The sequence below is a fragment of the Bradyrhizobium sp. MI1.4 genome (assembly GCF_055811315.1).
This window is the reverse complement of record NZ_JBVVPP010000008.1, coordinates 1-115343: the sequence shown is the minus strand read 5'-3', so window position 1 is coordinate 115343 and position 115343 is coordinate 1. Positions and strand designations below refer to the sequence as shown.

Below are 115343 nucleotides of genomic sequence, written 5' to 3'. Positions count from 1 at the left end.
GTCTGCACCGGACAGTTCAACGAGCCGCGGGAGCTGCACTGCCCCGGCGAAGACGGCTTTCTAGCACAGGGCGGGCAGATCCTGCATTCATCGAAATACAACGATCCTCAAGTGGTGAAAGGACGGCGCGTCGTCGTGCTCGGCGGATCGAAATCGGCAACCGACATCGCGGTGAACGCCGTGAAAGCGGGCGCGCGTGAGGTGACGATCGTGATGCGCGAGCCGGTCTGGCGCATTCCTTATTTCATCGGCGGTCTCGTGAACTTCAAGCGCATCCTCTACATCCGTGCGCAGGAGGAGATGTTTCCGGGCTGGGGCATCGGCGCGATGTCGCGCCTTGCGCATCGCATCGCAGCACCGTTCGTCTGGGCAAACTGGCGCGGGCTGGAAAGCCTGTTGAAGGCGCAGCTCAAGCTGAAGCAATGCAACATGGTGCCGAAGGAGCGGATCGAGGACGGAGTCAACTGCTCGGTGCCGATCGCAACACCCGGCTTCCATCCGATGGTAGCCGACGGCCGCATCAAGGCCGTGTTCGGCAGCTTCGATCATTACGACGGTGACACCATCGTGATGAGCGGCGGCGAGCGCGTGGCGGCCGATGTCGCGGTGCTCGCGATCGGCTACAAGCTCGGCGTGCCATTCCTGCCCGCCGCGTACCAGGCAAAACTGGTCGATGCGGATGGGCAGTACCGGCTCTATCGCCTGATCGCCAATCCCGACCTGCCGGAGCTCGGTTTCGTCGGTTTCAACTCCTCGTTCTGCACCGTGCTCTGCGCCGACCTCGCCGCCAACTGGCTGGTCCGTTACGCCGACGGACAGCTCGCACGCCAGCCGACCGCGCAACAGATGCGCGACAACATCGAGATGATGCTGCACTTCAAGCGGGTCGAACGGCCGGCTGCGGGCGTCTATGGCGGCCTCTGCGTCGCGCCCTATCACTACCGTCACTTCGACGAGCTGATGGCCGACATCGGCGCCAAGGAGCAGAAGCGCGGCGGGCTCGCGGGCCACTTCCGGCCGCCGGACGCGGACGCCTATGCGCGATTTCTCGCCTCCGCGCCGGATTACCAAGCGGCGTGAGGCCGCGAATTCGGGCCGAGTGGAATTTGCCGCTCGCCAGCCCTCGCCTCCGATGCTTACGATCCCCTTGGCCATCGAATCGACAGGCCCAGGGAACCGGCCATGAGAGCACGACATCGCGCCGCCGCAGTCATAACGGCGCTTGGGCTGATCCTTGCGACCTTCGTCCCGAGCCTGGCGCAAACGCTCACGGCCAGGCAATCGGAGGCGGTTGCGACCTACGAGCGTGCGCTCGGCGATTTCAAAGCGATTCTCTCCGAGCGGCGCCGCCAGATCGACGCCAAACAGCCGCTGCCGAACCTGCCGGGCCAGGCGCTCTATCTGGCACGCGTCGCCGTGATCAGTGCTTACAAGGATCTCACCGACGTCATGCCGTCGCGGACCGGCAGGCCCAACAAGTTCGAGATCCCGCCGGCCTATTTCGATGCCGACATCGAACCGCTGGTGGACGAATACTCAAAGCTGTTCGAGATCATGGAAGCGCCGCCGGCCGGCGCGCAGAACTCGGCGACACCGTTCAAGGACGTGGTGGATCTCGCGGTCGCGATCGCACGCGCCAAGGGGTTGGCGCCTGACCACGCCGAAGCCGCGGGCCGGATCAGTCTGGGGCTGTTCTTCGCCGAGACCAACGGCAAGCAGAACGTCCGCAACGGGCGCTCGAACACCTATATGGGCAGCTTCCAGACCGGCCCGTCCGAGGACCGCAACGGCCATAGGAAATGGGACGCCATCAAGGGCGAGATCGCGGCCGCCGATCCCGGGTTGAGCGCGCGCGACGACAAGGAGGAGGCGCGGGCCCGCGGCACCGATCATCGCTTCAATCACTGGACCAACGTGCGCGACGGCCTGATGAACGCGCATGCGGATATTTTCCGGGAGATCCCAGGAATCGTGAAGACGCTGCCCGACCCGATCGACCAAATGAAGCTGTTCGAGCTGATCCAGATCGTTCCCACGCCGACGCGGGCGGCGCTCAAGTCCGGCGATCTCCTGAACTACAGGGTGTCCAGTCCGACGATCATGAAGCACCTGCGCAACAACAGCATCTTCGCATTCGGACAGGCCGACCGGGCGCGCACCTCGGCAAGCTTCCGGGAAATCCTTGGCGCGATGTGGCTGTTCAAGCGGAAGTTCGAGAAGGCGATGGCGAAATACGCGGAGATCAAGCCACGCTGAGGGGCCTCGCCGCGTGGCACGCGACTGAGAGGCTAGCTCCCGCCTTGTAGCCGTCCGTCGGCGTCTTCAAAGGCAAACGCTCGCCACCTGGTCATTGCGTCCTGCGCCCGGTGCATTTAGCTTCTCCGGACAAGAACAAATCTCGGGGGGACATATGACAGCCGCTCTTCGCAAGCGCACGCGCCGTGCCGCATGTGCTTTGATCTCAACATCCCTGGCGGGCCTCGCCAATTTCGCCGCGCACGCCGAGATCGTCGTCACGGCCAATGACGGCAAGATGGTGCTCGAGAACGGCAGCGCCCTGGTGCGCAAGCAACCACTGCCGGACACGGTGAGCGTCATCGACCTCACCGACGGTGCCTTGAAACTTCTAGGCGAGGTGCCCGCCCCGGCCAGCGTCGTCGGACCGCCGCCGAGCGTGGCAATTGCGCCGGATGGCGCGTTCGCCCTCGTCACCGGCGCGATGAAGCTCGATCCCGCGGATCCGACCAAGACGGTGCCCGACGACAAGCTTTCGGTCATCGACCTGAAATCCACGCCGCCCAAAGTACTGGCGACCTTGCAAGCCGGCGCGGGCGCTGCCGGCGTTTCGATCAACCGTTCGGGCACGCTGGCCCTGGTTGCGAACCGCAGCGAAGGAACGGTCTCGGTCTTCACCATCAGCGGGCGCACGCTTGCGCCCGTCGGCAAGATCCAGCTCGGCGACGCCAAATCAGGCCCCAGCCACGCGGTCTTTTCCCGTGACGGCGCGACCGCGCTGGTCACGCGCGACGGAGACAGTAAGATCTCGCTTCTGACTGTGGACGGGAGCAAGGTCGAGTACGCCAAGCGCGATCTCTCCGCGGGCATCCGCCCCTACGGCATCGATCTCACCGGCAGCGCCGCCGCCATCGTCGGCAATGTCGGCGCCAGCAGCGGCGACAACGACTCGATCAGCCTGATCGACATGACGGCGAAACCGATCCGCGTCGTCACGACAGTCACCGTCGGGCAGACGCCGGAAGCCGTGAAGATGTCCCCGGACGGCAACTACGTGGCCGTGACCGTCATGAACGGTTCGAACAAGCCGTCGGCGTCGCCGTTCTTCAACGATTTCGGCCTGCTCAAGGTCTACAAGATTTCGGGCACTGACCTTACGCCGGTGACGGAAGCGAAGATCGGCCATTGGTGCCAGGGCATGGTGTGGTCCAAGGAGTCCAAATATGTCGTGGCCCAGTGCATGGTCGAAAACGAGCTGATCGCCTTCTCGTTCGATGGCAAGGCGCTGAACAAGACATCCACGCTCAAGATGCAAGTGAGCCCCGCGGGCATCCGCACCGCGGAGCCGTAGGGCCGGAGCGCGGCGCAGTCATCCTGCGCCGCCATCCTATTCGGTGCGGATCGGCGCGTCCTTCAGGCCATTGCTGTCATAGGCCTTGCGCAAGGTGCCATTCGTCACCGCCTCGTTCATGAATTTGGTGACGAAGGTCAGCGCTTGGGGGTGGCCGAGCGGCACAGCGACCGCCGTGACGGTCTTCTTGAATGTCTCGTCGAGCACGCGCGTGCCCGGGATCTTCTGCGCCATCTTGTTGAGCTGGTCGCGCGACAGCGCAAACGCATCGATCTGGCCGCTGCTGAGGAGGCCGAAGATCTCGTCATAGGTCTGATAGCCCGTGACCTTCGCATTCTTCAGATGCGCGGCCGCGCCGCGCATCGTGGTCGTGGCGTTCACGGCCGCGACCTTGATGCCCACCTGATCGAGCGTGGCGAAATTGGTGACGTTCGAGCCTGATTTGACGATGTAGGTGGCGTCCGCGACCTCGTAGATCGGGCCGAACATCATCCTGCTCTCGCGCTCAGGATCTTTGGGCAGCCAGGTGACGTCCCAGTTGCCGTTCGATGCCGCGTCAGTGATCTGCCCTGAATTCTGGTACACGACATATTCGACGGGCACGCCGAGTTTCCCGGCCATCTCCCTGCCGAGATCGACCGGCACGCCGGCATAGCCGTCTCCGGTCTTGGTGGACCAGAACGCGCCGCCAGCCAGGCTGATCGCAATCGCGACCCGCAGCTTGCCGGTCGGTGCGATCTCGTCCTTAAGTCCATCGCCTAGCGCGGGCATGACGACCGCCGCTGCGAGAATGAGGCCGGCAAGGACCGACTTAAGGACCGACGTGGGCATGTCATGATCTCCCGACCTTTTCTTCTTGTATTCTTCTCTTGTTCGTCCCGACCGCTTCGCGCGCCGTCGCTCGGCCTGTGACATAATTCTGGTCGATCGGGTGCGCGATGAAAAGCGGTTTGTGATGGCAAAACTGCCAAAGGCCACAGCGCGGTCCGCAGCGCAAGGCCGACGACTGCCATGGCTATGGTGTTCCACGTCCGGGCATTTGTTGGTAGCCTCCCGCCTCGACAGACAGCAACCGGGGGCCACCGAATGACCTGCGCGAATCCCGCATCTCCCGCACGGCGCAACGAAGCGTGGAGACATGTCGGGCAGGCACTGGCCGCCGCGATGGCCGTGGCCGCGCTCGCCGGCTGCGAGGACAAGAACAGTTTCGTCGCTCCGCCGCCGCCCAAGGTGGACGTCGCCGCGCCGGTGCAGCGCCCGGTGACCCGTTATGTCGAGGCCACCGGCAACACCGCGCCGATCAAGAATGTCGATCTCGTCGCGCGCGTGCAGGGATTCCTGCAATCGATCGACTACCAGGACGGCGCCTTCGTCAAGCAGGGCACCCAGCTGTTCACGATCGAGCCCGAGACCTACAAGCTCAAGCTCGACCAGGCGCGGGCGGCCGAGGCCGGCGCGCAGGCCTCAGTCCGGCAGGCGGAAGCCGACTACAAACGGCAGGCTGAGCTGGTGCAGCGCCAGGCCGTCTCGCAGGCCACGCTCGACACCTCGACATCGACGCGCGATAACGCGCAGGCCAATCTCCAGCAGGCCGAGGCCAACACCAAGCTCGCCCAGGTCAACTACGGCTACACCAACGTGACCGCGCCTTTCGACGGCATCGTCAGCGCTCACATGGTCTCGGTCGGCGAACTCGTCGGCGTCTCCTCTCCAACTCAACTCGCGTCCATCGTCGCGATGGACCCGATCTATGTGAATTTCACCGTCAACGAGCAGGACGTGCTGCGCATCCGTGCCGAGGCCGCCCGCCGCGGGCTCACCGCCGCAGACATGAAGCAATTTCCGATTCAAGTCGGTTTGCAGACCGAGGCCGGTTATCCGCATGAGGGCAAGCTTGACTATGTCGCCCCGACCCTCACCCAGTCGACGGGCACGCTCGCAGTGCGGGGCCTTGTCCCCAACGACAAGCGGGTGCTGCTGCCCGGCTATTTCGTCCGCGTTCGCGTGCCCTTCACTCAGGAGAAGGACGCCCTGCTCGTGCCCGACACCGCGCTCGGCAGCGATCAGGGCGGCCGCTATCTCCTCGTCGTCAATGGCGACAACGTTGTCGAGCAGCGCAAGGTGCAGATCGGTCCCGTGGACAACGGCTTGCGCGTGATCGAAAGCGGCTTGAAGCCGGAGGACCGCGTGGTGACCGCGGGACTGCTGCGGGTGATTCCGGGCCAGAAGATCGACCCGCAGGTGACGAAGATCGAGCAGCCGCAGGCGTCTGCCAAGTAAGATCTGCAAGTAGGAGCGCCGGCCATGATCTCAAAATTCTTCATCGAGCGGCCGGTCCTCTCGAACGTCATCGCGCTGCTGATGATCCTGATCGGCGGCGTCGCGCTGTTCAACCTCGCGATCGCGCAATATCCCGACGTGGTGCCGCCGACGGTGCAGGTCACCACACGCTATCCCGGCGCCAGCGCCAAGACCGTGATCGACACAGTTGCCTTGCCGATCGAACAACAGGTCAACGGCGTCGAGGACATGCTCTACATGCAGTCCTACAGCGGCTCCGACGGCACCTATACGCTGACCGTGACCTTCAAGATCGGCACCGACCTGAACTTCGCGCAAGTGCTGGTGCAGAACCGCGTCTCCAGCGCGCTGTCGCAATTGCCCCAGTCGGTGCAGAACCAGGGCGTCACCGTACAGAAGCGGTCGACGTCGATCCTGCTGTTCGTGACGCTGACCTCGCCCGACAAGACGTTCGACAGCCTTTATTTGAGCAACTACGCCACCATCAACCTCCGCGACGAACTCTCGCGCCTGCCCGGCGTCGGCAACGTCACCGTGTTCGGCGCCGGCCAGTATTCGATGCGGGTGTGGCTCGATCCGAACAAGCTGCAGGTCCGGGGCCTGGTGCCGCAGGACGTGATCCAGGCGATCCAGCAGCAGAGCCAGCAGGTCTCCGCCGGCCAGGTCGGCGCACCGCCGACGCCGCCGGGTCAGGCGTTCCAGTACACCCTCAACGTCAACGGCAGGCTCGACGATACCACCGAGTTCGAGAACATCATTGTCAAATCAGGCACCAGCGGCGACGTCACGCGGGTGCGCGACGTCGGCTGGGTCGAATTGGGCGCGCAGACCTACAGCCAGATCTTCTCGCTTAACAAGCAGCCGGCCACCGGCATCGGCGTGTTCCAGTCGCCCGGCGCCAATGCACTCCAGGTCGAGCAGGCCGTTGAGAAGAAGATGGCGGAGCTTGCCAAGGCCTTCCCGCAGGGCATGAAGTACGACACGCCGTTCGACACCACCAAATTCGTGCAGGCCTCGGTGCACGAGGTCTACATGACGCTGATCGAGGCCGGCCTGCTGGTGCTGGTCGTGATCCTGGTGTTCCTGCAGGACTGGCGCGCGATGCTGGTGCCGGCGACCACTGTGCCGGTGACCATCATCGGCGCCTTCGCCGCCATGGCCGCGCTCGGCTTCACCATCAACATGTCGACGCTGTTCGCGATCGTGCTAGCGATCGGCATCGTCGTCGACGATGCCATCGTCGTGGTGGAAGGCGCGGCCCACAACATCGAGCAGGGCATGAACGGCCATGACGCCGCGATCAAGGCGATGGACCAGCTGTTCGCGCCGATCGTCGGCATCACGCTGGTGTTGATCTCGGTGTTTTTGCCAGCGTCGTTCCTCGCCGGGCTCACCGGCCGCATCTATTCGCAATTTGCGCTGGTGATCGCGGCGACCGCGCTTCTGTCCGCCATCAACGCGGCGACGCTGAAGCCGACGCAATGCGCTCTCTGGCTGCGGCCGACGGTGCCGCCGGAGCAGCGCAACTTCTTCTATCGCGGCTTCAACGCGGTCTACAACCGCGTCGAGCGCGGCTACATCCGACTGATCGGCGTGCTGTGCAGGAACAGCACGATCTCGGTCGCGCTCGCGCTGGTGCTGATCGGGATCGGCGGCTACGGGCTGTCCCGGGTACCGACCGGCTTCCTGCCGATCGAGGACCAGGGCTACCTGATCGCCGCCGTGCAACTGCCTGACGGTGCCGCGCTGGAACGGACCCAGAAGGTGCTCGACAGAGCGAGCGAGCTGATCAAGGACACGCCCGGAGTCCAGCAAGTCATCACCATCGCCGGCATCTCCGCGCTGGACAACAGCGCCAGCCTTGCCAATGCCGGCGTCGCCTACATTATCCTGAAAGATTGGGACGCGCGCAAAGGACCGGGCGAGGATCTGCGCTCACTGGTCTACGGGCTGAACGACAAGCTCGCGGCCATCATGGAAGCGCGCACGCTGGTGCTGCCGCCGCCGCCGATCCAGGGCATCGGCAACGCCGCCGGCTTCTCGATGCAGGTCGAGCTGCGCGACGGCAACAGCGATTTCGCCAAGCTCCAGGCCATCACGGGCGCGATGGTCAGCAATGGCCAGAGCCAGAGCGCGCTGCAGCGCGTCCAATCCTCGTTCCGCTCCTCGGTGCCGCAATTCAACGTCGAGATCGACCGCATCAAGACCCAGACGCTGCACGTGACGACGGACCAGGTGTTCGCGGCGCTCTCGACCTATCTCGGCTCGTCCTATGTCAACCAGTTCAACAAGTTCGGCCGCGTGTTCCAGGTCTACACCCAGGCCGATCCCGCCTTCCGCGTCACCGAGCGCGACATCGCCAACATGATGGTGCGCAACTCGAACGGCGACATGATCCCGATCGGCACGGTTGCCACGATCACGCCCGCCACCGGCCCGTCGCTGATCAGCCTCTACAATCTCTATCCATCGTCGACCGTGATCGGCCTGCCGGCGCAGGGCTACTCCTCTGGCCAGTCGCTGAAGCTGATGGAGGAGATCGCGGGCAAGACGCTGCCGCCGGGCACCGGCTTCGAATGGACCGCGATGTCCTATCAGGAGAAGGCCGTCTCCAACCAGATCTACTGGGTGTTCGGGCTCGCCATGCTGCTGGTCTATCTCGTGCTCGCCGGCCAATACGAGAGCTGGTATGCGCCGATCTCGGTAATCCTGGCGGTGCCGCTGTCGTTGCTCGGCCCGATGCTGATCCTCAACGCATTGAAGATCGACAACAACCTCTATTGCCAGATCGGCCTGATCCTGCTGATCGCGCTGTCGGCCAAGAACGCCATCCTGATCGTCGAGGTCGGGCTCGAGCTGCACGGCCGCGATGGCAAGCCGGTGCTGGAATCCGCGGTCGAAGCTGCGCGCGCCCGCTTCCGCCCGATCCTGATGACGTCGTTCGCCTTCATCCTCGGCGTGGTGCCGCTGGTGATCGCGACCGGCGCCGGTGCCAGCGCGCGCAAGTCGATCGGCATCACGGTGTTCTCGGGCATGCTGGCCTCGACCTGCCTCGCGGTGCTGTTCGTGCCGGCGTTCTTCGTGGTGGTGCAGCGCTTCGAGAACTGGCGTGCGTCGAAGAAAACGCCGAAGGCGGTGGCAGTGGCCGAAGTGAAATCCTAGGCTTTCTCCGTGGACGTCGGCCGCGCCTCCCCGCTCGAGACCAGGAGCACCGAGACCTTAGCTTGCCTGAGCACGGCGTCGGCGACGCCGCCGAAGGAGAGATGATCGGCCTGGATGCGATCGACCCCCATCACCACGAGATCGACGGCGGTGGTCTCGATCTCGCGCAGGATCGCCGCTTCAGGCGCCCGGTTCGCGCGCAAGGTCGTGGTGATGTCGACCTCGTAACGGGCGGCGAGATCGCTGGCGTCCTTCAGGATGCCGGCCTCCTGGTTCAGACCACGCGAGGCGCCGCGCTGCGCGCCCTTGTCGCGCGTCGTCGCGACATAGATCACCCGGAGCGAGCCTGATCCCGCCTGCGCCAGCGCGACCGCGACCTCGGCGCCGCGCTTGGAGACGCCGCTGCCGGAGACCGGAACGAGGATGTTGAGCGCCTCGGGCGTCGGCTGCTTCAGGTGCTTGCCCTTGGCCGCCACGACCGCGAGCGGTCCCTCGAACTTCGCTGCGATGTCCTCGATCCTCCGATCGAAGCGATCCTTGGCGGCAGCAACCTTGTCGACGCCGATGACCAGAAGATCGAAGCCCTTGCGCGCTTCGTCGGCAATGGACTCGCCGAGCTCCGCACGCCTTGCCCGGGTGACGACGTCGACGCTGCCGACATCGCCATCGCCATGGGCCGATACGATCTCGGCGGCCTTCTTCACCACGGTTTCCGCGCTTTCCTCTTCATCGCGGCCCTTCTCCTGATCCTTGGCGCGCTTGCCGATGTGCAGCACGGTGATTGGCAAGCCGCGCATGCCCGCGATCAGGCCGGCGATGTGGGCAGCGAAGGTGGCGTTCACGCTCTCGTCCACGGCGAGCAAGGGGCGTTCGAGATTGGCGACGAAGCCGCGCTTCTCGAATTCTTCCCGCTCCAGGCGCTCTTGCTCATCCTTGTTCATCGGCAGCTTTGCCAGCGCGGCGCGCAGCATCGGCGGCATCGCCATCGTGGTCACGATCGCCATGGTCACAATCATCGTGAACAGGTTCTGGCTGAGCACGCCGATCGAAAGACCGATGGTGGCGATGATCACCTCGGTCGAGCCGCGCGCGTTCATCCCGCTTGCGAGGGCCAGCGACTCCCTTGTGTTCAGCCCGCCCACGGTTCCGCCGACGAAGGCGCCGCCGAACTTGCCGACGCTGGCGATCACGACCAGCAGGCCGGTGAGCATCAGCAGATGGGGATCGCGCAGCACCGTGAGGTCGGCGCTCAGGCCGGCCAAACCGAAGAACACCGGCATGAAGAAGCTCGAGATCAGCCCGCGCAGCCGCTCGTCGATCTGCCGCGTTAGGATCGGGGACTCCCCGACCAGAATGCCGGCGACGAAGGCACCGAGCACGGTGTGGACGCCGATCAGATGCGTGACCAGCGCCATCGCGCACATCAGCAGCAGGATCACCGTGATGACCGGGGCGGTGCTGACGAGATTGTCGTTGGCCCATCGAATGAGCTGGAACACGATGCGGCGGCCGATGGTGAAGCTAATCGCGAGGAAGGCCAGCGTGCCCAGCACAGCTTTCGCCACCGAGGCGATATCCAGCGCGCCGTGCGAGGCGAGGCTGAAGATGACGGCGATGATGATCCAGCCGATGGTGTCGTCGATGACGGCGGTGGCGACGATGATCTGGCCGACATTGCGGCGCATGAAGTTCATCTCGCGCACAACCACCGCGACGATCTTCACCGAGGAGATTGACAGCGCCGTGCCCATGAACAGCGACGCAACCAGGCGGGCTTGCGGATTCGGCAACAGCGCATCTGGCAGGAATTCGCCGAGCGCAAAACCGCAGGCAAAGGGCACGAGGATGCCGGCAATCGAGATCGCGATCGCGGCCTTGCCGACCTTCCTGACCAGCTTGAGGTCGGTCTCCATGCCGGTCAGCAGCAACAGCAGCAGGATGCCGAACTGCGCGATGCCGTCGATCATCGCTTTCTGCTCGGGCGTTTTGGGGAAGATTGCCTGCTGTGCGTCAGGCCAGACCCAACCGAACAGCGAGGGACCGAGCAGGATGCCGGCGAGCAATTCGCCGATCACCGAGGGCTGGCCGAGGCGCTGCATGATCTCGCCGAGACCGCGGCCGACCGCGATCAACAGCACGATCTGGGCCACCAGCAGGAATTCCGAGGGACCGGCCGATTTGCCGCCCTCGGCGCTGGCCGCAACGGTGGTGAGGACAAGCGCCGCGGGGACAAGGCCGACCGGTCGGAGCAGGCTCCACTGCATGCAGGAATTTTACCCCTTCATCTGCCCCGGCGAGGTGCCGGGATGACGGGGATAGAACCCGCGGCAGGCAACGGGAGTTCCTTGACTTCGCGGCGGGTAAGGGGCCTCAACAAAAAAAACGCGAAAACAACCCCATGCACAGTAGAGATGAGGTTGAAAAGACTGGAGAAAATTTCGTCTTTGCCGAAATCTAATTTCGCTTTGCCGAAAATGCTTGCCCCGTCGGGCAAAACACTGGCATGATGGCATCATCGGCAGACTACGCGAGCCGCCGCCACTCCCACGTCATTGCGGGCGCGGCGACTTGACAGCCGAACCTTTAGCGAAGGCGGAAGCAATCCAGAATCCTCCGCGGAAAGATTCTGGATTGCTTCGTCGCTACGCTCCTCGCAATGACGGGATTGAAACGGGCGCGCGCCTCACGCCGATCCCTCACGCCGCCTGCGGTGTCCTGATCTCGCGCGGCAGAATGATCGCGGCTGCGATCGCGAGCAGGCAGAGCGCGGCGAAAGCATGCAGCATGGTGACGAAGCCGCCCTGCTCGTAGAGCCAGGCGACCAGGCCGACCGAGGCGCCGGCGGCGGTGAAGCCGATGAAATAGCGCACGGCATAGGCGCGCGAGCGCCATTCCTCGCTGGTGTATTTGCCGACCATGGCGTCGTTGACCGTGACCTGCCCGAACGCGCCCATGACGATGCCGATCGAGACCAGGATCAGCGGCAGATTGGACAGGCTCGCGGCCAGATACAGGAACGGCGCCAGCATGAAGGACAGCGGCAGCGCCACCGTCTTCAGCGAATAGCGGTCGAGCAGCCGGCCGATCGTGTACTGCGTCATCGCGCCGAACACGTAGACGCAGGCTGCGATGACGCCGAGCAGCGCCGGGCTTTTGGTGAGATCGGCAAGCCGCTCCGCGAACAGCTTTGGCAGCGCCACGGTGACGGCATTGAACGTCGTGGAGATCGCGATCACCACGATCAACAGCGACAGGATCACGCGCCACATGTCCTGCTTGGCGACCCGCGCCTGAGCTGCCGCCTGCTTCGAGCCCTTGCGGTCCTCGTGCACGACCATCATCGCAAACGCGATGCCGATCAGGATGGTGACGATGCCGGGGACGATGAAGGCGAAGCGCCAGCCGAGATACTGGCCGATCACGCCGGTGACCAGCGCCGACGATGCGACGCCGAGATTGCCCCAGACGCCGTTGATGCCCATCTCGCGGCCGAGCCTGTCAGCGTAGGAGACGATCATGGCGGTGCCGACCGGGTGATAGATCGAGGCAAAAATGCCGATCGCGAACAGCGCCGCGCCGAGTTGCGCCGGGGTCTGCACGCAGCCGACCGAGATCATGGAAGCGCCGATGCCGACGAAGAAGATCAGCATCATGTGGCGGCGGCTCCAGCGGTCGCCGAGCCAGCCGGTAAGCAGCGAGCCCGCGCCGAAGGCGACGAAGCCCGGCGTCGCGTAAGGCAGGAGTTCCGAATAGGCCATGCCGAGCGCCGGTCCCATGATGATCACCGCGGCGGCGAAAATCAGCATCGCGTAATGGTCGATGAAATGGCCCGCGTTGACGAAACTGATCACCCGGCTGGGGCTGTTCATGGGAATCCTCTCCTGCTCCGAAATGAGTTATATGTCTTGGGCATGACGGGATGCTGCCAATGACTGTCGTCGAGACGCCAATCCTCCGGGCGGTCCGGAGCAATCATCGCTCGCCTGCGGGCGTGCATCTGGTCGCACGCGACTACCCCAAGGGCATGCGGATCGATCCGCATATGCACCGCGAGGCACAGCTGATCTATGCCGCCAGGGGCACCATGCAGGTGACGACGCCCGGAGGGCGCTGGCTGGTGCCGCCGGACCGCGCGGTCTGGGTCCCCGCCGGGCTCCAGCACGCCATCGATCTGCTCGCCGACATCGAGATGCGGACGCTCTATTTCGACTTGGCTTGGCTGAAGCGCGAGCAGCGCCATGAGGGACTGACCAAGGAATTCGTGGTGCGGGTGTCGCCGCTGCTGAACCAGGCGATCCTCGCGCTGTTCGACGCGCAAAATACCGAGGAGCGGACCGATCTGCTGGTTCGCCTGGTGATGCTGGAACTGGTCCGGGCCGAGGACTCCGCGACCTTCGTGCCGCTGCCGCACGAGCCGCGCTGCCGGCGCGCGGCCATGATCGTGCTCGACGATCCCACCGGCCTGTACGACATCGACGCGCTGGCGCGCGAGGTCGGAACCTCCGCGCGCACGCTGTCGCGGCTGTTTTCGACAGAGACGCAGCTGAGCTTCAAGAGCTGGTGCCAGCGTGCGAGGATTGCGGCGGCGATCCAGCGGCTGTCCACCGATGCCAATGTGTCCGTGAAGCAGCTCGCGACCCAGCTCGGCTATGCCAGCGTGCCGGCGTTTTCGGCGGCGTTCCGTCAGGTGACGGGACGGACGCCGACGGAGTTTGCGGGGAAGGGGTAAGCGCAGAGGCGGGCTGCCGATCGTCCTGCGGGGCCGGTTCGCCAGAATAACGCGATGGCCGGCGGCCCCTTTGGCCTCGACGAGCCGCGCAACATCTATTCTTCAGGAAGACCTGCCTTGCGTAACCCCACGGCGATACGAGCTCGCTGCGCAAGACAGGTTGGATGATCCGTTGGCGAACTGGCGTGGAATTGGGCGATGCTGAAGTCCGGAGCGAGCGTCAGCCCCGCCTGCATATGAGTCCGCGCTTCCTTGATCTCACCGAGATGCGCCTGCTCGGCGGCAAGATAAAAATGGACAAAGGGTGCAATATTACGGTTGGTCTCGATCGATCGCTTGAACCAGCGAACGGCAGCCTCATCGGCGCCGAGATATGATTGCGCGACTCCTGCCGTATTCATCCAGGAAGAGGCCTTGTTATCGCGGGGAGAGAGTCGGAAAGCCTCCATGACGTGCGCTTCGGTCTCCTCGGCTCGGCCCAGATTGCACTTGCCAAGTCCGATCCACGCATGGGCCGTGGCAAGATTCCGGTCCAGCACCAACGCCCGCTCACACTCGGCGATGCCTTGGGCGGCGCGGTTCGTGAAAATCTGGACGACGCCCATCAGGCAATGTGCCCTCGCGTGATTGGGCGTGTGGCCAAGTATCCTGGTCAAGGACGCTTCGACCACTTGCAGAGGCGCCGTGCGGTCGATCAGCATGGAGGTCGCCCGCATCGTATCGACGTCTGTGATTCCCACCATAGCTTCAACGTTTGAAGCGTCCAGCAGGAGCGCTTGTTCGAAGAACGGGCGAGCCTGCGACAGGCTCGTGGGATCCGTCCCGCGATTCAGATACGCCATGCCCTGGAAATAAAGGTCGGTCGAATCTGGATGTGGCGCACGCGCAGCGCGCCGTGCCTCTACCCTGACGAGCTCGGTTCCCAATTGATTGGCAAGACGCGCACCGATTTCGTCCTGCATGTCGAAAAGATCTGCTACCTGCTTGTCGAAACGGTCGCCCCACAAATGATTTCCGGTCTCGGCATCGATGAGCTGGACGATGATGCGCATCCGGCTGCCGGCCCGTTGCACGGAGCCCTCGAGCACGTAGCGAACGCCGAGTTCGCGGCCGAGCTGCTTCAGATCGACATGCACGCCCTTGTAGGTGAAGGCGGTGTTGCGGCCGATCACGAAGATACCGGCCATTCGCGACAGATCCGTGGTCAGGCTCTCGGTCACGCCGTCGACGAAATAGTCCTGGGCGGGATCGGGGCTCAGATTGGCAAAAGGCAGAACCACGAGCGACGGCTTGCCTGCGGCGGGCCTCGGCAAGCGCGCGACAGTCGCAGTTGTAGGCACTTCGCGCACCTCCGCGACGAAGCGGACGCCCTTGCGCGGAAATGTCTTGATCAAGCGCTGCGCGTCCCCGGAATCGCCGATCGCCTTGCGCGCCGCATTAAGCCGCGTGGTCAGGGCGACGTCGGAGACGACGCGACCATGCCAGATGGCGCGGATCAGGTCGTCCTTGCTGACCACGCGCTCGCGGTTGCCGATCAGATAACGAAGCAGGTCGAACACCTGCGGCGCGATGGCGACGACCTCCGGCCCGCGACAAAGCTCGCGCCGCTCAGTGTCGAGTGAAAAATCGTTGAAGAAATAGCGCAAGCGACTTCCCCGAGACCGCCGTCCGTCGTCAAAATCCGTGCGATGCGTAAGAGTAAGCTGCCGGTAAGGAAAATGTAAGCCGGCGACCAAGCCCGTTCGTCCCTCATGTGATACATCCGCCGGTAGAACCCGCTCTGAGCGCCAAATGGATCAGGGAGACAGGGAATGATCACGCGTCGTAGCGTATTGGCCGCATCTGCGGCCTGTGTGGCGAGCTCCGCCTCGCACCGCGTGTCGCGCGCGCTCGCACAGCCGCTCTCCAAAACCGCGCACATTTTGACGGGCTTCTCGCCCGGACTGCAGGACGCCATGGCGCGGCTCGTGGCCGGACAGATGAGCGGCTATGCGGAGACCATCGTGGTCGAGAATCGGCCAGGAGCAGGCGGCCGTATCGCGGTGGAGGCGGTGAAGAACGCCGATGCCGACGGATCGGCCATGCTGTTCTCGCCGCTCGGCTTCATGATGTTTTTTCCGCACGTCTACAAGACGCTGAGGTACCAGCCGCGCGATTTCACGCCGGTGTCGACCGTCGCCTCGACCCCGACATTGCTGACAGTCGGCCCGGCGGTTCCGGCCGACGTCAGGACACTGGCGGATTTCGTTGTTTGGTGCCGAGCCAATCCGAAGCTTGCCACCTTTGGCACGCCGGGCGCCGGAACCACGCTGCATTTTCTCGGTACGATGCTGGGCCGCAGCGCAGGCTTCGATTTTCTCCACGTGCCCTATCAGGGCGGTGGCGCGATTCAGGATCTGGTCAAGGGCGTGATTGCAGCGACCGTCATGCCGATCGGCAGCTCGCTCGGACTTGTCCAATCCGGAGATCTTCGTGCGCTGGCGACCACTGGACCGCGCCGCAGCCCGTTCGTTCCGGCGGTACCGACGGTGCGGGAGGCGGGATACCCCTCGCTCGAGGACCTCACATGGTTTGCGTTTTTCGTTCCAGCGAAGACGCCGGCGCCGATTGTCGATAAGCTCAGCGCCGCGATCCAGACGGCCGTTCGCACCGACGAGGTCAGGGCCGGTATGGCAAAGCTGGCCGTCGAGCCGGACGTGATCGCGATGGACGATTTCGCCCGGCTGATCGCATCCGAATCCGACCGGTGGAAGGCGATCGTGCATGAAACGGGGTTTGTCCCGACCGATTGATCGCAGCAACGGAGGCAACAGATGAGCCGGCCAGCGTCCGTCCTTGATCTCGTGCAGTCGCATCGCATCACCGCGGTGATCTATGCTGCGGCGAAGCTTAGTCTCGCGGAGGCCGTCGGAGACGAGGCGAAATCCGTGGCTGAGCTTGCCCGGCTGGTGTCCGCCGACGAAAGGGCTCTGCGCAGACTGCTCGTTGGTCTGACCACACTTGGTCTTTGTAGGCAGGCAGACCACGACCGGTTTGCTATGACCGATCTCGGCCTGCAGCTCGGCGAGACGGCCGACCCATCCTTCAAGGACTGGGTTCTCTTTGAGGGCGAGATGCTCACGCAATCCTGGAGCGGACTGGTCGATTCGGTTCGCACCGGAAAGACCGCGACCCAGCTGCGCGGAGAAGGCGACGACCGTTATGCGGCCACAGGCAATACGCCGGAATCAAACCGCCGGTTCAACGCTGCGATGGTCAGCCTCACGCGGTCCATCGTTCCGAAGATCGTTACGGCCCACGACTTCGCCGCAGCGCGCCTCGTCATGGATATCGGCGGCGGCACCGGCGAATTGATCGGCGCCATAGTTCAGCACAACCCTCACCTTGAGGGCATCGTCTTCGATCTCGCGCGTTGCGAGACAGATGCGCGCACACATTTCGATCGTCTCGGGATCGCCGGCCGCAGTCGCTTCGTCACCGGCAGCTTCTTTGAAGATATTCCGAGCGGCGCCGACACGATTGTGATGAAGAGCATTCTCCATAATTGGAACGACGACCGTTGCCGGATCATCTTGCGCAATTGCCGGAACGCGCTGCCGTCCGACGGGACGTTGATCGTGATCGAGCGGATCATGCCGGAGCGCGCAACGACGGCGCCCGAGGATCGTTCCTGCGTCATGAGCGACCTCAACATGCTGCGAGGACCGGGCGGTTGCGAGCGGACCGAAGCCGAGTATCGCAAGCTGGCGGACTCGGCCGGCTTCGCTTTCGTCCGGACGACCGGTATCGGCTCGTTCAGCCTGGTCCAATTCAGGAAATCCGGTCACTGAGCAGGCTGTCTCCTTGCGCTGGCAGGAGGGGCCCGGATCAGGGACGCCCTGGCTGCCACCCGCGGCACGCAGGCCGTGGCGTACTGGATGTCCCTCCTTCGCCGGGCATGACGGCATTCTGGAAATCCACACCCCCCGCTAAACTTGCCAAAATCCCCCGCTTGATTGTGATCGGATTCCGCCCAAATCCCGTGTAAGATTCCCGCACCGCACAAACCCGACACGAAAGCCCCGATGGCCAACGCCTTCTTCTCCGACTTACTTACTACCATCTCCGAGCGCGGCCGCACGCTGCTTCGCCGCGGGGATTCTGCCGACACCAAGCCGGACGCCGATGGGCTGATCGAGCTCTGTGGCGCGCTGCTGTCGGGCCGGGGTGAAGCTTCCGGCACCGCCATGGCGCGTGAGGTGCTCGACATCTACCAGGACCTGGATGCGGCGGGACGTCGCGCCTTTTTCGAAGCCCTGGTGCGCGATTTCGGCCCGGATCGGGAACGCCTGTCCAAGGCGATCGAGACATGGCGCGCCAAGCCGGCCGACGAGGATGCCAGCGCCCTGCACTTCGCCTCCGAGCCGCGCCGGCAGGAGTTGATCCGCCGCCTCAACCGCGCACCCGGCGGCACCGGCGATCTCGTCAAGATGCGCGCCGACCTGCTCGACATGATGAACAGGCACGCCGATCTCGCCGCACTCGATCGCGACGTTTCGCATCTTCTCTCGTCATGGTTCAACAGGGGGTTTCTCGTGCTGCGCAGGATCGACTGGTCGACCCCGGCCAACATCCTCGAAAAGATCATCCGTTATGAGGCCGTGCACGAGATCAGCGACTGGGACGATCTGCGCCGCCGCATCGATCCGGTCGACCGCCGCTGCTACGCCTTCTTCCATCCCGCGATGGTGGACGAGCCCCTGATCTTCGTCGAGGTCGCGTTGACCGAGACGATCCCCGGCGCGATCGCGCCGCTGCTCGCGGTCGATCGCCCATCCGTCCCGATCGAGCGCGCCCGTACCGCCGTGTTCTACTCGATCTCCAACACCCAGCGCGGTCTGGGCGGCATCTCCTTCGGCAGCTTCCTGATCAAGCAGGTGGTGGAGGAGCTGCGCCGCGAATTGCCCAAGCTCGACAATTTCGTGACGCTGTCGCCGGTGCCGGGCTTCATGCCATGGGTGAAGCAGGACAAGGATTTGCCGCTGTCGGACGAGGACCGCGAGATCCTGAAGCGCCTCGACGATCCCAAATGGTTCGAGAACCCCGAGACCACGACACTGCTACGTGGCGTGATCGAACCGCTCGCGGCGCACTATTTCCTGAAGGCGCGCACACCCAAAGGCAAGCTGATCGACTCCGTCGCGCGCTTCCATCTCGGCAACGGCGCCCGCCTCGAGCGCATCAATTGGTTAGGCGATCTCTCGCCGAAGGGCGTGCGCGAGTCCGCCGGCGTGATGGTCAACTACCTCTACCGCCTCGACGACATCGAGAAGAACCACGAAGCCTACGCCAATGACGGCGAAGTCGTGGCCTCGAGCGCGGTGAAGAAGCTCTTGAAGGGCGAAGGGCGGCGGCTGTTGGATATGCGACTGTCGTAAGGGACGACCTCGGCTGATTGCGTTGGTTCGTCCACAATCTCGGTGTCATCGCCCGGCTTGACCGGGCGATCCAGTATTCCAGAGGCCTCCGTTGAAGCGCTCGCTCTCGCCACATTCGCCACGGCGTACTGGATGCCCCGGTCAAGCCGGGGCATGACAGCGGAAAGCATGGCGTGGCCGTCGCGCCCCCTACTCCGCCAGCGCCTTCATCTCCTTGTAGAGATCCGACTTGCCTTCGAAGCCGATGCCTGACAGCTCCGGCATGGTGATGTGGCCGTTCTCGACGCGGACGCCGTCGGGGAAGCCACCATAGGGCTGGAACAGGTCGGGGTAGCTCTCGTTGCCGCCAAGGCCTAAGCCGGCTGCGATGTTGAGCGACATCTGGTGGCCGCCGTGGGGGATGCAGCGGCTCGGCGACCAGCCATGAGTTTTCAGCACCTCCAGCGTGCGCTGGTATTCGCACAGGCCGTAGGACAGCGCGCAATCGAATTGCAGCCAGTCGCGGTCGGGGCGCATGCCGCCGTAGCGAATCAAATTGCGGGCATCCTGGTGGCTGAACAGGTTTTCGCCTGTTGCCATCGGGCCCGGATAGAATTCGGCGAGGGCTGCCTGCAGCGCGTAATCCAGGGGATCGCCGACTTCTTCGTACCAGAACAAGGGATAATCCCGCAGCATCTTGGCATAGGCGATGCCGGTCTCGAGATCGAAGCGGCCGTTGGCGTCGACGGCGAGCTGCGCGTCCTTGCCGATTTCCTTCAGCACCGCTTCGATGCGGGTGCGGTCGTCCTCGATATCAGCACCGCCGATCTTCATCTTCACGACGTTGTAGCCGCGATCGAGATAGCCTCGCATCTCGCCGCGCAGCATCGAGAGGTCCTTGCCGGGATAGTAGTAGCCGCCGGCAGCGTAGACGAACACGCGCGGATTGGCTTTGACGCCGTGACGCTCAGCCAGCAGGCGAAACAGCGGCTGGCCCGCAATCTTCGCGACCGCATCCCACACCGCCATGTCGATGGTGCCGACCGCGACCGAGCGCTCGCCGTGACCGCCCGGCTTCTCGTTGGTCATCATCGCGGCCCAGACCTTGTCGGGGTCGAGATTGTCGCCGGCCGCGTTCAGCAGCGATTTCGGATCGGCCTCCAGGATGCGCGAGGCAAAACGCTCGCGGATCAGGCCGCCCTGCCCGTAGCGGCCGTTGGAGTTGAAGCCGTAGCCGACGACGCGCTTGCCGTCGCGAACGACGTCGGTGACGACGGCCACGAGGCTCGTCGTCATCTTGGTGAAATCGATATAGGCGTTGCGGATCGGCGAAGAGATCGGCTTCGTGATCTCGCGGACGTCGACGATGCGGACGGACATGGGGTTTGGCTTTCTGCGGGCTCCCTCCTCTCGTCATGGCCGGGCTTGTCCCGGCCATCCACGTCTTAGCCGCTCGAAGAACGTGGATGCCCGGGACAAGCCCGGGCATGACGGCGTGCCCCAAGCACGCTTCGCATTCCAAAACTACTTCTTATCCCTGAAATACGGCTCGACCGGGCCGTGCACCTTGATGGTCAGCGGGTTGCCGTGGCGGTCCTTGGCGTTGCCTGCGGTGACGCGGACCCAGCCTTCGCTGATGCAGTATTCCTCGACATTGGTCTTCTCGACACCCTTGAAGCGGATGCCGACGTCGCGCGCCAGGATGTCCGCATTGTAAAAGGGGCTGTTCGGATCGACCGAGAGGCGGTCCGGAAATTCGTCGCTCATGATTGTCTCGCTCATAACAGGGTCTCGATTTGCTGCCGCAATCCTTCGGGCCGCGCGGTCGGCGCATAGCGCGAAACCACCTTGCCGGCGCGGTCCACCAGGAATTTCGTGAAATTCCATTTGATGGAGGCGCCCAGCAGGCCGGATTGCTGGCGTTTCAGGTACTCATACAACGGATGGGCATTGCTGCCGTTGACGTCGATCTTCTCGAACAGGGGAAAGGTGACGTCGTAATTGGTCGAGCAGAACGCCTGGATCTCGCTCGCCTGCCCTGGCTCCTGCGCACCGAACTGGTTGCAGGGAAAGCCGAGCACCGAGAAGCCGCGCGGGGACAGGTCGCGATGCAGATCCTCCAGCCCGCGATATTGCGGCGTGAAGCCGCATTTGCTCGCGGTGTTGACGATCAGCAGCACCTGCCCCTCGAAGCTGCGCATCGGCACTTCTTCGCCGAGAAGCGAGTTGGCCTTGAAGTCGTAGATCGCGGACATCGCTAACCTACGGGATCGATCGGCGACGGCGGCACGCCGCCCGCCTCGATCGCCTCGCCTGCGAGCAGGCAGAGATCCTCGCGATAGCGGCCCGACACGATGTGCACGCCGACCGGCGCCTTGCCGACGAGGCCCGTGGAGACCACGAGGCCCGGCAGGCCCATGAAGGGAATGGCGATCTGCGGCAACTGCGCTTCCCAGACGCGTTTGAAGGAAGAGTCGTCCTTGCGGTCGAGATGATCGGGGAACGGCAGTTCGCCGGAGACCGGCGTCAGCAGCACGGCATAGGTCTCGAAGAACAGCATCCAGTCGCGGGTCAGCGTGGCGCGGCGGGTCAATGCCTTGGCGTAATTGGCCTGGTCCATCGGCGTGACCCTGGCACGGTTGCCACGCAGGCACGCCAGCGCGCCGGGATCGCCTTCACGCTCGGCCATCTCGAGCTGCGCCTCATAGCCGTCGCCGAGCCAGAGCTTGATCTGCCACTCGACCGCTTCGCGCATCGGCGGGGTGTTCTCGATTGTCTCGACGGTCCAGCCGGCCCGTTCGAGCCGCTTGCCGGCGTCGATGACGGCGGCCTTCACCTCGGGCGCGGTGGCCAGGCCGTCCGGGTCGAGACAGAGCGCGGCGCGCTTCGGCCGCGCGGGGCCTTCCAGCGGCACCGGCACAAACCAGGGATCGCGGATGTCGCGGGCCGACATGGCCGCGAGCGAAATCCTGATGTCGTTGACGGTGCGCGCCAGCGGCCCCGACACCGCCATGATCTGCGGCCCGATCGGGCGCTCCGGCAGGGCCGGATTGAAGGCCGGGATGCGGCCCAAGGTCGGGCGCAAGCCATGCACGCCGCAGGCATAGGCGGGATAGCGGATCGAGCCGGCAATGTCGGTGCCATGGGCGATATGGCCGATGCCGGCCGCGACCGCCGAGCCCGCGCCGCCGGACGAGCCGCCCGGCGTCAGCGAGGCGTCGCGGGGGTTCTTGGTGTCGCCGTGGACCAGGTTGGTGGTGAACCAGCGATAGGAGAAGGCCGGGCAATTGGTGCGCCCAAGCAGAACGGCGCCGGCTTTGCGGAAATTGGCGACCACCGGATTGTCCTCGCGCGCGATCAGGTCGCGCTGGAGCTTGAGGCCGTTGGTGGTGGCAAAGCCCTCCTGGTCGACATTGGCCTTGATGGTCACGGGCACTCCGGCCAGCATGCCGGGGTCCTCGCCCCTGGCGATGGCGGCATCGACGGCGTCGGCCTGCTTGAGCACGTCCTCGGGCCGGTGGTCGATCACGGCGTTGAGGCTCGGATTGACGGCGTCGAGCCGGGCGAGGCCGGCCTGCGCGGCCTCCCTGGCGGAGACCTTTTTGGTTTTGACGAGATTGGCGAGGTCGGCCGCCGACAGGCGCCAGAGATCTTGCATGACTTGCTCCGTGTAACCGGCGTCTTTTAGCCCCGGGAACGCGGCAAAGCCATGCGGATTTCGCAGGGATTCCTCCGCCATTGCGACGGTGGCGAGAGCAAGCCTTAATGCCGGGTGGCGGACTGGTCCGGAATGTCCAGGAGTGCCTCGGTGAAGGGGAATTCGAGCACGATCTCGCCTTCGCGGTCGGTGACCTCGATGACGGCCTCAAGCAGGGCCGGCTGGGTGCCTTCCGATCTCAGCACCTCCAGAATCATCTGGCGGGCAACCTCCCAGGCGCGATCGGGATTGCGCAAATCCTCTCCCTCAGGATCCACGATCAGTTCGTCGCCGATACGGGTGTTGAAGAAATATCTGGGCATCACGAAGTTCCAGTTGGGTCGCCTGTACCGGATTGAAAGCTGCACTGCACTCACAACCGCTTTATCAGGACAGGGTTCGCGACCGAATGCGCCGGGCGCAAGGCAGCATCACCAGCAAGTATCGTTCCGGCAGCATTTTTCGCGCCGCAACATGGCTTTCTCGGGAAAATTTCACTGGCGAACTTTTCCACCCGCACTAACTTAAGGGTTGGGCGGATACGTCCGAATTCTCGAAAATGGAGAGCCGAAAATGGCCTGGAAAGCCCCGAAGATCGTCGAAGTGCCCTGTGGCATGGAAATCAACATGTATGTGAGCGCCACCCGCAAGTAAGCGGTTGGTGAGTTCGCGTTCTGCGCAGGTGGATCTTTCGGTCACGATGCATGTCCGGAAGACAGGATTTGTGTTTGCGTGAGGTCCACCTCGCGACATTGCCTCCAGGAGACGGATCATGCTTCGCGTCGTCGTCCTGGGCGCCGCAGCCGGCGGCGGAGTGCCGCAATGGAATTGCGGCTGCGAGGGCTGCCGGACGGCCCGTGATAACGGCCAAGAGCTGCAACGGACCCAAGCCTCGGTCGCCTTCAGCGGCGACGGCGAGCACTGGTTCTTGATCAACGCCTCCCCCGACCTCCGCCAGCAATTGAATGCGACGCCACAGCTGCATCCGAAGGCAGGCGCGCTGCGCCATACGCCGATCGCAGGCGTGATCCTGACCAACAGCGAGGTGGACGCAGTGGCCGGCCTGCTGTCGATGCGCGAGGGTTCGCCCTTCACGGTCTATGCGCACGAGAAGGTGCTGGCGATCCTGAGGGCGAACAGCATCTTCAATGTGCTGAACGAGAAAAACGTGCAGCGCCAGCCGATCGGCATCAATGAGCCGTTCGAGCCGCGGCTGCCGGACGGGGCGCGCTCAGGACTTGAGGTGCTGCCCTTCGCGGTCTCGGGCAAGTCGGCCTGGTACCTGGAAGGCAAGACGCATCCGGGCGGCGACAGCGGCGATGGCGATACGCTGGGGCTGAAGATCACCGACAAAGCAACCGGCAAATGCTTCTACTTCATCGCCGCCTGCGCCGAGGTCACCGACGCGCTCAAGGCCGAGATCGACGGCGCTGCGCTGGTGTTCTTCGACGGCACGGTGTGGCAGGACGACGAGATGATCAAGGCCGGGCTTAGCCACAAGACCGGCAAAAGCATGGGCCACGTCGCGATGTCCGGCGACCACGGCGCCATCGCGCGGCTCGCCGACCTCACACTCGACAGGAAGATATTTCTGCATATCAATAATTCGAATCCGGCGCTGCTGCCCGCTTCCCCGGAGCGCAAGGCCGCTGAAGCGGCGGGCTGGCAGATACCCGCGGACGGAACGGAGATCGTGCTGTGAATGCCGCGTCACTGACTGGAATGACCGCGCTCTCGATCGGCAAGGACATCAGGCTCACTAGCGCCGAGGAGCTGGAGGCGACGCTGCGTCACATCGGTGCGACGCGCTATCACAGCCTGCATCCGTTCCATAGACTGCTGCATGGCGGCAAGCTCAACAAGGGCCAGGTGCAGGCCTGGGCGCTGAACCGCTACTATTACCAGAGCACCATCCCGATCAAGGACGCGGTGGTGATCTCGCGCTTCCGCGACCGCGCCACGCGGCTGGAATGGCGCCACCGCATCGAGGATCATGACGGCGACATCGGCTCCGAAGGCGGTATCGAGCGCTGGCTGAAGCTGACCGAAGGCCTCGGGCTGGACACGGCTTACGTGGAATCGACCGAAGGCATCCTGCCCGCGACGCGCTTTGCGGTGGAAGCCTATGTGCATTATTGCCGCGAGAAGTCGCCGCTGGAGGCGATCGCGTCCTCGCTCACCGAATTGTTCGCGCCGAACCTGCACGAAGAGCGCATCTCCGGGATGCTGGAGCACTACGACTTCGTCAATCCTGATATCATGAGCTACTTCAAGCGCCGGCTGGCGCAGGCGCCGCGCGACGCCGGCTTTGCGCTCGACTATGTCAAGGCACATGCCGTCACGCCCGAGCAACGCGCGTCCGTCTGCAATGCGCTGATCTTCAAGACCAACGTGCTATGGGTGCAGCTCGACGCGTTGCAACACGCCTATGTCGAGGGCCATATTCCGCCGGGCGCGTTCGTGCCCCAAGAACACCAAAAGGCGAGCTGAGGAACGAGCGATGGCCGGGCCGCGTCACATCAGCGTCAGCGAGACGAGCAGGCCGGTTCTGCCGCGGCACGCCAAGCTGAAATATGACGAGACGCGAAATGTCTGGGTGATCCTGGCGCCCGAACGCGTGCTGGCGCCGGACGAGATCGCGGTCGAGGTCTTGCAGCTCTGCGACGGCGAGCGCAATGTCGGCGAAATGTCCGACCAACTCGCGGCAAAATACGCCGCGCCGCGCGAGGCGATCCTGGCCGACGTCATCGTCATGCTGCAGGATCTCGCCGACAAGGGCTTTCTCACGGAGGCCCGGGAGAAGACGTCATGAGCGATGTGCTCGGCAATCCCACCATCCCGCCCGACGCCAGCGACAGCCTCGCGGTGCTGGAGAAGAGCCGCTCGACGGCAGAGACGTTCGGCATTCCGCTCGCCGTGCTGCTCGAGATCACCCATCGCTGCCCGCTGCAATGTCCCTATTGCTCCAACCCGGTCGAGCTCGACCGCTCGGGCAAGGAGCTGACGACCGAGGAATGGAAGAAGGTATTGAGCGAACTCGCCGAGATCGGCGTGCTGCAGGTGCATTTCTCCGGCGGCGAGCCGACGGCGCGCAAGGACCTCGTCGAGCTGGTCAAGCATGCGAGCGACGTCGGGCTCTACACCAACCTCATCACTTCGGCGGTGCTGCTGACGCGTGAGCGGTTGAGCGAACTTGCCGATGCCGGGCTCTGCCACGTCCAGATCAGTTTTCAGGGCGTTGAAGAAGCCCTCGCCGACCGCGTCGGCGGCTACAAAAACGGGCACCGCAAGAAGCTCGAAGTCGCAAAATGGACGCGCGAGCTCGATTTGCCGCTCACCGTGAATGCGGTGATGCATCGGCAAAACCTGCACCAGCTGTCTGATATCATCCAGATGTCGGTGGACCTCGACGCCGACCGGCTCGAGGTCGCCAATGTCCAATATTACGGCTGGGCGCTAAAGAACCGCGCCGCGCTGATGCCGACGGTGGCGCAGCTCGACGAGTGCACCCGCATCGTCGAGGAGGCGCGCGAGCGGCTGAAGGGCCGGCTCACGATCGACTATGTCGTGCCCGATTATTACGCGCTGCGGCCGAAGAAGTGCATGGGCGGCTGGGGTCGGCAGTTCTTCAACATTTCGCCGGCCGGCAAGGTGCTGCCCTGCCACGCCGCCGAGAGCATCACCGGGCTCGACTTCGAATCCGTGCGCTCCAACCATTCGATCGCCTGGATCTGGCAGAACTCGGACGCCTTCAACCGCTACCGCGGCACCGGCTGGATGAAGGAGCCGTGCAAGAGTTGCGAATTCCGGGAGATCGATTTCGGCGGCTGCCGCTGCCAGGCCTTTGCGCTGACCGGCGACGCCGCCAACACCGATCCCGCCTGCGCGCTGTCGCCGCTGCACGAGACCATCTTCAAGCAGGCCGAGCGCGAGGCTGAGGGCGAAACCAACCGCTTCCTCTATCGCAATTTCGCCGGCGGCACCCTGGAATCCGAGAATGGTGCCTGACGCCGACGCGGCCAGCTCAGTCAAGCGCGCCGATCCCTTTGCACCGCTGACCTCCGAAATGCTCGACGTCGGCGGCGGCCACGAGCTCTATGTCGAGAGCGTCGGCCGCACCGACGGAATCCCGGCGGTCTATCTGCATGGCGGCCCCGGCAGCGGCTGCCAGCCCGACCACCGCCGGCTGTTTGATCCCGACCGTTTTCATGCCGTGCTGTTCGACCAGCGCGGCTGCGGTCGCAGCCGGCCGAAGGGATCGCGCGCACACAACACCACGCAGCATCTGATCGCGGACATGGAAAAGATCCGCGAGAAATTCGGCGTCGCGCGCTGGATGGTGGTCGGCGGCTCCTGGGGCGCGACGCTGGCGCTGGCTTATGCGCAGGCGCATCCCGAGCGCGTCTCCGGAATTGCGCTGCGCGCGACCTTTCTCGGCACGCGTGCTGAAGTCGAGATCGCCTTCACCTCGCGCCTGTCGCAATTCTACCCCGCGCTCTACGACGATTTTCTGAGCGTGCTGCCGGTCGAGGAGCGCGCGCAACCGGTGGAAGCCTACTATCGCCGCATCCTCGATCCCGATCCGGCGGTGCATGGCCCGGCCTCGCGCGCCTGGCACGATACCGAACGCGCCTTGTCGGAGCACAAGGCGGCAAAGACACGGCTGGATCTGGCGTCGCTGAACGTGTGGCGCACATTGCCGGCGACGCCGTTCATGGAGGCGCATTATTTCGTCCAAGACAGCTTCATGACGGAGAACGAGTTGTTGCGGAACGCCGGCAAGCTCGACGGCATTCCCGGCATCATCGTCCAGGGCCGCTACGATCTGTTGTGCCCTCCCGAGACATCGCAGGCGCTCGCGAAAGTGTGGCCGGGTTCCGAGATTCGCATCGTGGAAGAAGCCGGCCATTCGCTCTATGATACCGGCGTGCGGGACGCGGTCATGAAGTCGATCGCAGATATCGCTTCGAAGATTTCGCGATAGCGGGACAAGAAAATGCCACTCGCCGGGAAGGGCATGTTGCTCACGTCGATGAATATCGACGTTCCAAATGAACCCGATTTCAACCGCTGGTACGATCGCGAGCATCTGGAAGAGCGCGTTGCGATCGAGGGCTTTCTCGAAGCGCGGCGCTATGTCGCGCACGCCGCCAATCCCAAATATCTCTCGCTGTATTCAACCGCGACGCTCGACGTGCTCGACAGTCCCGCCTACCGGGCGCGGCTCGCCAATCAGACCGAATGGTCGCGGCGGAGCATGGCGCATTTCAAGGACATGCTCCGCGTGGTCGCCCGCATCACGATCAGCAGGGGCACCGGCCGCGGCGCGGCGCTCGGCCTCGTGCGGCTGCGGCCGACGCCGGACAATGCAGTCGCGTGGCGTGACGCACTGCAAGAACGGCTGGCGCCGGAAAAACACGACGGCATCATCTCCATGCATCTGCTCGAAAGCGAGCCGGAACTATCAGGCGCGACCGCGGATATTCCGGCGGTGCGCAACGAAGGCGCGCGCGACTGGTTCGTGCTGATCGACGGCACGCATGTCGGCGCGGTCTCGTCCGTGATCGCCGAGCGCTTCACCGGCCCTGCCGCCTCGCCATTCCCGCTTCCCGTGTCGGTCGGCTCCTACTGCCTGATGTGGGACCTCGCGAAGAGCGACATCGCGCGCAACTAAGCCATCGGACGCATCGCAACATGCTGCACCGCCACATACTGCGCACGGCCGTTAATGCTGTGCGCGCGTAGCTCCCATGAAAGAGGGGAAGCGCGAAATTTGCCGTTGTACTTCGGAGCGGTTCTAATAAGCTAACCCAATGACGTCATTCAGAAACCAGATCGCCGCGCGTTAGCGTTCGCAAGCTCAAGAAAAGGCCGCGGGGTCTTTGAGCCTGCGCGGACAGGGTAGGAATGAAACCGACCGATATTGCGGCCCCCGACTACTTTCACAAAGTGGTCGATTGCCAATGGGCCTGTCCTGCGCACACTCCCGTTCCCGAATACATCCGACTGATCGCTCAAGGCCGCTACAGCGACGCCTATATGATCAATTGGAAATCGAACGTGTTTCCCGGAATTCTGGGACGGACCTGCGATCGTCCATGCGAGCCGGCGTGCCGCCGCGGACGCGTCGAGGAGACGCCGGTCGCGATCTGCCGCCTGAAGCGCGTCGCCGCCGACTTCAAGGACGACATCACGCAGCGCTTGCCGCGCCCCTCGGCCAAGAACGGCAAGCGCGTTGCCTTCGTGGGCGGTGGTCCCGCTTCGCTGACGGTCGCCCGCGATCTCGCGCCGCTCGGCTATCACTGCACCGTGTTCGACGCCGATGCCCAAGCCGGCGGCATGATGCGCTCGCAGATCCCGAAATTCCGCCTGCCGGATTCGGTCATCGACGAGGAGACCGGCTACATCCTGGGTCTCGGCGTCGACTTCAAGGGCGGCCATCGCATCGAGAGCATGAAGGCGCTGCTCGCGGAGAAGTACGACGCAATCTTCGTCGGCTCCGGCGCACCGCGCGGCCGCGAACTCGACATCCCCGGACGCAAGGAAGCAGCCGCCAACGTCCATATCGGCATCGACTGGCTGTCCTCGGTCTCGTTCGGTCATACCGACAAGATCGGCAAGCGCGTCATCGTGCTCGGCGGCGGCAACACCGCGATGGATTGCTGCCGCACTGCGCGTCGCCTCGGCGGCGAAGAGGTGAAGGTCGTCGTGCGCTCCGGCTTCGAGGAAATGAAGGCCTCGCCCTGGGAGAAGGAAGACGCGCTCCACGAAGACATTCCGATCCTCAATTTCCTCGTTCCCACAGCGTTCGTCCACGAAAACGGCAAGCTCACCGGCATCACCTTCCAGAAAGTGAAGGCCGAATACGACGCCAAGGGCCGCCGCAACCTCGTCCCCTCGGGCGAGCCGGACCAGACCATCGAATGCGACGACGTGCTGGTCGCGGTCGGCCAGGAGAACGCCTTCCCCTGGATCGAGCAGGACTGCGGCATCGAGTTCGATAAATGGCACATGCCCAAGGTCGATCCGCAAACCTTCGTCTCGACCAACCCGAAGGTGTTCTTCGGCGGCGACGCCGCGTTCGGGCCGAAAAACATCATCTGGGCGGTGGCGCAGGGCCATGACGCCGCGCTGTCGATCCACAAAATGCTCTCGGGCGAGGACATCACCGAGCGGCCATTGCCCGACGTGTACATCTCCTCGCAGAAGATGGGCATCCACGAATGGAGCTATGACAACGACATCTCCAACGACAAGCGCTACAAGGTGCCGCATCGCGACAAGGTGATCGCGCTGAAGGACATCCGCACCGAGGTCGAGCTCGGCTATGACGTCAAGCTGGCGCTGGGCGAAGCTCATCGCTGCCTGAACTGCGACGTCCAGACCGTGTTCTCGACCTCGCTCTGCATCGAGTGCGATGCCTGCGTCGACATCTGTCCGATGGATTGCATCACCTTCACGGACAACGGCGAGGAAGGCGATCTCCGTCAGCGCCTGAAAGCACCCTCGCTGCATCCGGACCAGGATCTCTATGTGTCCAGCGACCTCAAGACCGGGCGCGTGATGGTGAAGGACGAGGATGTCTGCCTGCATTGCGGGCTGTGCGCCGAGCGCTGCCCCACCGGCGCCTGGGACATGCAGAAATATTTGATCGAGATGACTCACGCAGGTTCAGCATGTCCGACAAAAAGCCGATCAGCAGCGTAAACGACTTCGTCGTCCGCTTCGCCAACGTCAACGGATCCGGCTCGGCCAGCGCCAACGAGATGTTTGCGCGCGCGATCCTGCGCCACGGCGTTCCGGTGAGCCCCCGTAACATCTTCCCCTCCAACATCCAGGGCCTGCCGACCTGGTACGAGGTGCGGGTGACCGAAGACGGCCATCTCGGCGCCCGCGGCGGCGTCGACATGATGGTCGCCATGAACCCGCAGACTTGGGACAAGGACCTCGCCGGCATCGAGCCCGGCGGCTACCTGTTCTATGATTCCACCAAGCCGATGCCGTCGACCAAATTCCGCGACGACATCACCGTGATCGGCGTCCCCCTGACCGCGATCACCAACTCGACCTATACCGATCCGCGCCAGCGCCAGCTGTTCAAGAACATCATCTATCTCGGGGCGCTCTCGGCGCTGCTCGACATGGATCCGAAGCTGATCGAGCAGCTGATCGGCGAGCAGTACAAGGGCAAGGAGAAGCTGCTCTCGTCCAACGTCCACGCGCTGCATCTCGGCCGCGACTGGGCGCTGCAAAACCTGAAATGCCCGACCGGGCTGCGGGTGAAGAAGTCCGACAAGGTCGGCGACCGCATCTTCATCGAAGGCAACAGCGCCGCCGCGCTCGGCGCCGTCTATGGCGGCGCCACGGTGTGCGCCTGGTATCCGATCACGCCGTCCTCGTCGGTGGCAGAAGCTTTCACCGCCCACTGCAAGAAGTACCGGCACGACCCGGAGACCGGAAAGGCGAAATACGCCATCGTGCAGGGCGAGGACGAGCTCGCCTCGATCGGCATCGTGATCGGCGCCTCCTGGAACGGCGCGCGCGCCTTCACCGCGACCTCCGGCCCCGGCATCTCGCTGATGACCGAGTTCATCGGGCTGTCGTATTTCGCCGAAATCCCGGCCGTGATCATGAACATCCAGCGCGCCGGTCCCTCGACCGGCATGCCGACCCGCACCCAGCAATGCGACATCATCGCCTGCGCCTATGCTTCGCATGGCGACACCAAGCATGTGCTGCTGTTCCCCGAAGATCCCGCCGAAGCGTTCGAGTTCGCGGCCGCGGCTTTCGATCTCGCCGAGCGGCTTCAGACCACCATCTTCCTGATGCTCGACCTCGACATCGGCATGAACCACCGGCTCTGCCGTCCGCTGAAATGGGACGACGCCAAGCAATATGACCGCGGCAAGGTGATGACCGCGGAGATGCTGGACGAAGGCCGCGATTTCGGCCGCTATCTCGACGTCGACGGCGACGGCATCCCCTACCGAACCTATCCCGGCACGCATCCGACCAAGGGCTCCTATTTTACCCGCGGCACGTCGCGCGACCGCTATGCGCGTTACTCCGAAGAGGGCTCGGTCTACGCCGACAACATGCAGCGCCTGATGCGCAAGTTCGAGACCGCGCAGGATCTGGTGCCGCGGCCGCTCCAGGCCAATGCGGAACGGCCAACCAAATACGGCGTGATCTATTTCGGCTCGACCACGCCGGCGATGGACGAGGCGATCGGATTGCTGGAAGCGCGCGGGCATCAGCTCGACCGCCTGCGCATCCGCGCCTTCCCGTTCCACTCCAGCGTGGCGAGCTTCCTCGCCGAGCACGATTTCGTCTATGTGGTCGAGCAGAATCGCGACAGCCAGCTGCGCCAGCTCATCGTCAACGAAAACGGCATCGACCCGGTGCGGCTGGTGCCGATCGTGCATTACGACGGCTCGCCGATCACCGCCCGCTTCATCGCAAAAGCCATTGGCGACCACCAGGATCACATCAAGGTGACCCCGCTCCGCAAGGCCGTGTCATGACCTACATTGCAAAGCCGAAATTCCACCATCCCGGGCTGAAGAAGAACGAGCTCGGCTACACCCATCGCGATTACGAGGGCAAGATCTCGACGCTGTGCGCCGGCTGTGGCCATGACTCTATCACGGCCTCCATCATCGAGGCCTGCTATGAGCTTTCGATCGAGCCGCACCGGGTCGCCAAGATTTCGGGTATCGGCTGCTCGTCGAAGACGCCGGACTATTTTCTCGGCAATTCGCACGGCTTCAACTCCGTGCACGGCCGCATGCCCAGCGTCCTGACCGGCGCCAATCTCGCCAATCGCGACCTGATCTATCTCGGCGTCTCCGGCGACGGCGATTCCGCCTCGATCGGCTTCGGCCAGTTCGCGCATTCGATCCGGCGCGGCGTCAACATGACCTATATCGTCGAGAACAACGGCGTCTACGGTTTGACCAAGGGCCAGTTCTCGGCGACCGCCGACCGCGGCTCGAAGTCCAAGAAGGGCGTCACCAACACCGACAACGCCATCGACCTCGTCGCGATCGCGCTGCAGTTGGGGGCGACTTTCGTCGCGCGCTCGTTCTCCGGCGACAAGACCCAGCTCGTGCCGCTGATCGCGGCCGCGATCCGCCACAAGGGCGCGTCGTTCATCGACGTCATCAGCCCCTGCATCGCCTTCAACAACCATGCCGGCTCGACCAAGAGCTTCGACTATGTCCGCGAGCACAATGACGCGGTGAACCGGCTCGATGTGCTGGTCGGCCGCGATCCGATTGCGGTGGATTACGCACCGGGCACCGTGCAAATGGTCGAGCAGCATGACGGCAGCAGGATCGCGCTGCGCAAGATCGACGCCGACTACGATCCGCACGACCGGCTCGGCGCCCAGACCTTCCTGCAAAAGCACGCCGCCAAGGGACAGATCGTCACCGGCCTGCTCTATGTCGATCCCGACGCGGAAGACCTGCACGAGCATCTCAACACGGTCGAAACGCCGCTCAACACGCTGGAAGCCGACACGCTCTGCCCGGGCTCGGCGGCGCTGGACAAGTTCAACGCCAGCCTGCGGTGATTGCCTATCGCGCCGCGGCCGGCTGCCGGACGCGTATGGTGATCTTCTCCGACACGATGGGCGGCTCGAACGGATAGTGCTTGGCATCGCCCAGCACGAGTTGAAGCGTGTGCGTCCCGGGCGGAAGCTCGAGCAGCGTTTCGGTCTGCCCTGCCCCGAAATGCAGATGCGACTTGTCCTGCAGGATCGGCTCCTTGGGATCGATGGGGTCGTTGACGTCGATCAGCAGATGATGGTGACCGGCGTTCTGGTACTCGTCGCCGGCATGGGTCACTCCCATGTTGCGCAAGCCGAACCGGACCCAGAATCCGCCGCGCACCTTCTGCCCGTCACGCGGGGTGATGAAATAGAGCTTTGCGTCCTTGGGCGCTGCCTTGCCCTGCGAAAAGGCTGCCCCCGGAAGCAATGCGAGCGCCGCCGCCAGCGCGACGCAACGAAGGATCTGCATCAAACCAACTCCACCACTTAAGGACTGAGCGCCACGCGGAATCCGTGCGTGGGGTAACGAACATTGGTGTCGTAGCCATCGCGGTTGGACGGCCGCACATATCTCGAATCGTTCTTCCAGGAGCCCGAGCGCAGGACATGAGCGCTGCAGTCCCCGCTGCTCCATGCCGAGCCGTCGGTGGGCGCGCCCTGATAGGTCTTGTGCCAGCAGTCCTCGACCCACTGATCGACGCCGCCGCCCATGTCGTGGAGCCCGAACGGGTTCGGCTTGAAGCTGCCGACTTTCGCTGGCTGCTCGGCCGCGAGATCACCGCAATCCTTGCAACCGGCCATGCCCGGCTGCAGCTTGTCGCCCCACCAATATCTGGTCTGCGTTCCGCCCCGCGCGGCATATTCCCATTCGGCTTCGCTCGGAAGCCGATACGTCTTCTTCGTCGCCTTGGCGAGATAGGCCGCATATTGCTGCGCGTCGGTCCAGCTCACATTGCTGACCGGCGCATCGTCCTTGCCGATGGAGGTGAAGCTGCACGCCTTTGCAGCGGCGCACTCGTTCCATTCCTGCACGGTCACCGGATATTTGCCGATCGAGAACGGCTTGACCGTGACCTGATGGACGGGACGCTCGGTCGGGTCGTCGTTGCTTCCCATCGCAAAGCTGCCGCCGCGAATGGCGACCATCTCGGGTTCGCGGACGGGAATCGGCGATTGACTTACCGATTGACTCGTCGATTGACTTGGCGCCGGAGCGGGCGATGGAGATGATGAAGCCGACGAGGGAGAAGGCTGCGGCGTCTGCGGCGCCGCTTCGCGCGGCGGAGGCTGCGGGCTCGGCGATGCGGCAGGAGAAGCGGGAGTGACGGCGGCCTGCTCGCCCACCCTGCCCGGCGCCTGAGCCAGAAGATACCACAGCACGCCGGCGGCCATCACCGACAGCGTGATACCCAGGAGAAAGATCAGGGCATTCTCGCGCCGCCCCCGCGTCCTGCCGACCGCGTCTGCATCCGGCAGCACTTTATAAACGCGCACGGGATCGGTGATGTTCTTGACCTTGCGGTCCCCGAGCGACTCGTAACCGCACACGACCTTGTGCTTGATCTGCTCGTAGATCGCGCCGGAGATAAAGACCTGGCCTGGCTCGGCGATGCCCTCGATACGCGTGGCGATATTGACGCCGTCGCCGTAGACGTCGTCAGGCTCCACGATGACGTCACCGAGATTGACGCCAATCCGGTACTCGATCCGGGTGTTCTTCGGAAGCGAGGCGTTGCGGCCGATGAGATTCTGCTGGATGACGATGCTGCATCGGACGGCCTCGACCGGACTGTCGAAAATCGCGATGAAGCCATCGCCCGTCGTCTTCACCAGACTTCCGTTGTGCTCGACGATGCTGGGCTGGATGAGATCCCGCTCGATCCGCTTGACGCGGACGTGCGTGCCCTCTTCGTCGGCCTGCATCAGGCGGCTGTAGGAAGCGATGTCACCGACAATGATGGCCGCGAGGCGACGAGGCATAGGGCCGTGCGAAGGCGGCTCGTCATTCCCGGATCTGAAGTTGCGAATTTCGCCCATTGCGGGGACTCCACAAACTTGCAAAGGCAGACCCCAGCCTACGACTGCCAAAGGCGATCGTCTGTGAAGGCTATCACATCGATGGAATCGGGCAATGTCCGTGGAATCGCAGGCGCCGAGTTCCGAAAGGCGAAGGCGTCACGTCGAATGAACCTTCAGGACCCCACCGACGACTAATGCCCGGCGTGGAACTAATCACCTCGCTCCGCCCTGCGATGATGCTGTCAGCTGTGCGGACGTTGAACGCGTCGCACCGGGGCTGCGTCTACAGCGTACAGCTCAGCTGCTGCACGCGAGGCCATCATGAAGTCTTTTCTCGTTGCGGCCGTCTTCCTTGCCGCGCTCGGCGGCGCCGCTCACGCCGAGGAGGCCGACGATATCCGTGAGGCCAGCAAGGCCGAAGCCGAAACCTTCAACGCGCGCATGTATGCCGGCGAACCCGGCAACAAGGCCTATGCCTGCTTCGTGCGCCGCTACGATGCCGAGCATCTGGCGCACCATCCGAAGCAGAAGGTCGCCTCGATGAAGCTGCTGATCTCGGCGGAGATGGACACCGAAGACAAGCAGTTCCACAACTCCTTCCGCCTCGGCTTCAGATATCGTCACCGCTCCGGCGATTTCGATTCCAGCGGCTCCTGTCATCACGCTGAGTTCACCAAGGACGGCACCGAAATCCGCCTCGGTTGCGGCGTCGACTGCGAGGGCGGCGGCATCGGCGTCGCGCTCTCGAAGGACGACAAATCGGCGATCGTGCGGCTGGCGCGGGTCAGGGTCTGGCAGAACAACAAGCCGGACTACGATGCCGAACTGTCACTGGTCGCCGGGGCCGACGACGGGATTTTCCGCCTAGATCGAACGGACAATAAGGAATGCGCCTCGCTCGTGACCGACCGCAAGGAACTCGCCGCGCTCCGCCACAAATGATATGTGTCCGGCACAATCGAGGGGAGATCGTCATGAACCGCCGGAACATCTTGTGGAGCGCCGTCTCAGGCCTGGGCGCGGCACTTGGCGCCTCCAGCGCGAAGGCCGCGACCGAGGCCGGCACGGGCAACAAGCTGAAGGTGGTCTATCACCTGAGCGATGCCGAGAAGGTCAACTTCGTCCTCGGCAACATCCAGAACCACATCGATGGCGTCGGCGGCCCCGACCATGTGACGATCGCGCTGGTGATCCACGGCCCGGCACTGAAGGCGTTTCACTCGGCGCAGGCCAACCCTGACATTAGCAAGCGCGTCGGCGATTTTTCCAAGGATGGCGTCGAGCTTGCCGCCTGCGGCAACACGATGAAGGCGCAGAACGTCACGCTCACGGATCTCCTGCCGGGCTTCGTCAGCGCGGAGAAGGGTGGCGTCGTCCGTTTGGCCGAGCTCCAGTCGCAGGGTTATCTCTATCTGCGGCCGTAGGAGCGCGCGCTCGACATCCCCCTTGACGTACCCATAACCCCAAGGTTATGAATATATCCATAACTTGCAGGTTATGGATTTTATGCCCGCCACCGCCCACGACCTTCTGTTCAGGACGCTGGCCGACCCCACTCGTCGGGCGATCTTCGAGCGATTGTGCCGCGAGGGCGAACAGACGGTCGGAGCCCTGACAGCAATGTCGGGCGTTTCCCAGCCCGCAGTCTCAAAACATCTCGGCGCGCTGAAGCAGGCTGGCCTGGTGCGCGACCGGCATCAAGGGCGGCAGACGCATTACAGCGCCCAGCCCGGCGCGCTCAATCCGCTGATCGACTGGACCAGCCAGATGACCGGATTCTGGCAGAACCGGCTCGATGCGCTCGACGATCTCCTGAAGAGGATGGACCAATGAACGAATCCCCCACCGAAACCCGATCTGTCGTCGTCGACCGCGAATTTGCCTTTCCGGCAGAGCGGATCTGGCGCGCGCTGACGCAGCCACATCTGATCGAGGAATGGCTGATGAAGAACGACTTCAAGCCGAACGTGGGCCACCGCTTCAACCTTCGCGGCGAGTGGGGCGGCGTGCTGGACTGCGAGGTCCTCACCATCGAGCCGCAGAAGACACTCGCCTACACCTGGAATTTCTCGCATGACGACGCGGCGTTCGATCTCAAGAGCGTCGTGACCTTCACGCTGACGCCGGCGGGCGCAGGCACGCATCTGCGCGTCGAGCAAGCGGGCTTCAGCCCGACGCAGAAGCAGGCTTTTGGCGGCGCGCATGCCGGCTGGAAGCAGTTTCTCGCCAAGCTGGACGAGCTGCTGGCAAGGGCAGACTAGCTTGGCCGCCGGCCTTCATTCAATCATCTCAAGAGGAGGTTTCATTGACCGGAAACATGTGGGTTCGACAGATCCATCGTTGGCTGTCGATCGCTTTCACGCTTGCCGTCATCGTCAACATCGTCGCCCTGACGCTGCAAGTCCAGGCGACGTGGATCGGCTTGCTCGCCTTCGTCCCATTGATCCCATTGCTTGCGACCGGACTCTACATGTTCGCGCTGCCATATCTCGGCCGCAGCCGCGGCGCCCGACAAGAGGCGTGAACATGAAGAAGGCCGTCACCGTGAAAAACAGCAGCGCGACGAAGGCGGATGGCGCTTCGCCATCCAGGATGATCGACGGCAGGATCAAGGAGCTCGGCGACTGGCGCGGCGACATGCTCGGACGAATCCGCGGCCTGATCAAGGAGGCCGATCCTGACGTCGTCGAGGAATGGAAATGGCGCGGCGTTCCGGTGTGGGAGCACGACGGCATCATCTGCACCGGCGAGACCTACAAGGCCGTGGTGAAGATGACGTTTGCCAAGGGCGCAGCGCTGGACGATCCAGCCGGCCTGTTCAACTCGAGCCTCGACGGCAACGTGCGGCGCGCGATCGATATTCGCGAAGGCGAGAAGATCAACGAGAAGGCGTTGAAGGCGCTGATCCGCGCAGCCGTGGCGCTGAATGCGTCCAAGAAGAAGCCGGCGAAACGTTCCGGATAGAACAGCCGTTGTGGAGCCACGAACGCTTTCCTTCTCCCCTTGTGGGAGAAGGTGGCGCGAAGCGCCGGATGAGGGGTCTCTATCGACACGGGAAACGTTGAGAGATACCCCTCACCGCAGTGAGCTTGTGTCTCCGAGCGTCGCCGCCCTCTCCCACAAGGGGCGAGGGCGCATCAACGCGCATCTCGCCGTATTGCTCCGCATAGTCAGCAGCGTCAGGCCACCGCCGAGATCGGGCGCGGGCTCACGACATATTCGCGCAGCACCTTGTCATTGGCGTCGACCTCGATCAGTGCGACGTCGTAGGTCCAGAGATCGGCCAGATGCTGGAGCACGCGCTTGGCGTCGGTCTCGTTGAGCTGCGCGCCCTTGATGACATGGTGATGCAGGATCAGCCGCCGGTCGCCGGAGAGATCGACGTCGACCACCTCGATATTCGCGTCGATGTAGCCGACATCGTGCTGCCGTGCCAGCTCGCGCCGAACGCGGCGGAAGCCCCGCTCGTCGTGAATGGCGTCGACCCGGATGCCGGCGCGTTCCTCGGGGTCATCATGCAGGTGGAACATGCGGAGGTGCCGCATCAGCTTCGGACTCAGGAACTGGGCGATGAAACTCTCGTCGCGGTAGTTGGCCCAGACGTCGCGCAGCACGCCCATCACGTCGTTCTTGCCGGCGATGTCCGGGAACCATTCGCGGTCCTCGTCTTCCGGCCTGGTGACGATGCGCTCGATGTCCTGCATCATGGCGAAGCCGAGCGCATAGGGATTAAAGCCGGAAAAGCGCTGGTCATCGAATTCGGGCTGGAACACGACATTGGTGTGCGACTGCAGGAATTCGAGGAAATTGCCGTCGCTGATGCGGCCCTGCTGATGCAGCTTGGTCATGATGCGATAGTGGACGTAGGTCGCCGTCCCCTCGTTCATCACCTTGGTCTGGCTCTGCGGATAGAAATATTGCGCGATGTGGCGGACGATGCGCAACAGCTCGCGCTGCCAGGGCGCCAGCCGCGGCGCGCTCTTCTCGAGGAAATACAGCAGGTTCTCCTGCGGCAGGCCGAGCAGCTTGCGGCGGCGTTCGATGCTGAGCGCGGACCGGGTCTTGCTCTTTCCCGCCGGCACGGTGCGCCAGAGGTCGTTGAAGACCTCCTCCTCGTGCTGGCGGCGGCGCCCTGCCCGCTTCTCTTCGGCGCGGAGGTCGAGCTTCTTCTTGCCGGGATAGCGGTCGATCCCATGCGACATCAACGCATGCGCGGCATCGAGGGTGCGCTCGACCTCCACCCGGCCGTAGCGATCCTCGCATTGCATGACGTAGTTCTTGGCGAAATCCAGATAGTCCAGGATGCCGTCGGCGTCGGTCCACTGCTTGAACAGATAGTTGTTCTTGAAGAAGTGATTGTGGCCGAAGGCGGCGTGCGCGATCACCAGGGTCTGCATCGTCGCCGTGTTCTCTTCCATCAGGTAGGAGATGCAGGGCGAGGAGTTGATCACGATCTCATAGGCGAGGCCCATGAGGCCCTTGCGGTATGAGGCCTCGTGATACGCAAAGTGCTTTCCGAACGACCAGTGCTTGTAGAACAGCGGCATGCCGACCGACGAATAGGCGTCCAGCATCTGCTCGGCGGTGATGACTTCGATCTGGTTCGGATAGACGTCGAGCCCGAGATCTTTCGTCGCCACCTCCTCGCAGGCATCCGTGATGCGCTGCAAGGTGTGAAAATCCCAATCGGCGCCTTCGAACAAGCGTTCCGTCATGGAGCGGCTTTCTCCTGGGCAGTGTCGCGGCGCTGAAACAGATCGTGGAACACCGGAAAAATTTCGCTGCGCTCGCTGACCTTGCGCATCGAGAGCGGTGCGCCGCTGTTGCGCAAGCGCTCGTAGAGGGTCCAGAGCGAGGAGTCGGACAGATCGAAGGCGCTGCCGCCGGACTCGCCGACCTCGAGATAGGCGAAGAACTGGCAGACCGGCAGGATTTTGTCGGTCAGCAGCATGCCCGCGAGCTCGCCGTCGGAATAGGAATTGTCGCCGTCGGAAGCTTGCGCAGCGTAGATATTCCAGTCCGACGGGCTGAAGCGTTCGCGCACGATCTCGTGCATGGCCTGCAGCGCGCTGGAGACCAGCGTGCCGCCGGAAGCCGGGCCATAGAAGAAGGTCTGCTCATCCACCTCCTCGGCGCGATCGGTGTGGCGGATGAAGACGATGTCGACATGCTTGTAGCGGCGCTTCAGAAATACGTAGAGCAGCATGTAGAAGCGCTTGGCGAGATCCTTCATGTGCTCGGACATCGAGCCCGACACGTCCATCAGGCAGAACATCACAGCCTGGGCAACGGGCTTTGGAACCGTCTCGAAGCGGCGGTAGCGGATGTCGAGCGGATCGATGAAGGGAATGCGCTTGGATTTCGCCTTCAGTTTTTCGAGCTGGGCTAGCAGCAGCAGACGCTCGTCCTCATCTGCGCAGGCAGCGATGGCGGATTCAAGCTCTTCGATCTCCTCCTTGCTGGGACGCTTGAGCGCGATACGGCGCGCCATTGCGCGCCGAACCGTCCGGCTCACCGAGATGTTGGATGGCGAGCCCGACGTGGTGTAGCCGGCGCGCTGGATGCCCTCGCTCTCGGTCTGCGCGATCTTGCGCTTGGCGAGATCAGGAAGTTCGAGGTCATCGAGGAAGAGATCGACGAATTCGTCGCGGCTGAGCACGAAGCGGAAGGCGTCCTCGCTGTCGCCTTCGCCCGGACCGGAATCCTTGGCACTGCCCTGGCCGGAGCGCTGGAGATAGTCGCCCTCGATGAACTTCTTGTTTCCGGGCAACACCATGTCGCGCGTTCCGCCGTCGCGGCGGAAACGCGGCTCGTGCATGCCGTCGAGCGGAATGGTGACCTCGCCACCCTCCAGGACGTCCTTGATGTCGCGTTCCTGCGAGGTCTTCTTGACGGCGCCCTGCACCAGGGATTTGGCCCGACGCAAGAACCGCTGCCGGTTCTCGAGACTCTTGCCGCCTGGATTCAGGCGCCTGTCAATAATGTGAATCGGCACTTTTCCATCCGCCTCAACCGGCCTGCTTCACCCGCATGTACCATTCGACGAGCCGGCGAACCTGACGCTCGGTGTAGCCGCGCTCCACCATGCGTGCGACGAACTCGCCGTGCTTCTTCTCCGTCTCGCCGTCCTTCTTCGACCCGAAGGAGATGACCGGAAGCAGGTCCTCAACCTGGGAGAATATCCGCTTTTCGATCACATCGCGAATCTTCTCGTAGGAGATCCAGGTCGGATTCTTGCCGCCGTTCTGGGCGCGCGACCGTAACGAGAATTTGACCACCTCGTTGCGGAAATCCTTCGGGTTGGCGATGCCCGCCGGCTTCTCGATTTTGGTCAGCTCCTGGTTCAAAAGCTCACGATCCAGCAGCTGGCCGGTGTCGGCGTCCTTGAAATCCTGGTCCTCGATCCAGGCATCGGCGTAGTCGACGTAGCGGTCGAACAGGTTCTGGCCGTAATCCGAGTAGGATTCGAGATAAGCCTTCTGGATCTCGTTGCCGATGAACTCGGCATAACGCGGCGCAAGGTCGGCCTTGATGAATTCGAGGTAGCGCTTCTCGACTTCCTCGGGCAGTTGCTCGCGCTTGATCGATTGCTCCAGCGCGTACATCAGATGCACCGCGTCGGCGGCGACTTCCTGCGGATCGTGGTTGAAGGTCGCAGCCAGGATCTTGAAGGCAAAGCGGGTGGAAACACCGTCCATGCCCTCGTCGACGCCGGCGGCATCGCGATATTCCTGGACGCTGCGCGCCTTCGGATCGGTCTCCTTCAGGCTCTCACCGTCGTAAACCCTCATCTTGGCGTAGATCGTGGAATTTTCGTGCTTGCGCAGGCGCGACATCACCGAGAACCGCGCCAGCGTTTCCAGCGTCGCGGGCGCGCAAGGCGCGGCCGCGAGCTCGGAGCCCTGGATCAGCTTCTCGTAGATCTTCTGCTCCTCCGTGATCCGCAGGCAGTACGGCACCTTGATCACGCAGATGCGGTCGATGAAGGCCTCGTTGTTCTTGTTGGCCTTGAAGCTCGACCACTCGGCTTCATTGGAGTGCGCAAGGATGACGCCGGTGAAGGGGATCGCGCCGATGTTCTCGGTGCCGATATAGTTGCCTTCCTGCGTCGCGGTGAGCAGCGGGTGCAGCATCTTGATCGGCGCCTTGAACATCTCGACGAATTCGAGCACGCCCTGGTTGGCGCGGTTGAGGCCGCCGGAATAGCTGTAGGCGTCGGGATCGTTCTGCGCGTAGGTTTCGAGCTTGCGGATGTCGACCTTGCCGACCAGCGAGGAGATGTCCTGGTTGTTCTCGTCACCCGGCTCGGTCTTGGCGATCCCGATCTGGCGCAGCCGCGACGGCTGGATCTTTGCAACCCGAAACTGGGAAATGTCGCCGCCGAAGGCTTCCAGCCGCTTGTAGCACCACGGGCTCATCAGGCCGGTGAGACGGCGGCGCGGAATGCCGTATTTCTCTTCCAGCATCGGGCCGAGCTGATCCGGATCGAACAGGCTGAGCGGGCTTTCGAACACGGGCGAGAGCTCGTCGCCGGCCTTGAGCACGTAGATCGGATGCACTTCCATCAGCGACTTGAGCCGCTCAGCGAGCGAGGATTTGCCGCCGCCGACCGGACCGAGCAGATACAGGATCTGCTTGCGCTCTTCGAGGCCCTGCGCCGCGTGACGGAAGAAACCGACGATGCGCTCGATGGTTTCTTCCATGCCGTAGAAACCGGCGAAGGCCGGATAGGTCCGGATCGTGCGGTTCAAAAAAATACGGCCAAGGCGTGGGTCCTTGGCCGTGTCAATCGTCTGGGGCTCACCGATCGCTGCTAGCAGTCGTTCGGCCGCGTTTGCGTATTTCATGGGATCGCTTCGACACGATTCCAGATATTCCGCCATCGACATGTCGTGTTGGCTTCTCGCCTCGAACGACTTAGCGAAAGCGTTGAATAGAGAATCGTTGTACATGATCCCTCTCCGCGTGAGTTCCGCTACACAATTGAACGAAAGCAGCGACCGGACCGTTCCTTAGCGCCACTCTCGAATCAGCGTGAGCACATGACGATCATTCGACACCCGGGCGCCTTCTCGGCGCAACGCACAACGTAGGCACAGGGTGAGTTACGAACAGGCACCTGCCTGATATTTGAGCGAATCTTTGTCTATATTGGCTCATTTCCAGAAAATGTCACTCGCTCGCAACATCCGGGCATTACCGGGGATGCGTTCATCCGGCGCCGCATCATAGCCGTCTGCGAACGGCGATCTTATGACGCTTGTGCGGCGAAGCCTTGCGTGGCGCGTTCATCTTCCTGCTGCAATGCGGTGCGTGGACCGCCGGCGGCGTGACAGTCGCGGCAAACGCGCAGCAGTGTATCAAAATCGGTCGCCAGGCCCTCCGACCGGATGACGATGCGATCGTCCGTCACACCGCGGGCCAAGCCGCGGATGCTGCAGAGCTGCCTCTGCAAGGCCGGCGTCGGCGTCAGCACGATCACCTTGCGCCCGCGGCGTTCTTCAGCCGAAATCTCCGCGATCGAGTCCCACAGCAGAAATTCATTGCCGATGCGAAGGTCGCGAATGCCATAGGGGGTGACGATCACCACCGATGCCCGCTCGGCGGGGAGCATCCAGATCAGCCGGCCGGTCATCGCGGCGAACGCCACCACGCCGGCATAGCCGACCGTCGTGTCGTAATCGCCAAAAGCGTTCCACCAGCCCAAGGCGAGCGTTGCGCTGAGCAGCGTCATGGCGAAACCCGCAACGATCAGCAACCGCAGTTGGGTCGTACATGGACCGATTTCGAGATCGTGGGACGCATCGACGCATCCGGTCGACGTGACCGACTGGGGGCTGTCTGTGACAGCGAGCGCCAGACGGTCATGATGTGCTTGCATGCTTTCCCCCAGCATGGCCATTCGCGACCGAGCCACGATGCATCAGGCGGACCGGAATCCGCTGATGAGTACTCCACGCAGCCGCTGGCGGCGAGGCGAGGCAGCTGGCGTTACACAACAAGGGCCTAGCCGATTCCTCACGGCCAACGACCTTTTACGCAACTCGGCTCCCTCTACGCGGATCGCCATGATCGCGACGGAGTTACACTGGAGGATATGACGCCCATACCCTTGATTGGTTCCCTCAAGGAAGCATGTAAGCTAGAGGATAGCGCGTCAGGACCGGCGCGGAAACCCCTCGCCCGCAGGCTTGGAGATAAATTAGCATCATGAATCCCGTCAAAGAACTGGAAAAGCACGGACAAGCCGTCTGGCTGGACTTCCTGGCCCGCGGCTTCATCGCCAAGGGCGACCTGAAGCGGCTGATCGATACCGACGGCGTCAAGGGCGTCACCTCCAACCCGTCGATCTTCGAGAAAGCGATCGGGAGCTCGGACGAGTACGACGCGCCGATCGGCAAGGCGTTGAAGCGCGGCGATCGGTCGGTCGCCGACCTGTTCGAGGCCGTCGCGGTCGAGGACATCCAGAACGCCGCCGACGTGCTGCGTCCGGTCTATGACCGCCTCAAGGGCGGCGACGGCTATGTCAGCCTGGAAGTCTCGCCCTATCTGGCGATGGACACCGCCGGCACGGTCACCGAGGCGCGGCGGCTCTGGAAGGACGTCAACCGCAAGAACCTGATGGTGAAGGTGCCGGCGACGCCGGAGGGCCTGCCGGCGATCGAGACCCTGATCGGCGACGGCATCAGCATCAACATCACGCTGCTGTTCTCCAGGGACGTCTATCTGCAGGTTGCCGAGGCCTATATCGCCGGCCTGGAGACATACGTCGCAGGCGGCGGCGACCCCTTGCACGTGGCGAGCGTGGCGAGCTTTTTCGTCAGCCGTATCGACTCGGTGGTCGACAAACAGCTCGACGAGAAGATCGCCCGCGCCAACGACCCGAGTGAGAAGGAACGGCTCGCCGCGCTGAAGGGCAAGGTCGCGATCGCCAATGCGAAGGTCGCCTACCAGGATTACAAGCGCCTGTTCTCAGGTCCGCGCTGGGACAAGCTCGCGGCCAAGGGCGCCAAGCCGCAGCGCATGCTGTGGGCCTCGACCGGCACCAAGAACAAGGACTACAGCGACGTCCTCTATGTCGAGGAATTGATCGGTCCCGACACCATCAACACCGTGCCGCCGGCGACATTGGATGCGTTCCGCGACCACGGCACGCCGCGGGACAGCCTGGAAGAGAATGTCGACGACGCCAGGCGCGTGCTGGAAGAACTGGAGCGCTCCGGCGTCTCGCTCGATGCTATCACCGAGGAACTCGTCAAGGACGGCGTCAAGCAGTTCGCCGACGCCGCCGACAAGCTCTATGGCGCTGTCGCCCACAAGCGCGCCACCGTGCTCGGGCCTGCGATCGACCGCCAGCTTCTCTCGCTCGGCGACGGCCTCGGCAAGGCCGTGACCAAGAGCACCGAGGAATGGCGCGCGTCGGCAAAGATCCGCAGGCTGTGGCAACGGGACAAATCGGTCTGGACCGGCACCGACGAGGACAAATGGCTCGGCTGGCTCGACAGCGCCGCCAAGGCCGACGTCGCCGATTATGAGGATTATGCCAGCCGCGTGAAAGGCCAGAAATTCTCCGACGCCGTCGTGCTCGGCATGGGCGGGTCAAGCCTCGGGCCGGAGGTGCTGGCCGAGACCTTCGGCAAGAAGCCCGGGTTCCCGAAGCTGCACGTGCTGGATTCCACCGATCCGGCGCAGGTGCGGGCAATGGAGGCCAGGATCGACATCGCCAACACCGTGTTCATCGTCTCCAGCAAGTCCGGCGGCACCACCGAACCGAATGCGATGAAGGATTATTTCCACGAGCGCGTCGCGCAGGCGGTCGGACCGAAGGTCAAGACCGGCCATCGCTTCATTGCGGTCACTGATCCCGGATCGTCGCTGGAGACGGCGGCGAAGACGCTAAGCTATGCGCGCATCTTCCACGGCGAGCCCTCCATCGGCGGACGCTATTCGGTGCTCTCGCCATTCGGCCTGGTGCCGGCGGCAACCGCGGGCGTCGATATCAAGACCTTCATCAAGCACGCGCTTGCGATGGCCCGCTCCTGCGGACCGGACGTGCCGCCGGCCGAGAACCCCGGCGTGCAGCTCGGCCTTGCCATGGGCCATGCAGCGCTCGAAGGCCGCGACAAGGTGACGATCCTGTCGTCGAAGAAGATTGCCGATTTCGGCGCCTGGGCCGAGCAGCTCATCGCGGAATCGACCGGCAAGGACGGCAAGGGCCTGATCCCGATCGACGGCGAGCCGCTGGGCGAGCCGGCGGTCTACGGCAATGACCGGCTCTTCATCGACATCCGTATCGAGGGCGAAGCGGACGCCGCCCATGACTCGCAGCTTGCTGCGATCGAAGCGGCCGGCCATCCCGTCGTGCGCATCGTGATGAAGTCGATCGACCATCTCGGCCAGGAGTTTTTCCGCTTCGAGATGGCAACGGCGGTCGCGGGCAGCATCCTCGGCATCAACCCGTTCGACCAGCCGGACGTGGAAGCGGCCAAGATCAAGACCCGAGAGCTCACCGCCTCGTTCGAAAAGACCGGCGCGCTGCCGGCCGAGCAGCCGGTGGTCAGCACCACCGAGGCCGATCTCTACACCGACGAGACCAATGCCGCAGCCCTGCGCGCTGCCGGCGCCAACGGCGACCTCACCTCCTGGCTGAAGGCGCATCTGTCGCGCTCCAATCATGGCGACTATGTCGCCCTGCTCGGCTACATCGCCCGCGACAAGGCGACGATCGACGCGCTCCAGGCCATGCGGCTCGAGGTGCGCGAGAAACGACACGTTGCGACCTGCGCCGAGTTCGGCCCCCGCTTCCTGCACTCGACGGGGCAAGCCTACAAAGGCGGGCCGGACAGCGGTGTGTTCCTCCAGATCACCGCCGACGATGCCAAGGACCTGCCGGTGCCGGGCCAGAAGGCCAGCTTCGGCGTCATCAAGGCCGCGCAGGCGCGCGGCGACTTCGACGTGCTTACCGAGCGCGGCCGGCGCGCGCTGCGGGTCCACTTGAAGGGCGGGCTCAAGAAGGGTCTCGCGGCGCTCAATGCGGCGCTCAACGAGGCACTGAACTAAGGGAATTCCTCAAATGCAACTCGGCATGATCGGCCTCGGCCGGATGGGCGGCAACATCGTTCGCCGCCTGATGCGCCACGGACATTCGACCGTGGTCTACGACAAGGACGCCAAGGCCGTCGCCGGCCTTGCGGCAGACGGCGCGGTCGGCTCGGCGACGCTCGAAGAGTTCATTGCGAAACTGGAGCGGCCGCGCACGGCCTGGGTGATGCTGCCGGCCGGCCACATCACCGAGACCACGATCGACACGATCGCGGGCGCGATGCAGGAAGGCGACGTCATCATCGACGGCGGCAACACGTTCTGGCAGGACGACGTCCGCCGCGGCAAGGCGCTGAAGGAGCGCGGCATCCACTATGTCGACGTCGGCACCTCCGGCGGCGTCTGGGGCCTCGACCGCGGCTATTGCATGATGATCGGCGGCGAGAAACAGGTCGTCGATCGGCTCGATCCGATCTTCGCCGCGCTCGCGCCCGGCGCCGGCGACATTCCGCGCACGGAGGGACGTGAGGGGCGCGATCCCCGCATCGAGCAGGGCTACATCCATGCCGGCCCCGTCGGCGCCGGTCATTTCGTCAAGATGATCCACAACGGTATCGAATACGGCCTGATGCAGGCCTACGCCGAAGGTTTTGACATCCTCAAGAACGCCAACATCGAGGCCTTGCCGGCGGATCATCGTTACGATTTCGATCTCGCCGATATCGCCGAGGTGTGGCGGCGTGGCAGCGTGATCCCGTCCTGGCTGCTCGACCTTACCTCGACCGCGCTCGCGGATAGCCCTGCACTGGCGGAGTATTCGGGTTTCGTGGAGGATTCCGGCGAAGGACGCTGGACCGTGAACGCGGCGATCGACGAGGCCGTGCCGGCCGAAGTCCTGACCGCGGCGCTGTTCGCACGTTTCCGTTCCCGCAAGGAACACACTTTCGCCGAGAAAATTCTCTCAGCGATGCGAGCCGGTTTTGGCGGCCACAAGGAGCCGAAGCAGCCGGCTGCTTCGAAGCCGAAATAGCAATTAGCAGAACGAAGGCCAATAGTTCGTGACAAAAGACCCGCAAGCCAAGCGCAAGCCGGAAAATTGCGCCTTCGTCATCTTTGGTGTCACCGGCGACCTCACCCATCGGCTGGTGATGCCATCGCTCTACAATCTGGCGGCCGAGCATCTGTTACCCGAAAAGTTCTGCGTGGTCGGCGTCGCCCGCCGGGGCCAGTCGGACAACGAGCTGCGCGACAGCCTGTTGAAGGGCTTGCGCCAGTTCGCGACCCGGCCGGTGGACGACGACATTGCCAAGAAGCTGCTGGAATGCGTGACCTTCGTCGAAGCCGACGCAAAGGATCCGCCATCCTTTGATCGCCTGCGTGAGCATCTGGATTCCCTGGAATGCGCGCAGGATACCGGCGGCAACCGGCTGTTCTATCTCGCGACCCCGCCGGCTGCGTTCGCGCCGACCGCGCGCGAGCTCGGCCGCACCGGCATGATGAAGGAGAACGGGGCGTGGCGGCGCCTGGTGATCGAAAAGCCGTTCGGCACCGACCTCGCCTCGGCGCGCGCGCTGAATGGCGAGCTGCTGAAGATCATGGACGAGCACCAGATCTACCGGATCGATCACTATCTCGGCAAGGAGACGGTGCAGAACATCCTGGTGCTGCGCTTTGCCAACGGCATGTTCGAGCCGATCTGGAATCGCAACCATATCGATCACATCCAGATCACGGTGGAGGAAAAGCTCGGCGTCGGCCATCGCGGCGGCTTCTACGACGCCACCGGCGCGCTACGCGACATGGTGCCGAACCACCTGTTCCAGCTGATGTCGCTGGTCGCGATGGAGCCGCCGGCGCGTTTCGACGCCCATTCCGTGCGCTCCGAGAAGGCCGAGATTCTGACCTCGATTCAGCGCCCGAGCGAAGAGGAAGCGCTGAAGAGCTCGGTGCGCGCCCAATATCTCGCAGGGCGCATCGGCGACGATGAGATCCCGGACTATCGCAAGACCGAGGACGTCAAACCCGGCAGCACTACCGAGACCTATGTCGCGCTGAAGCTGATGATCGACAATTGGCGCTGGGCCGGCGTGCCGTTCTATTTGCGCACCGGCAAGGCGCTCGGCCACAAGCGCACCGAAGTCGCGATCAAGTTCAAGCAGGCGCCGCTGTCGATGTTCTCAGGCACGGCTGTCGATCGTCTCTCTCAGAACTTCCTCACGATCGGCATCGCACCGACCGAGACCATCGAGCTCCAGTTCAACGCCAAGATCCCGGGGCCGAGCGTCACCATCGACGGCGTCGAGATGAAGTTCCGCTATGGCGACTATTTCCGGGCCGATCCCTCGACCGGCTACGAGACGCTGATCTACGACTGTATGATCGGCGACAACATCCTGTTCCAGCGTGCCGACGGCATCGAAGCCGGATGGGAGGCGGTGCAGCCGTTCCTTGACGCCTGGAAGAACGCGGGCAGCAACGGCATCGAGACCTATCAAGCCGGCAGCGACGGCCCCGCCTGCGCCGATGAATTGCTCCGCCGCGACGGCCGAAGCTGGCGTAAATTTTCGTGACGGCGACGGCCGGACAGCCGAAGCTGATCGTCGAGGCCGACGCCGAGGCTCTCGCGCGGACCGCGGCCGGACGGGTGATGGCGCGAATCGCGGCCAATCCCGGGCGCATTGCGATCTGCCTGACCGGCGGCTCCAGCCCAAAGAGGCTCTACCAGCTGCTGGGCAGCGAGGCTTGGCGCGAAAAAATCCCGTGGGAGCGCGTGCACTGGTTCATCGGTGACGAGCGCTTCGTGCCCGAAAGCGATCCCCTCAACAACATGGCGGTCGCGCGCGCGACCTTTCTCGATCGCAACGCGCCCTCCGGCCATGTTCACCCGATCCCGACGACGGCTGACGACCCTGATCAGAGCGCCGAGGCCTATGCGCGCGAGCTGCAGGCTTTCTACGGCGCGGAAAGCCTGGATCCGGCACGGCCGCTGTTCGACATGGTCTTGATGGGCGCGGGGCCGGACGGCCACACGGCTTCGCTCTTCCCGGGCTACCCCGCGATCGAGGAGATGGGACGCTGGGTGGTCGGCGTCCCCAAGGCCAATGTTGCCCCCTTCGTGCCGCGGGTCTCGCTCACCCTGCCCGCGCTGGCGTCCTGCCGCGAAATGCTGTTCGAGATAGCGGGGCACGACAAGCAGCCGATCTTGACGCGCCTGCTCAATGGCGAGACTCTGCCGGTTGTACGCGCGCGCTCGAATGGCGAGACCGTCTGGCTGGTCGACCAGGCCGCGCTTCCGGAGGGAATTCGTGGCGGGCGTTGAAGCACCTTGTGCATTGATCGTGATGGGCGTGTCGGGCTCGGGCAAGAGCACGGTTGCAAAAGCGCTCGGCGAGCGCCTCGGCTGGCGTTTCGAGGACGGCGACAGCTTTCATCCCGCCAGCAATGTCGAGAAGATGCGGGCCGGCCATCCCCTCACCGACGAGGACCGCTGGCCCTGGCTCAACGCCATTGCCGACGAGATCGCGAGGGTCTGTGACAAGGGCGAGCACGTCATCATCGCCTGCTCGGCGCTGAAGCATACCTATCGGGACGTGCTCCTGCGCGGACGCGACGACGTCCGCTTCATCTTCCTGAGGGGCACGAAGGAGCTGATCGCCGCACGCCTGGCGCAACGCAAGGGGCACTTTATGCCGCCCGGCCTGCTGACGAGCCAGTTCAACACGCTGGAGCCGCCGGAGGCTGGCGAGCACGTGATCACAGTCTCGATCGACGAATCCGTGGAAGCGATCGTGGACGGCGCGGTGCGGCAGTTGAAACTGGGCGGCGCGAAACGCTGAGGCCAAACACCCAAGAAACACCCAAGGGACCGTCATGACAAAAATCTCGCTCGTCGTCTCCGACGTCGACGGTACGCTGCTGACCAAGGACAAGACGCTGACCGACCGCGCGAGGTCCGCGGTTCAGCGTCTGCACCAGGCCGGCATCGGCTTCACGATTACGTCGAGCCGCCCCGCGATCGGCATGCGTTTCCTGATCGAACCGCTGGCGCTCTGGCTGCCGGTCGGCCCGTTCAACGGCTCCTCGATCGTCGACCCCGAGATGAATCCGGTCGAACAGCATCTCATCCCCGCCGCGGCGGCCGAGCGAAGCTTGCAAATTCTGCGGGACTTCGGCGCCGACATCTGGCTGTTCACCACCGACAAATGGCTGATCGACAAGCCTGATGGCCAATACGTGGCACATGAGCAGCACACCATCCGCTCCGACCCGACCATCGTGACGGATTTCTCGCCGTATCTCGCGAGCGCCTGCAAGATCGTCGGGGCCAGCGCCGATGCAGCCGGCCTCGAAGCTTGCGAGAAGGCGATGCAGAAGGCGCTCGGCAGCGAGGCGATGGCGGTGCGCTCGCAGACCTATTACCTCGACATCACCCCGCCCGGCTTCGACAAGGGCACATTCGTGCAAGCCATGGCCAAGCGCCTCGGCATTTCAACGGACGCGGTCGCCACGATCGGCGACATGCAGAACGACCTCGCGATGTTTCGCGTCAGCGGCGTTTCGATCGCAATGGGCAATGCGGCCGACAACGTCAAGGACCAAGCCACCCACGTCACCGCGACCAACGAGCACGACGGTTTTGCGGAAGCGATGGAGATGATTTTGAAGCGGAACGAGGTCGCCTAGGTCACTGCTTCGACCGCTGCATCGCAGGCTTCTTGCTGCCCTGCCTTGCGGCCGACAGGTTATGCGCGGTGTTGACCAGCGCGATATGAGTCAGCGCCTGCGGGAAATTGCCGGTCTGACGCCTGGCGCCTGAATCATATTCCTCGGCTAGCAGTCCCACATCATTCGCGACACCGACCACGCGATCGAACAAGGCTTGCGCCTTGTCGAGATCGCCCGCCAGTACATGGGCATCGGCCAGCCACAGGCTGCAGGCGAGGAAGGCGCCCTCGATCGGCTGCTTCTCCTCGGACACTTCGCGCGGATCGTGCCGCAGCACAAAGCCGTCAGGCATCATGTGCTTTTCCATCGCCGCGATGGTGCCGCGAATGCGCGGATCCGACGCTTCCAGGAAGCCAACGGACGGCAGCAGCAGCACGCTGGCATCGAGCAGCTTCGAGCCGTAGGACTCCACGAAGGCATTCTCCTCCGCGTCGAAGCCCCGGTTGCAGACGTCGCGATGAATGGCGTCGCGCAAGGTGCGCCAGTGCAGCAGCGGCGCCTTGAAGCCGAAGGTCTCGGCGCTCTTGATGCCGCGGTCGAAGGCGACCCAGGTCATCACCTTGGAGAAGACATAGTGCTTCGGCTGCCCGCGCCGCTCCCAGATGCCGTGATCGGGCTGGTCCCAGACTTCGGCGAGATGCTTGAGCACGGCGCATTCCAGCGCCCAGCTCTCGTCGTCGAGCTTGAGCTTGGCCATCCGCGATTGGTGGAAGGCGTCGATCAGTTCGCCGTAGACGTCGAGCTGGAGCTGCGCATGCGCGGCATTGCCGACGCGCACCGGCTGTGCGCCCTCGTAGCCATCGAGCCAACCGGCCTCCCATTCCAGCAGCCGCCGCTGGCCCCAGATGCCGTACATGATCTGCATGTTCGCCGGTGAGCCTGCCGCCGCACGCAACAGCCAATTGTGCCAGGCCGAGGCTTCCTCGGTGTAACCCGAGTTCATCAGCGCCAGCAGCGTGAAGGTGGCATCGCGCAGCCAGCAGAAGCGGTAGTCCCAATTCCTGGCGCCGCCGAGCTTCTCCGGCAACGAGGTGGTCGGCGCCGCGACGATGCCGCCGGTCGGAGCGAAGGTCAGCGCCTTGAGTGTGATCAGCGAGCGCACGATCAGGTCGCGATAGTCGCCATCGCGATTGCAGTGGCTGCACCAGTCCTGCCAGAATTTCTCGGTCTCCTTGAGTGCGACCTCCGGATCGATTGGCGCGGGCGGCTCGAGATGCGAGGGGCCGTAGGTCAGCACGAACGGCACGGTCTCGCCGGCCTTCACCTCGAAATCGGAAACCGTGGTCAGATCCTCGCCTCGGGTCTTGGCCGGTGTCCGCAGCACGGTCATGTCCTGCCCGGCGACCGCCAGCAGGGAATGGTCGATCCGCCGCACCCACGGGATGTCGACGCCGAAGCCGAAGCGGATGACGAGCTCCATCCGCATCTTCACCTTGCCGCTGACACCGCGGACCAGCCGCACGATGTCGGAGGCCTTGCCGCGCGGCGGCATGAAGTCGATCAGCGCAACGGTGCCGCCGTCAGTCTCAAAGCGCGTTTCGAGGATGAGGGTGTCGCCGAGATAGCGGCGCGACGTCGCGGTGACGTCCTCGCTCGGCGCGATCAGCCAGCGGCCGTTCTTGTGCGTGCCGAGGAGCGCTGCAAAGCAGGCGTCGGAATCGAAGGCCGGCCAGCACAGCCAGTCGATCGAGCCGTTGCGGCCGACCAGCGCCGCGGTCTCGCAGTCGCCGATCAGCGCATAATCTTCAATCCTCTGAGACAATGTCGTGCGAGCCTCGAAAACGACGTCCGGAGACCCCGGCGATCAACGCCCGCCGGGTAACGAGCGTTCCCGTGTCGCGGCCTTCAAGGCTGCGACATCGACCTTCGAAATGATCTTGTCGAGCGTCACAGGCAGGCGCTGGCGCCAGTTCGGATGCTCGTCAATCGTACCGGGAATGTTGGGCTGGTCGATCACGCCGAGCAGATCCTCCAGCGACACCGCAAGCAGCCGCGACGGCGTGCGCGACAGGAAGGCGAGCACCGAATAGACATCATTGGCACGGATGCCGTTGGCACGCAGGATCTCGTCGAGCAGGCCGAGCGCATCCCAGCGGGCCTGATCGTTCTCGCCGGGATCGAGCCCGAGCGAGCGCTTCATCTTGAGATCGCTGAAAGAGCGCCAGCCGGCATAGGTCGACAGATCATGCGTGTTCAACGTCACCAGCGCGTTGGGCCGGTAGTGATCGACGGGCCGGAAGTGACCGGCATCGTCGCGCTCGAACATCATGACGAGGTAGGACCAGATGCCGAAATCCTGCATGGTCTCGCGAAAACCTTCCGGCACCGTGCCGAGGTCCTCGCCGATGACGATGCACTTATGGGCAGCGCTCTCCCGCGCCACGGTCGCCAGCAGCGCCTCGAACGGCATCTGCACATAGGCGCCGTTGTCGGGCTTGAAGCCGCGCGGCACCAGATAAAGCCGCTTCAAGCCGAGCACGTGATCGAGACGGATGGCTCCGGAATGGCGCATCGAAGCCGCGAGCATATCGGCGAATGGCACGAAGGATTGCGCCTCCAGGCCGCCGGCATTGAAGCCGGCCAAGCCCCAATCCTGGCCAATGGTATTGAGCACGTCCGGCGGCGCGCCGACGGCGAGATGACGAGAAATCGCCTCCTGCTCGTTCCAAGCATCGAAGCCGTTCGACTGCACGCCGACGGCAACGTCAAGATAGAGCCCGACCCGCATGCCGAGCTGGCCGGCCAGCTCCTTGGCCGCATGCAACTGGCTATCGGCGGTCCATTGCACGAATTCGACGAACTCGACCTCGTGCTTGTCCGGGCCGTTGCGCAGCTCGGCGCATTTCGTCTCATCCGGCTTTTGCCATTCCTGCGGCCATTCCCACCACGGCGCCGCAAAGCGATGGCGTAGCACCTCGAAGCAGGCAAAACGGGACAGCGGCGCGCGAGCCGCCCGGAAGGCGTCGAACTGGTTGCGGCGGACGCCGCTCGCGGTTTTCACGAAGCTGTCGAAGGCGGCACGCAAGGCCAACCATTTCAAGGCCGCCATGTCCGGATAGGGCACACGATCACCGTCGCGGAGCCGCGCGGCGGTCGCGGCCGCATCGGGGACGAGGTCGGGGGAAAATTCCGGGATCGCCTCGACGTCGATATAGAGCGGATTGAGAAACAGCCGGCTGTTCGGCGAATAGGGGCTGCAATCGGCCGGATGGTCATCGAACAACACATGCAGGGGATTGAGCCCGACGCCGTCGGCGCCCAACTGCTTCGCGAGCCGGACCAGACCGGCGAGGTCGGTGAAATCGCCGATGCCCCAATTGCGGTCCGAGCGGACGCTGTAGAGCTGCACGGCAAGCAGCCAGCCCCGGTCGAAATCGCCGCCGAAGGCCCGCTCCGGCGCCACGATCATCGGCACCTCTTCCGTCACGCCTCCGGCATCCGTCAGCGTCAGCCGGTGATAGCCGAGCGGCAGGCCGGCCGGCCAGGCAATCACGGGCTCGCGCGTCTCACCTTGCGCGATCAAATTGCCGTTGCCGGTCATCTTCCATTTGAGCGGCGGCGCACCGATCGTCACCAATTCGGTGCGCGGATGGCCCAAGGCGCGTACCACCACAGGCCCGCTGACGAAGCGGTAAACCCGCTTTTCCGGCAAGGCGTCGAGGATGGATTTGAGGGCCACGGGATCGGTGACCCGCAGCTTTCCGAGGGCATCGACGAATTCGGATTGAACGCCCTTGATCCGGGCTTGAGCTAAAAGATCCATTCGGCACGCAGCTTGCAGGCCATTTTGTGGCCGGGGGCATCGATTTTAACGAGGTCGCGGAAGAGGTTAGTCAGGGTTAACTCGCGAGCCGCGCCTGCCGTTCCCCAGGGAACCAATGACACACAAGCGGCTTTCTATAGTGGTATCAAGCGTAGGTTCCCGGCAAGGGAAACGGGCTCCTGCTTTCTTGTCAATGGCATCACCGTGAACAAGACAATTCAAACTGTCGAGAGTGCCGCAGTCGGCAGCACTTTCCTCATCGAGGACGTCTATCCCCTGATCGACGGCGGGCGCTTCCCCGTGAAGCGGATCGCGCGCGAACCGGTCGAGGTCTGGGCCGACATCTACCGGGACGGCGACGCCGTGATCGGCGCAGCGCTGATCTGGCGACAGGAGCAGGACCGCGAATGGCAGAGCGAGCCGATGATCCCTCACGGCAATGACCGCTGGTCCGGCGCGTTCACACCCGTCGAGCCCGGCAAATATGTCTATGCGATCGAAGCCTGGACCGACGAATTCGCCACCTGGTCGCACGCGGTCGCGCGCAAGCAGCGCTCCGGTGCCGACGTCACGCTCGATGCGATCGAGGGCGCCGGCCTTTTGACCAAGGCGCATGGCGCGCAGCAGGACGCCGCCGCCGTCATCGTCAGGCGATGCGAGGACTATCTTCAGACCGGCGACGTTGCCCCGCTGCTGGCAACCGAGCTCGGCGCAGCCATGGCCGAGAGCCAGTTGCGGCCTGATCTCACGCGCTCGGCGCTATTCCCACTGTTCGTCGACCGCGACAAGGCACGCTTCGGCGCCTGGTATCAGATGATGCCGCGCAGCCAGAGCGTGGTGCCAGGACAGCATGGCACGCTCCGCGACTGCATCGCGCGCGTGCCCGACATCGCCGCGATGGGCTTTGACGTGCTGTACTTCACGCCGATCCATCCTATTGGCCGCACCCGGCGCAAGGGCCGCAACAACATGCCGGTGGCGGGCGACGGCGATCCCGGCTCGCCTTATGCGATCGGCGCCATCGAGGGCGGGCACGACGCGCTGCACCCCGAACTCGGCACGATCGAGGATTTTCGCGCGCTGGTCGCGACCTGCCTGGAATACGGCCTCGAACTCGCGCTCGACTTCGCCGTGCAATGCTCGCCGGACCACCCGTGGCTGACGCAGCATCCGGAATGGTTCAAATGGCGCCCGGATCGGTCGGTGCGGACGGCTGACGGGCCCTATTCCGATATCGTCATCCCCGATTTCGCGTCCGTCGACCGGGCTGGACTGTGGAACGCGTTTCGCGACGCCATGCTGTTCTGGATCGACCACGGCGTCACCATCTTCGCCATCGACAATCACGACACCGCGCCGCTCGCCTTCTGGGAGTGGCTGATCCGTGACATCCGCCGCCGGCATCCCGAGGTGATCCTGTTTTCCAAGACGTTCGCGCGCCCGAAGCTGATGAAGGGCCTCGCCAAGCTCGGCTTTGCGCAATCGTTCAGCTATTTCCCCTGGCGCACGGCGAAGTGGGAGCTGGAGCAATATCTCGGCGAGCTGACGCGCTATCCCGAACGTGACTTCTATCGGCCGAACCTGTTCGTGAATACGCCCGATCTTTTGCCCTATCATCTCCAGGGCGGCGAGACATGGGCGTTCAAATCGCGCGTCGCGCTGGCGGCGACGCTGTCCGGCAATTACGGCGTCTACAGCGGGTTCGAGCTGCTGGAGCACGACGCGATCCCCGGCCGCGAGGAATATCTCAACTCCGAGAAATACCAGATCAAGCAGCGCGACTGGAACAAGCCCGGCAACATCAAGGCCTACATCACGGAGCTCAATCGCATCCGCAGCGAGAATGCTGCGCTTCAGCGGACGGCGAACCTGCGCTTCCTCGGCATCGAAGAGGGCGAGACGATCGCCTTCGTCAAGGAAGCGACCGACCCGGCCAACATCGTCGTGGCCGTGGTTGCGCTCTCGTGCCACGTGCGCGAATTCTGGTTGCCGCTCGGCGACGTCACGGTTGACGCCGGCGGGCAGCGACACCATGTGTCGGCACTCGAAAACCTCCTCACCGGCGAACAGGCCCGCATCGAATGGGGCGGGATCAAATTGCGTATCGATCCCGAGCGCGATCCGGCGCTGCTGTTCCGCTGCCTGGCGTAAGGGCGCACGCCATGAACGTATTGTCTTCCGTCGACACCAAGAAAGCCGAGGCTGCCGAGATCGTGGACGAGCTCTGGTACAAGGACGCCATTATCTATCAGCTTCACGTCAAGGCGTTTGCCGATAGCAACAATGACGGCATCGGCGACTTCGCCGGGCTGACCGAGAAGCTGCCCTATCTCCAGGAGCTCGGCGTCACCGCGCTCTGGCTGCTGCCGTTCTATCCCTCGCCCGGCCGCGACGACGGCTACGACATCGCCGACTACGGTTCCGTCAATCCCGATTTCGGGACGATGAAGGATTTCAAGCGCTTCATCCAGGAGGCGCAGAAGCGAGGCTTGCGCGTCATCACCGAGCTCGTCGTCAACCACACCTCGGACCAGCACAATTGGTTCAAGCGTGCTCGCCGCAGCCCGGCAGGCTCGAGCGCCCGCAACTGGTATGTCTGGAGCGACACCGACCAGAAATACCAGGGCACCCGCATCATCTTCACCGACACGGAGAAGTCGAACTGGACCTGGGATCACGAGGCCGGGGCGTTTTATTGGCACCGCTTCTTCTCGCACCAGCCGGACCTCAATTTCGACAATCCCCGCGTCGTCAGCGCGCTGATCCAGGTGATGAAGCGCTGGCTGGATGCCGGCGTCGACGGCTTCCGTCTGGACGCCATTCCCTATCTCTGCGAGCGCGAAGGCACCTCGAACGAGAACCTCCCCGAGACGCATGCCATCATCAAGCGGCTCCGCCACGAGCTGGATTCCTACTCCAAGGGCAAGCTGCTGCTGGCCGAGGCCAATCAATGGCCGGAGGACGTGCAGGAATATTTCGGCCGCGGCGACGAGTGCCACATGGCCTACCACTTCCCGCTGATGCCGCGCATCTACATGGCGATCGCCCAGGAGGACCGTTTCCCGATCACCGACATCCTGCGCCAGACGCCGGATATTCCGGCGAGCTGCCAATGGGCGCTGTTCCTGCGCAACCATGACGAGCTGACGCTGGAGATGGTGACCGACGTCGAGCGCGACTATCTGTGGACCACCTACGCCAACGATCCGCGCGCCCGCATCAATGTCGGCATCCGCCGGCGCCTCGCGCCGCTGATGGACAACGACCGGCGCAAGATCGAGCTGATGAACTCGCTGCTGCTGTCCTTCCCCGGCACGCCGATCATCTACTACGGCGACGAGATCGGGATGGGCGACAACATCTATCTCGGCGACCGCAACGGCGTGCGCACGCCGATGCAGTGGAGCCCGGACCGCAACGGCGGCTTCTCGCGCTGCGACCCGGCCCGCCTCTACGCGCCGCTGATCATGGATCCGGTCTACGGCTATGAATCGGTGAACGTGGAGGCGCAGTCGCGCAGCCTGTCCTCGCTGCTCAGCGCGACCAAGCGTCTGATCTCGGTGCGCAAATCGACGCTCGCCTTCGGCCGCGGCACCATGACCTTCATCCGCCCGGCCAACCGCGCCGTGCTGGCCTATGTCCGGCAGTACCGCGACGAGGTGATCCTCTGCGTCGCCAATCTGTCGCGCGCGGCCCAGGCGACCGAGCTCGATCTGTCGCCCTGGAAGGACCGCATCCCGCAGGAGATGCTCGGCCGCACGCGTTTTCCGGCGATCGGCGAACTGCCCTACATGGTCACGCTGGGGCCCTATGGCTTCTACTGGTTCCAGCTCACCGAGCGCGACAAGTCCGAGCCGGTGACGCCGCGCGCAGTGCCCGAATTCGAGACGCTGGTGGTGCCGGTGAACTCGACCTGGGTGTCGCTGGCGCGCGAGCGCGGCGTGTTCGAGCACGAGGTGCTGCCGGGATTCCTGTCGCGCACGCGATGGTATCCGGAGCACAATCCCAAGCACATCAAGCCGACGCTGACCTCGGCAGTACCGTTCTGCGACATCGGCGACAACAGGCCCTGGATCGCATTCTTCGAGGCCGCGCAGGGCGACGTCACCACGCGCTACGTGCTGCCGATGCAGATCGAATGGGTGCGCTTCGACCGCGAACGTTTCAATCCCAGGGCGCTCGCCGCCGTGCGTCAGGGGGCCCGCGAAGGCACGCTGCTGGACGTGGCAACCGAGCAGATCTTCATCGGCCTGTTCCTGCGCAATCTGTCGCAGAATCTGGTGGTGGAAGAAAACAATCTGCGGCTGGAGTTCAAGGCGACCAGCCGGTTTGCCGAGTACACCATCAAGGAGCCCGAACGCATCCGCACGATCGAGCAGTCGAACAGCACCGCGCTGGTCGACAACCAGTATGTCGCCAAGATCTATCGCCAGCTCGAAGCCGGCATCAATCCCGAGATCGAGATCGGCTCCTACCTCACCGAGATCGCCCGCTTTGCCAATACGCCGGCACTGCTCGGCAGCGTCGAGCTGGTCGAAGACGACCGTCGCAGCGCAGTCGGCGTGCTGCACGCCTATGTCGAGAATCAGGGCGACGGCTGGGGCGTCACCGCGGGCTATCTCGACCGCTATATCGACGAGCAACGGGTGCTGCCACCGGGCGAGATGCCCCGCGAGACCCAGGAGCAAGCGCCCTATCTGCACTTCATTGCGCAGATCGGCCGACGGCTCGCCGAGCTGCATGTGGCTCTGGCCGCTGCAAAGCCCGGAGATCTCGCGCCGGAGCCCATTGGCTCCGCACACGTCAAGCGCTGGTCATCCGAGCTCGAGACACGGGCCGAGCGGGTTTTCGAGCGGCTGGCCGCCAGCACCGACCGCCTGCGGGAGGTGGACCGACCGCTGATCAATCAGCTCGCCGCGGAGCGCGCGATCCTGTCCGGCCGGCTCAACGCGCTCTTACCTTCCGAGCTCGGCGGGTTGAACATCCGTCATCATGGCGATTTCCGCCTCGGGCAAACTCTGATCGTGAAGGACGATATCTTCATCATCGACTTCGACGGAGATCCGCGTTTGCCGCTGGCCGACAAGCGGCGCAAGCTGCCTGCGGCGCGTGACGTTGCCGGCCTGATCCGCTCGATTGATCTTTCGGTTAACGCGGCGCTTCACCGCGCGCTCACGGGCGCCTCCGACGAACAGGGCCGTCTCACGGCTGCGCTCGACGAATGGCGCGAGCGCACCACCGCGACGTTCCTCACCGCCTACCGCGAAGCCATGACCGATCGGCGGCTGTGGCCGGAAGATCCGCAATCTGCGGCTGGCCTGTTAAGGTTTTTCCTGCTTGATCAAGCGTTCGAGGAAGTAGAGTACGAGCTGTCCCACCGGCCTGAGGGGCTCCATGCGCCGCTGTCCGGACTGCTTCGCATTCTGTCCAGTATCGAGAGCGAAGCCCATGCCTAAACTCCCTGCCGAGGCCTATGCGATCATCGAGGGTCGCCACTCCGATCCGTTCCACTATCTCGGGCTGCATCCCGAGGGCGACAAGAGCGTGGTGCGCGCGTTTCTTCCCGATGCTTCCAACGTCGAGGCGGTGGGCGAGCACGGCGAGGTGGCGAAGCTCGATCGCGTCCATGATGCCGGCCTGTTCATCGGAGCTCTGCCGAACGGCGCGAAGCACTACCAGCTCCGCGCGAAGTTCGGCGACAACGTCATCGAATTCGAGGACACCTATCGCTTTCCGCCGATCCTGACCGATTTCGACCTCTATCTGCTTGGCGAAGGCACCCACCAGCGCCTTTACGACAAGCTCGGCGCGCATCCGATGCGGCTCGAAGGCATCGATGGCATCGGCTTCGTGGTGCTGGCGCCCAACGCCCGGCGCGTCTCCGTGGTCGGCGATTTCAATTTTTGGGACGGACGGCGCCATCCGATGCGGGTGCGCGGCGCGGGTTATTGGGAATTGTTCATCCCGCACGCCAAGGCCGGCGACCACTACAAGTTCGAAATTATCGGACCGCATGGCCATCTGCTTCCGCTGAAGTCCGATCCGATGGCTTTTGCAAGCGAGGTGCGCCCGAAGACCGCTTCTATCGTGTTCGACGAAGCACATCTGCCCCGGCCGCGACCGGCGCCCGACGGCATCAACGCGTTGTCCGCGCCGATGTCGATCTACGAGGTCCATCTCGGCTCATGGCGGCGCAAGAACGGCAATGAATGGCTGACCTATCGCGAGCTGGCCGAGCAGCTGCCGGCCTACGCCCGCGACATGGGCTTCACCCATCTCGAATTCCTCCCCGTCAGCGAGCATCCTTTCGACGGCTCGTGGGGCTATCAGCCGACCGGGCTGTATGCGCCGACCAGCCGCTTCGGCACGCCGGAGGATTTTGCCGCGCTGGTCGATGCCTGCCACCGCGAGGGCGTCGGCGTGCTGCTCGACTGGGTGCCCGGCCACTTCCCGGACGATCCGCACGGGCTCGGCAGCTTCGACGGCACAGCGCTGTACGAGCACGCCAATCCGCTCCAGGGCCGGCATCTCGATTGGGGCACGCTGATCTACAATTACGGCCGCACCGAAGTGACGAACTTCCTGGTCTCGAACGCGCTGTTCTGGCTCGAGCGCTACGCGATCGACGGACTGCGAGTCGATGCCGTCGCATCCATGCTCTACCTCGACTACAGCCGTCCGCCCGGGGCGTGGATTCCGAACCAGCATGGCGGCCGGGAGAACATCGAGGCGATCGCATTCCTGCGCCGCTTCAACACCGAGCTGTTCGCGCGTTTCCCGCAGGCGACCACGGCCGCCGAAGAGTCCACCGCCTGGCCGCAGGTCTCGCGCCCGGTCGAATTCGGAGGGCTCGGCTTCGGCTACAAGTGGAATATGGGCTGGATGCACGACACGCTGAACTACATCAGCAAGGACCCGATCCACCGCAAGCATCATCACGGCGACATCCTGTTCGGCCTGCACTACGCCTTCTCGGAGAACTTCGTCCTGCCGCTGTCGCACGACGAAGTCGTGCACGGCAAGCGCTCTATCCTCGGGCGCATGCCCGGCGACGAATGGCAGCGCTTCGCGAATTTGCGCGCCTATTACAGCTTCATGTTCGGCCATCCCGGCAAGAAGCTGCTGTTCATGGGCGCCGAGATCGCGCAAAGCCGAGAATGGAATCACGACCAATCGCTCGACTGGCACTTGCTCGAGTACAAGCCCCATTCAGGCATCCAGGCGTTGATCCGCGATCTCAACCGGCTCTATCGCGCGGTGCCCGCCCTGCACCAGATGGACTGCGAGCAGGCCGGCTTCGAATGGCTGATCACCGACGACGCCAACCGCAACGTGTTCGCCTGGCTGCGCAAGGGATTTGACGAGCACGCCCGGTGCATGGTGATCGTCAACTTCTCACCCAATGTCTATCGCAATTACCGCGTTCGCGCGCCGTTCGGTGGCAAGTGGAAGGAAGTGTTCAACTCGGACTCCGCCCATTACGGCGGCAGCAATGTCGGCAACATCGGCGAAGTCCACGCCGTCAATGGCGAGCTCCGCCTCACCATTCCGCCGCTCGCCGCGATCTTCCTCGTTCCGGAAAGCTGAACGATGCGCCTGACTGCTGGATCGCCCGCACGCCTCGGCGCAAGCTGGGACGGACGCGGCACCAATTTCGCGCTGTTCTCCGCCAACGCGCAGAAGGTCGAGCTGTGCCTGTTCGACATGCAGGGCCGCCGCGAACTCGAGCGCGTCGAGCTGCCGGAGCGCACCGAGGATGTCTGGCACGGCTATCTCAACGACGTCTCGCCCGGCCAGCTCTACGGCTACCGCGTGCATGGCCCCTACGAGCCGGAGCACGGCCACCGCTTCAATGCCAACAAGCTCGTGCTAGACCCCTATGCCAAGCGGCTTTCCGGGCGGCTGGTCTGGAGTGACGCGCATTTCGCCTATCGCACCGGAAGCCCGCGCGAAGACCTGTCGTTCGACCGGCGCGACAACGCGCGCGGCATGCCGAAGGCCGTCGTCGTCGACGAGACCTTCAACTGGGGCCGCCGCGAGATCCGGCCCAACATTCCCTGGGAAGATACCATCATCTACGAGGCCCACGTCAAGGGACTGACACAGAAGCGCGACGACGTGCCGCCGAATTTGCGCGGCACCTATGGCGGCCTGTCCTCGCCCGCGATGATCGAGCACCTGAAGAAGCTCGGCGTCACCACGGTAGAGCTTCTGCCGGTGCACAGCTTCGTCGACGACCGCATCTTGGTGGAGAAGAAGCTCGTCAACTACTGGGGCTATAACACCCTGTCCTTCTTCGCGCCCGAGCAGCGCTACGCCCAGGACAACGCTCTCGATTCCTTCCGCACCACGATCGCACGTCTGCACGATGCCGGCATCGAGGTGATGCTCGACGTCGTCTACAATCACACCGCCGAGGGCAATCATCTCGGTCCGACGCTGTGCTATCGCGGCATCGACAACGCCTCCTATTACTGGCTGAACCGCGAAAACCCGCGCTACTACGACGATTTTACCGGCTGCGGCTCGTCGGTGAACCTCACCCACCCGCGCGTGCTGCAGATGGTGATGGATTCACTGCGCTACTGGGTCGAGGTCTGCCACGTCGACGGCTTCCGTTTCGACCTCGCCACCACGCTGGCCCGCGGACCGAACGGTTATGATCGAGGCAGCTCGTTCCTGACCGCGATCCGCCAGGACCCGGTGCTGGCGAGCGTCAAGCTCGTCGCCGAACCCTGGGATCTCGGCCTTGGCGGCTATCAGGTGGGCGCATTTCCCTCGCAATGGTCGGAGTGGAACGACCGTTACCGCAGCGCCATGCGCCGCTACTGGAGCGGCGAAGGCAGCCTGATCGGCGATATCTCCAGCCGCATGACGGCGTCCTCCGACCTGTTCAACCACGACGGACGGCGGCCGCGCGCCAGCATCAACCACATCACCGTGCATGACGGCTTCACCCTGGCCGATCTCTTCAGCTACAACGAGAAGCATAACGAGGCCAATGGCGAGGACAATCGCGACGGCTCCAACGACAACCACAGCAACAATTGCGGTGTCGAGGGTCCGACCGACGATCCCCAAATCGTCAGCTTGCGCCGGCAGCTTCGCAAGAACGTACTGGCCTGCCTCATGCTGGCGCAGGGCATTCCGCTGATCCTCGCAGGCGACGAGGTCGGGAATTCGCAATCAGGCAACAACAACGCCTATTGCCAGGACAACGAGGTGGGCTGGGTCGGCTGGGACAATCTCGGCAAGGACGGCGACGACATGGTCGGTTTTGTCGCCGAACTCGCCGATATCCGCCGCCGGTTCTCGCAGCTTCGCAGCCATCGCTGGCTCGACGGCCGCCCCAAGGACGGCATCTCCTATGGCGCGCTGTGGCTGACGCCGGCCGGCGACGAAATGACGGAAAGCGACTGGAAATTCCCGGAAGGGCGGTTCCTCTCCTATGTGATGGGGCCGATGGAACCGGGCAGCGCCGCGATCTTTATCGTACTCAACGCAGCCCCCGAAGAGATCGCATTCAAATTGCCAAAAATGACTGAATACAAGAGCTGGCAGCAGATCCTGAACACGACCGACGCCAAGCTGAATACGATCGACTTCCAGCCCGGGAGCGACAGCAAGGCGCCGCCGCGCTCCGTGCTCGCTTTCGCGGGGGCGCTATGAGGCCATCCTTCGGGGCGAGGCCGACGAGGGACGGCGTATCGTTCCGGCTGTGGGCGCCTGCCGCGCGCCGTGTCGATCTCCTGCTCGACAGACGACACGCGATGCAGCGCCGGCAGGATGGCTGGTATGTCGCCGAGATTGCCAATCTGCCCGTCGGCAGCAACTACAAATTCAGGATCGATGACGAGATCGACGTGCCCGATCCGGCGTCTGCATTCCAACCCGACGACGTGTTCGGCCCGAGCGAGGTGATCGATCATGACGCCTTCGACTGGCGCGCATCCGATTGGCGCGGCCGCCCCTGGGAAGAGACGGTGCTGATCGAGACGCATGTCGGCACCTTCACTGCGGAAGGCACCTATCGTGCGATGATCGACAAGCTCGATCATCTCGTCGCGACCGGCATCACCGCGATCGAACTGATGCCGCTGGCTGACTTCGCCGGTCGCCGCGGCTGGGGTTATGATGGCGTGCTGTGGTACGCGCCCGACAGCGCCTATGGTCATCCCGATGAATTGAAGACGCTGATCGACGAAGCCCATCTGCGCGGGCTGATGGTGTTCCTCGACGTCGTCTACAATCATTTCGGCCCCGAGGGAAATTACCTCGGCCGCTACGCGCCGGCCTTCTTCACCGACGCGCACACGCCATGGGGCAGTGCGATCGATTATCGCGTGCCGCAGGTTCGCGCTTTTGCCGTCGAGAACGCGCTGTCGTGGCTCAGCGACTATCGCTTCGACGGCCTGAGGCTCGATGCCGCCAATCACATCATGGCGATCCCCGGCGAGCAATCGATGCTGCAAGACCTTAGCGTCGCCGCGGGCGAGCTTGCCAAGGCGACGGAGCGCCATATCCATCTCGTGCTGGAGAACGGCGACAACCGCGCGAGCCTGCTCGACGCGGCGCAGGAGCCTCCGAACGGCAAATATCGCGGCCAGTGGAACGACGACTACCACCACGTCTGGCACGTGATGCTGACGGGCGAGCTCGCCGGCTATTATGCGGACTATCAAACGCCGCGGCTCGATCTCGCACGCGCGCTCGCCTCCGGCTTCGTCTATCAGGGCGAGATCTCGGAATTCTGGGGCAAGAAGCCGCGGGGCGAGAACAGCGGCGAGCTGCCGCCGGCAACCTTCGTCAACTTCCTGCAGAACCACGACCAGATCGGCAACCGGCCGCTTGGCGACCGGCTCGAAAGCCTGGCATCGCCCGAGCAGATCGAAGCCGCACTCGCGGTGACCCTGCTCGCACCGATGGTGCCGATGCTGTTCCAGGGCGAGGAGTGGGGCTCCATCGCGCCCTTCCCGTTCTTCTGCGACTTCCAGGGCGGACTGGCTGATGCCGTCCGCAAGGGGCGCAGGCAGGAATACGCCTGGGCCTATGAAAAGTACGGCGACGAGGTGCCCGACCCGCTCGATCCGGCAACACTGCAATCGGCCGTGCTCGACTGGACCGACCACACGCCGGAGCAGGATGCGCGTCTCGCGCTGGTGCGGGAGCTGCTCGCACTCCGCCACAAGGAGATCGCGCCACGACTGAAAGGTGCGCGCTTCGGTGATGCCGCCGTGGCCGATAGCGGCCTGCTCACCGCACATTGGCACATGGGAGATGGCGCGACGTTGCGCCTCGTGGCCAATCTCTCCGACAAGGACATCGCGTGTTCCGACGCCGGTGTGGGGACCCTGATCTGGGGCGGCGCGGCCGGCGACCGGCTTGCGCGCTGGTCGGTGGTCTGGCGCCTCGGAGGTTGAGATGGCTCCAGCCATTCCTCTCGCAACCTACCGGCTTCAGCTCACCGCGGATTTCGACTTCGACAAGGCCGCCGCGGTGGTGCCCTACCTGAAGGCGCTGGGAATCACGCATCTCTACACCTCGCCGGTGATGAAGGCCCGCAAGGGCTCGACGCACGGCTATGACACCGTCGACCACAGCCAGTTCAATCCGGAGCTCGGCGGCGAGGCCGGCTTCGCGCGGCTGAGCGAGGCGCTGACGCGACACGACCTCGGCCTCATCATCGACTTCGTACCGAACCATGTCGGCGTGCACTTCGCCGACAATCCTTGGTGGCTGGACGTGCTGGAATGGGGCCAGGCCTCGCCGCACGCCGTCTCCTTCGATATCGACTGGGATCAACTGGCCTTCCGCGCCCGCGGCGGCGTGCTGCTGCCGATCCTCGGAGCGTCCTATGGCGAAGCGCTCGAGAGCGGCGATATCGAGCTGCGCTACGATCCCAACGAAGGTAGTTTTTCCGCCTGGTATTTCGAACATCGATTGCCGATCGCGCCGGAGCGCTATGGCGAGGTGCTGCGGATGATCGTGAAGGACGCCGACGCCGCCGAGACCGAGACGGGCAAGCGCCTGCTGTCGCTCGCGGCGCGCTACACGGGACTGCGCCGCCCCAACCGCAAGGAAGCACCCGGCTTCAAGGCGGAGCTCAGGGAGATCGCAGGCAGCGCCGATATCATCGGGCGCGGCCTCGGCGCCTATCGCGCGGCCAAGGACCGTCCCGCGCAGACGCTGGCGCTGCATCATTTGCTGGAGCGCCAGCACTACAAGCTGGGGCACTGGCGGCTTGCCTCCAGCGACATCAACTATCGACGTTTCTTCGACGTCAACGGGCTCGCCGGCATGCGCGTCGAGGATCCCGGCACGTTCGCCGCCACGCACCGGCTGGTGAAGCAACTCATTGCCGACGGCAAACTGCAAGGCATCCGGCTCGATCATATCGACGGCCTGCGCGATCCCGCGCAATATTGCCAGCGGCTGCGCCGGCTGGTGCGCGACGCTCAGGGCACCACAAAGCCGTTCTATACGGTGATCGAGAAAATCCTGTGCGAGCACGAGCGCCTGCCGCATTTCGCCGGCGTCCAGGGCACCACCGGCTATGAGTGGATGAACGCCATCACTCACGTTCTGGTCGACGCCAAGGGGCTGGAGGCCATGGACGAGACCTGGCGGCAGATCAGCAACCGGCCGCCGCGGCTCGCGCCTTACGTCAAGGACGCCAAACGGCGCGTGCTGGAGACGCTGCTGACCAGCGAATTCACGGTTCTGACGCGCCTGCTTGCGCGCATCGCCAACGGGCACTACTCGACCCGCGACTTTTCCGCTGACAGCCTGCGGCAGGCGCTCGAGCTCTATGTGCTGCATTTCCCGGTGTACCGCACCTATTTGACGACAAGCGCGCCAACGGCGAACGATCGTAAGCTGATCGACAACACCATCGAGCACGCTCGCCGGGAATGGTTCGCCGCGGACGAAGGCATTTTCGACTTCCTGCGCGACGCCCTCACCATGGACCTGCTCAAGCCCGGTCGTCCCCCGCACAGCGCCCCGCGGGTGCGCCGCTTTGCGCTGAAGGTGCAGCAATTCACCGGGCCGATGATGGCGAAGTCGTTGGAGGACACCGCTTTCTATCAATTCCACCGGCTGCTCGCCCTGAACGAAGTCGGCGGCGATCCCGCGAGCAAGGGCCTCACCATTCCCGCTTTCCACGAGACCATGCAGGCCCGCGCCAGGGAATGGCCGCAAGGGATGACGGCGACCGCCACGCACGACACCAAACGTGGCGAGGACGCCCGCGCGCGGATTGCTGCCTTAAGTGAAATTCCCGGCGAATGGACCAGCGCCGTGGCACGCTGGAAAGTCCTGAACGCGCCGCACCTCGCGCTGGACGGCAATCTGCGCGCTCCGTCGGCAACGTTCGAATACATGCTCTACCAGACGCTGCTCGGCGCCTGCTCCCTCCAGGAGCCGGCCGATGCCGGTTTCGTCGCGCGTATCCAGGCCTACGCGCTCAAGGCCGCGCGCGAGGGCAAGGAGGAGACCAGCTGGCTCAACCCGCACGAGGCCTATGAGAACGGCGTCAAGAGCTTCATTGCGAAGATCCTCGATCCCGCGCAATCAGGCGAATTCCTGGAGGCGCTGAACACGCTGGCTCGCCGCGTCGCGCTGCTCGGCGCGCTGAACGCGCTGAGCCAGCTCACGCTCAAGGCGACATTGCCGGGCGTACCCGACTTCTACCAAGGCACCGAATTCTGGGACCTGTCGCTGGTCGATCCCGACAACCGCCGCCCGGTGGATTTTTCCGCGCGACATGCGGCGCTGGGCAGGCTGGAGAATCCGGATTGGAATCACCTAATCAAGAGCTGGCCGGACGGTCAGCTCAAGCTGGCCTGGACGCGGCACCTGCTCAAGCTGCGCAACGAGCTGCCCGACGTCTTCGCGCGAGGTGACTACCAGCCGCTTCAGGTGCGGGGCGCACATGCCGACCATGTCGTAGCGTTTGCCCGCCGCCACGGCCGGGCTGCGGCGATCGTCGTGGTCGGGCGCCAGTTCGCACCTTTCACGCAAGCAGGCCGCGAATGGCCGGCGTTCGATGGGGCCGACGCCACTATTGACGTCACGGGCTATAATGTGCCGGGTTTCGCCGGCAACGATCTGCCGCTCGCGCAGGCGCTTCGCGGTTTTCCCGCTTCGGTCATCCCCGCGCGCCCAGCGGGCGCGGCGAAGCCGGTGCGACAGCGCACCCGCGCTTGAACGCTAGCTTTTCCCGTCCTTGCCCAACAGCAGCTGGCCGCGCTTGCGAATCGTGGCCTGCGCCATCTCCGCAAAGCGCTGCAATAGCCAGGGCAGCACCACCTGCACCTTGACATGGTCGTCGGCGACGTCGACCTGCCCCGTCGCGATCTGCCCGAGCGCGCGGATGCGGAAATTCATGCTGTCGCCGCTCCAGCTCTCCTCCTCGACCTGCATCACGGGAATGCTCGCCGCAGCGCGGCCTAGCCCAGTCTTGAGCCGGCGCACCGCCTCCTCGCGGCCCAAGCGGTGGGGAATGGAGACGACAAGCGGTGCTGACATGGCTCTGCCCGGTTAGTGATTGAACCTCACATAGTCATGCCCGGCGGTACCACAAAGGTTCCATGCAAGTTGCGCGTGCACCCGGTGTTTCATTGGCGGAACTTTAGAACCTGCGGCAAGTTGCCCTCGCACCACGGGACAGGTTGCAAACGACCCTTCTAACGAAGGGCTGGAGGAGATTTCCGCATGTCTATCGGTACGATCATTCTGATCATTTTGGTCATCGCGCTGCTCGGCGGCTTCAGCGGCATCGGCGGCGGCCCGTTCTACGGCACCGGCTATTACGGCGGCGGCGGTCTCGGGCTCGTCATCGTGATCCTGCTGATCCTGCTCCTGCTGGGACGGATCTAGCCACCAAACGAAGATCTAGTAGGGTGGGCAAAGGCGCAATGCGCCGTGCCCACCTTTTTGCTCGGCTGAGAGAAGATGGTGGGCACGCTTCACTTTACCCACCCTACTTCGTTTTCCCGGCGAGCTTCTTGATCGCCGCCTTGATCGACGCGGCTGCATCGTCATAACCATCCCACGCCTTCGATCGCGCCAGCAAGCCGGGCACCGTCCGCACCGTGTACCGCTTCGGATCGAGGTCGCTCTTCACCTGCGCCCACGTGACCGGCATCGACACAGTCGCACCATCTCGCGCACGCGGCGACAGCGGCGCCACCGCCGTCGACATCCGATCGTTGCGCAGATAGTCTAGGAAGATCTTTCCGTTGCGCAGCTTCTTCGACATGTTGAGCAGATAGCGCTCGGGAGCGTCGTCCGCCATCCACTGGCAGACGCCTTGCGCGAAGGCCTTGGCCTCCTTCCAGCTCACCTGGTCGCGCGCGCCGTGACGCAGCGGGACCACGACGTGCAGACCTTTGCCGCCGGTGGTCTTGCAGAAGCTTTCCATGCCGATGTCGGTCAGCCGCTGCCGCATCTCCTTGGCGGCCTCAACGACCTCGGCGAAGACGACGTCGGGCGCGGGATCGAGATCGAACACCAGCCGGCCCGGGGTATCGTAGGCGTAGGGCGCGCAATTCCAGGGATGCAGCTCGACGCCGCCGATCTGCGCCACGGCCGCGAGCCCTTCGATGCGGTCGATCTGCAAATAGGGCTTGCGGTCGCCGGAGACCCGCGCGAGCTCCAGAAGGTTCGAGGTGCCCTGCATGGCGTGGCGCTGGAAGAAGCATTCGCCCTTGATGCCGTCAGGGGCGCGGATCAGCGAGCACGGCCGGCCCTTGAGATGCACGATCATCCATTCGCCGACGGCTTCGAGGTAGCGCGCGAGATCCAGCTTGGTAACGGGATCGCCATTGCCGTCGTCCGGCCACAGCGCCTTGTCCGGCTTCGAGAGCACGACACCCATCACTTCGGCAGTGCCGGCTTGCGCTGTTCGTGCACCGGTCTTCGCTTGCGCGCGCGGCTTCGCGCGCTGCTTCGTCGAGGGCTCGGCAAGCTCGGTATCGACCGGTGTCTCGGCCTCGACCTCCTCCGCCGGCTTGTCCTGCCGCAGACCCTTGAAGGCGGCCTGGCGGATATTGCCGTCGGCAGTGAAGCCGGCGAACTCGATCTCCGCCACGAGCTCCGGCTTCAGCCAGTGCACCTCGCGCGTCTTTTTCGGTGCGTTCTTGCCGCCGAAGGGGCTTTGCTTCGCCTCCATAGCCTTCAAGGACGGCATGATGCGCTTGACCTTGTCCGCGCCGAAGCCGGTGCCGACCATGCCGACGAAGGCGAGATGATCACCGCGGTGCACGCCGGCCATCAGCGAACGGAATTTGCCATTGGTGGTCTTGTAACCGCCGATCACGACCTCATGGCCGGCGCGGCATTTTGCTTTGGTCCAGCTTTCTGTCCGCCCCGAACGATAGGGCGCGTCCAGCTTCTTCGACACCACGCCCTCGAGCTCGAGCTTGCAGGCGGATTGCAGCACGGCGTCGCCGCCGCTTTCGAAATGCTCGACATAGCGAATCTGGCTCGATTTGCGCTTACGCGCTTCCAGCAGCTCCTTCAACCGCGCCTTGCGCTCGCCGAGCGGCAGCCGGCGATAATCGAGGCCTTCCGCAAACAGCAGGTCGAACGCAAAGAAGATGAGCTCCTCGGTCTTGCCGTCCGACAGCGCCGCCTGGAGCGACGAAAAATTGGGTGCTCCATTGTGGTCGAGCGCGACGATCTCGCCGTCGACCATCATATCCGGCAGCGCGCCCGCCTCCTTCGCGATAGTTGCGAATTTTTCGGTCCAGTCGAGGCCTTTGCGCGTCTTCAACGTCGCCTTGCCGCCCTCGACCCGCAGCTGCACGCGGTAGCCGTCGAACTTGATCTCGTGGCACCAGCCGTCGCCGCCCGGCGGGCGCTCGACCGACGTACAGAGCTGCGGCGCCACGAAATCCGGCATCTCCGCCGCCTTGTTCGCGGTCGTCGCGGTCGTCGCTTTCTTCTTGACTGTTTTGCCGGTTTTCAACGCCGCGCGGGGCGCCGGCTTGACCGTGCGCTCTTTCGCCTCGTCCGCCCGGTTGGACTGCCAGACCGCGTCGGCCTTGGCCTTGGTGCCCTTCGCCAGCATGAACGGTTTTGGCGCACGGCCCTTGCCTTCGGCGATCTGATCCATCGCGCGGCCGGAGGCGACCGATTTGTCCTCCTCGAGAATGTCGTTGTCTGCGCCCTCGCGAACATATTCGTCGCGATGCTTGATCAGGAGCCAATTGGTCCGTTTGCCGCCGGTGCGGTCGTTGCGCATGCGCACCAGGACCCAGCTGCCGTGCAGCTTCTCGCCGTGCAGCGTGAACTTCAGATCGCCCTTCTTGAAACCGCGTTCGGGATCATCGGATTCCCAGGTGCCGCGATCCCACAGCATGACCGTGCCGCCGCCGTACTGGCCTTCCGGAATCGTGCCTTCGAAGTCGCCATAGTCGAGCGGATGGTCCTCGACCTCGACGGCCAGCCGCTTGTCGTGCGGATCGAGCGAGGGCCCTTTTGTCACCGCCCAGGACTTGAAGACGCCATCGAACTCGAGCCGCAGATCGTAGTGCAGCCGCGAAGCGTCATGCTTCTGAATCACGAAGCGGCGCTGCTTCGACGGCGCCACCGCGGTCTTGCCCGATGGCTCGGGCGTCTTCTCGAAATCACGTTTCTGTCGATACTTGGAGAGCTTTTGCAGCACGACTGGTCCCGGATTCTCTTTGGCGTGAAGCCTATCACGGCCCGCATCCCACCCGGAACCAAAACCCCGCGGGACGGTTGGGGTTCCAAAATGACTCGCAGACGCTGGAGAACGGAATGGCACCGCGCGCCTATTGGAAGGGAACGTTGAAGCTCTCGCTGGTCAGTTGCCCCGTTGTGCTTTATCCGGCGACCACCGCGGCCGAGAAGACGCGGTTTCACATGATCAACCGGGAGACCGGCAACCGGTTGAAGCAGCAGATGATCGACGCCGAGACCGGCGACGTCGTCGAGAGCGACCAGAAGGGGCGCGGCTACGAGCTGCGCAAGGGCAAATATGTCGAGATCGAGCCGGAGGAGCTCGAAGCGGTCCAGATCGAGAGCAACCACACCATCGACATCGAGAGCTTTGTGCCGAGCGACGAGATCGATCAGCGCTATCTCAACCACCCCTACTACATCGCGCCCGACGGCAAGGCCGCGGTCGATGCTTTTGCCGTGATCCGCGACGCCATGAAGGACCAGGATCGCGTCGCGCTCGCCAAGATCGTGCTCACCAATCGCGAGCACATCATCGCGATCGAGCCGCTCGGCAAGGGCCTGCTCGGCACCACGCTGCGCTTCCCCTACGAACTGCGCGACGAGGACCAGTTCTTCGACGACATCAAGAGCCCGAAGATCACCAAGGACATGGTTGAGCTCGCCGGCCATATCCTCCAGACCAAGACCTCCCATTTCGATCCCAGCAAGTTCAAGGACGACTACGAGACCGCGCTGAAGGCCCTGGTGAAGCGCAAGGCCAGCGGCAAGACAATCGAACTGCCGGAGCCCGAGGAGAAGCCGAGCAATGTGGTCAGCCTGATGGATGCGCTGAAGCAGAGCTTGAAGGGACGCGGCGGGAAGAAGACGGCGGCGAAGTCCCATGCGCGCCGGGCGTCGGGGCGAACGGGCGCCGCGAAGAAGACGCATCGGTCGACAGCGCGGCAGAGGAAGGCGGGTTAGCTCTCCACCGCGCACCTCACTCTCTTCCCTCATGGTGAGGAGGCGCGAAGCGCCGTCTCGAACCATGCAGGCCTCGCTGCAACAGTCGGGACCTTCATCCTTCGAGACGCGCGTTCCGCGCTCCTCAGGATGAGGGATGCAGCGTCAATCCCCCGCCTTCAGCCGATAGCCGATCCCCGTCTCCGTCAGCACATGTTGCGGCCGTTCCGGATCCGCTTCGATCTTTTGCCGGAGCTGGCGGACATAGACGCGGAGATATTGCGCGTCGGTCAGCTCGTCCCATAACTCCCTCAGCAGGAAGCGGTGGGTGAGCACCTTGCCGGCGTGCTGCACCAGCACACGCAGGAGGTCATATTCCTTCGGCGACAGTTTGACGTCGCGCTCGCCGACCCTGACGACCCGGCGCACCAGATCGACCGAGAGATCGCCGGCACGAAACACCGGCCGTTCGCCCTGGATCTGAAGCTGGTGGCGCAGCGCGGCGCGCAGGCGCGCCAGCAGCTCGTCCATGCCGAACGGCTTCGTCAGGTAATCGTCGGCCCCGAGATCGAGCGCCTCCACCTTGCCGGCTTCGTCGCCACGGCTCGACAGCACCACGATCGGCACAGCTTCGTTGCGGGCGCGGATGGTACGCAACAGCTCATGGCCCTGGATGTCGGGCAGGCCGAGATCGAGGATGATCAGCGCGGGATCCTCGCTGAGCTTCTCCAGCGCGGTCTTGCCGTTCGACGCCTCCAGGATCTCATAGCCTTGCGTCGAGAGCCCCATCCGCAGCAATTTGCGGATCGGCGGCTCGTCGTCGATGACCAGCACTTTGATCGGGGCGGCGCTCATGCGGCGGTATCCAATGCACGGGTCCGGGCGGGAATGGGCAGACGGATGGTCAGAACCGCGCCGCTCCGGTCGCTGCGATTCGCCGCCGAGATCGTGCCACGCATCGCCTCGACGAAGCCGCGGGAGATGGCGAGCCCGAGCCCGGTGCCGGGACGGACATGGTCGCCCTTCTGCACGCGATAAAACTTGTCGAACACCCTCTCGAGCTCCTCAGACGGAATGCCGTCGCCCTCGTCGGCAATCTGGAGCACCACATGATCGCTGTCGCGCCGGCTGCGGATCGAGACCGTCGCGTGGGGCTGCGAATATTTGGCGGCGTTGTCGAGCAGGTTGAACAGCACCTGCTCGAACAGCACCGCATCGAGCTGGAGCATAGGAAGGTCTGCGGCCAACTCCAGCTCCACCTTGTGGGCGGTGAGGATCTTGGCTGCCCGCCGGAGCGCGCTGCCGACGATCTCTCCGAGATCGTGCAACGCAGCGTTGGGCACGATGGCGCCGGATTCGAGCTTGGTCATGTCGAGCAGATTGGCGATGAAGCGGTTGAGCCGTTCGGATTCGTCGATGACCGTCGCGAGCAGGTCGCGATTCTCGGTGTCGGAGAGCGCGCTGGCGAGATCGCGCATGGTCGAGGCCGCACCCAGCACGGATGCGAGCGGCGTCTTCAGGTCGTGTGAAATCGAGGTCAACAATGCGGAACGCAGCCGCTCGGATTCGACGGAGCGCTTGACGCGATCGACGTCCTCGACCAGCAGCACGCGTTCGATCGCCAGCGCGCCCTGGTCGACCAGCGCGTCGAGCAGCCGGCGCTGGTCCGGCGTCAGCAAGGGACCGGTGCGGTCGTTGTCGATTCCGATGACCCCGATCGGGCCGCGCCCGGTGCGCATCGGCAGGAATAGCCGTTTTGCACCAGGCAGCGTGTCCGAGCCGCGGCCTGCAGGCCGGTCATTGCTCCAGGCCCAGTTGGCGGCCGCAAGGTCGGCCTGATCGAGATCGTCCTCGGGCGGATAGCCCGACTTCACCGTGAGCAGCCCTTCGTCCGGCAACAGCAGCACCACGCGGACTTTCAGCATCAGCGCGATCTGGTAGGCGGTCGCCCACAGCACGTCGTCGAGCGTGCCGGTGCCGGCGAGCTTGCGGCTGAAAGCATAGAGCTGCTCGGTGGTCCGGATGCGGCCGATCGCAGCATCAGCCTGGGTGCGGACCCGCCCCGCCACATTCGACACCACGAACGCAATCAGCATGAAGAAAAAGAACGCCGCGACATTGGTCGGATCGGTAATGGTGAAGGTATAGACCGGCGGCAGGAAGAAGAAATTGTAGGCGAGGGACGCCGCGACACTCGCAAGCAACGACGGCCACAATCCGTAGCGCACGGCAACCGTCACCACGGCGGTCAGAAACATCAGGTCGACGTTCTCAATGCCGAAATACGGCTTGATCGCCACGGCGGCAGCGAGGCCAAGCGCGGTGATCCCGACCGCCTTCAGATAGGGCCGCCCATCGAACGGGTCCGATCGCGTTGCGGTCTGTACCGCCGTCTTCGGCGGCGGCTCGTTCGTGAATTCGTCGCCAGGGATGACATGCACGCTGATGTTACCGGCGCGGCGCACCAGATCGTGCACGACGGAGCCGCGCGTCATCTCGAACCAGAGCGAGCGCGTGGACTTTCCGATCACGATCTGGGTGACGTTGTTGCCCTGCGCGAAGTTGACCACGTCGTCGGCGAGGCGGCGGCCGACGCCCGGAATCGTCAGTGCCTCGCCGCCGAGCGATTCCGCGAGCCGCAGCGTATCGGCGAGCCGGTCGCGCTCCTCATCGGACATTTGCAGGGACCGCCGCGTCTCGATCGACACCGCGATAAACGGCGCGTGCAGCCGGTCGGCCAGCCGCTTGGTGTAACGCACGAGGCTGGCCGCGCGCGGATCTTCGCTGATGCAGACGAGGATGCGCTCGCCTGCGGCCCAGGGACCGGCGATCGCGTTCGCCTGCATGTGGCTGAGTAGCTGCTCGTCGACCCGTTCGGCCGTGCGCCGCAGCGCGAGTTCACGCAGCGCGGTCAGGTTGCCCGGCGAGAAATAATGCTCCAGCGCCCGCTCGGCCTGCCTGGGGACATAGACCTTGCCTTCCTTCAGGCGCTGGATCAGGTCGTCGGGCGTGAGGTCGATCAGCTCGATGGCGTCTGCGCGGTCGAACACCGAATCCGGCACGGTCTCGCGCACCCGCACATGGGTGATCTGCGCGACAACGTCGTTCAGGCTCTCGATGTGCTGGATATTGACGGCGGTGTAGACGTCGATGCCGTGGGACAGCAGCTCCTCGACATCGAGATGGCGTTTTGGATGGCGACAAAGGGGAGCATTGGTGTGGGCGAGCTCGTCGACCAGCGCGATTTTCGGGCGGCGCGCGATCACGGCGTCGAGATCCATTTCTTCGACAATCTGGCCGCGGTAGTCGAGCTTCTTGCGCGGGATCACTTCCAGCCCACGCACCAGCGCCTCTGTCTCGGCCCGGCCATGGGTCTCGACGAAGCCGACCACGAGGTCGATGCCGGCCTTGCGCTTGGCGTGGGCGCTTTGCAGCATCTCGTAGGTCTTGCCGACGCCGGGAGCGGCGCCGACGAAGATTTTCAGCTTGCCGCTCACGCCCTCCTCCCGGCGCGCGGCCTCCAGCAGCGCCTCGGGCGAAGGACGTTGTTCGGGATCGCGGCGCTCTCGGACCATCAGATCAATATTATCATCCGCGCGGACCTAGCCTAGACTACTTCGTGGCACGATCGAGCGCGAGATTCAGAGTCAGCACGTTGACCCGGGGCTCGCCGATCAGGCCGAGCAGGCGGCCCTGGGTGTTGGAAGCCACCAGTTGCTTGACCTGATCCTCCGGCACGTTTCGCGCCTTCGCGACGCGCGGCACCTGGAATTGCGCCGCTTCCGGCGAGATATCCGGATCGAGGCCACTGGCTGAGGTCGTCACGAGGTCGACCGGCACGGCGGCATTCGGATTCTCGCCCCTGAGCTTGTCCACGTCTTCCTGCAGCCGGTCGGCCAGCGCCTTGCTGGTCGGGCCGAGATTTGAGCCACCCGAATTCGCGGCGTTGTAGGGCGCCGGTACCGTCTTGGTCGAATCGTTCGGATTCGGCGCCACCGTCGCCGAGGGACGGCCGTGGAAATATTTGTCGTCCTTGAACTCCTGCCCGATCAGGGCGGAGCCGACCACCTTGCCGTCGCGCTCGATCAGGCTGCCCTGCGCCTGCGCGGGGAAGATCGCGCCGGCAATAGCGGTCATCGCGAGCGGATAGGCTAAGCCAGTGATGGCGGTGAGCACCAGCAGCAGGACGATGGCGGGGCGGATTTCTCTGAGCATGTGTTTCTCCTATTTCTTTCGTCATTGCGAGGGGCGAAGCGACGAAGCAATCCAGTCTCTCAGCCGCGGCAAGAATTCTGGATTGCTTCGCTTCGCTCGCAATGACGGGGTTAGGCCAAATGCAAAGCGGTCACCACGAGGTCGATCGCCTTGATGCCGATGAAGGGAATGACGATTCCGCCGAGGCCGTAGATCAGCAGGTTGCGCCGGAGCAGTGCGCCGGCCCCGACCGCGCGATAGGCGACGCCCTTCAGCGCCAGCGGGATCAGCGCGATGATAACAAGCGCGTTGAAGATGATCGCCGACAGGATGGCGCTCTGCGGGCTCGACAGATTCATGATGTTGAGCACATTGAGCTGGGGGTAGAACGCCAGGAACATCGCCGGGATTATCGCGAAATATTTCGCGGCGTCGTTGGCGATCGAGAATGTAGTCAGCGCGCCGCGCGTCATCAGGAGCTGCTTGCCGATCTCGACCACCTCGATCAGCTTGGTCGGATTGGAGTCGAGGTCGACCATGTTGCCGGCCTCGCGAGCCGCCTGGGTGCCCGTGTTCATGGCGACACCGACATCTGCCTGCGCGAGCGCCGGCGCATCGTTGGTGCCGTCGCCGCACATCGCCACCAACTTACCCTTGGCCTGCTCGTCGCGGATCAGCTTGAGCTTGTCCTCGGGAGTTGCCTGCGCCAGGAAGTCGTCGACGCCGGCCTCCGCTGCAATCGCGGCGGCCGTCATGGGATTGTCGCCGGTAATCATGACGGTGCGGATGCCCATGCGTCGCAGCTCGGCAAAGCGCTCGCGGATGCCGCCCTTGACGATGTCCTTGAGCTGGATGACGCCGAGCAGCTTGCCGTCCTTGGCGACCGCCAGCGGCGTGCCGCCGGCCTTCGATATCTCGTCGGCAATGGTCTGGATCTCGCGGCCGATGTCCGAGAGCCCGGCGGGCTGGATGGAACGAGCCGTGTTGCCGGAGGCGACCACCAGCGGCGCACCGCCACCGACATAGTTGAGGATCGCATCGACCGCGCCCTTGCGCACCGACGAGCCGCCGGCATCGACGCCGCTCATGCGGGTCAGCGCCGTGAACGGGATGAAGGTGGCTCCCAACTCGGCCATGTCGCGGCCACGGATACTGTATTTTTCCTTGGCCAGCACCACGATCGAACGGCCCTCCGGGGTCTCGTCGGCGAGCGAGGCGAGCTGGGCCGCGTCCGCGAGCTCCTGCTCGGTGACCCCGCGCACCGGGCGAAAGGAGGTCGCCTGGCGGTTGCCGAGCGTGATCGTTCCGGTCTTGTCGAGCAGTAGCGTGTCGACGTCTCCGGCGGCCTCGACCGCACGGCCGGACATCGCCAGCACGTTGAAGCGGACCAGACGGTCCATGCCGGCGATGCCGATCGCCGACAGCAGTGCGCCGATCGTGGTCGGGATCAGCGTCACGAACAGCGCAACCAGCACAACCACCGAGATCGAGCCGCCGGCATAGGCCGCGTAGCTCGGGATGGTGACGGTGGCGAACACGAAGATGATGGTGAGGCCCGCCAGCAGGATGTTGAGCGCGATCTCGTTCGGAGTCTTCGCCCGCTCGGCGCCCTCGACCAGCTTGATCATACGGTCGATGAAGGTCGAGCCCTGCGCTGCCGTGATCCGCACGCGAAACCAGTCGGACAGCACCTGGGTGCCGCCGGTCACCGCCGAACGGTCGCCACCGGATTCGCGGATCACGGGTGCGGACTCGCCGGTGATGGCGGCCTCGTTGACGGACGCGACGCCCTCGATCACCTCGCCATCGGAGGGAATGGTATCGCCGGCCTCGACCAGCACGATGTCGCCGACCTTGAGGCTGGTGCCGGGCACCAGCTTGAAGGTGCGGTCAGAGCCGGTCAGTAGCTTGGCCTGGCTCTCGGTGCGGGTCTTGCGCAGCGATTCCGCCTGCGCCTTGCCGCGGCCTTCTGCTACCGCTTCGGCGAAGTTGGCAAACAGCACCGTGAACCAGAGCCAGACGATGATCTGGAAGGTGAAGCCGAGATTCTCACCGGCGGTGAGGAGATCGCGCAGGAAGATCACAGTGGTGAGCGCGGCCACGATCTCGACCACAAACATCACCGGATTCTTGATCATCAAGCGCGGATCGAGCTTGATGAAGGACGCGCGGATCGCAGGCACGACGATCTTGGGATCGAGCATCGCCGAGACGGACGCGCGTTTTTGCAGTTTCGTGGTATCCATGGAGGTCACTCCAAACAATCAGAAGGCGGTCGATCAGAACACTAGTCGTTCAGAACACTTGGCCGGCGTTCATCGCGAGATGCTCGACGATGGGGCCGAGGGCGACGGCCGGGAAGAAGGTGAGGCCGCCGATGATCAGGATCACGCCGACGACGAGGCCGACGAACAGCCCGCCCGTGGTCGGGAGGGTGCCCGCGGACGGCGGGATCGATTTCTTGGCGGCCAGCGAACCCGCGATCGCCATCGCCGGGATGATCATGAAGAAGCGGCCGACGAACATCGCGCTTGCGAGCGCGAGATTGTAGAAGAAGGTGTTGCCGGTGAGGCCCGCGAATGCCGAGCCGTTGTTGCCGGTCGCCGAGGTGAAGGCATAGAGCACCTCGGTGAAGCCATGCGGCCCGGCATTCGCCATCGAGGCGACCGCCGCCGGATAGACCACGCCGACCGCGGTCCATCCCAGATACATCAGCGGCAGCACCAGGATCGCGAGCATCGCCATCTTCACCTCGCGCGCCTCGATCTTCTTGCCGACATACTCCGGCGTGCGGCCGACCATCAGGCCTGCCACGAAGATCGCGAGCACGACGAACAGCAGCATGCCATAAAGGCCGGCGCCGACGCCGCCGACGATGATTTCGCCGAGCTGCATATTGATCAGGGGAATCATGCCGCCGAGCGCCGTGAAGCTGTCATGCATGGCGTTGACCGCGCCACAGGAGGCGGCCGTCGTGATCACGGCGAACAGGGAGGACGCGATGATGCCGAAGCGAACCTCCTTGCCTTCCATGTTGCCGCCGGTCAGGCCGAGCGCGTGCAGGGTCGAAGTACCGTTGGCCTCCGCCCAATAGGTGATGGCGACACCGGCGACGAACAGCACACCCATCACGGACAGGATCGCCCAGCCCTGGCGCTGGTTGCCGACCATGCGGCCGAACACGTTGGTCAGCGCCGCACCCAGAACGAAGATCGACAGCAACTGCACGAAGTTCGACAGCGCGGTTGGATTTTCGAACGGATGCGCCGCATTGGCGTTGAAGAAGCCGCCGCCATTGGTGCCGAGCATCTTGATCGCGACCTGGGAGGCGACCGGGCCGACCGCGATGGTTTGCTTGGCACCCTCGAGCGTGGTGGCCTCGACATAGTCACCGAGCGTCTGCGGGATGCCCTGCCAGACCAGGAACAGCGTATAGACAATACAGATTGGCAACAGCACATAGAGGCTGCAGCGGGTGACGTCGACCCAAAAATTTCCGACGGTGCGCGCCGACGCGCGCGAGAAGCCGCGGATCAGGGCGACCGCCAGCGCGATGCCGGTTGCCGCCGACAAGAAGTTCTGGTGCGTCAAGCCGAGCATCTGCACGAGATAGGACAGCGTGCTCTCTCCACCGTAATTCTGCCAGTTGGTGTTGGTGATGAAGGAGATCGCGGTGTTGAAGGAGAGATCCGCGGCGACAGCGCTTTGGCCGGCCGGATTGAACGGCAGGACGGCCTGCAACCGCATCACGCCGTAGATGATGAGGAAGCCGCCGACATGGAACAACAGCATGGCGACCGTATAGGTCAGCCAATGCTGCTCGCGCTTCTCGTCGACGCCGGAGAACCGGTAGATGCCGGCCTCGATCGGACGCAGCACCGGAGACAGGAAGGTCCGCTCGCCGTTGAACACGCGCATCATGTACCAGCCGAGCGGTTTTGTGAGCGCGACGGTAATGACGCAAAAGAGAATGATCTGGAGCCAACCGATCATAGTCATGATATCAACCCTTCAGGCTTCGTGAGCACGGTCAGAACCGCTCGGGCCGCAGCAGCGCGTAAGTGAGGTAGAACAGGAGGCCGAGCGAAACGGCGCCGGCGAGCGAATAATCGAAGATCATGGCCGCTCCTTCAAAGCCGTTCGCAGGCGTAGGTGTAGCCAATCGCAAGGGCGAAGAAGCCGAAGCCCAGCGCCAGCATCAGAATGTCCATCATGGAGATACTCCTCGTTGCGCCATTGATTTGGACGCAACCGTTTCTCGGGAGACCCGGTCGGCGCGTGAAAGGAAATGCCAGTGCATTTCCACCGGCCCACCGGGACTTTTGCCGTGCTGAAGTGCCATCCCAGGCATAGGTTTTCGAGACGAGGGCCGTGGCGAAGTTATAGGAATCTCATAAAAGGCCGAGGCTGGCCTGGTCGGACAACGCTCGCGAGGCACATCACATCGTCGTCCCGGCGAAGGCGGAGAATGGCGCGCGACCGCCCCCATCCCGCACTTATGAAATCCCTATATCTCCCGCCCCGCCCCCATCTCGTTTTCAAATGCCGTTTTGGCCATCTTGGAGAGCCCGGCCGACTGACCGACGCCACCTCCAGGAGGCCTGACATGACCACCGCCGCTCTCCGACACTACGATCCACCGTCACTTGGCAACCGCTTGCGCAATGCGCAGGTGATGACGCAACCGTTGATGCTCGAGATCATCGACAAGGCGTGTCGGCACTTCCCTTCGCTCGGACAGATCGAGCCCACTGCGCGCGTCACGCGCCTGATCGAAGCAGAAGCCTGGGCCGATGCCGCGCTGGCACTGATGGAGCTGGAGCTGCCGCTCTGGCAAGTCCGCCGCATCGCCTATGACGAGGGTGAATGGCACTGCGCTCTCTCGCGCGAGCGCGAGTTGCCGGACTGGCTCGACGCCGCGGTCGAGGCGCGCCACGCCGATCTCGCGCTCGCGCTGCTGTCGGCTTTCATAGAGGTCGAGGCATTGGCCCTGGAAGTTTCGCGTCCGAGCGTTCCCACTGTTCGTCCCGCGCCTGACCCGCTCTACGAGCCGGTCGGCAGCGAAAATTTCGGCTAGTGGGCGCGGTCCTGACACTCGTCATCACACTAGTGGCGCGCGGGCTCGGAGCATAAACCGTCACGCCCATCGACCGCGAATTGACCATGGCTGCCTACGGGGCGAGCAACCGGCTCCGCAGCGCGGTCGCGACGCCCGGCTGAAGGCACGTCTCCCGCACCAAAAACACTCGGCCGATCTGGCGCAGTTTCACGGAACCGTGTAGATCGGTTTCATGAGCATCAGCAAGGTCAACGTGGTCGCCCATCCCCTGGTCCAGCACAAGCTCTCCCTGATGCGGGAGAAGGACCGCTCGACCAAGAGCTTTCGCGAAATCCTGAACGAGATCGGGATGCTGCTCGGCTACGAGGTGACGCGCGACCTGCCGCTGGAGCTGGTCGAGATCGAGACGCCGATTGCGCCGATGCGGGCGCCCAAGATCGCCGGCAAGAAGCTCACGCTGGCGCCGATCCTGCGCGCCGGCGTCGGCTTCCTCGACGGCATGCTGGCGTTGATGCCCTCGGCGCGCATCGCTCATATCGGGCTCTACCGCGATCCTGATACGTTGCAGGCCGTGGAGTATTATTTCAAGGCGCCGCAGGACCTGTCGGACCGCACCGTGATCCTGATGGATCCGATGCTGGCGACCGGCAACTCGGCCTGCGCCGGCGCCTCGCTGCTGAAGGCGCGCGGCGCCCGCGACATCCGCTTCGTCTGCCTTCTGGCCGCGCCTGAAGGTATCGCGCAGTTCCAGAGCGAGCATCCGGACGTGCCGGTCTGGACCGCCGCGATCGACGAGCGGCTCAACGACCACGGCTACATCGTGCCGGGGTTGGGCGACGCCGGCGACCGGATGTTCGGCACCAAGTAGACAGGTTCGCGCGATCGGGTTAGTCCGGTTGCAAATGAGCGCCAACGAATTTTCGCTGCAATCGCTGATCCGGGCCGAGGCCGCCGCCGATCCCGCCTTCGTGTTCGACGGCACGCCGGTCTCGCGCGCGGAGTTCTCGGAAAAGATCCAGCAGACCGCCGCCTGGCTTGCCGCGCAGGGTATCGGCAAGGGTGACGTCGTTGCGGTCTGGCTGGTCAACCGGATCGAATGGATCGCACTGCTGTTCGCCGCCGCCCGGCGTGGGGCAATCGTCGCCGCCGTCAATACACGCTACCGCAGCGCGGAGGTCGCGCATCTCCTGAAGCTGTCCGGCGCCCGTGTGATGGTGATCGAAGCCGCGTTCCGCTCGATCGACTTTGCCGCTATTCTCGCCGACGTGGCCAAGGACGAGGTGCCCGCGCTGCGAGAACTCGCGGTGGTCGGCGCGGATGAGATTCCCGCCCAATGGCCATGCGTACGCTTCGACGCCTTCGACAAGCCTTATCCGCCGGCTACGCCGGAGGAGGAGGACGTCGATCTGCCTCTGCTGCTCTACACGACGTCGGGCACCACCAAGGGACCGAAGCTTGTCGCGCATTCACAGCGAACATTGGCCACGCACGCCGCCGCCGTTGCCAAGGCGCTCAAACTCTCGCCGCAGCGCCATGCGCTGCTGGCGATGCTGCCGTTCTGCGGCACTTTTGGCATGACGAGCCTGCTCGGCTTCGTCGCAGCGGGCGCGGCCGTCCATGCGCTCGACGCCTTCGAGGCCGCGCCGGCGCTGAAGATTCTCCGCAAGTGCGGGATCACGCACGCCTTTGGTTCCGACGAGATGTTCCGCCGCATCCTCGCCCTCACCGACGCGCCGCATCCATTTCCGCATGTCGAGGCATGCGGCTTTGCCGCGTTCCAGCCCGGCTGGCGCGAGCTTGCGGCGGAGGCCGAAGCGCGCGGCATGCCGTTGCACGGCCTCTATGGTTCGAGCGAGGTGCAGGCGCTGTTCTCGATCGCACGCTCGAGTGATGGCTTCGCCGATCGCATCGAGGGCGGCGGCTGGCCGATGTCGCCGGAGGCCAAGGTCCGGGTGCGCGACACCGAGACCGGCGAACTCGCCCCTCGCGGCGTCTCCGGCGAGATCGAGATCCGTGCGCCGTCACTCTTTCTCGGCTACTACAACAATCCCGACGCGACGCGCGACGCCTTCACCGCGGACGGCTTCTTCCGCACCGGCGATATCGGCCAGCTGCGCGGCGACGGCTCCTTCGTCTACGAAACCCGCGCGGGCGACGCCATGCGGCTCGGCGGCTTCCTGGTTGCGCCCGGCGAGATCGAGGACGAACTCAAATCGTGCGCTGGCGTGGCCGACGCCCAGGTCGTCGCGGTCGATCTGAAGGGAAACGCACGCTGCGTTGCCTTCGTGATCCCCGCTCGGGAAACCCACCACGAGCCGCCGCGGCAGGACGCGCTGATCGCGCGCCTGCGCGAGCGGCTCGCCGGCTACAAGGTCCCGGCTCGGATCTACGTCGTGGAGGCCTTCCCCGTCACCGACAGCGCGAACGGCGTCAAGATCCAGCGCGCCCGGCTTCGGGCCATGGCGATGGACCGGATCGCGGCCGAATAGCTCTGCCGTAGCGCGTCGCGGTGATCGGGCGCGAATATCGCGGCGCCCGGCAATGGTACGTGTTCGAGCTTAGTATGACTTGGCCAGTCCAAGCACCTTTTCCGCGATGAAGCTCAGCGCAAGCTGCGGGCTGACCGGCGCGATGCGCGGAATCAGAACTTCACGCAAGTAACGCTCGACGTGAAACTCCTTGGCATAGCCAAAACCGCCATGGGTCATCACCGCCTGCTCGCAGGCGTGATATCCGGCCTCACCCGCAATGTATTTCGCGGCATTGGCGGCGCCACCGCAAGGCATGCCCTTGTCGTATTGCCAGGCCGCCGACATCACCATCAACCAGGCCGCCTCGAGCTCGACCCAGTTTACAGCCAGCGGATGCTGAATGCCCTGGTTCTTGCCGATCGGCCGGTTGAACACCACGCGGGTCTTGGCGTATTCGGTCGCGCGCGACAGCGCGAGCTTGCCGAGGCCGACGGCTTCCGCGGCGATGAGAATGCGCTCGGGGTTCATGCCTTCGAGGATGTACTGGAAGCCTTTGCCCTCTTCGCCGATGCGATCCTCCATCGGGATTTCAAAGTCCTCGAAGAACAGCTCGTTGGAATCGACGACCTTGCGGCCCATCTTCTCGATCTCGTGGACCTTGATCCTGTTGCGGTCGAAGTCCGTATAGAACAGGCTCAGCCCATGCGTCGGCGAGCGCACGTCCTCCAGCGGCGTGGTGCGCGCCAGCAGCAGGATCTTGTGCGCGACCTGCGCGGTGGAGATCCACACCTTCTGGCCGTTGACGATATAGCGGTCGTTCTTGGCCACCGCTCGGGTCTTGAGCTGGGTGGTGTTGAGGCCGGTGTTAGGCTCGGTCACGGCAAAGCAGGCCTTCTCGCGGCCCTCGACCATCGGCGGCAGCATGCGCTTGCGCTGTTCCTCGGTGCCGAACACGACCACGGGATTGAGACCGAACACGTTGATGTGCACCGCGGAGGCGCCGGACATGCCGGCGCCGGATTCCGCGATGGCGCGCATCATGATCGCGGCTTCGGTGATGCCGAGGCCGGAGCCGCCATATTCCTCCGGCACGCAGATGCCGAGCCAGCCGGCGTCCGCCATGGCCTTGTGAAAGTCGTGCGGGAAGCCGCCGTCGTGGTCCTTCTTCAGCCAATAGGCGTCGGGAAAGTCTTCGCAAACCTTTGCGACGGCATCGCGAATGGCTTCCTGCTGAGCGGTGAGCGCGAAATCCATATTCTTGATCTCCTTCTTGGGAGAAGCGAACGCGCAATCTCCCCCTCGTCGCGTTCCCCACGCGAAGGCCGTGGCGGATTGGTGCGCCCGAACGTGCCTTCGCTTGCGTTCTTTAACTTGAAAAGCAGGGTACAGATACGTGAATTTCCCTATCAACTGTGTGTAGCATGCATAGGGTCATGCGGCGCGAGGATGCGAGCGCGCCGTTATTTCGCAGGGAGGAAACCGCGATGGCCGGACTTTATTTCGAGGAGTTTTCGGTGGGCCAGGAGTTCAGGCATCCCCTGACGCGGACCGTCACGGAGATGGACAACACCCTGTTCAGCCTGCTGACGCTCAATCCGCAGCCGCTGCACATCGACGCACATTTTTCGGCCCAGACCGAGTTCGGCCAGCGCATTTTCAACAGCCTTTACACCCTCGGCATCATGATCGGCATGACGGTCTATGATACGACCATGGGGACCACCGTTGCCAATCTCGGCATGACGGACGTCACTTTTCCGAAACCGGTCTTCCATGGCGATACGCTGCGGGCGACGACAAAGGTGCTTTCGTTGCGGGAATCCAAATCGCGCCCCAAGGCGGGCATCGTCGAGTTCGAGCACCACGCTCTCAACCAGAACGACGAGATCGTCGGCAAATGCCGCCGCATGGCGATGATGCACAAGAGGCCGGTCTGATGCGTTCGATGCTGTTCGTGCCGGGCGACTCCCCGCGCAAATTCGAGAAGGCCAGCGAAGGCAACGCCGACGCGCTGATCATCGATCTCGAAGATTCCGTCGTCACCGACAAGAAGCCGGAGGCGCGCGGGTTGACGCTGACGATGCTGAAGGGCCGCAACAAGCCCCACCAGCTCTATGTCCGCGTCAACGCGCTCGACACCGGCATGACGCTCGCCGACCTTGCCGCGGTGATTCCGGGCCAGCCCGACGGCATCGTGCTGCCGAAATCGCAGGGCGGCGACGACGTGCGACAGGTCGCGACCTGGCTGGAAGCTTTGGAAGCTGCGGCTGGTATCGCCATTGGCTCAACACGCATCGTCTGCGTCGCGACCGAAACCGCAGCTTCGATCTTCGGGCTCGGCAGCTACAAGGGCTGCTCTCCTCGCCTCGCGGGCCTGATGTGGGGCGCGGAAGATCTCTCGGCCTCGCTCGGCGCGACTGAGAAAGCGGCGGGCGGCGTGTTCCACAGCCCTTATCGTCTGGCCCGCGATCTCTGCCTGATGGCGGCCGCCGCGGCCGAGGTCGCGCCGATCGACACCGTCTATACCGACATCGACAATCTCACCGGACTCGAACAGGAAACGCGCGCGGCGCGGCGTGACGGTTTTTCGGCGAAAGCGCTGATCCATCCCAAGCACGTCGACGTGGTCAACGCGGCGTTCGAGCCGACCGAAGCCGAGCGCAATTGGGCCGAGAAGGTGATCGCGGCGTTCGCGAGCAATCCGAACTCCGGCACGCTGCGCCTCGACGGCCAGATGATCGACAAGCCGCATCTTCGCGCCGCAAAGAAGATCCTCGGCCAGAGTTAGATCAGGACGCCGCGCTGCGACAGATGGGATCGAAGCCACTCTCAGCGTCGTCGTGGCCGGGCTTGTCCCGGCCATCCAGGGCTTCCACGCAACCGGCACCCAAAACGTGGATGCCCGGGACAAGCCCGGGCATGACGAAGCGAAACGTCCGGCCCCTCACTTTCCGCAGGCGGGGAGAGGGGAGCGTTAGACGATCTTGATCGACATATCCGGCAAGCCGTCGAGCTTGCACAACAGCACGTCGCCCTTCACGACCGGGCCGACATTCTCCGGCGTGCCGGAATAGATGATGTCGCCGGCCTTCAGCTCGAACGCTTCCGACAGTTTTGCGATTTGCTCGGCCACGCTCCAGATCATCTTGCTGAGATCCGAGCTCTGCTTCACCGTCCCGTTGATCGCCAGCGAGATGGCGCCCTTGTCGAAATGCCCGGTCTTGCTGGCCGGGTGGATCGGGCCGATCACCGCGGCGTGGTCAAAGCTCTTGCCGATCTCCCACGGCTTCTTCTCCGCGGCCATCCCGTTCTGGAGATCGCGCCGGGTCATGTCGAGGCCGAGCGCGTAGCCATAGACGTGGTCGAGCGCCTTCTCGGCCGGGATGTTGCTGCCGCCGGATTTCAGCGCGGCGACCAGCTCGACCTCGTGGTGATAGTTCTTGGTCAGCGACGGATAGGGATGATCGGCGACTTCGCCCACGGCGACGTTCTGGATCGCGTCGGTGGGCTTCTGGAAGAAGAACGGCGGCTCGCGGTTCGGGTCCGAGCCGCGCTCGATCGCGTGCGCCGCGTAGTTGCGCCCGATGCAGTAGATGCGGCGGACCTGGAACACCTGAGTTTCGCCGACGATCGGGATGGTGACCATCGGCACTGGAAAGATCGGCTTCGGGCCGGCCTGCGCCGCGGCCGGCGCAACTTCCGCGATTGAGGCAGCACTTGCCGCCGCGGCAATTGCGAGCAGCTCCCGTCGCGTTGCTGATGTCTCTTTCATGGCTTGTGCTCCCTTTTTATGTTCGTTGGGCGCATAATGCGCGCCGAGCCGCCTGATAATCAATATTCAGTATGCCAGCAATGCTGGACCGGCACGTCGACTAATTTAGAACAGGCCGGCTGCAGCCGAGCCTTCCGAACCGGCTCCCTTTCACCCTAGCATGGAACTTGCATAAATTCTGGGCGACATGGACGCCGCATGAACCTCATCAGCCTCGATATCCGCATGCTCCGGTCGCTGATCTCCGTGGTCGAGACCGGCAGCATCACCGAGACCGCGCGGCGGCTGGGCCGCACTCAGCCGGCGATCACTCTGCAATTGCAGCGGCTGGAGGAGCTCACCGGCAAGCAATTGTTCGAGCATGTCGGGCGCCGGCTCACGCTGAGCGAGGACGGCACCACGGTTCTCACCTACGCCAAATCCATCCTGAGGTTGCATGACGAATTGATTTCGCAGCTGGCGTCACAGGAGATCGAGGGTCAGGTCGTGCTCGGCACGCCCGACCTCTATGCCGCCTTCATGCTGCCGCAGATCCTCAGCGTGTTCCGAAAATCATTCCCGCGCGTCCAGGTCGAGCTCAATTGCGCGCTCTCGACGCCGCTGGTGGGCCTCGTCAAGCGCGGCGATGTCGACATCGCGCTCGTCACCCGCATGAACGATTTTACGGGCGGCCAGGTGGTACGGCGCGAGCAACTGGTCTGGATGACCGGCGAGCAGTCCTCCGCGCACCAGGAACGGCCTATCCCGCTGGCGTTGCTGCCGCCCGGCAACATCTATCGCGACTACGCGATTGACACGCTGGAACGTGCGAATCTGCGCTGGCGCATCGCCTGCGTCAGCGAAAGCGTCGGCGGCCTCCAGGCGGCGGCCTTCGCCGGCATGGCCGTGACCGTACTCGGCCGCAGCGCGCTGGTGCCGGCGATGCGCGAGATCGGCCCGAACGAGGGCCTGCCGCCGCTGCCGAAGATCGAGCTGCTGCTTTACAAGTCGAGCGGCGCGACCTCGAAGGCGGCGACCGCCTTGCACGACTATCTCGCGCACTATCTGCGCCTCGACGAGGAGCTCAGCGGCCGCGGCGAGCCGATCGAGCTGGGATAAAGCCATCCGGACGTTCGCGCAGCGGTCGTCCCAAACTGCGTCCCGGGTCCACGATCGCAGACAAAGAGCGACCGGCTTGCTGCGGTGATATCCTCTTTGATTGGCCTAGCGAACGAGGCGGTTGCTTCCTGCATTGGCATTGCGCGGCTCGGTTGCTGGAGCCACTCGGACGAGGACCGTGAGCGGTGTGCCGTTGCGCAGCAGAGCGAGCTTCACCTCGTCGCCGACCCGCGCAAGACCAATGGTATTGCGCAGCTGCGCGGCGGTGCGGATCGGGCGGCCCTCCGCCGTGGTGACAATGTCGCCCTTGTGCAGGCCAGCCTTCTCGGCCGGCGAATCCGCGGCAACTTCGGCGATGAGCGCGCCTTCGGTGCGTCCCTTGTTGACGGACGGGTGGAGGTCCTTCAGCGAAATGCCGATGCGACCGCGCTCGACCCTGCCGGTGGCGATGATCTGCTCCATCACCTTGCGCGCCATGTTGACGGGAATGGCAAAGCCAATACCGACATTGCCGCCAGCGGGCGAGATGATGGCCGAATTTATGCCGACCAGTTCGCCCTGCAGGCTGACCAGCGCGCCGCCGGAATTGCCGGGATTGATAGCGGCGTCGGTCTGAATGAAGTCTTCATAACCCTGCTTGCCGAGGCCGGTTCGGCCTAGGGCGCTGACGAGGCCCGACGTCACCGTCTGGCCGAGGCCGAAGGGATTGCCGATCGCGAGCACGAAGTCCCCGACTTCCAGTGCGTCGCTGTCACCGAGGGGAAGCGCCTTCAGTCCGGTCGGATTCTGGATCTGGAGCACGGCGACGTCCGTCGGCGAGTCGCGGCCGACGACCTTTGCGGAAAACTGCCGGCCGTCCTTGGTCGTGATCTGGAGGGCGGAGGTGCCTTCGACCACGTGGTTGTTGGTCAGCACGTAGCCGCTCCGGGCATCGACGATCACGCCGGAGCCGGTCGCGCTGACTTCCTTCTCGATCTGCCTCGGAACGTCGAAGAATTCGCGGAACAGCGGGTCACGATAGAGCGGATTGTCCTCGCGTACCCGGCCGTGCACCGAGATGTTGACCACCGCCGGCGTCACCTGCCGAACCAGAGGCGCCAAAGTCGGCACCGAGCCGCCCGGCTTCAGATCGGGGATCTGGCCTGCGGCGGGATGTGACGCCGTCAGTATCAGCACCAGCAACGCAAGCGAGAACGAACGCATAGCAATCGTCTTCATGACCAGTCGCATCGTCTGAGATTGAAATCAGAGAGCCGCTTCACGTTTGTCTGGCGGCACGTCGAGCCAGCCTTGCAAGGCTAGAAATGGAATGGCCCAGGCCGCGGAGACCTGGCCGACCAGCACCAGAGCAAGAACGGCCTGCGTGAGCATCACGCGCCTCGCCGTTCTGCGGCGGCCCAAGGCCGCCGCAAGCGCATCGGGACGCCGCCGCCGCGCGGCGGGTCGTCGTCATTGTCGCCGTCGAGCCGGCGCAGGGCCGCGAGAATATCGGCGAGCCGAATCGTACGGTTCATGCCGGGAATTTCACGCAAAGCGGGACAGGATTCGACGGCGTACATGTCGGACGCCCATGACGACAGAATGATCCGCTTCTCCGGCGTGGAGAGCTCCTTTGCATTCAGGACATCCGCGGGCGAACCGTAGTGAACCGCGGGATGAAACAGCGGGTTGAGATTTCCGGAATTCGTATTCACGTTTGTCATCGGTTGGGCCTCCCCTGACGCTCCTTTCGAAGGGATGGATGTGCTGATGATCGAATGGCCGTTCTCTCATGCATGTGGGAGCGCGGCGCGCATATCTGAGCGCCGCGTTCCACCATTCCCCTCGATCGAGCGCTTAGGCTGCTTTCTTCTGCTCGATCTGAGTTGCAGGAGAGGCCGCGCCCGCGATCTGGATCCGGCGCGGCTTCATCGCTTCCGGAACCTCACGGACGAGGTCGATGATCAAGAGGCCGTCCTGGAAGGACGCCTGCTTCACCTGGACATAATCGGCCAGGTTGAACACGCGCCGGAACGGCCGTGCGGCGATACCCTGGTACAGATATTCGCCCGTCGCACCTTCGGGCTTCTTGCCCTCGACGGTCAGCGCATTCTGTTCGGCCGTCACCGTGATATCGTTGACGCCAAAGCCCGCCACAGCGAGGCTGATCCGGTAGTGATCTTCGCCGGAGCGTTCGATGTTATAGGGGGGATAGTTGTCTTCGCTCGCCTGGCGCAGCGCGCTGTCGACGAGACCCGCCAGATGATCGAAGCCGACGGTGGAGCGCCACAGGGGCGCGAAGTCAAACGTGGTCCTCATAACCAAGTCCTCCAAAGAGCAAGATGGATACGAAGGAGCGCAGGACAGGGTTTTAGACGGGTCCAAAGACACCGGCCCGGCGCCCGCTCCGGGCCCCTCGCGGGCACCCGGCACACCGCTCTCGCGGCGAAAATGACTTAGAAGAACGCAAGTCGACTTCAAGAGGGCCCCTCGAAAAATTTTTCGGGCGCAGAGGCCGACCGGCAGGACGCGGCCGGCCCGCTCCAGGCCGGGTTCGGCTCACGCCTTCGCGCGGGCACGATCCGGTTCGCGCAACGCCAGCTGCGGCCAGAACGCCGCCCATGGCTGGGCCGCTTCGAACGCAGCGGCGATGCGGAAGATCGTGGGCTCGTCGAGCCAGGGAGCGACGATCTGCAAGCCGATCGGCAGCCCATCGCGATCGAAGCCGCAGGGCAGCGTCGCGGCCGGAAGGCCGGCGAGATTGATCGGCCAGGTGAAGGGCGACCAGCCGAGATGCGGATCGACATTGCCGCCGTCGATCGTGTCGACGCCGAGGCGGCCGGCCTCGAACGCGGTCACCGCGACGGTCGGCGTCACCAGCGCATCGACGCGCTCGAACAGCTTCAGGAAGCTGCTGCGAGCCTGGGCGCGGCGATACCCTGCTTCGATATAGTCCGTGCCGCTGTAGCACCTGCCGGCACTGATGACGTCAAGATAATCTGCTTCGGAGCTGGCGAGATCGGCCGTGGTCTTGCTCGAGACCGCGCCCGCCTGTTCGGTAAAGGCGATCGGCTTCAGCGTGTGCTCCAGGATCCCGGGATCGAGGCCCGGACCATCCATGGTGACCTGCGCGCCGCAGGCATCGAGAATGGCCAGCGCCTTGCCGAACGCCGCGCGCACATCGGGGCTGACCGCGGCGTAGCCGAGATCGACGCTGGCGCCGATGCGAATGCCGTTCAACGGCGCGGCCTTCGTATCGAACCGACGCGCCGCCACCGGCAGGCTCGCGGGATCGCGCAGATCGTAAGCAGCGATGATCTCCAGCGTCAGCGCGGCATCCGCGACCGTGCGCGTAATCGGCCCGGTATGCGCGAGCGAGCCCCAGGACGGTGGCGAGAAGCCGGGCGAACGGGGCACCAGGCCAAAGGTCGGCTTCAGGCCAAACACACCGCAGAAGGACGAGGGCACGCGGATCGAGCCGACCCCATCGGTTCCGATCGCGATCGGACCGCAGCCGGCGGCAACGCCCGCCGCCGCGCCGCCGCTCGATCCGCCACTGGTGCGACCCGGGTTCCAGGGATTGCGCGTGGTGCCGGTGACCGGGCTGTCCGCCGTCAACTTGTAACCGGACTCGCAGGTCGTGGTCTTGCAGGTGACGATCGCACCCGCTTCCTTCAGCGCTGAGACAACCGCCGCGTCGACATCGGGCACGAACGCCTTGTTCATCGGTGAGCCGCCATAGGCCGGCACGCCCGCGACAAAGACCAGGTCCTTGATCGTGACGGGGACACCGGCGAGCGCTCCCTTGGTCTCGCCGGCGCGCATCTCCCTGGTGAGACGGTCGGCCTCCGCCCTCGCCTGCCCGTACATCGGCGTCACCACCGCGTTGCAGGCCTCGTTCGTCGCCTCCAGTGCGGCAATGGTGTCGTCGACGACATCGCGCGGAGTGAACGCCTTGCGCCGGTAGCCGGCCAGGATCTCGGTTGCGGAAAGCGAGCCAAGGCCAGTCGGCACCGGCGGGAAGGCCGTTCGGCCGGAACCATCAGTCATCATCAACCCTAAAAGAGCTAGCTGAGCGCCGCGTCGACGGCGCGCTTGGCCATGACCGTGACGAGATGTGCACGGTAGTCGGCTTCGGCGTGGACATCGGAGGTGAGACCGTCGGTGTCGATCCTGATCGCCGCGATCGCGGACGGATCGAAATTTCGCGACAGTGCTTCTTCCATCGGGGGAACGCGGAATACGCCGGAGCCCGCGCCGGTCACGGCCACGCGAACACCATCGGCGAATTTCGCGACGAACACGCCGACCAGCGCATAGCGCGACGCCGGCGCCTTGAACTTGGCGTAGCCCGCCCTGAGCGGCACGGGAAAGCGGATCGCCGTGATGATCTCGCCAGGTTCAAGCGCGGTCTCGAACAGACCACGGAAGAACCCGTCGGCCGCGATCTCGCGCGTGCTGGTGACGACGGTCGCGCCCAATCCGAGCACACCTGCCGGATAATCGGCCGACGGATCGTTGTTCGCGACGGAGCCACCGATAGTGCCGCGGATGCGTACGGCGGGATCGCCGATCATCGAGGCCAGCGCGGCGAGACCCGGGATCTTCGTCTGCACCAGCTCCGAGGCTGCTACCATGCCATGTGGCGTCATTGCACCGATGGTGATGGTGCCGCCGTCGTTGGTGATGCCCTTCAGATCTCCGAGCCTCGACAGGTCGACTAGGGCTGGCGGACTGGCGAGCCGCTGCTTCAGCGTCGGGATCAGCGTCATGCCGCCGGCGAGGAGCTTGCTGTCTTCGATCGAGGTCAGCAGTTTGGCAGCGTCGGGAATCCGGTCCGGCTGGTGATAGGCAAACGGCTTCATTGTCATCCTCCCTATTCCGCAGCGACCGGCAGCGACGCGTTCTGCAGCAGGCGCCAGATCCGGTTCGGCGTTGCCGGCATGTCGACATGGGTGACGCCGAGATGCGACAGCGCATCGACCACCGCGTTGATGACGGCGGCCGGCGAACCGATGGTGCCGACCTCGCCGCAGCCCTTCACGCCCATCGGCGTGTGCGTACACAGCGTCGAATGGGTCGCGATGTTCATCATCGGCATGTGGTCGGCGCGCGGCATGCAATAGTCCATCAGCGAGCCCGATAGCAGCTGGCCCGAGCCCTCGTCATAGACCGCGTTCTCGTACAGCGCCTGACCGACGCCCTGCACGATGCCGCCGTGCAACTGGCCCTCCACGATCATCGGGTTGATGACAGTGCCGACGTCGTCCACCGCGGTGTAATTGACCAGCGTCACCGTGCCGGTCTCCGGGTCGATCTCGACCTCGGCAATGTGGCAGCCGCCGGGATAGGTGAAGTTGACGGGATCATAATAAGCCTGCTCTTCGAGCCCCGGCTCCAGCACTTCGAGCGGATAGTCGTGCGGCACGTAGGCGGCGCCCGCGATCTCCTCGAACGTCCTCATGCGGTCGGTGCCCGCGACCGAGAATTTTCCGGCCTCGAACTGGATATCCACTTCGGCCGCTTCAAGCAGATGCGCCGCGATCTTCTTGCCTTTCGCGACCACCTTGTCCGTCGCCTTCGACAGCGCCGCGCCGCCGACCACCAGCGATCGCGAGCCATAGGTACCCATGCCAAACTGCACGCGATCGGTATCGCCGAACACGATGTCGACATTGTCAAAAGCGACGCCGAGTTTTTCCGAGACGATCTGCGCGAACGTCGTCTCGTGGCCCTGGCCGTGATTATGCGTGCCGATCATCACCGTGACCTGGCCGGTCGGATGCACCCGCACCGTGGCACTCTCATAAAGCCCGCCACGCGCGCCCAATCGTCCCGCGAAGCGCGACGGCGCGAGGCCGCAGGCCTCGACATAGGTCGAGTAGCCGAGCCCGCGGAATTTGCCCCTGCGCGCCGACTCCGCCTTGCGGATACCGAAATTCTTGACGTCGGCCGCGACAAGAGCGCCGTCGAGACACCCCATCGGATCGCCGGAATCGTACTGCACCAGCACCGGCGTCTGGTACGGATAAGCCTCCTTTGGGATCATGTTGCGTCGGCGGATCTCGACGCGGTCGATGCCCATCTCGCTGGCTGCGACGTCGACGATGCGCTCCAACACGAAAGTCGCCTCGGGCCGGCCTGCGCCGCGATAGGCGTCGACCGGAACGGTGTTGGTGAACACCACCTTCACGTTGCAGTAGATTGCCGGCGTGGTGTAGACGCCACCGAGCAACGGTCCGTAGAGATTGGTCGGGATGTTCGGTCCGAAGGTCGAGAGATAGCCGCCCATATTGGCGAGCGTGTTGACACGGAAGGCCAGAAACGTTCCGGTCTCGTCCAGTGCGAGTTCGGCCTCGGTGACGTGATCGCGGCCGTGGCGATCGGAGACGTAGCCTTCCGACCGGCTCGCGACCCATTTGATCGGCCGCATCACGCGCTTGGCGGCCCAGGTGATCACGGCCTCTTCGCCGTAGTGGAACTGCTTGACGCCGAAGCCGCCGCCGACATCGGGCGCGACCACGCGCAGCTTGTGCTGCGGAATGTTCAGCACCAGCGCGCCCATCAAGAAGCGCACGACATGCGGGAACTGGCTGGTGGTCCACAGCGTGAAGCGATCCGTGCCGGGCTCGTATTCGGCGATCGCCGCGCGCGGCTCCATCGGGTTGCCGATCAACCGGTTGTTGACGAGGCTGAGCTTTGCGACATGGGCCGCCTTCCGGAAGGCGGTCTCGACCGCGGCCTTGTCGCCGAGCTCCCAATCGCAACAGATGTTGTTCGGAACGTCGTCGAACAGTTGCGGCGCGCCGGGCCGCACGGCTTCGAGCACGCCGACCACCGAGGGCAGCACCTCGTAATCGACTGTCAGCAGCTCGGCTGCCGCGCCGGCCTGCGCCGGCGTCTCCGCGACGACGAAAGCCACCATGTCGCCGACGAAGCGCACCTTGCCCTGCGCCAGCATCGGGAACGGCGGCTCTTTCATCGGCACGCCCTTAGCATCCGAGATACCCCAGCCGCAGGGCAGCGAGCCCAGCTTGTCGGCGGCGGCATCCTCGCCGGTCAGCACCGCGATGACGCCGGGCGATGCCAGGGCCGCACTCTTGTCGATGCCGCGCAGGATCGCGTGTCCGTGCGGCGAGCGCACGAACACACCCGCCGTCATGCCCGGACGCTTGATGTCGGAGACGTAACTGCCGCGTCCGGTGAGGAAGCGCTGGTCCTCTTTCCGTTTAGGTGAAGCGCCGATCCCGATCACATGGCCCATGGTCACTCTCCCTTGGCCGCGTTCATGGCGGCGGCGCCTGCCATGACCGAGATGACGATGTTCTGATAGCCGGTGCAGCGGCAGATATTGCCTTCGAGGCCGTGACGGACGTCGGCCTCCGTCAGGTTCGGCTTCTCGGCCGCGAGCGCCACCGCCGTCATCAGCATGCCGGGTGTGCAAAAGCCGCATTGCAGACCGTGATGCTCGCGAAATGCCTCTTGCATCGGATGCAGCCGGTTCGAACCCGGCACACCTTGCAGGCCCTCGATGGTGAGCAGCGTCGCACCGTCGAGCGCGGGCGCAAGCAGCGTACAGCTCTTCACCGGCAGGCCGTCGAGGTGCACGACACAGGCGCCGCACTGGCTGGTGTCACAGCCGATATGGGTGCCGGTGAGGTTGAGCCGCTCGCGCAGCAGCTCGGCGACCAGCGTCGCCGGTTCGACATCCACAGTTGTCGGCCGTCCGTTGAGTGTGAAGGATATCTGCACGATCATACTCCTGTGCGCGACGGGTCTTTAGGCGAGTGGAAGCGCGCTGCCGGTGGCCCATGTGGCCATCACGACATCGCCGACGGTGAAGGGATCCGCGAAGAAAGTCTTTTCCGGCACGTAGGCCACGAACGCGTCGTCCGGCACGGTGTCGAGCATGACCTTGACGAAATAGCCCTGGTATTCGATCGCGAGCACGCGACTCGGCAGCGAGGTGGAGCAGCCCGGCGGCAGCGCCCTGCCCGGCCGGACCAGCGCGACATCGTCGCGGCGCACGGCGATGTCGATCTTGTCGCCGACGCTGACCGTGGACCGCGCCTGAAGCGGGACCTCGATGCCATCAGGCGCGGCCTGTGCGAGCGTAAAGGTCGAACCGTTGACCTTCTCGACCCGTCCCGACAGCACGTTCTGCCCGCCCATGAACTCGGCGACGTAACGATCATGCGGATGGGCGTAGACATCGCGTGCCGCGCCCGCCTGCTTGATTCTGCCTTGCTCCATCACCACCACCAGATCGGCAAGCGCGATCGCCTCGAGCTGGGTGTGGGTCACGTGGACGAAGGTGATGCCGAGCTCCTGCTGCATTCGCCTGAGCTCCTGACGCATCTGCACGCGGAGCTGTTCGTCGAGCGCGGACAGCGGCTCGTCGAGCAACAGGACCCTCGGCTCGGTGATCGCGGCACGCGCCAGCGCCACGCGCTGCTGCTGGCCGCCGGAGAGCTGCGCTGGAAGGCGGTCGGCGAATTGCGTCAGATGCACCTTCTCGATCATGGCATCGGCTGCGCGGAGGCGATCGGCCTTCGACATGCCGCGCACGCGGAGCGCAAAGGCGATGTTCTCGCGCACGGTGAGATGCGGGAACAACGCGTAGGACTGAAACATCATCGCGGTGCGCCGCTGCACCGGCGCGAGCCCGACGACGTTCTGGCCGCCGATCACGATCTCGCCGGCGGTCGGGTCCTCGTGGCCGGCGATCATGCGCAGTATCGTGGTCTTGCCGCAGCCGGAGGGGCCGATGAAGCAGCAATAGGCGCCGTCGGCGATCTTGAGGTTGACGCCGTCGACCACATTGCCGACTCCGTCAAAGCTCTTGCAGACGCCCGCCAGTTCGATATCGCCGCGATCGCTCTTCATTTCCCAGCTCAACCCTTTGTGCTGCTGCCGCGCTTCTTCTGGATCAGCACGATGCTGCCCAGGCTCGCGCCGATGACAATGAAGGAGACGATGGTAGTCACGGTGCCGAGCGCATAGAGCGAAGGCGAGGTGACGTTTAGCGTCATGCTCCAGATCTCCAGCGGCAGCGTGTTGAGCGAGCCCGCGGTCTGGAGGCTGCGGGCGAACTCGTCGTAGGAGAGCGTGAAGCCGAACAGCGCGACCGCCACCAGGCCGGGTGCCAGCACCGGGATCATCACCAGCCGGATCGACTGCCAACGGCTGGCGCCGAGGTCGTAGGCCGCCTCCTCCCAGACGTGGTTGAAGCGCGACATCACCGCGAACATCACGAGCACGCCGAACGGCAGCGTCCATGACAGTTGCGCGCCGAGCGCCGAGGTGTACCAGCTCGCATTGAGGCCGAGGGCCTGGAACAACAGACCGGTACCGAGGCCGAGCACGAGTCCCGGTGCGACCAGGCTGCCGATCATCATGTAGAACACGACGGTGTCGCCGCGAAAGCGCTTGCGAAAACCGAGCCCGGCCAGGAACGACACCACCACTGTGATGATAGTGACGATGATCGCGAGCTTGATCGAACGATCGAACGAGCCCTTGACGTCGCCGGTCCGCACTTGGGTGAAGAGATCGACGAACCAGTGCAGCGAAGTGCCCTTCATCGGGAACACGAGGCCGCCACGGATGTCCTGGAACGACAGGACGTAGATACAGAACATCGGGCCGTACAGCGCAATCACATAGAACGCGAACAGTGTCGCCAGAACATAGAACGTCCACGGCCGACCGCCCTTGCTCGGCGCAATCGCCTTTGTCACCGGCGCGATCGCCTTTGACACATCAGCCTTGGGCATGTCGGCGAGAACCGCACTCATCGCGTGATCTCCTGCCTGATGTCGACCGTGCGCAGGATCAGCGAGACGATCGCGACCAGCACCAGCGTCAGCAATACTGCGCTCGCCGCCGCGGTCGGATATTGCAGCACGCCGACATCCTCGTAGAAGGCGCTGACCACAGAGGCCGAGCCGCCGCCGGACATCACCTTGACCACGAAGAAATCGCCCATCACGATCGAGACGACGAAGATGGTGCCGAGGGCGATGCCGCTCTTGGACATCGGCACCACGATCAGCCGCATGATGTCGAAACGACTGGCGCCGGCATCGATCGCGGCCTCGATCAGCTTCTTGTCGATCCGTGCCATGGAATTGAAGATCGGCACGATCATGAAAATGGTGAGCTGATGGACATAGGCGATGACCACCGCAAGGTCGGAGAACAGCAGCACCTCAACGGGCTGGCGGATCACACCGAGTCCCAGCAGCGCCTGGTTGATCAGGCCTTCCTTGCCGAGCAGCGGAATCCAGGAAATCATCCGGATGATGTTCGAGGTCCAGAACGGCACCGTGCAGAGCAGGAACAGGCCAATCGCCAGTAGTTGGTTGCGGACGTGGAAAACCAGGAAGTATGCGACGAAGAAGCCGATGATCAGCGTGAGGATCCAGGTCAGCAACGTGAACTTGATCGTCGCCAGATACAGCTTCAGCGTCAGCGCCGAATGCAGCACCTCGACATAGCTTGCGAGCGTGAAGCCCGGCGTCAGCCCGCCGAAGCCGTCGGTGGCGAAGAAGCTCGCGGCCAGCACGACCAGGATCGGCGCCACGAAGAACGGTACAAGCACCAGCACGAGCGGCGACACGTAGAGCCAGCCGGCGAGATTTGCGCGTGGTGGGGTTTGAGCTGGACTAAGACTTGGCTGCATGTCGGCAAACGCCTCGAAGTCGGTCATTTGGCACCGGCGCATCGCCGCGCCGGCGCTTCGTTCACGTCAGGGAAAGCAGGTTTCAGGCCACCTTGAAGTCGTTCCAGCGCTTGTTCATGTAGGCGGCTTCGTCCATCAGCGTGTTCCAGCAGGAGATGTTCTTGACGCGGTCGAGGAACGAGCCGCCGTCACGCTTGGTGCCGCTCTTCTCCATCGGCACGCCATAGGGGTCGTTGACCACCTCGGGCGCGGGCTGGCCCTCGTACCAGAACGCCCATTCGGCCGCCGTGAGGAATTTCTTCGCAGTCGAGGGGACCGGGCTGTAATAGCCGTAGCGCGCGACGAAACCGCCCTGCCAGCCCGACAGATACCAGTTGAGATATTCGTAGGCCGCGTCCAGCTTCTTGCCGGAGAGATGTTTCATCAGGCCCATGCCGTTGCACCAGCCGCGATAGCCTTCCTTTCCGTTCTTGATGTTGACCGGCGCGTAGACGCAGGGGATTTCCTTCACGCGTACCGCGGCAACCGCCGGCGACCACATCGACTGGATGACCACTTCGCCCGCCGCCATCAGCTGCACCGACTGGTCGAAGGTGGTCCAGGTCGCGCGGAACTGGCCCTGCTTCTTGAGCTCGATCAGCTTGTTGCAGGTGAAGTCGATCTCCTCCTTGGTCATGTTGCCTTTGTTTCCGTACTTGATCAGCCCGGCGCTTTCGAAGCAGAGCGCGGCGTCCATGATGCCGATCGCGGGCACGTCGAGGATCGCGGCCTTGCCTTTGAATTTAGGATCGATCAGATCCTTCCATTCCGTGACTTCATGGCCGACGAGGTCGGGACGATAGCCGATGGAGTCGGCGTTGTAGACCTGCGGCAGGAAGGTCGCCCATTCGGTCACGCCGTCGTTCAAATCGGTCGAATCGGGCTTGGCGATATACATGGCCTCGTAGGGCGAGATGCCCTGGCGCGGGATCTTGTGGCCGTCGATCTCGCCCTTGGTGAAGATCGGCAGGATGTTGTCGAACTCCTTGACCTTCTTGACCTCGATGCCCTGGATCACGCCGCGCTTGGCAGCGAGCTTGGCCTGCCAGCCCTCGAGATCGGCGATATCGACCGTATTTGGCTGGCTTATGAAGCGGTTGATGGCGGCGGAAGTGTCGAGGTTCTGCATCGTCACCTTGAAGCCGAGATCCTTGGCCGCCTGGTCGCCGATTGCCTTCACCACCGAATAGGACACGCCGACATGGCGCAGCTCGACATCCTTGATCTCCTGCGCCCAGATGGTCGGGAATCCGCGGATCGCGTCCGATCCTGCAGCCGCGCCGGCCACCGCCGCGGCGCCCTTCAACAGCGTGCGCCTGCTCAGCTTTTTCGCAGACTTGTCGCTCGTCCCCGCCGGATTGGCAGTGGATGTCCCCTTGTCCCTGTCAAGCATGGCAACCCTCGTTGGCTACAATGAACGTGCGCACCGGTCGCCATTGACCGGCTGCGGATGTGATCAATTGCGAGGGAGGCTATGGGCGGGAGGTCGTGAAGTAAAATTGGAAGTAAAAATTCGCTGCATAAACGCGGCTAATGATTCGCCCCGCTGCACCGGCTTTTGGCAACGCGCATAAGATGAAGGCGGCCCTTAGGACTTGAGCGAGTCCCGCGCGGTCTCCGGCGCTATCAACGTTGCGATGATGGTGATGACCGACAGTGCGATGATATACACCGACACCGGCCAGTACGAGGCGGCCCATGCAAGCAGTGCCGTCGCAATCAGCGGCGAGAAGCCGCCACTGAGCGCGGCGGCAACGTTGGCTCCCAGCGATGCGCCGCTATAGCGCACCTGGGTACGGAACAGCTCCGGCATGAAGGCCGCCTTCGGCCCGAACAACAGCGCATGCGTCAGTGTCATCGTCACGACGAGCGCGAGCGTGATCAGCGCCGGCTCCCTGGTGTCGAGGAACCAGAACAACGGAAACGCCAGCGCCACCGAAAACACGCCGCCGGCGAGATACAGCGCCTTGCGACCGAAGATGTCGGACAGCCAGCCGGCGAGCGGCAGCGTCGCGAGCTCGACGAGCGCGCCATAGACCACCGCGTTGAGGATCACCTGCCGCGGAAGGCCGAGCTGCGTCGTGGCATAGACCACGGTGAAAACAGTGAGGAGATAAGCGAGCCCGACTTCGGACACCGTGATGCCGATCGCCAGCAGGAAGCTGCGCCAGTCGCGGCGCAGGACTTCCAGCACCGGCTGCGCCAGCACCTCCTTGCGCTCGAGCACCTCCTTGAAGTGCGGCGTCTCCGCGAGTTTCAGCCGCACGATGAAGCCGACACCGACGAGCAGGATGCTGATCAGAAACGGCACGCGCCAGCCCCAGCTCAGGAAGTCCGCTTCGGGCAGCTGCGTCATCAGACCGAAAATGCCGGTGGACGCGGCGACGCCGACGGGGAAGCCGATCTGCACCAGACTGCCGTAAAAGCCGCGGCGGTTGCCGGCGTGCTCGGCCACCATGACCACCGCGCCGCTCCACTCCCCACCGAGCCCGATGCCCTGGACGAAGCGCAAAATGACGAGGAAGATTGGCGCCCAGACGCCGATCTGGCTGTAGGTCGGCAGGCAACCGATCAGGAACGTGCCCAGTCCCATCGCGAACATGGTCGCGACCAGCATCTTCTTGCGGCCGAGCCGGTCGCCGTGATGCCCGATGATCGCACCGCCGATCGGCCGCGCGACAAAGCCGACCGCATAGGTCGAGAACGCCGCCAGCGTGCCGACCATGGGATCGAAACTCGGGAAGAACAGCTTGTTCAGCACGAGCGCCGCCGCCGTGCCGTAGATCAGGAAGTCGTACCACTCGATCGCGGTGCCGAGCGCGGCTGCCCACACCACATGCGCCGTCGTCGATTTCTCCGCCGCAGCGGAGACTCCCGATGTTGCCGTCATTGCCATCCGCCCCAAGATTCCTGGGCGACATGATGGCCAATCGTTGTGGCGGTTGCAACTTGCGGGAGTGTTAGTTCTCCCAAGATCAGAATGCGAGATTTTCGCGCCACTGCCTCCTCACTGTCGTCCCGGCGAAGGCCGGGACCCATAATCACAGGGAGGAGTTTGGCAAAGACCGGCGCCCCGGTACTGCGACCGCCCGACTTCGAGAGATCACGCGGTATGGGTCCCGGCCTTCGCCAAGACGACGCGGATCCTTTATTCTCCATTGACAAACTTATTTGCTAATATCTAACTTGCTGCCACAATAGCCGGCCGGGCCAAGCGCGCCCATAAACGAGAGGGAACGACGATGAGAGGGTTTTTGGCCTGCGCCATGCTCGCGGCCATGACTTCGGCTGCCATGACCACCGTTGCGAACGCGCAAATCTCCGACGACGCCGTGCGGATCGGCGTGCTGACGGATCTGTCGAGCTGGGGCCGCGACAACAGCGGGCCGGGCTCCGTGGAGGCCGCGAAAATGGCCTTGGAGGAATTCGGGCCCACCGTGCTCGGCAAGCCGATCGAGATCATCAGCGCCGATCACCAGATGAAGACCGACGTTGGCGTGCAGATTGTGCGCGGCTGGTTCGACAACGGCAAGGTCGATGCCGTCGTCGACATCCCCAATTCCGGCATCGCGATCGCCGTCCACAATATGGTGCGCGAGCGCAACAAGATTGTGCTGCTCTCCGGGCCCGGCGCGAGTTCGCTGACCGACGAGCTTTGCAGCCCGAACACCGTGCACTTCACCTACGATACCTACGCGCTGTCGAAGGTGACGGCCTCCGCCGTGATCAAGGAAGGCGGAAAATCCTGGTACTTCATCACCGCCGACTACGCCTTCGGGCAGCAGCTCGAGAAGGATGCCACGCGCTTCATCAACGAGATGGGCGGCAAGGTTTTGGGCGGCGTGAAGCACCCCACCAATACGGCCGATTTCTCGTCCTTTGCACTCCAGGCGCAAAGCTCGAAATCGGACGTCGTCGCTTTCGCCAATGCGGGCCAGGACACCGACAATGCCATCAAGCAGTCCGGCGAGTTCGGCCTGGTGCAGGGTGGCCAGAAGCTGGTCGGCCTCCTGATGTTCGACACCGATGTCCACGCGATCGGCCTCAAATCCGCGCAGGGTACCTACATGACCACGGCCTCGTACTGGAACATGGACGAGGCGACCCGCGCATGGTCGCGGAAATTCTACGAGCGCACCAAGGTGATGCCGACCATGATTCAGACCGGCGTCTACGGCTCGGTGCTGCATTATCTCAAGGCCATCAAGGCCGCCGGCACCGATGATCCCGCCAAGGCCATGGCCAAGATGCGCGAGCTGCCGATCGAGGATACATTCGTTCATGGCGGACGCTTGCGCGAGGACGGCCGCGTCATTCGCGACATGTATCTCGCCAAGGTGAAAACACCCGAGCAGTCCAAGGAACCGTGGGATTATTTGGAGATCATCAAGACGGTGAAGGGCGAGGACGCCTTCCGCCCGGTCTCCGAGTCGAAATGTCCGTTGCTCAAGAAGTGAGGCCTGCATGACCGGCAACGAGCGCAACGAGACTTACGAGTGCGATGTGCTCGTGGCCGGATCGGGCTGCTCCGGCATGTCGGCCGCCATCACCGCGCGCTATCGCGGCCTCGACGTGCTGATCGTCGAGAAGGAGCCGCGCTTCGGAGGCACCACCGCCCGCTCCGGCGGCTGGCTCTGGATTCCCGGTACCTCGCTGGCCAAGGCCTACGGCATCGAGGAGACACCGGAGCAGGCGCGGACTTACCTGCGGCACGAAGCCGGCAACAACTTTGACGCCGCGCGCGTCGATGCATTCCTGAGCGCCGGGCCCGAGGCGATCGATTTTTTCACCAGCAAGACGGCGCTCCGTTTCGACATGCCGCTGGTGTTCCCGGACTACCACGCCGAGGCGCCCGGCGGCGCCCAGGGTGGTCGTTCGATGGTGGCGCGCCCGTTCGACGGCCGCGAACTCGGCGACCAGATCAAGACCCTCGGCATGCCCCTGCCCGAGCTGACCGTATTCGGCATGATGCTCGGATCCGGCAAAGACATCGTCCATTTCATGCGCGCGACGAAGTCCCTAAGCTCGGCGGTCTATGTCGCAAAGCGCCTGTCGCGGCATCTGATGGACGTACTGCGCTATGGCCGCGGCATGACGCTGACCAACGGCAATGCGCTCGCCGGGCGCCTGGCAAAATCGGCCCAGGACCTGAAGATACCGATGTGGCTGTCCTCGCCGGTGCGCGAGCTCACTGTCGAGAACGGCACTGTCACGGGCGCCATTGTCGCCCGCGACGGACGCGACGTCCGCATTCGTGCGAGACAAGGCGTCGTGCTCGCCTGCGGCGGTTTCCCGCATGATGTCGAACGGCGCAAGAAGATGTTCCCGCACGCGCCGACCGGGAACGAGCATTTTTCGCCGGGACCGACCGGCAACACCGGCGATGGGCTGCGGCTCGCAGAACGCGCCGGCGGACATGTCGAGGACAGGCTGCCGAACGCGGCAGCCTGGGTCCCGGTCTCGGTCACCAAGCGCAAGGACGGCTCACACGGCGTGATGCCGCATTTCATCGACCGCGCCAAACCCGGCGTGATCGCGGTGATGCGTGACGGCAAGCGCTTTGCCAACGAGGGCAATTCCTATCACGACTTCGTCCAGGCCATGGTCAAGGCGGCGAAACCCGGCGAGGAGATCGCGGCGTACCTGATCTGCGATCACCAGACCCTGCGCAAATACGGCCTCGGCTGCGTGCCGCCGTTCCCGATGCCGCTGGGTCATCACCTCAAGACGGGATATCTCATGCGCGGCGAGACACTGGAGGCACTCGCGGCAAAAGCGGGTATCGATGCCAGCGCGTTTACCGAGACCGTCAAGCAGTTCAATGCGACCGCACCACAGGGACACGACGCCGCCTTCGGCAAGGGCTCAAAGGCCTATAACCGCTACCAGGGCGATGCGCTGCACGGCCCGAACCCCTGCGTCGCACCGATCGAGAACGGCCCGTTCTACGCCATCAAGATGGTGGTCGGCGATCTCGGCACCTATGCCGGCATCGTCACCGACGAGAACGCGCGGGCGCTCGATGCGGAGGGACGGGTGATTCCCGGGCTCTATGCCGCCGGCAACGACATGGCGAGCATCATGGGCGGCAATTATCCGGGCGCCGGCATCACGCTTGGGCCGGCGCTGACCTTCGGCTACATTGCCGGCCGTCATCTCGCCGACAGCGCCGCCAAGCGCAACGCGGCGTAAGCCACGCCAGGAGGCGCATGAAAAGAGAGAGCCGCGGCATCCAGTCGATCGAGGTCGGCGGAGAATTGCTCCGCGCGCTTGCAAGATGCGGCGAGCCGATGATGCTGCGCGATCTCGCGCGCGAGGCCGGCATGACGCCGGCCAAAGCGCATCCCTATCTCGCCAGCTTCTCCCGCATCGGCCTGATCGAGCAGGACGAGACCACCGGCCGTTACGAGATCGGCGCGCTGGCGCTGGAGCTCGGCCTGATCAGCCTGCGCCGACTGTCCGGCGTACGCATCGCAGGACCGAAGATCGCGGCGCTCGCAAGCCAGATCGGGCATGCGGTCTCGCTCGCGGTCTGGGGCACGCACGGCCCGACCGTGGTGCAGCTCGAAGAACCCGGCCAGCCCGTTCACATCGTGATGCGCGCCGGTTCGGTGATGGCGCTGCTGGAGACGGCCACGGGCCGCGCCTTTGCGGCCTTCCTGCCGGAGAAGACGATCAACGCCGCGCTCGAAAGCGGCCTCGATCGTCATGGCGTCGGCTATAATCCGAAGCGCGCCGTGAAAGGCGCGAAGGTCACTGAGATGCTCACAGAGGTCCGCAAGCACGGCCTCGCCCGCGCGCTCGGCGACCCCCTGCCCGGCGTCAACGCATTCTCTGCGCCGGTGTTCGATCATTCCGGCCATGTCGCGCTGGTAATCACCGCGATGGGGCCGGAAGGCACTTTTGACGCGCGCTGGGACAGCCCGATCGCCCATGCGCTACGCGATTGCGCGGGCGGCATTTCGAAACGACTGGGTCACGGGATGACGGCTGCGGCGGAGTGATCTACTTCACCGGCACCGTGTAATTCAGAATCAACCGCCCACCATCTGGATAGATCGTCTGCCCCGTGATGTAGGACGCATCGTCACTCGCAAGAAACGCGACGACGGAGGCAACTTCGCTCGGCTCGCCGCCACGGCCGGCCGGCGTGCGTGACATCACGGTCTTGCGGGCATCTTCCGAGGTGTAGATGGACGATGCCACCATGTCGGTCAGAATCGTGCCCGGCCCGACCGCGACGACACGAATATTGTGCGGAGCGAGTGCGACGGCAGCGACCGAGGTGAGCTGCTTCATGCCGCCCTTGGACATGGCGTAGGTCGCAAGCGCCGGGATTGCCAGCAGTGCATTGACCGAGGACATGTTGATGATGACCCCGCCGCCGCCTTGCGCGATCATCTGCTTCGCCGCCGCCTGCACGCCGAAGAACGCGCCCTTCAGGTTGATGCCGATGATTTCATCGAATTCTTCTTCGGAGATCTCCAGGAGGTCCCGGTTGCGAGCGACGCCGGCATTGTTGACCATGATATCGAGCCGGCCGAACTCTTTTGCGGCAGTTGCGACCAGCTGGTCGACATCGGCACGCTTTGCGACATTGCCGACGACAGTGCGCAAGGCATCCGGTCGCGCGAGTTCGGCGGCCGTCGCGGCCAAGCCCTCGGCATCGACATCCGAGATGACGACCTTGACGCCGTCGTCCAGGAATCGCTTTGCGCAAGCCTTGCCGATACCGCGCGCCGCGCCGGTGATGGCGGCGACCTTGCCGGATAGTTTCATGGTCTCACTCCAGAGTAGCTGCTCCGATAGCAGACTGTCGCCGGGCGAGAAACCCGGCTCAGACCGACGCGAAGCTAAGATGAGCACGGAACCGGTTCTTGATAAAGACGGCATCGCGCGAGGGTAGCGAGCGCGGCGGATTTTCGGCCAGAACCTTGATGACAAAAAGGCGCGGGCCATCGGCCGGCTCGTCGAGCTGCGTCGCCAGACGTTCCACCTCCTCGAGCGTCCGCACGGTCCCGGTCGCGGCAAAGCCGCAGGCCACAGCGATCGCAGTGAGATCGACGCCGCGCCCGGTGTGGCTGGCCTGCATACCGGTCTCGCCAAAATGCTGGTTGTCGATCACGACGATGTCGAGATTGCGCGGGCGCGCGACGCCGATGGTGGCGATGCCGCCGAGGCCCATCAATTGCTCGCCATCCCCGGTCAAAGCGAGGACGCGCTTTCCCGGCTGGGCTTGCGCGAGGCCAAGCCCGATCAGCGCGGCGCCGCCCATGGCGCCCCAGAGATAGAAATTGCCGTCATGGTCGCCGACCGAATGAAGATCATAGGTCGGCGAGCCGAGGCCGGACACGACCAGCGTGTCCTTGCGATTCTTCAGGAGCGCGGCGACGGCGGCGCGGCGGTCGAGCTGAGCTTGCATTGGCATCACCACTTCTTCTTGCCGATCAGGCGTTGCCCGATCAGCACCGCGATCTGCTGATCGGAATCGTAGGCGAGCGCTGCGGCCGATTCCACGGTCTCGACCAGATCCTCCGCCGTCTCCGCGCGCATCACCTTCAAACCAATCGCTTCCAGCGAGGGCTGCGTCGCACGGCTCATCGGCACCTGCCAGGGATTGAACTCGGCCCATTCGCCGCGCATCGTCACCAGCATCAGCAGTGGAAATCGTCCGATCGCCGACAGCGACAGCATGTTGATGCAATTGCCGACCCCGCTCGACTGCATCAAGAGCACGCTACGCTGGCCGCCGAGCCAGGCGCCTGCGGCGATGGCGACGCCCTCCTCTTCCGTCGTCAGCACGTTGGTGGTGACGTCGCGGTCGGCGGAGAACAGGCGGATGAGCTGGCTGTGACCGGCATCGGGAACGTAGAACATCTGCCGCACGTCGGCGGCTTTCAGGATGCGGTAGAGCTCGGACGGCCAATCGTCTGCGCGCGTGTCGGGATTGGATTGAAGGCTGTGCACCGCTGGTCTCCGTGGATTTCGAGAGGCACTCTAGCGATGTTCAGGCGCCAAAGCTCTGACCGTCTGGCGCGATCAGGTATCGAGGGATTGTATAGCTGCCTCTTCCGCTGCCGGTGGGACAGCGCACGATGCGCATGGCTGCGCCCTCTCCCCTTGCGGGAGAGGACATCACCGCTGACAGATACAAACTCATTTGGGTGAGGGGTATCTCTCCGCGAACTCATCCGCATCCATATGCGCGGAGAGATATCCTCATCCGGCGCTTCGCGCCACCTTCTCCCGCACGGGGAGAAGGAAGAGGAGTCATAGACAACTTCTCGACCTCTAGCCAAACTGGCGCGGCCGCAGCCCGGCATGAAACCAGGTGATCATGGAATAGATATCGTAGACGGGCAGTCCGACCTCGGCCTGAAGCGCCGCTGCATAAGGCGGCATGTTGGTGCATTCCAGCACGATCGCGCCGACATCCGGGTTCCTGGCGATCAGCTCCTTGCCGGCCTCGACCACATCACGTTCGGCCTGCGCAATGTCCATGTCCTCCTTCTCGGCCTTGATCAAGACGCGGAAGAATTCCTTGCCGTGCTCGGTGCCGACCAGCGGCGTATCGAGCGGCACGCCGGCGCCTGCGAGATGGGCCGGCGTCAAGGTCGAACCGGATACCGTGACGAGGCCAACGCGCTTGCCCGGCGGCAAGGTCGCCTGCACCCACGGCACCTGCATCAGTGACGAGGTCGCAACGGGAACGCCGACCGCGGCCGCGATCTCCTTCTGGAACAGCGAGAGGAAGCCGCAATTGGTGGTGATGGCCTCGGCCCCGAGCCGCACCAGGTCCTTTGCCGCGTCGATGAAATCAGGCAGCAGACCGGCGGCGCCCTTCAATACCACCTTCTCGGGCGAAGCCCCGCTCACCACACGATAGAGCACGGGGAAGGGCCAGGTGGCGCCGTTGCCCATGTCGCCGGGAATGCGGGGAAAGCGCGCCTCCAGCATCAGGATGCCGAGCGGCGCTCCATAGATGGCCTTGCCGCCGCGGGCTATTCGGGGGGACGAGTTGGCTGGAGCGGTCATGATGCGATCTCAGAGAAAACGATCGGGCGAAAACGGTGCGAGCGGAATTTCCGGCGGCTTGCCGCTCAGAAGCTGGGCGACGAGACGACCGGTGCGGGCCGAGCCGACCAGGCCGATATGGCCGTGGCCGAAGGCATAGACGATGTCACGCGAGGCCCGCGCGTAACCGATGCAGGGACGTCCGTCCGGCATGCTCGGCCGATGGCCGAACCAGGTCTTGATACGCGAAGCCGGAATGTCCGTGGGCAGTTTCGGGAACATGCTGACGAGATGGTTGCGCAGGATCTCGGCGCGCTTCCAGTTCGGTGCGGCCTCGAGGCCGGCGATCTCGACCGTGCCGGCGGCGCGCAAACCCTTGTCGGTCCAGTTCACCACCATCTTCGCATCCGAGGCCATCATCGAGCTGCGCGGCCCCGATTCCGGATTCTCGATCATGACGTGATAGCCGCGCTCGGTCTCAAGCGGCAGCGGATCGCCGATGGACGCCGTGAGCCGCTTCGAATGCGCACCGGCGGCAATCACCGCGGCATCGCACGCAATCTCGCCGGTCTCGGTCAGGACAGCCACGAGCTTGTTGCCGGATAGCTTCAGCCCAATTGCCTTGGCCCGCACGAGCTTGGCGCCGCTTGCTAGGGCATGTTGCGCGAGCGCCGCGACATAGGCACCGGGATCGCGGCAGCGCCCGGCCTCCTCCACCACCACGCCAAAAGTGTAGCGCGGATGCAAATCGGGCTCGCGTTGACGCATCTCGTCGGACGAAAGCTCAAGCCATTCGACGCCGACGCGCTTGCGCACGCGCCAACCGAGATCGTTGTCGAAATTGCCGCGTGACGGGAAGACATGCATCACGCCGTTACGCTCGATCAATTCAGGGACGCCCGCCTCCTCCGCGAGCTTCCTGTGCAACTGCGGCGCGTCCTTCAGGAGGCCGCGCAGCGCGAAGGCCGTCGTCTCGACCCGCGCCTCGGTCCAGCCCGAGAGCAGATATTTGACCAGCCAGGGCAGCGCCTTCGGCAGATAAGACCAGCGGATCGCGAGCGGCCCGAGCGGGTCCACCAGATAACCCGGCACCTTCTTCCAGACACCGGGCTCGGCCGGCGGGATTACCGAATGCGAAGAGAGCCAGCCGGCATTGCCGTAGCTCGCCGCCTGTTCGCCACCGGGCTCGCCGGCGTCGATCAGCGTGACGCGATATCCCTCGCGCAGCGCCTCGATGGCGCTGATCACGCCGACCGCGCCGGCACCGATGATGGCGACGTGGCGGCCCTCCGACATCGCTTAAGCCTTCACCGCAGGGGCGAAGTCCTTGCCGACCGACATCGCGCGCGGATCGATGATGCAGTGGAGGATCGACGGCTTGCCCGAGGCGAGCGCACGCTCGAACGCCGGCGCGAACTCTTCGGTGCGCTCGACGCGCTCGCCATGGCCGCCGAACGCTTTTGCGTACATCGCAAAATCCGGGTTCTTGAGCTGGGTGCCGACCACGCGTCCCGGATAGTCGCGCTCCTGGTGCATGCGGATGGTGCCGTATTGCGCATTGTCGACGATGATGACGACGAGCGGCGCATCGTATTGCACGGCAGTCGCGAATTCCTGCCCGTTCATCAGGAAGCAGCCGTCGCCAGCGAACGCGATAACGGTGCGATCCGGATATTGCCGTTTCGCGAGCACCGCCGCCGGCACGCCATATCCCATCGAGCCCGAGGTCGGCGCGAGCTGGGCGGCAAAGCTGTGGAAGCGATGATGGCGATGGATCCAGCCGGCGTAGTTGCCGGCGCCGTTGCAGACGATCGCGTCCTTGGGCAGGCGATCGCGCAGCCAGGTCATGACCTGGCCGTACTGGAACGTGCCCGGCAGCTCGCGCGCCTTTTCGGTCCAGGCGAGATAGTCGGCATGCGCCTTGGCGGCCTCGCCCTTCCAGGCAACGGCGCCTGCCGGCTTCAGCGTCTCGACCGCGGCCGCGAAGGCGGCGGGCGTGGCCTGGATCGCGAGCTCAGGCTGATAGATGCGGCCGAGCTCTTCCGAGCCGGGATGAACGTGGATCAGCTTCTGCCGCGGGGTCGGAATGTCGAGCAGCGTGTAGGATGAGGACGGCATTTCCGACATGCGGCCGCCGATCAGCAAAATGACGTCGGCGTGGTCGATGCGCGCCTTCAGGCCCGGGCTCGGCCCGATGCCGAGATCGCCGGCATAATGCGAGTGATCGGCGTCGATCAGCGAGGCCCGGCGGAACGAGGTCGCGACCGGCAGGTCGAACCGCTCGGCAAAGCGCGCGATGCTCCGGGTCGCTTCATCCGTCCAGCGCGAGCCGCCAAGAATGACGAGCGGCGCCTTGGCGCTCGCAAGCATGGCGCCGACGCGCTCGATATCGGCAGGCGCCGGCCAGCTCACCGCCGGCTCGATGCGCATGGCGTCCGCAACGGCTGCGGTCTCGGTCAGCATGTTCTCGGGCAGCGAGATCACCACGGGACCGGGGCGGCCCTGCATGGCGACGCGGAAAGCGCGCGCGACCAACTCCGGAATCCGGTCGGGACGATCGATCTCGACCGCCCATTTCGCCATGGTGCCGAACACCGCCTTGTAGTCGAGTTCCTGAAACGCCTCGCGCTCGCGCATGCCGGTGTCGACCTGACCGACGAACAGGATCATTGGCGTGGAATCCTGCATCGCGATGTGGACGCCGTGGCTCGCATTGGTGGCGCCGGGGCCGCGGGTGACGAAGCAGACGCCGGGACGCCCGGTGAGCTTGCCATAGGCTTCCGCCATCATCGCCGCACCGCCTTCGGCGCGGCAGATCATGACGTCGATCGGGCTGTCGTGCAGCGCGTCCAGCGCCGCCAGATAGCTCTCGCCCGGCACGCAGGTGACGCGCTCGACGCCCTGGGCGACGAGCTGATCGATCAGGATCTGGCCCCCGGTGCGGGCGTTGCGAATGGTCATGACGGCTCCCTCAAGGCTTTGGCGATGCGTTTCGCAGCTTCGCGAAATTTTGCTCGGAGCTGGCGTAGGACAGGCCGACAGGGCGCGCAAGATCGAAAGGCTCCTCGCACCCTGCGCAGGCGTCATGCCCGCCCCTGCTGGTTGCACTGCAGCCCATGTCGCAGCCGCTTGCCGGACGAGAGGTGGCGAGCTTCGACGCCTTCGTTGACGACCTGGCCGAACCAGATCGGTGCCCTATTCGACCGCGACCTCAGCGAGGCCGACGTGCCGGCAAACAGCAGGGCACAGATCGTGGAGATGATTTTGGCGTGGCTGGCGGCGAAAGCGTGAGACGGCGAGGTTCGTGCCAAGCATTCGGTGTCGTGGGGGGGGGGACCCGGCCACCCGCGGGTGTGGGGGGGGCGCGGAGAAAAAAAAAACCACCAGTTATTTGGGGGGCGCCGCGC

General features: G+C 64.2%; 95 protein-coding genes (1 of these 95 running past the window's edge). 48 read left to right on the top strand and 47 right to left on the bottom strand.

Annotated features, from left to right (window positions below; genetic code table 11):
* The 3 genes from AC0L23_RS12120 to AC0L23_RS12110 all read left to right on the top strand — a co-directional run.
* A protein-coding gene (locus tag AC0L23_RS12120) for a flavin-containing monooxygenase (protein WP_085385346.1) crosses the window boundary here: on the top strand, positions 1–1080 show its 3' portion. The gene continues 411 nt to the left of window position 1, outside the view; 1080 of the gene's 1491 nt are visible here — the last part of the coding sequence; its start codon lies off the left edge, out of view; its stop codon occupies positions 1078–1080.
* A 102-nt stretch (positions 1081–1182) separates the two neighbouring features.
* Positions 1183–2256: a hypothetical protein gene (locus AC0L23_RS12115; protein ID WP_085385345.1), complete on the top strand. Its 1074-nt coding sequence runs from the start codon at positions 1183–1185 to the stop codon at positions 2254–2256.
* 154 nt (positions 2257–2410) lie between these two features.
* On the top strand, positions 2411–3586 hold the full coding sequence (locus AC0L23_RS12110; protein WP_473296719.1) for a YncE family protein: 1176 nt from the start codon (positions 2411–2413) through the stop codon (positions 3584–3586).
* 36 nt (positions 3587–3622) lie between these two features.
* Here the strand turns inward: AC0L23_RS12110 and AC0L23_RS12105 are convergent, their stop codons facing one another.
* A complete protein-coding gene (locus AC0L23_RS12105; RefSeq protein ID WP_085385344.1) occupies positions 3623–4417 on the bottom strand; it encodes a transporter substrate-binding domain-containing protein in 795 nt (264 codons plus the stop codon).
* Between the two features lie 255 nt (positions 4418–4672).
* Between AC0L23_RS12105 and AC0L23_RS12100 the strand changes: the two genes are divergently transcribed.
* Together AC0L23_RS12100 and AC0L23_RS12095 are read left to right on the top strand one after the other, a co-directional pair.
* Positions 4673–5866, top strand: coding sequence for an efflux RND transporter periplasmic adaptor subunit (locus tag AC0L23_RS12100; protein ID WP_085385343.1), 1194 nt, complete (start codon positions 4673–4675; stop codon positions 5864–5866).
* Positions 5867–5890: 24 nt separating this feature from the next.
* Positions 5891–9049, top strand: a complete 3159-nt coding sequence (locus tag AC0L23_RS12095) for an efflux RND transporter permease subunit (protein WP_085361482.1) — start codon at positions 5891–5893, stop codon at positions 9047–9049.
* Here AC0L23_RS12095 and AC0L23_RS12090 read toward each other — a convergent pair.
* Positions 9046–11313 (bottom strand): cation:proton antiporter domain-containing protein, encoded by a 2268-nt coding sequence (locus AC0L23_RS12090; RefSeq protein WP_018454090.1) that lies wholly within the window; start codon positions 11311–11313, stop codon positions 9046–9048. The genes AC0L23_RS12095 and AC0L23_RS12090 overlap by 4 nt on opposite strands.
* Positions 11314–11745: 432 nt before the next feature.
* The gene (locus AC0L23_RS12085; protein WP_085385342.1) at positions 11746–12918 is read right to left on the bottom strand and encodes an MFS transporter; all 1173 of its coding nucleotides are present in this window, start codon (positions 12916–12918) and stop codon (positions 11746–11748) included.
* Between the two features lie 59 nt (positions 12919–12977).
* Here AC0L23_RS12085 and AC0L23_RS12080 point away from each other — a divergent pair, with 59 nt between their 5' ends.
* Positions 12978–13778, top strand: a complete 801-nt coding sequence (locus AC0L23_RS12080) for an AraC family transcriptional regulator (protein WP_085385422.1) — start codon at positions 12978–12980, stop codon at positions 13776–13778.
* Positions 13779–13873: 95 nt separating this feature from the next.
* On the opposite strand, the gene AC0L23_RS12075 is transcribed toward AC0L23_RS12080, so the two are convergent.
* Positions 13874–15424: a winged helix-turn-helix domain-containing tetratricopeptide repeat protein gene (locus AC0L23_RS12075; RefSeq protein WP_085385341.1), complete on the bottom strand. Its 1551-nt coding sequence runs from the start codon at positions 15422–15424 to the stop codon at positions 13874–13876.
* 165 nt (positions 15425–15589) lie between these two features.
* Here AC0L23_RS12075 and AC0L23_RS12070 point away from each other — a divergent pair, with 165 nt between their 5' ends.
* The 3 genes from AC0L23_RS12070 (at position 15590) to AC0L23_RS12060 (ending at position 19195) form a co-directional block, all read left to right on the top strand.
* Complete coding sequence (locus tag AC0L23_RS12070) at positions 15590–16570, top strand: Bug family tripartite tricarboxylate transporter substrate binding protein (RefSeq protein WP_085385340.1); 981 nt, start codon at positions 15590–15592, stop codon at positions 16568–16570.
* A 21-nt stretch (positions 16571–16591) separates the two neighbouring features.
* Positions 16592–17608, top strand: coding sequence for a methyltransferase (locus AC0L23_RS12065; protein ID WP_085385339.1), 1017 nt, complete (start codon positions 16592–16594; stop codon positions 17606–17608).
* A gap of 234 nt (positions 17609–17842) precedes the next feature.
* Positions 17843–19195 carry a malonyl-CoA decarboxylase gene (locus tag AC0L23_RS12060; protein WP_085351884.1) on the top strand — a complete coding sequence of 451 codons (1353 nt, stop codon included), beginning with the start codon at positions 17843–17845 and terminating at the stop codon, positions 19193–19195.
* 189 nt (positions 19196–19384) lie between these two features.
* Here AC0L23_RS12060 and tarD read toward each other — a convergent pair whose 3' ends face one another.
* The 5 genes from tarD to AC0L23_RS12035 form a co-directional block, all read right to left on the bottom strand.
* The gene (gene tarD / locus AC0L23_RS12055; protein ID WP_085361487.1) at positions 19385–20554 is read right to left on the bottom strand and encodes a D(-)-tartrate dehydratase; all 1170 of its coding nucleotides are present in this window, start codon (positions 20552–20554) and stop codon (positions 19385–19387) included.
* 144 nt (positions 20555–20698) lie between these two features.
* Complete coding sequence (locus AC0L23_RS12050) at positions 20699–20956, bottom strand: DUF3297 family protein (protein WP_007613756.1); 258 nt, start codon at positions 20954–20956, stop codon at positions 20699–20701.
* Entirely contained in the window at positions 20953–21429 is a 477-nt protein-coding gene (locus tag AC0L23_RS12045) for a glutathione peroxidase (RefSeq protein WP_018454085.1), read from the bottom strand. Before AC0L23_RS12045 ends, AC0L23_RS12050 begins: the two co-directional genes overlap by 4 nt.
* Before the next feature lie 2 nt (positions 21430–21431).
* A complete protein-coding gene (locus AC0L23_RS12040; protein ID WP_085385421.1) occupies positions 21432–22832 on the bottom strand; it encodes an amidase family protein in 1401 nt (466 codons plus the stop codon).
* 104 nt (positions 22833–22936) lie between these two features.
* The gene (locus AC0L23_RS12035) at positions 22937–23194 is read right to left on the bottom strand and encodes a DUF6894 family protein (RefSeq protein ID WP_007613759.1); all 258 of its coding nucleotides are present in this window, start codon (positions 23192–23194) and stop codon (positions 22937–22939) included.
* Positions 23195–23444: 250 nt separating this feature from the next.
* On the opposite strand from AC0L23_RS12035, the gene pqqA reads away from it, so the two are divergent.
* The 10 genes from pqqA to AC0L23_RS11985 all read left to right on the top strand — a co-directional run bounded on the left by pqqA (position 23445) and on the right by AC0L23_RS11985 (position 33447).
* Positions 23445–23525, top strand: a complete 81-nt coding sequence (gene pqqA, locus AC0L23_RS12030) for a pyrroloquinoline quinone precursor peptide PqqA (RefSeq protein ID WP_007595659.1) — start codon at positions 23445–23447, stop codon at positions 23523–23525.
* 118 nt (positions 23526–23643) lie between these two features.
* Positions 23644–24573, top strand: coding sequence for a pyrroloquinoline quinone biosynthesis protein PqqB (gene pqqB / locus AC0L23_RS12025; protein ID WP_473356999.1), 930 nt, complete (start codon positions 23644–23646; stop codon positions 24571–24573).
* 20 nt (positions 24574–24593) lie between these two features.
* A complete protein-coding gene (gene pqqC / locus AC0L23_RS12020; protein WP_377789043.1) occupies positions 24594–25361 on the top strand; it encodes a pyrroloquinoline-quinone synthase PqqC in 768 nt (255 codons plus the stop codon).
* A 10-nt stretch (positions 25362–25371) separates the two neighbouring features.
* Positions 25372–25683 carry a pyrroloquinoline quinone biosynthesis peptide chaperone PqqD gene (gene pqqD, locus AC0L23_RS12015; protein ID WP_085351888.1) on the top strand — a complete coding sequence of 104 codons (312 nt, stop codon included), beginning with the start codon at positions 25372–25374 and terminating at the stop codon, positions 25681–25683.
* Entirely contained in the window at positions 25680–26879 is a 1200-nt protein-coding gene (gene pqqE / locus AC0L23_RS12010; RefSeq protein WP_018454081.1) for a pyrroloquinoline quinone biosynthesis protein PqqE, read from the top strand. Before pqqD ends, pqqE begins: the two co-directional genes overlap by 4 nt.
* Complete coding sequence (pip, locus tag AC0L23_RS12005; protein WP_085351889.1) at positions 26869–27855, top strand: prolyl aminopeptidase; 987 nt, start codon at positions 26869–26871, stop codon at positions 27853–27855. The genes pqqE and pip overlap by 11 nt, the downstream gene beginning before the upstream one ends.
* A gap of 12 nt (positions 27856–27867) precedes the next feature.
* Entirely contained in the window at positions 27868–28545 is a 678-nt protein-coding gene (locus tag AC0L23_RS12000; protein ID WP_085361491.1) for a DUF4286 family protein, read from the top strand.
* A gap of 233 nt (positions 28546–28778) precedes the next feature.
* Positions 28779–30578 carry an FAD-dependent oxidoreductase gene (locus AC0L23_RS11995; RefSeq protein WP_018454078.1) on the top strand — a complete coding sequence of 600 codons (1800 nt, stop codon included), beginning with the start codon at positions 28779–28781 and terminating at the stop codon, positions 30576–30578.
* Complete coding sequence (locus AC0L23_RS11990; protein WP_162496392.1) at positions 30548–32395, top strand: 2-oxoacid:acceptor oxidoreductase subunit alpha; 1848 nt, start codon at positions 30548–30550, stop codon at positions 32393–32395. Before AC0L23_RS11995 ends, AC0L23_RS11990 begins: the two co-directional genes overlap by 31 nt.
* A complete protein-coding gene (locus AC0L23_RS11985) occupies positions 32392–33447 on the top strand; it encodes a 2-oxoacid:ferredoxin oxidoreductase subunit beta (RefSeq protein ID WP_018454076.1) in 1056 nt (351 codons plus the stop codon). The genes AC0L23_RS11990 and AC0L23_RS11985 overlap by 4 nt, the downstream gene beginning before the upstream one ends.
* A 4-nt stretch (positions 33448–33451) precedes the next feature.
* On the opposite strand, the gene AC0L23_RS11980 is transcribed toward AC0L23_RS11985, so the two are convergent.
* Both AC0L23_RS11980 and AC0L23_RS11975 read right to left on the bottom strand, forming a co-directional pair.
* The gene (locus AC0L23_RS11980) at positions 33452–33895 is read right to left on the bottom strand and encodes a DUF4399 domain-containing protein (protein ID WP_018454075.1); all 444 of its coding nucleotides are present in this window, start codon (positions 33893–33895) and stop codon (positions 33452–33454) included.
* Positions 33896–33912: 17 nt separating this feature from the next.
* Positions 33913–35463 carry an SUMF1/EgtB/PvdO family nonheme iron enzyme gene (locus AC0L23_RS11975; protein ID WP_473356998.1) on the bottom strand — a complete coding sequence of 517 codons (1551 nt, stop codon included), beginning with the start codon at positions 35461–35463 and terminating at the stop codon, positions 33913–33915.
* 303 nt (positions 35464–35766) lie between these two features.
* Here AC0L23_RS11975 and AC0L23_RS11970 point away from each other — a divergent pair, with 303 nt between their 5' ends.
* From AC0L23_RS11970 to AC0L23_RS11945, 6 genes are all read left to right on the top strand, one after another.
* A complete protein-coding gene (locus AC0L23_RS11970) occupies positions 35767–36387 on the top strand; it encodes a hypothetical protein (protein ID WP_085395691.1) in 621 nt (206 codons plus the stop codon).
* 32 nt (positions 36388–36419) lie between these two features.
* A complete protein-coding gene (locus AC0L23_RS11965; protein ID WP_085385332.1) occupies positions 36420–36869 on the top strand; it encodes a DsrE family protein in 450 nt (149 codons plus the stop codon).
* 82 nt (positions 36870–36951) lie between these two features.
* Entirely contained in the window at positions 36952–37278 is a 327-nt protein-coding gene (locus AC0L23_RS11960) for an ArsR/SmtB family transcription factor (RefSeq protein WP_085395719.1), read from the top strand.
* Positions 37275–37706, top strand: a complete 432-nt coding sequence (locus tag AC0L23_RS11955) for an SRPBCC family protein (protein WP_085395692.1) — start codon at positions 37275–37277, stop codon at positions 37704–37706. The genes AC0L23_RS11960 and AC0L23_RS11955 overlap by 4 nt, the downstream gene beginning before the upstream one ends.
* A 44-nt stretch (positions 37707–37750) precedes the next feature.
* A complete protein-coding gene (locus AC0L23_RS11950) occupies positions 37751–37969 on the top strand; it encodes a hypothetical protein (protein ID WP_162496393.1) in 219 nt (72 codons plus the stop codon).
* A gap of 2 nt (positions 37970–37971) precedes the next feature.
* The gene (locus tag AC0L23_RS11945) at positions 37972–38409 is read left to right on the top strand and encodes a DUF1801 domain-containing protein (protein WP_085352024.1); all 438 of its coding nucleotides are present in this window, start codon (positions 37972–37974) and stop codon (positions 38407–38409) included.
* A gap of 215 nt (positions 38410–38624) precedes the next feature.
* Here AC0L23_RS11945 and AC0L23_RS11940 read toward each other — a convergent pair whose 3' ends face one another.
* From AC0L23_RS11940 to AC0L23_RS11925, 4 genes are all read right to left on the bottom strand, one after another.
* Complete coding sequence (locus AC0L23_RS11940; protein ID WP_007613791.1) at positions 38625–40160, bottom strand: SpoVR family protein; 1536 nt, start codon at positions 40158–40160, stop codon at positions 38625–38627.
* Complete coding sequence (locus tag AC0L23_RS11935; protein ID WP_026232663.1) at positions 40157–41434, bottom strand: YeaH/YhbH family protein; 1278 nt, start codon at positions 41432–41434, stop codon at positions 40157–40159. Before AC0L23_RS11935 ends, AC0L23_RS11940 begins: the two co-directional genes overlap by 4 nt.
* A 19-nt stretch (positions 41435–41453) precedes the next feature.
* Positions 41454–43397 (bottom strand): PrkA family serine protein kinase, encoded by a 1944-nt coding sequence (locus AC0L23_RS11930; protein WP_018454065.1) that lies wholly within the window; start codon positions 43395–43397, stop codon positions 41454–41456.
* Between the two features lie 299 nt (positions 43398–43696).
* Complete coding sequence (locus tag AC0L23_RS11925; RefSeq protein ID WP_085351899.1) at positions 43697–44347, bottom strand: hypothetical protein; 651 nt, start codon at positions 44345–44347, stop codon at positions 43697–43699.
* A 308-nt stretch (positions 44348–44655) separates the two neighbouring features.
* Here AC0L23_RS11925 and AC0L23_RS11920 point away from each other — a divergent pair, with 308 nt between their 5' ends.
* From AC0L23_RS11920 to AC0L23_RS11895, 6 genes are read left to right on the top strand one after another with little or no spacing between them, the layout of a single operon-like run.
* Positions 44656–47505 carry a bifunctional transaldolase/phosoglucose isomerase gene (locus AC0L23_RS11920; RefSeq protein ID WP_085361501.1) on the top strand — a complete coding sequence of 950 codons (2850 nt, stop codon included), beginning with the start codon at positions 44656–44658 and terminating at the stop codon, positions 47503–47505.
* A gap of 13 nt (positions 47506–47518) precedes the next feature.
* Complete coding sequence (gnd, locus tag AC0L23_RS11915; protein ID WP_085351901.1) at positions 47519–48517, top strand: phosphogluconate dehydrogenase (NAD(+)-dependent, decarboxylating); 999 nt, start codon at positions 47519–47521, stop codon at positions 48515–48517.
* Between the two features lie 28 nt (positions 48518–48545).
* Positions 48546–50057: a glucose-6-phosphate dehydrogenase gene (zwf, locus tag AC0L23_RS11910; protein ID WP_018454061.1), complete on the top strand. Its 1512-nt coding sequence runs from the start codon at positions 48546–48548 to the stop codon at positions 50055–50057.
* Entirely contained in the window at positions 50054–50806 is a 753-nt protein-coding gene (gene pgl / locus AC0L23_RS11905; protein WP_085395695.1) for a 6-phosphogluconolactonase, read from the top strand. Before zwf ends, pgl begins: the two co-directional genes overlap by 4 nt.
* Positions 50793–51323 (top strand): gluconokinase, encoded by a 531-nt coding sequence (locus tag AC0L23_RS11900; RefSeq protein ID WP_026232661.1) that lies wholly within the window; start codon positions 50793–50795, stop codon positions 51321–51323. The genes pgl and AC0L23_RS11900 overlap by 14 nt, the downstream gene beginning before the upstream one ends.
* A 34-nt stretch (positions 51324–51357) precedes the next feature.
* Positions 51358–52170 carry an HAD family hydrolase gene (locus tag AC0L23_RS11895; protein WP_085351905.1) on the top strand — a complete coding sequence of 271 codons (813 nt, stop codon included), beginning with the start codon at positions 51358–51360 and terminating at the stop codon, positions 52168–52170.
* A 1-nt stretch (position 52171) separates the two neighbouring features.
* On the opposite strand, the gene AC0L23_RS11890 is transcribed toward AC0L23_RS11895, so the two are convergent.
* Both AC0L23_RS11890 and malQ read right to left on the bottom strand, forming a co-directional pair.
* On the bottom strand, positions 52172–53974 hold the full coding sequence (locus tag AC0L23_RS11890; RefSeq protein ID WP_085395696.1) for a glycoside hydrolase family 15 protein: 1803 nt from the start codon (positions 53972–53974) through the stop codon (positions 52172–52174).
* A gap of 42 nt (positions 53975–54016) precedes the next feature.
* Positions 54017–55975 carry a 4-alpha-glucanotransferase gene (malQ, locus tag AC0L23_RS11885; RefSeq protein WP_085395697.1) on the bottom strand — a complete coding sequence of 653 codons (1959 nt, stop codon included), beginning with the start codon at positions 55973–55975 and terminating at the stop codon, positions 54017–54019.
* Positions 55976–56179: 204 nt separating this feature from the next.
* On the opposite strand from malQ, the gene AC0L23_RS11880 reads away from it, so the two are divergent.
* Genes AC0L23_RS11880 through treY form a run of 6 tightly spaced genes read left to right on the top strand, consistent with a single transcriptional unit; the run spans position 56180 to position 70183 of the window.
* Positions 56180–58126, top strand: a complete 1947-nt coding sequence (locus tag AC0L23_RS11880) for a maltotransferase domain-containing protein (RefSeq protein WP_473356997.1) — start codon at positions 56180–56182, stop codon at positions 58124–58126.
* Between the two features lie 11 nt (positions 58127–58137).
* Complete coding sequence (gene treS / locus AC0L23_RS11875; protein WP_446479970.1) at positions 58138–61431, top strand: maltose alpha-D-glucosyltransferase; 3294 nt, start codon at positions 58138–58140, stop codon at positions 61429–61431.
* A complete protein-coding gene (gene glgB / locus AC0L23_RS11870) occupies positions 61424–63562 on the top strand; it encodes a 1,4-alpha-glucan branching protein GlgB (RefSeq protein ID WP_018454055.1) in 2139 nt (712 codons plus the stop codon). Before treS ends, glgB begins: the two co-directional genes overlap by 8 nt.
* 3 nt (positions 63563–63565) lie before the next feature.
* Positions 63566–65644 (top strand): glycogen debranching protein GlgX, encoded by a 2079-nt coding sequence (gene glgX, locus AC0L23_RS11865; RefSeq protein WP_085351910.1) that lies wholly within the window; start codon positions 63566–63568, stop codon positions 65642–65644.
* Positions 65641–67395: a malto-oligosyltrehalose trehalohydrolase gene (gene treZ / locus AC0L23_RS11860; RefSeq protein WP_026232660.1), complete on the top strand. Its 1755-nt coding sequence runs from the start codon at positions 65641–65643 to the stop codon at positions 67393–67395. The genes glgX and treZ overlap by 4 nt, the downstream gene beginning before the upstream one ends.
* Before the next feature lies 1 nt (position 67396).
* Positions 67397–70183, top strand: coding sequence for a malto-oligosyltrehalose synthase (gene treY / locus AC0L23_RS11855; protein ID WP_085395699.1), 2787 nt, complete (start codon positions 67397–67399; stop codon positions 70181–70183).
* A 3-nt stretch (positions 70184–70186) separates the two neighbouring features.
* Here the strand turns inward: treY and AC0L23_RS11850 are convergent, their stop codons facing one another.
* Positions 70187–70504 (bottom strand): polyhydroxyalkanoic acid system family protein, encoded by a 318-nt coding sequence (locus tag AC0L23_RS11850; protein ID WP_085351913.1) that lies wholly within the window; start codon positions 70502–70504, stop codon positions 70187–70189.
* A gap of 186 nt (positions 70505–70690) precedes the next feature.
* On the opposite strand from AC0L23_RS11850, the gene AC0L23_RS11845 reads away from it, so the two are divergent.
* Positions 70691–70855 carry a DUF3309 family protein gene (locus AC0L23_RS11845; RefSeq protein WP_007595743.1) on the top strand — a complete coding sequence of 55 codons (165 nt, stop codon included), beginning with the start codon at positions 70691–70693 and terminating at the stop codon, positions 70853–70855.
* Positions 70856–70958: 103 nt separating this feature from the next.
* Here the strand turns inward: AC0L23_RS11845 and ligD are convergent, their stop codons facing one another.
* Positions 70959–73646: a DNA ligase D gene (gene ligD / locus AC0L23_RS11840; protein WP_018454049.1), complete on the bottom strand. Its 2688-nt coding sequence runs from the start codon at positions 73644–73646 to the stop codon at positions 70959–70961.
* Between the two features lie 116 nt (positions 73647–73762).
* On the opposite strand from ligD, the gene ku reads away from it, so the two are divergent.
* Positions 73763–74647, top strand: coding sequence for a non-homologous end joining protein Ku (gene ku, locus AC0L23_RS11835; protein WP_018454048.1), 885 nt, complete (start codon positions 73763–73765; stop codon positions 74645–74647).
* 144 nt (positions 74648–74791) lie between these two features.
* Here the strand turns inward: ku and AC0L23_RS11830 are convergent, their stop codons facing one another.
* From AC0L23_RS11830 to AC0L23_RS11805, 6 genes are all read right to left on the bottom strand, one after another.
* Complete coding sequence (locus AC0L23_RS11830) at positions 74792–75481, bottom strand: response regulator transcription factor (protein WP_085395700.1); 690 nt, start codon at positions 75479–75481, stop codon at positions 74792–74794.
* A complete protein-coding gene (locus AC0L23_RS11825) occupies positions 75478–78201 on the bottom strand; it encodes a sensor histidine kinase (protein WP_085361509.1) in 2724 nt (907 codons plus the stop codon). The genes AC0L23_RS11830 and AC0L23_RS11825 overlap by 4 nt, the downstream gene beginning before the upstream one ends.
* A gap of 37 nt (positions 78202–78238) precedes the next feature.
* A complete protein-coding gene (locus AC0L23_RS11820; RefSeq protein ID WP_018454045.1) occupies positions 78239–78841 on the bottom strand; it encodes a K(+)-transporting ATPase subunit C in 603 nt (200 codons plus the stop codon).
* A gap of 110 nt (positions 78842–78951) precedes the next feature.
* Positions 78952–81066: a potassium-transporting ATPase subunit KdpB gene (gene kdpB, locus AC0L23_RS11815; protein WP_085395701.1), complete on the bottom strand. Its 2115-nt coding sequence runs from the start codon at positions 81064–81066 to the stop codon at positions 78952–78954.
* A gap of 49 nt (positions 81067–81115) precedes the next feature.
* A complete protein-coding gene (gene kdpA / locus AC0L23_RS11810) occupies positions 81116–82819 on the bottom strand; it encodes a potassium-transporting ATPase subunit KdpA (RefSeq protein WP_085395702.1) in 1704 nt (567 codons plus the stop codon).
* A 31-nt stretch (positions 82820–82850) separates the two neighbouring features.
* Positions 82851–82940, bottom strand: coding sequence for a K(+)-transporting ATPase subunit F (locus AC0L23_RS11805; RefSeq protein WP_018454042.1), 90 nt, complete (start codon positions 82938–82940; stop codon positions 82851–82853).
* 486 nt (positions 82941–83426) lie between these two features.
* Here AC0L23_RS11805 and AC0L23_RS11800 point away from each other — a divergent pair, with 486 nt between their 5' ends.
* The 3 genes from AC0L23_RS11800 (at position 83427) to AC0L23_RS11790 (ending at position 86368) form a co-directional block, all read left to right on the top strand.
* Positions 83427–83897, top strand: a complete 471-nt coding sequence (locus tag AC0L23_RS11800; protein ID WP_162496394.1) for a hypothetical protein — start codon at positions 83427–83429, stop codon at positions 83895–83897.
* A gap of 214 nt (positions 83898–84111) precedes the next feature.
* A complete protein-coding gene (gene upp, locus AC0L23_RS11795; protein ID WP_085395704.1) occupies positions 84112–84747 on the top strand; it encodes a uracil phosphoribosyltransferase in 636 nt (211 codons plus the stop codon).
* Between the two features lie 34 nt (positions 84748–84781).
* On the top strand, positions 84782–86368 hold the full coding sequence (locus tag AC0L23_RS11790; RefSeq protein ID WP_085395705.1) for an AMP-binding protein: 1587 nt from the start codon (positions 84782–84784) through the stop codon (positions 86366–86368).
* Between the two features lie 69 nt (positions 86369–86437).
* Here the strand turns inward: AC0L23_RS11790 and AC0L23_RS11785 are convergent, their stop codons facing one another.
* Positions 86438–87604: an acyl-CoA dehydrogenase family protein gene (locus AC0L23_RS11785; protein WP_007613843.1), complete on the bottom strand. Its 1167-nt coding sequence runs from the start codon at positions 87602–87604 to the stop codon at positions 86438–86440.
* 179 nt (positions 87605–87783) lie between these two features.
* On the opposite strand from AC0L23_RS11785, the gene AC0L23_RS11780 reads away from it, so the two are divergent.
* Both AC0L23_RS11780 and AC0L23_RS11775 read left to right on the top strand, forming a co-directional pair.
* On the top strand, positions 87784–88287 hold the full coding sequence (locus tag AC0L23_RS11780; RefSeq protein WP_018454038.1) for a MaoC/PaaZ C-terminal domain-containing protein: 504 nt from the start codon (positions 87784–87786) through the stop codon (positions 88285–88287).
* Positions 88287–89138: an HpcH/HpaI aldolase/citrate lyase family protein gene (locus tag AC0L23_RS11775; RefSeq protein ID WP_162496395.1), complete on the top strand. Its 852-nt coding sequence runs from the start codon at positions 88287–88289 to the stop codon at positions 89136–89138. The genes AC0L23_RS11780 and AC0L23_RS11775 overlap by 1 nt, the downstream gene beginning before the upstream one ends.
* A gap of 186 nt (positions 89139–89324) precedes the next feature.
* On the opposite strand, the gene AC0L23_RS11770 is transcribed toward AC0L23_RS11775, so the two are convergent.
* Positions 89325–90122: a fumarylacetoacetate hydrolase family protein gene (locus AC0L23_RS11770; RefSeq protein WP_085361511.1), complete on the bottom strand. Its 798-nt coding sequence runs from the start codon at positions 90120–90122 to the stop codon at positions 89325–89327.
* 198 nt (positions 90123–90320) lie between these two features.
* Between AC0L23_RS11770 and AC0L23_RS11765 the strand changes: the two genes are divergently transcribed.
* Complete coding sequence (locus AC0L23_RS11765) at positions 90321–91220, top strand: LysR substrate-binding domain-containing protein (RefSeq protein ID WP_018454035.1); 900 nt, start codon at positions 90321–90323, stop codon at positions 91218–91220.
* A gap of 105 nt (positions 91221–91325) precedes the next feature.
* Here the strand turns inward: AC0L23_RS11765 and AC0L23_RS11760 are convergent, their stop codons facing one another.
* The 13 genes from AC0L23_RS11760 to AC0L23_RS11700 form a co-directional block, all read right to left on the bottom strand.
* Positions 91326–92438, bottom strand: coding sequence for a trypsin-like peptidase domain-containing protein (locus AC0L23_RS11760; RefSeq protein WP_018454034.1), 1113 nt, complete (start codon positions 92436–92438; stop codon positions 91326–91328).
* A 27-nt stretch (positions 92439–92465) separates the two neighbouring features.
* Positions 92466–92591, bottom strand: a complete 126-nt coding sequence (locus AC0L23_RS11755) for a hypothetical protein (protein WP_018454033.1) — start codon at positions 92589–92591, stop codon at positions 92466–92468.
* Positions 92591–92923: a hypothetical protein gene (locus tag AC0L23_RS11750; RefSeq protein ID WP_085395707.1), complete on the bottom strand. Its 333-nt coding sequence runs from the start codon at positions 92921–92923 to the stop codon at positions 92591–92593. Before AC0L23_RS11750 ends, AC0L23_RS11755 begins: the two co-directional genes overlap by 1 nt.
* 133 nt (positions 92924–93056) lie before the next feature.
* On the bottom strand, positions 93057–93518 hold the full coding sequence (locus tag AC0L23_RS11745; RefSeq protein WP_018454031.1) for an Hsp20 family protein: 462 nt from the start codon (positions 93516–93518) through the stop codon (positions 93057–93059).
* 240 nt (positions 93519–93758) lie between these two features.
* Positions 93759–95249: an amidase gene (locus AC0L23_RS11740; protein ID WP_085395720.1), complete on the bottom strand. Its 1491-nt coding sequence runs from the start codon at positions 95247–95249 to the stop codon at positions 93759–93761.
* A 17-nt stretch (positions 95250–95266) separates the two neighbouring features.
* On the bottom strand, positions 95267–96064 hold the full coding sequence (locus AC0L23_RS11735) for an FAD binding domain-containing protein (protein ID WP_473356996.1): 798 nt from the start codon (positions 96062–96064) through the stop codon (positions 95267–95269).
* A gap of 11 nt (positions 96065–96075) precedes the next feature.
* On the bottom strand, positions 96076–98463 hold the full coding sequence (locus tag AC0L23_RS11730) for a xanthine dehydrogenase family protein molybdopterin-binding subunit (RefSeq protein WP_085395709.1): 2388 nt from the start codon (positions 98461–98463) through the stop codon (positions 96076–96078).
* 2 nt (positions 98464–98465) lie between these two features.
* On the bottom strand, positions 98466–98954 hold the full coding sequence (locus AC0L23_RS11725) for a (2Fe-2S)-binding protein (RefSeq protein ID WP_473350984.1): 489 nt from the start codon (positions 98952–98954) through the stop codon (positions 98466–98468).
* A gap of 24 nt (positions 98955–98978) precedes the next feature.
* Positions 98979–100085: an ABC transporter ATP-binding protein gene (locus AC0L23_RS11720; RefSeq protein WP_085395710.1), complete on the bottom strand. Its 1107-nt coding sequence runs from the start codon at positions 100083–100085 to the stop codon at positions 98979–98981.
* Between the two features lie 8 nt (positions 100086–100093).
* The gene (locus AC0L23_RS11715) at positions 100094–100996 is read right to left on the bottom strand and encodes an ABC transporter permease (protein ID WP_018454025.1); all 903 of its coding nucleotides are present in this window, start codon (positions 100994–100996) and stop codon (positions 100094–100096) included.
* A complete protein-coding gene (locus AC0L23_RS11710) occupies positions 100993–101910 on the bottom strand; it encodes an ABC transporter permease (protein ID WP_085351925.1) in 918 nt (305 codons plus the stop codon). Before AC0L23_RS11710 ends, AC0L23_RS11715 begins: the two co-directional genes overlap by 4 nt.
* 55 nt (positions 101911–101965) lie before the next feature.
* Entirely contained in the window at positions 101966–103315 is a 1350-nt protein-coding gene (locus tag AC0L23_RS11705; RefSeq protein WP_085361516.1) for an ABC transporter substrate-binding protein, read from the bottom strand.
* Positions 103316–103510: 195 nt separating this feature from the next.
* Entirely contained in the window at positions 103511–104812 is a 1302-nt protein-coding gene (locus AC0L23_RS11700; RefSeq protein WP_085361543.1) for an MFS transporter, read from the bottom strand.
* Positions 104813–105164: 352 nt separating this feature from the next.
* On the opposite strand from AC0L23_RS11700, the gene AC0L23_RS11695 reads away from it, so the two are divergent.
* The 3 genes from AC0L23_RS11695 to AC0L23_RS11685 are packed head-to-tail and all read left to right on the top strand — an operon-like array spanning position 105165 to position 108926.
* On the top strand, positions 105165–106379 hold the full coding sequence (locus tag AC0L23_RS11695; protein ID WP_473356995.1) for an ABC transporter substrate-binding protein: 1215 nt from the start codon (positions 105165–105167) through the stop codon (positions 106377–106379).
* A gap of 7 nt (positions 106380–106386) precedes the next feature.
* Entirely contained in the window at positions 106387–108114 is a 1728-nt protein-coding gene (locus AC0L23_RS11690; RefSeq protein WP_085361517.1) for an FAD-dependent oxidoreductase, read from the top strand.
* A 17-nt stretch (positions 108115–108131) separates the two neighbouring features.
* Positions 108132–108926 carry an IclR family transcriptional regulator gene (locus AC0L23_RS11685; RefSeq protein ID WP_085361518.1) on the top strand — a complete coding sequence of 265 codons (795 nt, stop codon included), beginning with the start codon at positions 108132–108134 and terminating at the stop codon, positions 108924–108926.
* 1 nt (position 108927) lies between these two features.
* Here the strand turns inward: AC0L23_RS11685 and AC0L23_RS11680 are convergent, their stop codons facing one another.
* The 7 genes from AC0L23_RS11680 to AC0L23_RS11650 all read right to left on the bottom strand — a co-directional run.
* On the bottom strand, positions 108928–109701 hold the full coding sequence (locus AC0L23_RS11680; protein WP_085351929.1) for an SDR family NAD(P)-dependent oxidoreductase: 774 nt from the start codon (positions 109699–109701) through the stop codon (positions 108928–108930).
* A gap of 58 nt (positions 109702–109759) precedes the next feature.
* Positions 109760–110350: a thiamine pyrophosphate-dependent enzyme gene (locus AC0L23_RS11675; protein ID WP_143273367.1), complete on the bottom strand. Its 591-nt coding sequence runs from the start codon at positions 110348–110350 to the stop codon at positions 109760–109762.
* Positions 110350–110889 (bottom strand): thiamine pyrophosphate-binding protein, encoded by a 540-nt coding sequence (locus AC0L23_RS11670; RefSeq protein WP_085351930.1) that lies wholly within the window; start codon positions 110887–110889, stop codon positions 110350–110352. The genes AC0L23_RS11675 and AC0L23_RS11670 overlap by 1 nt, the downstream gene beginning before the upstream one ends.
* 324 nt (positions 110890–111213) lie before the next feature.
* The gene (locus tag AC0L23_RS11665) at positions 111214–111957 is read right to left on the bottom strand and encodes an aspartate/glutamate racemase family protein (RefSeq protein WP_473356994.1); all 744 of its coding nucleotides are present in this window, start codon (positions 111955–111957) and stop codon (positions 111214–111216) included.
* Between the two features lie 9 nt (positions 111958–111966).
* Positions 111967–113232, bottom strand: a complete 1266-nt coding sequence (locus AC0L23_RS11660) for an NAD(P)/FAD-dependent oxidoreductase (RefSeq protein ID WP_085351932.1) — start codon at positions 113230–113232, stop codon at positions 111967–111969.
* Positions 113233–113235: 3 nt separating this feature from the next.
* A complete protein-coding gene (locus AC0L23_RS11655) occupies positions 113236–114897 on the bottom strand; it encodes a thiamine pyrophosphate-binding protein (protein WP_085351933.1) in 1662 nt (553 codons plus the stop codon).
* Positions 114898–115019: 122 nt separating this feature from the next.
* Positions 115020–115343, bottom strand: a 324-nt coding sequence (locus AC0L23_RS11650) for a hypothetical protein (protein ID WP_473356993.1), incomplete at its 5' end; no start/stop codon positions are given.

What these genes read in the sequence shown, in the direction of transcription:
- AC0L23_RS11785 (WP_007613843.1), bottom strand. Translation starts at nt 87,604, where the DNA reads ATGGATTTCGCGCTCACCGCTCAGCAGGAAGCCATTCGCGATGCCGTC.
- AC0L23_RS12115 (WP_085385345.1), top strand. Translation starts at nt 1,183, where the DNA reads ATGAGAGCACGACATCGCGCCGCCGCAGTCATAACGGCGCTTGGGCTG.
- AC0L23_RS11660 (WP_085351932.1), bottom strand. Translation starts at nt 113,232, where the DNA reads ATGTCGGAGGGCCGCCACGTCGCCATCATCGGTGCCGGCGCGGTCGGC.
- pip (WP_085351889.1), top strand. Translation starts at nt 26,869, where the DNA reads ATGGTGCCTGACGCCGACGCGGCCAGCTCAGTCAAGCGCGCCGATCCC.
- AC0L23_RS11755 (WP_018454033.1), bottom strand. Translation starts at nt 92,591, where the DNA reads ATGCTCACGCAGGCCGTTCTTGCTCTGGTGCTGGTCGGCCAGGTCTCC.
- AC0L23_RS11765 (WP_018454035.1), top strand. Translation starts at nt 90,321, where the DNA reads ATGAACCTCATCAGCCTCGATATCCGCATGCTCCGGTCGCTGATCTCC.
- AC0L23_RS11735 (WP_473356996.1), bottom strand. Translation starts at nt 96,064, where the DNA reads ATGAAGCCGTTTGCCTATCACCAGCCGGACCGGATTCCCGACGCTGCC.
- AC0L23_RS11985 (WP_018454076.1), top strand. Translation starts at nt 32,392, where the DNA reads ATGACCTACATTGCAAAGCCGAAATTCCACCATCCCGGGCTGAAGAAG.
- glgX (WP_085351910.1), top strand. Translation starts at nt 63,566, where the DNA reads ATGCGCCTGACTGCTGGATCGCCCGCACGCCTCGGCGCAAGCTGGGAC.
- AC0L23_RS12105 (WP_085385344.1), bottom strand. Translation starts at nt 4,417, where the DNA reads ATGCCCACGTCGGTCCTTAAGTCGGTCCTTGCCGGCCTCATTCTCGCA.
- AC0L23_RS11780 (WP_018454038.1), top strand. Translation starts at nt 87,784, where the DNA reads ATGCGGCGCGAGGATGCGAGCGCGCCGTTATTTCGCAGGGAGGAAACC.
- AC0L23_RS11770 (WP_085361511.1), bottom strand. Translation starts at nt 90,122, where the DNA reads ATGAAAGAGACATCAGCAACGCGACGGGAGCTGCTCGCAATTGCCGCG.
- AC0L23_RS11740 (WP_085395720.1), bottom strand. Translation starts at nt 95,249, where the DNA reads ATGACTGATGGTTCCGGCCGAACGGCCTTCCCGCCGGTGCCGACTGGC.
- AC0L23_RS11800 (WP_162496394.1), top strand. Translation starts at nt 83,427, where the DNA reads ATGACCACCGCCGCTCTCCGACACTACGATCCACCGTCACTTGGCAAC.
- AC0L23_RS11955 (WP_085395692.1), top strand. Translation starts at nt 37,275, where the DNA reads ATGAACGAATCCCCCACCGAAACCCGATCTGTCGTCGTCGACCGCGAA.
- AC0L23_RS11720 (WP_085395710.1), bottom strand. Translation starts at nt 100,085, where the DNA reads ATGAAGAGCGATCGCGGCGATATCGAACTGGCGGGCGTCTGCAAGAGC.
- AC0L23_RS12040 (WP_085385421.1), bottom strand. Translation starts at nt 22,832, where the DNA reads ATGCAAGATCTCTGGCGCCTGTCGGCGGCCGACCTCGCCAATCTCGTC.
- AC0L23_RS12035 (WP_007613759.1), bottom strand. Translation starts at nt 23,194, where the DNA reads ATGCCCAGATATTTCTTCAACACCCGTATCGGCGACGAACTGATCGTG.
- AC0L23_RS12065 (WP_085385339.1), top strand. Translation starts at nt 16,592, where the DNA reads ATGAGCCGGCCAGCGTCCGTCCTTGATCTCGTGCAGTCGCATCGCATC.
- AC0L23_RS11820 (WP_018454045.1), bottom strand. Translation starts at nt 78,841, where the DNA reads ATGCTCAGAGAAATCCGCCCCGCCATCGTCCTGCTGCTGGTGCTCACC.
- gnd (WP_085351901.1), top strand. Translation starts at nt 47,519, where the DNA reads ATGCAACTCGGCATGATCGGCCTCGGCCGGATGGGCGGCAACATCGTT.
- AC0L23_RS11665 (WP_473356994.1), bottom strand. Translation starts at nt 111,957, where the DNA reads ATGACCGCTCCAGCCAACTCGTCCCCCCGAATAGCCCGCGGCGGCAAG.
- AC0L23_RS11990 (WP_162496392.1), top strand. Translation starts at nt 30,548, where the DNA reads ATGTCCGACAAAAAGCCGATCAGCAGCGTAAACGACTTCGTCGTCCGC.
- AC0L23_RS12090 (WP_018454090.1), bottom strand. Translation starts at nt 11,313, where the DNA reads ATGCAGTGGAGCCTGCTCCGACCGGTCGGCCTTGTCCCCGCGGCGCTT.
- pqqA (WP_007595659.1), top strand. Translation starts at nt 23,445, where the DNA reads ATGGCCTGGAAAGCCCCGAAGATCGTCGAAGTGCCCTGTGGCATGGAA.
- kdpB (WP_085395701.1), bottom strand. Translation starts at nt 81,066, where the DNA reads ATGGATACCACGAAACTGCAAAAACGCGCGTCCGTCTCGGCGATGCTC.
- AC0L23_RS11790 (WP_085395705.1), top strand. Translation starts at nt 84,782, where the DNA reads ATGAGCGCCAACGAATTTTCGCTGCAATCGCTGATCCGGGCCGAGGCC.
- AC0L23_RS11930 (WP_018454065.1), bottom strand. Translation starts at nt 43,397, where the DNA reads ATGTACAACGATTCTCTATTCAACGCTTTCGCTAAGTCGTTCGAGGCG.
- AC0L23_RS11895 (WP_085351905.1), top strand. Translation starts at nt 51,358, where the DNA reads ATGACAAAAATCTCGCTCGTCGTCTCCGACGTCGACGGTACGCTGCTG.
- AC0L23_RS12070 (WP_085385340.1), top strand. Translation starts at nt 15,590, where the DNA reads ATGATCACGCGTCGTAGCGTATTGGCCGCATCTGCGGCCTGTGTGGCG.
- pqqD (WP_085351888.1), top strand. Translation starts at nt 25,372, where the DNA reads ATGGCCGGGCCGCGTCACATCAGCGTCAGCGAGACGAGCAGGCCGGTT.
- AC0L23_RS11680 (WP_085351929.1), bottom strand. Translation starts at nt 109,701, where the DNA reads ATGAAACTATCCGGCAAGGTCGCCGCCATCACCGGCGCGGCGCGCGGT.
- AC0L23_RS11710 (WP_085351925.1), bottom strand. Translation starts at nt 101,910, where the DNA reads ATGACCGACTTCGAGGCGTTTGCCGACATGCAGCCAAGTCTTAGTCCA.
- AC0L23_RS12095 (WP_085361482.1), top strand. Translation starts at nt 5,891, where the DNA reads ATGATCTCAAAATTCTTCATCGAGCGGCCGGTCCTCTCGAACGTCATC.
- glgB (WP_018454055.1), top strand. Translation starts at nt 61,424, where the DNA reads ATGCCTAAACTCCCTGCCGAGGCCTATGCGATCATCGAGGGTCGCCAC.
- AC0L23_RS11805 (WP_018454042.1), bottom strand. Translation starts at nt 82,940, where the DNA reads ATGATCTTCGATTATTCGCTCGCCGGCGCCGTTTCGCTCGGCCTCCTG.
- malQ (WP_085395697.1), bottom strand. Translation starts at nt 55,975, where the DNA reads ATGGATCTTTTAGCTCAAGCCCGGATCAAGGGCGTTCAATCCGAATTC.
- AC0L23_RS11825 (WP_085361509.1), bottom strand. Translation starts at nt 78,201, where the DNA reads ATGGTCCGAGAGCGCCGCGATCCCGAACAACGTCCTTCGCCCGAGGCG.
- AC0L23_RS11960 (WP_085395719.1), top strand. Translation starts at nt 36,952, where the DNA reads ATGCCCGCCACCGCCCACGACCTTCTGTTCAGGACGCTGGCCGACCCC.
- AC0L23_RS11965 (WP_085385332.1), top strand. Translation starts at nt 36,420, where the DNA reads ATGAACCGCCGGAACATCTTGTGGAGCGCCGTCTCAGGCCTGGGCGCG.
- AC0L23_RS12110 (WP_473296719.1), top strand. Translation starts at nt 2,411, where the DNA reads ATGACAGCCGCTCTTCGCAAGCGCACGCGCCGTGCCGCATGTGCTTTG.
- AC0L23_RS12060 (WP_085351884.1), top strand. Translation starts at nt 17,843, where the DNA reads ATGGCCAACGCCTTCTTCTCCGACTTACTTACTACCATCTCCGAGCGC.
- treY (WP_085395699.1), top strand. Translation starts at nt 67,397, where the DNA reads ATGGCTCCAGCCATTCCTCTCGCAACCTACCGGCTTCAGCTCACCGCG.
- AC0L23_RS11690 (WP_085361517.1), top strand. Translation starts at nt 106,387, where the DNA reads ATGACCGGCAACGAGCGCAACGAGACTTACGAGTGCGATGTGCTCGTG.
- AC0L23_RS11760 (WP_018454034.1), bottom strand. Translation starts at nt 92,438, where the DNA reads ATGAAGACGATTGCTATGCGTTCGTTCTCGCTTGCGTTGCTGGTGCTG.
- AC0L23_RS11995 (WP_018454078.1), top strand. Translation starts at nt 28,779, where the DNA reads ATGAAACCGACCGATATTGCGGCCCCCGACTACTTTCACAAAGTGGTC.
- AC0L23_RS11925 (WP_085351899.1), bottom strand. Translation starts at nt 44,347, where the DNA reads ATGGCCATGCTGGGGGAAAGCATGCAAGCACATCATGACCGTCTGGCG.
- AC0L23_RS11920 (WP_085361501.1), top strand. Translation starts at nt 44,656, where the DNA reads ATGAATCCCGTCAAAGAACTGGAAAAGCACGGACAAGCCGTCTGGCTG.
- AC0L23_RS11675 (WP_143273367.1), bottom strand. Translation starts at nt 110,350, where the DNA reads ATGCCAATGCAAGCTCAGCTCGACCGCCGCGCCGCCGTCGCCGCGCTC.
- AC0L23_RS11745 (WP_018454031.1), bottom strand. Translation starts at nt 93,518, where the DNA reads ATGAGGACCACGTTTGACTTCGCGCCCCTGTGGCGCTCCACCGTCGGC.
- ku (WP_018454048.1), top strand. Translation starts at nt 73,763, where the DNA reads ATGGCACCGCGCGCCTATTGGAAGGGAACGTTGAAGCTCTCGCTGGTC.
- pqqC (WP_377789043.1), top strand. Translation starts at nt 24,594, where the DNA reads ATGACCGCGCTCTCGATCGGCAAGGACATCAGGCTCACTAGCGCCGAG.
- AC0L23_RS11685 (WP_085361518.1), top strand. Translation starts at nt 108,132, where the DNA reads ATGAAAAGAGAGAGCCGCGGCATCCAGTCGATCGAGGTCGGCGGAGAA.
- AC0L23_RS11750 (WP_085395707.1), bottom strand. Translation starts at nt 92,923, where the DNA reads ATGACAAACGTGAATACGAATTCCGGAAATCTCAACCCGCTGTTTCAT.
- AC0L23_RS11715 (WP_018454025.1), bottom strand. Translation starts at nt 100,996, where the DNA reads ATGAGTGCGGTTCTCGCCGACATGCCCAAGGCTGATGTGTCAAAGGCG.
- AC0L23_RS12045 (WP_018454085.1), bottom strand. Translation starts at nt 21,429, where the DNA reads ATGTCCGCGATCTACGACTTCAAGGCCAACTCGCTTCTCGGCGAAGAA.
- AC0L23_RS11775 (WP_162496395.1), top strand. Translation starts at nt 88,287, where the DNA reads ATGCGTTCGATGCTGTTCGTGCCGGGCGACTCCCCGCGCAAATTCGAG.
- AC0L23_RS11980 (WP_018454075.1), bottom strand. Translation starts at nt 33,895, where the DNA reads ATGCAGATCCTTCGTTGCGTCGCGCTGGCGGCGGCGCTCGCATTGCTT.
- treZ (WP_026232660.1), top strand. Translation starts at nt 65,641, where the DNA reads ATGAGGCCATCCTTCGGGGCGAGGCCGACGAGGGACGGCGTATCGTTC.
- AC0L23_RS11705 (WP_085361516.1), bottom strand. Translation starts at nt 103,315, where the DNA reads ATGCTTGACAGGGACAAGGGGACATCCACTGCCAATCCGGCGGGGACG.
- treS (WP_446479970.1), top strand. Translation starts at nt 58,138, where the DNA reads ATGAACGTATTGTCTTCCGTCGACACCAAGAAAGCCGAGGCTGCCGAG.
- AC0L23_RS12080 (WP_085385422.1), top strand. Translation starts at nt 12,978, where the DNA reads ATGACTGTCGTCGAGACGCCAATCCTCCGGGCGGTCCGGAGCAATCAT.
- tarD (WP_085361487.1), bottom strand. Translation starts at nt 20,554, where the DNA reads ATGTCCGTCCGCATCGTCGACGTCCGCGAGATCACGAAGCCGATCTCT.
- AC0L23_RS11655 (WP_085351933.1), bottom strand. Translation starts at nt 114,897, where the DNA reads ATGACCATTCGCAACGCCCGCACCGGGGGCCAGATCCTGATCGATCAG.
- AC0L23_RS11730 (WP_085395709.1), bottom strand. Translation starts at nt 98,463, where the DNA reads ATGGGCCATGTGATCGGGATCGGCGCTTCACCTAAACGGAAAGAGGAC.
- upp (WP_085395704.1), top strand. Translation starts at nt 84,112, where the DNA reads ATGAGCATCAGCAAGGTCAACGTGGTCGCCCATCCCCTGGTCCAGCAC.
- AC0L23_RS11945 (WP_085352024.1), top strand. Translation starts at nt 37,972, where the DNA reads ATGAAGAAGGCCGTCACCGTGAAAAACAGCAGCGCGACGAAGGCGGAT.
- AC0L23_RS11850 (WP_085351913.1), bottom strand. Translation starts at nt 70,504, where the DNA reads ATGTCAGCACCGCTTGTCGTCTCCATTCCCCACCGCTTGGGCCGCGAG.
- AC0L23_RS11975 (WP_473356998.1), bottom strand. Translation starts at nt 35,463, where the DNA reads ATGGGCGAAATTCGCAACTTCAGATCCGGGAATGACGAGCCGCCTTCG.
- AC0L23_RS11695 (WP_473356995.1), top strand. Translation starts at nt 105,165, where the DNA reads ATGAGAGGGTTTTTGGCCTGCGCCATGCTCGCGGCCATGACTTCGGCT.
- AC0L23_RS11940 (WP_007613791.1), bottom strand. Translation starts at nt 40,160, where the DNA reads ATGACGGAACGCTTGTTCGAAGGCGCCGATTGGGATTTTCACACCTTG.
- pqqB (WP_473356999.1), top strand. Translation starts at nt 23,644, where the DNA reads ATGCTTCGCGTCGTCGTCCTGGGCGCCGCAGCCGGCGGCGGAGTGCCG.
- AC0L23_RS11845 (WP_007595743.1), top strand. Translation starts at nt 70,691, where the DNA reads ATGTCTATCGGTACGATCATTCTGATCATTTTGGTCATCGCGCTGCTC.
- AC0L23_RS11700 (WP_085361543.1), bottom strand. Translation starts at nt 104,812, where the DNA reads ATGACGGCAACATCGGGAGTCTCCGCTGCGGCGGAGAAATCGACGACG.
- AC0L23_RS12000 (WP_085361491.1), top strand. Translation starts at nt 27,868, where the DNA reads ATGCCACTCGCCGGGAAGGGCATGTTGCTCACGTCGATGAATATCGAC.
- AC0L23_RS12085 (WP_085385342.1), bottom strand. Translation starts at nt 12,918, where the DNA reads ATGAACAGCCCCAGCCGGGTGATCAGTTTCGTCAACGCGGGCCATTTC.
- kdpA (WP_085395702.1), bottom strand. Translation starts at nt 82,819, where the DNA reads ATGACTATGATCGGTTGGCTCCAGATCATTCTCTTTTGCGTCATTACC.
- pqqE (WP_018454081.1), top strand. Translation starts at nt 25,680, where the DNA reads ATGAGCGATGTGCTCGGCAATCCCACCATCCCGCCCGACGCCAGCGAC.
- AC0L23_RS11830 (WP_085395700.1), bottom strand. Translation starts at nt 75,481, where the DNA reads ATGAGCGCCGCCCCGATCAAAGTGCTGGTCATCGACGACGAGCCGCCG.
- AC0L23_RS12050 (WP_007613756.1), bottom strand. Translation starts at nt 20,956, where the DNA reads ATGAGCGAGACAATCATGAGCGACGAATTTCCGGACCGCCTCTCGGTC.
- AC0L23_RS11970 (WP_085395691.1), top strand. Translation starts at nt 35,767, where the DNA reads ATGAAGTCTTTTCTCGTTGCGGCCGTCTTCCTTGCCGCGCTCGGCGGC.
- AC0L23_RS12100 (WP_085385343.1), top strand. Translation starts at nt 4,673, where the DNA reads ATGACCTGCGCGAATCCCGCATCTCCCGCACGGCGCAACGAAGCGTGG.